107 protein-coding genes, 4 tRNA genes, 3 pseudogenes and 1 riboswitch (2 of these 115 running past the window's edge) are annotated in these 111,714 nt (G+C 70.9%); of the genes and pseudogenes, 43 read left to right on the top strand and 71 right to left on the bottom strand.

The features are described from left to right. The 6 genes from ehuB to BKD26_RS00775 form a co-directional block, all read left to right on the top strand. Positions 1-373 carry the 3' end of an ectoine/hydroxyectoine ABC transporter substrate-binding protein EhuB gene (ehuB, locus tag BKD26_RS00800; RefSeq protein ID WP_084894643.1) on the top strand. Its footprint begins 524 nt before the window's first position, so the window shows 373 of its 897 coding nt (coding positions 525-897); the start codon falls outside the window, past its left edge; it ends in the stop codon at positions 371-373. Continuing rightward, complete coding sequence (ehuC, locus tag BKD26_RS00795) at positions 370-1,029, top strand: ectoine/hydroxyectoine ABC transporter permease subunit EhuC (RefSeq protein WP_084894641.1); 660 nt, start codon at positions 370-372, stop codon at positions 1,027-1,029. The genes ehuB and ehuC overlap by 4 nt, the downstream gene beginning before the upstream one ends. Beyond that, entirely contained in the window at positions 1,026-1,676 is a 651-nt protein-coding gene (gene ehuD / locus BKD26_RS00790; protein WP_084894639.1) for an ectoine/hydroxyectoine ABC transporter permease subunit EhuD, read from the top strand. Before ehuC ends, ehuD begins: the two co-directional genes overlap by 4 nt. Further along, on the top strand, positions 1,666-2,406 hold the full coding sequence (ehuA, locus tag BKD26_RS00785; RefSeq protein ID WP_241518461.1) for an ectoine/hydroxyectoine ABC transporter ATP-binding protein EhuA: 741 nt from the start codon (positions 1,666-1,668) through the stop codon (positions 2,404-2,406). The genes ehuD and ehuA overlap by 11 nt, the downstream gene beginning before the upstream one ends. A gap of 166 nt (positions 2,407-2,572) precedes the next feature. Then, the gene (locus tag BKD26_RS00780; protein WP_084894635.1) at positions 2,573-3,331 is read left to right on the top strand and encodes an IclR family transcriptional regulator C-terminal domain-containing protein; all 759 of its coding nucleotides are present in this window, start codon (positions 2,573-2,575) and stop codon (positions 3,329-3,331) included. Positions 3,332-3,416: 85 nt separating this feature from the next. After that, positions 3,417-3,490, top strand: a tRNA-Lys gene (locus BKD26_RS00775). A gap of 59 nt (positions 3,491-3,549) precedes the next feature. On the opposite strand, the gene BKD26_RS00770 is transcribed toward BKD26_RS00775, so the two are convergent. The 5 genes and pseudogenes from BKD26_RS00770 to BKD26_RS00750 form a co-directional block, all read right to left on the bottom strand. After that, entirely contained in the window at positions 3,550-4,203 is a 654-nt protein-coding gene (locus BKD26_RS00770; RefSeq protein ID WP_084894633.1) for a response regulator transcription factor, read from the bottom strand. Further along, on the bottom strand, positions 4,182-5,435 hold the full coding sequence (locus BKD26_RS00765; protein ID WP_084895294.1) for a sensor domain-containing protein: 1,254 nt from the start codon (positions 5,433-5,435) through the stop codon (positions 4,182-4,184). The genes BKD26_RS00770 and BKD26_RS00765 overlap by 22 nt, the downstream gene beginning before the upstream one ends. Before the next feature lie 108 nt (positions 5,436-5,543). Further along, positions 5,544-6,137 (bottom strand): lytic polysaccharide monooxygenase, encoded by a 594-nt coding sequence (locus BKD26_RS00760; RefSeq protein WP_084894631.1) that lies wholly within the window; start codon positions 6,135-6,137, stop codon positions 5,544-5,546. 132 nt (positions 6,138-6,269) lie between these two features. Further along, positions 6,270-7,445: pseudogene (locus BKD26_RS00755) on the bottom strand (SPFH domain-containing protein); the annotation flags it as partial. Between the two features lie 62 nt (positions 7,446-7,507). Further along, the gene (locus BKD26_RS00750; RefSeq protein WP_084894628.1) at positions 7,508-8,956 is read right to left on the bottom strand and encodes a peptidoglycan-binding protein; all 1,449 of its coding nucleotides are present in this window, start codon (positions 8,954-8,956) and stop codon (positions 7,508-7,510) included. A gap of 187 nt (positions 8,957-9,143) precedes the next feature. On the opposite strand from BKD26_RS00750, the gene BKD26_RS00745 reads away from it, so the two are divergent. The 3 genes from BKD26_RS00745 to BKD26_RS00735 all read left to right on the top strand — a co-directional run bounded on the left by BKD26_RS00745 (position 9,144) and on the right by BKD26_RS00735 (position 13,527). After that, positions 9,144-9,217 (top strand) — tRNA-Lys (locus BKD26_RS00745). A gap of 414 nt (positions 9,218-9,631) precedes the next feature. After that, positions 9,632-11,578, top strand: a complete 1,947-nt coding sequence (locus BKD26_RS00740; protein ID WP_084894626.1) for a cellulose synthase catalytic subunit — start codon at positions 9,632-9,634, stop codon at positions 11,576-11,578. After that, a complete protein-coding gene (locus BKD26_RS00735; RefSeq protein ID WP_084894624.1) occupies positions 11,575-13,527 on the top strand; it encodes a galactose oxidase-like domain-containing protein in 1,953 nt (650 codons plus the stop codon). The genes BKD26_RS00740 and BKD26_RS00735 overlap by 4 nt, the downstream gene beginning before the upstream one ends. Before the next feature lie 48 nt (positions 13,528-13,575). Here the strand turns inward: BKD26_RS00735 and BKD26_RS00730 are convergent, their stop codons facing one another. The 14 genes from BKD26_RS00730 to BKD26_RS00665 form a co-directional block, all read right to left on the bottom strand. Further along, positions 13,576-14,613 (bottom strand): glycoside hydrolase family 6 protein, encoded by a 1,038-nt coding sequence (locus tag BKD26_RS00730; protein WP_084894622.1) that lies wholly within the window; start codon positions 14,611-14,613, stop codon positions 13,576-13,578. Positions 14,614-14,921: 308 nt separating this feature from the next. After that, complete coding sequence (locus BKD26_RS00725) at positions 14,922-15,584, bottom strand: class F sortase (protein WP_241518453.1); 663 nt, start codon at positions 15,582-15,584, stop codon at positions 14,922-14,924. Positions 15,585-15,586: 2 nt separating this feature from the next. Beyond that, positions 15,587-16,177, bottom strand: coding sequence for a hypothetical protein (locus tag BKD26_RS00720; protein ID WP_084894618.1), 591 nt, complete (start codon positions 16,175-16,177; stop codon positions 15,587-15,589). 126 nt (positions 16,178-16,303) lie between these two features. After that, the gene (locus BKD26_RS00715) at positions 16,304-17,083 is read right to left on the bottom strand and encodes an HAD-IIA family hydrolase (RefSeq protein ID WP_084894616.1); all 780 of its coding nucleotides are present in this window, start codon (positions 17,081-17,083) and stop codon (positions 16,304-16,306) included. 81 nt (positions 17,084-17,164) lie between these two features. After that, complete coding sequence (locus tag BKD26_RS00710) at positions 17,165-18,700, bottom strand: alkaline phosphatase family protein (RefSeq protein ID WP_084894614.1); 1,536 nt, start codon at positions 18,698-18,700, stop codon at positions 17,165-17,167. 140 nt (positions 18,701-18,840) lie between these two features. Further along, on the bottom strand, positions 18,841-19,908 hold the full coding sequence (locus BKD26_RS00705) for a 2-aminoethylphosphonate ABC transporter substrate-binding protein (protein WP_084894612.1): 1,068 nt from the start codon (positions 19,906-19,908) through the stop codon (positions 18,841-18,843). Positions 19,909-19,952: 44 nt separating this feature from the next. Further along, the gene (locus tag BKD26_RS00700; RefSeq protein WP_084895292.1) at positions 19,953-20,750 is read right to left on the bottom strand and encodes an ABC transporter permease subunit; all 798 of its coding nucleotides are present in this window, start codon (positions 20,748-20,750) and stop codon (positions 19,953-19,955) included. Beyond that, positions 20,731-21,594 carry a 2-aminoethylphosphonate ABC transporter permease subunit gene (locus tag BKD26_RS00695; protein ID WP_084894610.1) on the bottom strand — a complete coding sequence of 288 codons (864 nt, stop codon included), beginning with the start codon at positions 21,592-21,594 and terminating at the stop codon, positions 20,731-20,733. Before BKD26_RS00695 ends, BKD26_RS00700 begins: the two co-directional genes overlap by 20 nt. After that, positions 21,587-22,654, bottom strand: a complete 1,068-nt coding sequence (locus BKD26_RS00690; protein ID WP_084894607.1) for an ABC transporter ATP-binding protein — start codon at positions 22,652-22,654, stop codon at positions 21,587-21,589. Before BKD26_RS00690 ends, BKD26_RS00695 begins: the two co-directional genes overlap by 8 nt. Further along, positions 22,651-23,328, bottom strand: a complete 678-nt coding sequence (locus tag BKD26_RS00685) for a phosphonatase-like hydrolase (RefSeq protein ID WP_084894605.1) — start codon at positions 23,326-23,328, stop codon at positions 22,651-22,653. The genes BKD26_RS00690 and BKD26_RS00685 overlap by 4 nt, the downstream gene beginning before the upstream one ends. Positions 23,329-23,330: 2 nt before the next feature. Then, entirely contained in the window at positions 23,331-24,443 is a 1,113-nt protein-coding gene (locus BKD26_RS00680; protein WP_084894603.1) for a TIGR03364 family FAD-dependent oxidoreductase, read from the bottom strand. A gap of 104 nt (positions 24,444-24,547) precedes the next feature. Continuing rightward, on the bottom strand, positions 24,548-25,327 hold the full coding sequence (locus tag BKD26_RS00675; protein WP_084895290.1) for a GntR family transcriptional regulator: 780 nt from the start codon (positions 25,325-25,327) through the stop codon (positions 24,548-24,550). Positions 25,328-25,402: 75 nt separating this feature from the next. After that, positions 25,403-26,149 (bottom strand): hypothetical protein, encoded by a 747-nt coding sequence (locus BKD26_RS00670; RefSeq protein WP_084894601.1) that lies wholly within the window; start codon positions 26,147-26,149, stop codon positions 25,403-25,405. Positions 26,150-26,678: 529 nt separating this feature from the next. Next, positions 26,679-27,800: an ROK family transcriptional regulator gene (locus BKD26_RS00665; protein ID WP_084894598.1), complete on the bottom strand. Its 1,122-nt coding sequence runs from the start codon at positions 27,798-27,800 to the stop codon at positions 26,679-26,681. Between the two features lie 2 nt (positions 27,801-27,802). Between BKD26_RS00665 and BKD26_RS00660 the strand changes: the two genes are divergently transcribed. From BKD26_RS00660 to BKD26_RS00650, 3 genes are all read left to right on the top strand, one after another. Then, a complete protein-coding gene (locus BKD26_RS00660) occupies positions 27,803-28,852 on the top strand; it encodes a Gfo/Idh/MocA family oxidoreductase (protein WP_084894596.1) in 1,050 nt (349 codons plus the stop codon). Continuing rightward, complete coding sequence (locus BKD26_RS00655; RefSeq protein ID WP_084894594.1) at positions 28,849-29,313, top strand: heme-degrading domain-containing protein; 465 nt, start codon at positions 28,849-28,851, stop codon at positions 29,311-29,313. The genes BKD26_RS00660 and BKD26_RS00655 overlap by 4 nt, the downstream gene beginning before the upstream one ends. A gap of 132 nt (positions 29,314-29,445) precedes the next feature. Continuing rightward, the gene (locus BKD26_RS00650; RefSeq protein WP_241518452.1) at positions 29,446-30,102 is read left to right on the top strand and encodes a contact-dependent growth inhibition system immunity protein; all 657 of its coding nucleotides are present in this window, start codon (positions 29,446-29,448) and stop codon (positions 30,100-30,102) included. A gap of 72 nt (positions 30,103-30,174) precedes the next feature. Here BKD26_RS00650 and BKD26_RS00645 read toward each other — a convergent pair whose 3' ends face one another. The 4 genes from BKD26_RS00645 to BKD26_RS00630 all read right to left on the bottom strand — a co-directional run bounded on the left by BKD26_RS00645 (position 30,175) and on the right by BKD26_RS00630 (position 33,009). Further along, entirely contained in the window at positions 30,175-31,032 is an 858-nt protein-coding gene (locus BKD26_RS00645; RefSeq protein WP_084894590.1) for a fumarylacetoacetate hydrolase family protein, read from the bottom strand. A 101-nt stretch (positions 31,033-31,133) separates the two neighbouring features. Further along, positions 31,134-31,820, bottom strand: a complete 687-nt coding sequence (locus BKD26_RS00640) for a YidC/Oxa1 family membrane protein insertase (RefSeq protein WP_084894588.1) — start codon at positions 31,818-31,820, stop codon at positions 31,134-31,136. A 75-nt stretch (positions 31,821-31,895) separates the two neighbouring features. Continuing rightward, positions 31,896-32,183 (bottom strand): DUF6412 domain-containing protein, encoded by a 288-nt coding sequence (locus BKD26_RS00635; RefSeq protein ID WP_241518515.1) that lies wholly within the window; start codon positions 32,181-32,183, stop codon positions 31,896-31,898. A 43-nt stretch (positions 32,184-32,226) separates the two neighbouring features. Next, the gene (locus tag BKD26_RS00630; RefSeq protein WP_084894584.1) at positions 32,227-33,009 is read right to left on the bottom strand and encodes a class E sortase; all 783 of its coding nucleotides are present in this window, start codon (positions 33,007-33,009) and stop codon (positions 32,227-32,229) included. 65 nt (positions 33,010-33,074) lie between these two features. Here BKD26_RS00630 and BKD26_RS00625 point away from each other — a divergent pair, with 65 nt between their 5' ends. Further along, positions 33,075-34,088, top strand: coding sequence for an SEC-C domain-containing protein (locus BKD26_RS00625; RefSeq protein WP_084894582.1), 1,014 nt, complete (start codon positions 33,075-33,077; stop codon positions 34,086-34,088). A gap of 142 nt (positions 34,089-34,230) precedes the next feature. Beyond that, positions 34,231-34,674, top strand: coding sequence for an excalibur calcium-binding domain-containing protein (locus BKD26_RS00620; RefSeq protein ID WP_084894580.1), 444 nt, complete (start codon positions 34,231-34,233; stop codon positions 34,672-34,674). A 10-nt stretch (positions 34,675-34,684) separates the two neighbouring features. Here BKD26_RS00620 and BKD26_RS00615 read toward each other — a convergent pair whose 3' ends face one another. After that, the gene (locus tag BKD26_RS00615; protein WP_084894578.1) at positions 34,685-35,791 is read right to left on the bottom strand and encodes a DUF3578 domain-containing protein; all 1,107 of its coding nucleotides are present in this window, start codon (positions 35,789-35,791) and stop codon (positions 34,685-34,687) included. 115 nt (positions 35,792-35,906) lie between these two features. Between BKD26_RS00615 and BKD26_RS00610 the strand changes: the two genes are divergently transcribed. Beyond that, positions 35,907-39,059: a DEAD/DEAH box helicase gene (locus BKD26_RS00610; protein WP_084894576.1), complete on the top strand. Its 3,153-nt coding sequence runs from the start codon at positions 35,907-35,909 to the stop codon at positions 39,057-39,059. On the opposite strand, the gene BKD26_RS00605 is transcribed toward BKD26_RS00610, so the two are convergent. After that, positions 39,056-39,685, bottom strand: coding sequence for an ATP-binding protein (locus BKD26_RS00605; RefSeq protein ID WP_084894574.1), 630 nt, complete (start codon positions 39,683-39,685; stop codon positions 39,056-39,058). The two genes, BKD26_RS00610 and BKD26_RS00605, sit on opposite strands and share 4 nt — an antisense overlap. Before the next feature lie 195 nt (positions 39,686-39,880). Here BKD26_RS00605 and BKD26_RS00600 point away from each other — a divergent pair, with 195 nt between their 5' ends. Together BKD26_RS00600 and BKD26_RS00595 are read left to right on the top strand one after the other, a co-directional pair. Further along, complete coding sequence (locus tag BKD26_RS00600) at positions 39,881-40,729, top strand: helix-turn-helix transcriptional regulator (RefSeq protein ID WP_084894572.1); 849 nt, start codon at positions 39,881-39,883, stop codon at positions 40,727-40,729. Beyond that, positions 40,726-40,947 (top strand): DUF397 domain-containing protein, encoded by a 222-nt coding sequence (locus tag BKD26_RS00595; protein WP_084894570.1) that lies wholly within the window; start codon positions 40,726-40,728, stop codon positions 40,945-40,947. The genes BKD26_RS00600 and BKD26_RS00595 overlap by 4 nt, the downstream gene beginning before the upstream one ends. On the opposite strand, the gene BKD26_RS00590 is transcribed toward BKD26_RS00595, so the two are convergent. The 4 genes from BKD26_RS00590 to BKD26_RS00575 form a co-directional block, all read right to left on the bottom strand. Continuing rightward, positions 40,917-41,918: an aminoglycoside phosphotransferase family protein gene (locus BKD26_RS00590; protein ID WP_143662591.1), complete on the bottom strand. Its 1,002-nt coding sequence runs from the start codon at positions 41,916-41,918 to the stop codon at positions 40,917-40,919. The two genes, BKD26_RS00595 and BKD26_RS00590, sit on opposite strands and share 31 nt — an antisense overlap. 5 nt (positions 41,919-41,923) lie before the next feature. Continuing rightward, positions 41,924-42,916 (bottom strand): aminoglycoside phosphotransferase family protein, encoded by a 993-nt coding sequence (locus BKD26_RS00585; protein WP_084894566.1) that lies wholly within the window; start codon positions 42,914-42,916, stop codon positions 41,924-41,926. After that, positions 42,913-45,420 (bottom strand): AAA family ATPase, encoded by a 2,508-nt coding sequence (locus tag BKD26_RS00580; protein WP_107417712.1) that lies wholly within the window; start codon positions 45,418-45,420, stop codon positions 42,913-42,915. The genes BKD26_RS00585 and BKD26_RS00580 overlap by 4 nt, the downstream gene beginning before the upstream one ends. A gap of 70 nt (positions 45,421-45,490) precedes the next feature. Next, the gene (locus tag BKD26_RS00575) at positions 45,491-46,093 is read right to left on the bottom strand and encodes a hypothetical protein (protein ID WP_084894562.1); all 603 of its coding nucleotides are present in this window, start codon (positions 46,091-46,093) and stop codon (positions 45,491-45,493) included. Between the two features lie 189 nt (positions 46,094-46,282). On the opposite strand from BKD26_RS00575, the gene BKD26_RS00570 reads away from it, so the two are divergent. The 3 genes from BKD26_RS00570 (at position 46,283) to BKD26_RS00560 (ending at position 47,403) form a co-directional block, all read left to right on the top strand. Next, positions 46,283-46,627: a hypothetical protein gene (locus tag BKD26_RS00570; protein WP_241518451.1), complete on the top strand. Its 345-nt coding sequence runs from the start codon at positions 46,283-46,285 to the stop codon at positions 46,625-46,627. 136 nt (positions 46,628-46,763) lie between these two features. Further along, positions 46,764-47,006 carry a hypothetical protein gene (locus BKD26_RS00565; protein WP_084894560.1) on the top strand — a complete coding sequence of 81 codons (243 nt, stop codon included), beginning with the start codon at positions 46,764-46,766 and terminating at the stop codon, positions 47,004-47,006. Between the two features lie 94 nt (positions 47,007-47,100). Continuing rightward, the gene (locus BKD26_RS00560; RefSeq protein ID WP_073750723.1) at positions 47,101-47,403 is read left to right on the top strand and encodes a hypothetical protein; all 303 of its coding nucleotides are present in this window, start codon (positions 47,101-47,103) and stop codon (positions 47,401-47,403) included. A 103-nt stretch (positions 47,404-47,506) separates the two neighbouring features. Here the strand turns inward: BKD26_RS00560 and BKD26_RS00555 are convergent, their stop codons facing one another. The 5 genes from BKD26_RS00555 to BKD26_RS00535 all read right to left on the bottom strand — a co-directional run bounded on the left by BKD26_RS00555 (position 47,507) and on the right by BKD26_RS00535 (position 52,101). Further along, the gene (locus BKD26_RS00555) at positions 47,507-48,796 is read right to left on the bottom strand and encodes a DUF445 domain-containing protein (RefSeq protein WP_241518450.1); all 1,290 of its coding nucleotides are present in this window, start codon (positions 48,794-48,796) and stop codon (positions 47,507-47,509) included. Positions 48,797-48,887: 91 nt separating this feature from the next. Beyond that, a complete protein-coding gene (locus tag BKD26_RS00550) occupies positions 48,888-49,496 on the bottom strand; it encodes a DUF1707 domain-containing protein (protein WP_084894556.1) in 609 nt (202 codons plus the stop codon). 25 nt (positions 49,497-49,521) lie between these two features. Continuing rightward, complete coding sequence (locus tag BKD26_RS00545) at positions 49,522-50,487, bottom strand: ATP-binding cassette domain-containing protein (protein ID WP_084894554.1); 966 nt, start codon at positions 50,485-50,487, stop codon at positions 49,522-49,524. 8 nt (positions 50,488-50,495) lie between these two features. Continuing rightward, on the bottom strand, positions 50,496-51,260 hold the full coding sequence (locus tag BKD26_RS00540; RefSeq protein WP_084895288.1) for an ABC transporter permease: 765 nt from the start codon (positions 51,258-51,260) through the stop codon (positions 50,496-50,498). A gap of 40 nt (positions 51,261-51,300) precedes the next feature. Further along, complete coding sequence (locus tag BKD26_RS00535) at positions 51,301-52,101, bottom strand: ABC-2 family transporter protein (protein WP_084894550.1); 801 nt, start codon at positions 52,099-52,101, stop codon at positions 51,301-51,303. Positions 52,102-52,281: 180 nt separating this feature from the next. Between BKD26_RS00535 and BKD26_RS00530 the strand changes: the two genes are divergently transcribed. After that, on the top strand, positions 52,282-54,600 hold the full coding sequence (locus BKD26_RS00530; RefSeq protein ID WP_084894548.1) for a transglycosylase domain-containing protein: 2,319 nt from the start codon (positions 52,282-52,284) through the stop codon (positions 54,598-54,600). Between the two features lie 241 nt (positions 54,601-54,841). Here the strand turns inward: BKD26_RS00530 and BKD26_RS00525 are convergent, their stop codons facing one another. From BKD26_RS00525 to BKD26_RS00515, 3 genes are all read right to left on the bottom strand, one after another. Continuing rightward, the gene (locus BKD26_RS00525) at positions 54,842-55,162 is read right to left on the bottom strand and encodes a multidrug efflux SMR transporter (protein ID WP_084894546.1); all 321 of its coding nucleotides are present in this window, start codon (positions 55,160-55,162) and stop codon (positions 54,842-54,844) included. Between the two features lie 37 nt (positions 55,163-55,199). Then, a riboswitch (guanidine-III (ykkC-III) riboswitch) is annotated at positions 55,200-55,272 on the bottom strand. A gap of 48 nt (positions 55,273-55,320) precedes the next feature. Continuing rightward, complete coding sequence (locus BKD26_RS00520; protein WP_073750705.1) at positions 55,321-55,659, bottom strand: co-chaperone GroES; 339 nt, start codon at positions 55,657-55,659, stop codon at positions 55,321-55,323. Positions 55,660-55,714: 55 nt separating this feature from the next. Then, positions 55,715-56,035, bottom strand: coding sequence for a DUF3618 domain-containing protein (locus tag BKD26_RS00515; protein ID WP_084894544.1), 321 nt, complete (start codon positions 56,033-56,035; stop codon positions 55,715-55,717). A gap of 120 nt (positions 56,036-56,155) precedes the next feature. On the opposite strand from BKD26_RS00515, the gene bcp reads away from it, so the two are divergent. From bcp to BKD26_RS00500, 3 genes are all read left to right on the top strand, one after another. Next, positions 56,156-56,623: a thioredoxin-dependent thiol peroxidase gene (gene bcp / locus BKD26_RS00510; protein WP_084894542.1), complete on the top strand. Its 468-nt coding sequence runs from the start codon at positions 56,156-56,158 to the stop codon at positions 56,621-56,623. Positions 56,624-56,741: 118 nt separating this feature from the next. Continuing rightward, positions 56,742-58,223 carry a glycine betaine/L-proline transporter ProP gene (proP, locus tag BKD26_RS00505; protein WP_084894540.1) on the top strand — a complete coding sequence of 494 codons (1,482 nt, stop codon included), beginning with the start codon at positions 56,742-56,744 and terminating at the stop codon, positions 58,221-58,223. A gap of 49 nt (positions 58,224-58,272) precedes the next feature. Beyond that, positions 58,273-58,356: transfer RNA gene (locus tag BKD26_RS00500), tRNA-Leu, on the top strand. 62 nt (positions 58,357-58,418) lie between these two features. Here BKD26_RS00500 and rdgB read toward each other — a convergent pair. The 4 genes from rdgB to BKD26_RS00480 form a co-directional block, all read right to left on the bottom strand. Then, on the bottom strand, positions 58,419-59,021 hold the full coding sequence (gene rdgB / locus BKD26_RS00495) for an RdgB/HAM1 family non-canonical purine NTP pyrophosphatase (RefSeq protein ID WP_084894538.1): 603 nt from the start codon (positions 59,019-59,021) through the stop codon (positions 58,419-58,421). A gap of 20 nt (positions 59,022-59,041) precedes the next feature. Continuing rightward, entirely contained in the window at positions 59,042-59,425 is a 384-nt protein-coding gene (locus BKD26_RS00490) for a hypothetical protein (RefSeq protein ID WP_084894536.1), read from the bottom strand. Between the two features lie 91 nt (positions 59,426-59,516). Next, the gene (gene rph, locus BKD26_RS00485; protein WP_073750690.1) at positions 59,517-60,248 is read right to left on the bottom strand and encodes a ribonuclease PH; all 732 of its coding nucleotides are present in this window, start codon (positions 60,246-60,248) and stop codon (positions 59,517-59,519) included. 76 nt (positions 60,249-60,324) lie between these two features. Next, positions 60,325-60,651, bottom strand: coding sequence for a PTS glucose/sucrose transporter subunit IIB (locus tag BKD26_RS00480; protein WP_277622315.1), 327 nt, complete (start codon positions 60,649-60,651; stop codon positions 60,325-60,327). Positions 60,652-60,747: 96 nt separating this feature from the next. On the opposite strand from BKD26_RS00480, the gene BKD26_RS00475 reads away from it, so the two are divergent. Next, complete coding sequence (locus BKD26_RS00475; RefSeq protein WP_084894532.1) at positions 60,748-62,034, top strand: PTS transporter subunit EIIC; 1,287 nt, start codon at positions 60,748-60,750, stop codon at positions 62,032-62,034. Positions 62,035-62,274: 240 nt separating this feature from the next. Beyond that, on the top strand, positions 62,275-63,537 hold the full coding sequence (locus tag BKD26_RS00470; RefSeq protein ID WP_084894530.1) for a PTS transporter subunit EIIC: 1,263 nt from the start codon (positions 62,275-62,277) through the stop codon (positions 63,535-63,537). Between the two features lie 55 nt (positions 63,538-63,592). On the opposite strand, the gene BKD26_RS00465 is transcribed toward BKD26_RS00470, so the two are convergent. Beyond that, positions 63,593-64,345 (bottom strand): MBL fold metallo-hydrolase, encoded by a 753-nt coding sequence (locus tag BKD26_RS00465; protein ID WP_084894528.1) that lies wholly within the window; start codon positions 64,343-64,345, stop codon positions 63,593-63,595. A 163-nt stretch (positions 64,346-64,508) separates the two neighbouring features. Here BKD26_RS00465 and BKD26_RS00460 point away from each other — a divergent pair, with 163 nt between their 5' ends. Further along, entirely contained in the window at positions 64,509-64,958 is a 450-nt protein-coding gene (locus tag BKD26_RS00460) for a type II toxin-antitoxin system PemK/MazF family toxin (protein ID WP_084894526.1), read from the top strand. A gap of 648 nt (positions 64,959-65,606) precedes the next feature. Here BKD26_RS00460 and BKD26_RS00455 read toward each other — a convergent pair. The 7 genes from BKD26_RS00455 to clpS all read right to left on the bottom strand — a co-directional run bounded on the left by BKD26_RS00455 (position 65,607) and on the right by clpS (position 70,270). Then, on the bottom strand, positions 65,607-66,557 hold the full coding sequence (locus BKD26_RS00455) for a cysteine synthase (RefSeq protein ID WP_073750667.1): 951 nt from the start codon (positions 66,555-66,557) through the stop codon (positions 65,607-65,609). Further along, on the bottom strand, positions 66,557-66,835 hold the full coding sequence (locus BKD26_RS00450; protein WP_084894525.1) for a MoaD family protein: 279 nt from the start codon (positions 66,833-66,835) through the stop codon (positions 66,557-66,559). Before BKD26_RS00450 ends, BKD26_RS00455 begins: the two co-directional genes overlap by 1 nt. Positions 66,836-66,945: 110 nt before the next feature. Beyond that, a complete protein-coding gene (locus tag BKD26_RS42195; RefSeq protein WP_347103716.1) occupies positions 66,946-67,062 on the bottom strand; it encodes a putative leader peptide in 117 nt (38 codons plus the stop codon). Between the two features lie 87 nt (positions 67,063-67,149). Continuing rightward, positions 67,150-67,572 carry a M67 family metallopeptidase gene (locus BKD26_RS00445; RefSeq protein ID WP_084894522.1) on the bottom strand — a complete coding sequence of 141 codons (423 nt, stop codon included), beginning with the start codon at positions 67,570-67,572 and terminating at the stop codon, positions 67,150-67,152. Between the two features lie 80 nt (positions 67,573-67,652). Next, a complete protein-coding gene (locus BKD26_RS00440) occupies positions 67,653-69,077 on the bottom strand; it encodes an amino acid permease (RefSeq protein WP_084894520.1) in 1,425 nt (474 codons plus the stop codon). A gap of 312 nt (positions 69,078-69,389) precedes the next feature. Further along, positions 69,390-69,965, bottom strand: a complete 576-nt coding sequence (locus BKD26_RS00435; RefSeq protein ID WP_084894518.1) for a DUF2017 domain-containing protein — start codon at positions 69,963-69,965, stop codon at positions 69,390-69,392. Further along, positions 69,965-70,270, bottom strand: coding sequence for an ATP-dependent Clp protease adapter ClpS (clpS, locus tag BKD26_RS00430; RefSeq protein ID WP_073750655.1), 306 nt, complete (start codon positions 70,268-70,270; stop codon positions 69,965-69,967). Before clpS ends, BKD26_RS00435 begins: the two co-directional genes overlap by 1 nt. A gap of 116 nt (positions 70,271-70,386) precedes the next feature. On the opposite strand from clpS, the gene BKD26_RS00425 reads away from it, so the two are divergent. Both BKD26_RS00425 and BKD26_RS00420 read left to right on the top strand, forming a co-directional pair. After that, positions 70,387-71,715 carry a nicotinate phosphoribosyltransferase gene (locus BKD26_RS00425; RefSeq protein WP_084894516.1) on the top strand — a complete coding sequence of 443 codons (1,329 nt, stop codon included), beginning with the start codon at positions 70,387-70,389 and terminating at the stop codon, positions 71,713-71,715. Between the two features lie 124 nt (positions 71,716-71,839). After that, entirely contained in the window at positions 71,840-72,448 is a 609-nt protein-coding gene (locus BKD26_RS00420) for an isochorismatase family protein (protein ID WP_084894513.1), read from the top strand. Between the two features lie 49 nt (positions 72,449-72,497). On the opposite strand, the gene BKD26_RS00415 is transcribed toward BKD26_RS00420, so the two are convergent. From BKD26_RS00415 to BKD26_RS00405, 3 genes are all read right to left on the bottom strand, one after another. Continuing rightward, positions 72,498-72,833: a hypothetical protein gene (locus BKD26_RS00415; protein WP_084894511.1), complete on the bottom strand. Its 336-nt coding sequence runs from the start codon at positions 72,831-72,833 to the stop codon at positions 72,498-72,500. Positions 72,834-72,956: 123 nt separating this feature from the next. After that, positions 72,957-75,413 carry an immune inhibitor A domain-containing protein gene (locus tag BKD26_RS00410; protein ID WP_084894509.1) on the bottom strand — a complete coding sequence of 819 codons (2,457 nt, stop codon included), beginning with the start codon at positions 75,411-75,413 and terminating at the stop codon, positions 72,957-72,959. 199 nt (positions 75,414-75,612) lie between these two features. Continuing rightward, positions 75,613-78,054 carry an immune inhibitor A domain-containing protein gene (locus BKD26_RS00405; RefSeq protein WP_084894507.1) on the bottom strand — a complete coding sequence of 814 codons (2,442 nt, stop codon included), beginning with the start codon at positions 78,052-78,054 and terminating at the stop codon, positions 75,613-75,615. Between the two features lie 159 nt (positions 78,055-78,213). Here BKD26_RS00405 and BKD26_RS00400 point away from each other — a divergent pair, with 159 nt between their 5' ends. Next, positions 78,214-78,459, top strand: coding sequence for a hypothetical protein (locus tag BKD26_RS00400; RefSeq protein ID WP_084894505.1), 246 nt, complete (start codon positions 78,214-78,216; stop codon positions 78,457-78,459). Here BKD26_RS00400 and BKD26_RS00395 read toward each other — a convergent pair. Beyond that, positions 78,445-79,167 (bottom strand): RDD family protein, encoded by a 723-nt coding sequence (locus BKD26_RS00395; RefSeq protein ID WP_084894503.1) that lies wholly within the window; start codon positions 79,165-79,167, stop codon positions 78,445-78,447. The genes BKD26_RS00400 and BKD26_RS00395 overlap by 15 nt on opposite strands. Positions 79,168-79,222: 55 nt before the next feature. After that, positions 79,223-80,545, bottom strand: coding sequence for an RDD family protein (locus BKD26_RS00390; protein WP_084894501.1), 1,323 nt, complete (start codon positions 80,543-80,545; stop codon positions 79,223-79,225). A 227-nt stretch (positions 80,546-80,772) separates the two neighbouring features. On the opposite strand from BKD26_RS00390, the gene BKD26_RS00385 reads away from it, so the two are divergent. Continuing rightward, complete coding sequence (locus tag BKD26_RS00385) at positions 80,773-81,183, top strand: SsgA family sporulation/cell division regulator (protein WP_073750637.1); 411 nt, start codon at positions 80,773-80,775, stop codon at positions 81,181-81,183. A gap of 14 nt (positions 81,184-81,197) precedes the next feature. Here BKD26_RS00385 and BKD26_RS00380 read toward each other — a convergent pair whose 3' ends face one another. Both BKD26_RS00380 and BKD26_RS00375 read right to left on the bottom strand, forming a co-directional pair. After that, complete coding sequence (locus tag BKD26_RS00380; RefSeq protein ID WP_084894499.1) at positions 81,198-81,581, bottom strand: VOC family protein; 384 nt, start codon at positions 81,579-81,581, stop codon at positions 81,198-81,200. An 80-nt stretch (positions 81,582-81,661) separates the two neighbouring features. Continuing rightward, on the bottom strand, positions 81,662-83,029 hold the full coding sequence (locus BKD26_RS00375) for an FAD-linked oxidase C-terminal domain-containing protein (protein ID WP_084894497.1): 1,368 nt from the start codon (positions 83,027-83,029) through the stop codon (positions 81,662-81,664). Between the two features lie 109 nt (positions 83,030-83,138). Here BKD26_RS00375 and BKD26_RS00370 point away from each other — a divergent pair, with 109 nt between their 5' ends. Next, a complete protein-coding gene (locus tag BKD26_RS00370) occupies positions 83,139-84,776 on the top strand; it encodes a tetratricopeptide repeat protein (protein ID WP_084894495.1) in 1,638 nt (545 codons plus the stop codon). Positions 84,777-84,780: 4 nt separating this feature from the next. On the opposite strand, the gene nthA is transcribed toward BKD26_RS00370, so the two are convergent. From nthA to BKD26_RS00345, 5 genes are read right to left on the bottom strand one after another with little or no spacing between them, the layout of a single operon-like run. Continuing rightward, positions 84,781-85,365 (bottom strand): nitrile hydratase subunit alpha, encoded by a 585-nt coding sequence (nthA, locus tag BKD26_RS00365; RefSeq protein WP_241518448.1) that lies wholly within the window; start codon positions 85,363-85,365, stop codon positions 84,781-84,783. Further along, the gene (locus tag BKD26_RS41915) at positions 85,362-85,634 is read right to left on the bottom strand and encodes an SH3-like domain-containing protein (protein WP_084894493.1); all 273 of its coding nucleotides are present in this window, start codon (positions 85,632-85,634) and stop codon (positions 85,362-85,364) included. Before BKD26_RS41915 ends, nthA begins: the two co-directional genes overlap by 4 nt. Further along, positions 85,627-85,911: an SH3-like domain-containing protein gene (locus tag BKD26_RS41910; protein ID WP_084894491.1), complete on the bottom strand. Its 285-nt coding sequence runs from the start codon at positions 85,909-85,911 to the stop codon at positions 85,627-85,629. Before BKD26_RS41910 ends, BKD26_RS41915 begins: the two co-directional genes overlap by 8 nt. Positions 85,912-85,958: 47 nt before the next feature. Next, complete coding sequence (locus BKD26_RS00350) at positions 85,959-86,459, bottom strand: hypothetical protein (protein WP_084895284.1); 501 nt, start codon at positions 86,457-86,459, stop codon at positions 85,959-85,961. Continuing rightward, positions 86,456-88,135, bottom strand: coding sequence for a PHP domain-containing protein (locus BKD26_RS00345; protein WP_084894489.1), 1,680 nt, complete (start codon positions 88,133-88,135; stop codon positions 86,456-86,458). The genes BKD26_RS00350 and BKD26_RS00345 overlap by 4 nt, the downstream gene beginning before the upstream one ends. A gap of 224 nt (positions 88,136-88,359) precedes the next feature. On the opposite strand from BKD26_RS00345, the gene BKD26_RS00340 reads away from it, so the two are divergent. Beyond that, positions 88,360-89,709 carry a jacalin-like lectin gene (locus tag BKD26_RS00340; RefSeq protein WP_084894487.1) on the top strand — a complete coding sequence of 450 codons (1,350 nt, stop codon included), beginning with the start codon at positions 88,360-88,362 and terminating at the stop codon, positions 89,707-89,709. A 206-nt stretch (positions 89,710-89,915) separates the two neighbouring features. After that, a complete protein-coding gene (locus BKD26_RS00335) occupies positions 89,916-94,313 on the top strand; it encodes a fibronectin type III domain-containing protein (protein ID WP_084894485.1) in 4,398 nt (1,465 codons plus the stop codon). Between the two features lie 470 nt (positions 94,314-94,783). Here BKD26_RS00335 and hppD read toward each other — a convergent pair whose 3' ends face one another. After that, the gene (gene hppD, locus BKD26_RS00330) at positions 94,784-95,929 is read right to left on the bottom strand and encodes a 4-hydroxyphenylpyruvate dioxygenase (RefSeq protein WP_084894483.1); all 1,146 of its coding nucleotides are present in this window, start codon (positions 95,927-95,929) and stop codon (positions 94,784-94,786) included. A gap of 121 nt (positions 95,930-96,050) precedes the next feature. On the opposite strand from hppD, the gene BKD26_RS00325 reads away from it, so the two are divergent. The 8 genes and pseudogenes from BKD26_RS00325 (at position 96,051) to BKD26_RS00290 (ending at position 102,327) form a co-directional block, all read left to right on the top strand. Then, positions 96,051-96,521, top strand: coding sequence for an Lrp/AsnC family transcriptional regulator (locus BKD26_RS00325; RefSeq protein ID WP_084895282.1), 471 nt, complete (start codon positions 96,051-96,053; stop codon positions 96,519-96,521). Positions 96,522-96,534: 13 nt separating this feature from the next. Continuing rightward, entirely contained in the window at positions 96,535-97,182 is a 648-nt protein-coding gene (locus tag BKD26_RS00320) for an ABC transporter permease (protein ID WP_084894480.1), read from the top strand. After that, positions 97,175-98,392 carry a betaine/proline/choline family ABC transporter ATP-binding protein gene (locus BKD26_RS00315; protein ID WP_084894478.1) on the top strand — a complete coding sequence of 406 codons (1,218 nt, stop codon included), beginning with the start codon at positions 97,175-97,177 and terminating at the stop codon, positions 98,390-98,392. Before BKD26_RS00320 ends, BKD26_RS00315 begins: the two co-directional genes overlap by 8 nt. Before the next feature lie 11 nt (positions 98,393-98,403). Then, positions 98,404-99,180: pseudogene (locus BKD26_RS00310) on the top strand (ABC transporter permease); the annotation flags it as partial. Positions 99,181-99,191: 11 nt separating this feature from the next. Continuing rightward, a complete protein-coding gene (locus BKD26_RS00305) occupies positions 99,192-100,166 on the top strand; it encodes a glycine betaine ABC transporter substrate-binding protein (RefSeq protein WP_084895279.1) in 975 nt (324 codons plus the stop codon). 63 nt (positions 100,167-100,229) lie between these two features. Then, positions 100,230-100,817 (top strand): helix-turn-helix domain-containing protein, encoded by a 588-nt coding sequence (locus tag BKD26_RS00300; RefSeq protein ID WP_084894476.1) that lies wholly within the window; start codon positions 100,230-100,232, stop codon positions 100,815-100,817. Between the two features lie 17 nt (positions 100,818-100,834). Further along, positions 100,835-101,026, top strand: coding sequence for a hypothetical protein (locus tag BKD26_RS00295; RefSeq protein WP_084895278.1), 192 nt, complete (start codon positions 100,835-100,837; stop codon positions 101,024-101,026). Next, on the top strand, positions 101,023-102,327 hold the full coding sequence (locus tag BKD26_RS00290) for an MFS transporter (protein ID WP_084894474.1): 1,305 nt from the start codon (positions 101,023-101,025) through the stop codon (positions 102,325-102,327). The genes BKD26_RS00295 and BKD26_RS00290 overlap by 4 nt, the downstream gene beginning before the upstream one ends. On the opposite strand, the gene BKD26_RS00285 is transcribed toward BKD26_RS00290, so the two are convergent. The 6 genes from BKD26_RS00285 to BKD26_RS00260 form a co-directional block, all read right to left on the bottom strand. Next, on the bottom strand, positions 102,266-103,054 hold the full coding sequence (locus BKD26_RS00285; RefSeq protein ID WP_084894471.1) for a S16 family serine protease: 789 nt from the start codon (positions 103,052-103,054) through the stop codon (positions 102,266-102,268). The two genes, BKD26_RS00290 and BKD26_RS00285, sit on opposite strands and share 62 nt — an antisense overlap. 287 nt (positions 103,055-103,341) lie before the next feature. After that, complete coding sequence (locus BKD26_RS00280; RefSeq protein ID WP_064072183.1) at positions 103,342-103,983, bottom strand: helix-turn-helix domain-containing protein; 642 nt, start codon at positions 103,981-103,983, stop codon at positions 103,342-103,344. Between the two features lie 281 nt (positions 103,984-104,264). Further along, a complete protein-coding gene (locus BKD26_RS00275; RefSeq protein ID WP_084894469.1) occupies positions 104,265-106,052 on the bottom strand; it encodes a DEAD/DEAH box helicase in 1,788 nt (595 codons plus the stop codon). Positions 106,053-106,164: 112 nt separating this feature from the next. After that, positions 106,165-106,545, bottom strand: a complete 381-nt coding sequence (locus BKD26_RS00270) for a type II toxin-antitoxin system death-on-curing family toxin (protein ID WP_084894467.1) — start codon at positions 106,543-106,545, stop codon at positions 106,165-106,167. After that, positions 106,542-106,742, bottom strand: coding sequence for a ribbon-helix-helix protein, CopG family (locus BKD26_RS00265; protein WP_084894464.1), 201 nt, complete (start codon positions 106,740-106,742; stop codon positions 106,542-106,544). The genes BKD26_RS00270 and BKD26_RS00265 overlap by 4 nt, the downstream gene beginning before the upstream one ends. Before the next feature lie 61 nt (positions 106,743-106,803). Continuing rightward, positions 106,804-108,234: an MFS transporter gene (locus tag BKD26_RS00260; RefSeq protein ID WP_084894462.1), complete on the bottom strand. Its 1,431-nt coding sequence runs from the start codon at positions 108,232-108,234 to the stop codon at positions 106,804-106,806. A 159-nt stretch (positions 108,235-108,393) separates the two neighbouring features. Between BKD26_RS00260 and BKD26_RS00255 the strand changes: the two genes are divergently transcribed. Then, positions 108,394-108,465: transfer RNA gene (locus BKD26_RS00255), tRNA-Cys, on the top strand. 9 nt (positions 108,466-108,474) lie between these two features. Here BKD26_RS00255 and BKD26_RS00250 read toward each other — a convergent pair. The 3 genes and pseudogenes from BKD26_RS00250 to BKD26_RS00240 all read right to left on the bottom strand — a co-directional run. Further along, positions 108,475-108,974, bottom strand: a pseudogene (locus BKD26_RS00250) (AAA family ATPase). 38 nt (positions 108,975-109,012) lie between these two features. Next, on the bottom strand, positions 109,013-111,325 hold the full coding sequence (locus BKD26_RS00245; RefSeq protein WP_084894461.1) for a xanthine dehydrogenase family protein molybdopterin-binding subunit: 2,313 nt from the start codon (positions 111,323-111,325) through the stop codon (positions 109,013-109,015). After that, positions 111,322-111,714 carry the 3' portion of a (2Fe-2S)-binding protein gene (locus BKD26_RS00240; RefSeq protein WP_241518446.1) on the bottom strand. The gene runs 909 nt beyond the window's last position, so the window shows 393 of its 1,302 coding nt (coding positions 910-1,302); its start codon lies off the right edge, out of view — the gene reads right to left on this strand; it ends in the stop codon at positions 111,322-111,324. The genes BKD26_RS00245 and BKD26_RS00240 overlap by 4 nt, the downstream gene beginning before the upstream one ends.

The raw sequence follows: 111,714 nt of genomic DNA, 5'->3' as shown, positions 1-111,714 counted from the left end.
GATCGACCACGCCGTGGCGGCCGGGTACCCCGAGAAGGACATCGTCATTCTCCAGGACCAGGTGGCCGGGCTGAACGCCGTCGAATCCGGCCGCGTGGACGCCTTCGTCACCACGGCCCTGACGACCCGTGAGGTGGTGAAGAAGAGCACGAAGGCGGAGGCGACGGCGCCCTTCGCGGCGGTCGTCGACGGCAAGAAGAAGATCGACGGCGGCGGCTTCGCCTTCCGCCCCACCGACACGGAGCTGCGCGACGCCTTCAACGCCGAGATCCACACGATGAAGAAGAGCGGCGAGCTGTTCCGCATCCTGCGGCCGTTCGGCTTCACGGAGGCCGAGATGACCACCCTCACCGCCGAGGAGCTGTGCCGATGACCGCCGGACTCTGGCAGAACTGGGTACTGCCCGGCATCGGGATCACCCTCCAGCTCCTCGTCTACAGCGCCGCCCTCGCCGCGCTGGTCGCCTTCACTGTCGGCATGGCCCGCACCCACCGCTCCCTGTTCGTCCGCTTCGTCGCGGGCGCGTACACGGAGATCTTCCGGGGTACGTCGGCGCTGATCCTGATGTTCTGGCTGTTCTTCGTGGTGCCGCCGCTGCTGGGCTGGCAGCTGGTGCCGATGTGGGCGGCGGTGCTCGCGCTGGGCCTGTCGTACGGGGCGTACGGCGCCGAGATCGTGCGCGGCGCCGTCAACTCCGTACCCAAGGCGCAGCGGGAGGCGGGCGTGGCGCTCAGCTTCACGCCCTGGCAGCGCATGCGGCTGGTGGTGCTGCCGCAGGCGGTGCCCGAGATGATCCCCAGCTTCTGCAACCTGCTCGTCGAGCTGCTCAAGGGCACGGCGCTGGTGTCGCTGCTCGGGGTCGGTGACGTGTCCTTCGCCGCGTATCTGGTGCGCCTGGCCACCCAGGAGAGCGCGCAGATCTACTCCATCATCCTGGTGATCTACTTCGTGATCGCATTCGTCATCACCCGTTCCATGAAGGCCCTCGAACGCAGGACCAAGGCCAACCTGGGGGTGGTGGCGAAGTGACCTGGGACTGGTCCGCGGTGGCGGACTTCATGCCGCGTTTCTGGGACGGGCTGCTGGTCACGCTCCAGATCCTCGTTCTCGGCTCGCTCATCTCCTTCACCCTGGGGCTGGTGTGGGCAGCCGGTTTCCGCGCGCCGAGCCGGCTGGTGCGGTGGCCGGTCCATGTGGTGACCGAGTTCATCCGCAACACGCCGCTGCTGGTGCAGTTGTTCTTCCTGTTCTTCGTGCTGCCGGAGTGGGGCGTGCAGTTCTCGGCGCTGACGACCGGCACGCTCGCCATCGGGCTGCACTACTCGACGTACACCGCACAGGTCTACCGGGCGGGCATCGACGCCGTGCCCGTCGGGCAGTGGGAGGCGGCCACCGCGCTGAGCCTGCCCGCCCACCGGACGTGGTTCGCGGTGATCCTGCCGCAGGCGCTGCGCCGGATCGCGCCGGCGCTCGGCAACTACGTCATCGCGATGCTGAAGGACACGCCGCTGCTGGCCGGGATCAGCGTGCTGGAGCTGCTCCAGCAGTCGCGGCTGGAGAGCGCGTCCACCTTCCAGTACACCGAGCCGCTGACGGTCGTCGGTGTCGCCTTCGTCCTCATCGCCTATCCGGCTTCCCTCTTCGTACGGTCCCTGGAGCGCCGCCTTGTCAAGTGAACTCATTCGTTTCGAGAACGTCAGCAAGCGCTTCGGCGAGAACACCGTCCTGGACGACCTGTGCTTCTCGGTGGAGGAAGGCAAGCACGTCACGCTCATCGGCCCGTCCGGGTCGGGCAAGACCACGATCCTGCGGATGCTGATGACCCTGGAGCGGCCCGACTCGGGAACCATCCAGGTGAACGGCGGCCGGCTCTTCCCGGCCGACGAGAAGCAGCGGCGTGAGGTGCGCAAGAAGATCGGCATGGTCTTCCAGCAGTTCAACCTCTTCCCCAACATGTCGGTGCTGCGCAACATCACCGAGGCGCCTGTGCGGGTCCTCGGCCTGGACAAGGACGAGGCCGAACAGCGCGCCCGGGAGCTGCTGGACCTGGTGGGGCTGGCCGCGAAGTGCGATGCCAGACCCGCCCAGCTCTCGGGTGGCCAGCAGCAGCGGGTGGCGATCGCGCGGGCGCTGGCGATGCGGCCGCAGGTGCTGCTGCTGGACGAGGTGACGTCGGCGCTGGACCCGGAGCTGGTCGCCGGTGTGCTGGACCTGCTGCGGGACATCGCCCGGAGCAGGGACATCACCATGCTCTGCGTCACCCACGAGATGAACTTCGCCCGCGACATCTCGGACGAGGTCTTCATGTTCGATTCGGGGAAGGTGATCGAGTCCGGTTCGCCGGAGAAAATCTTCTCCGCTCCGGAGCACGAACGTACGCGCGATTTCCTCGGCGCGGTGCTCTGACCTTCCGTTACCCGCCGGAAGTTTGCCAAGGGCATATGCCCTGGTGTCCCGCCCCAGCGTATGCGCGTGGGGCGGGACAGTTTCTTGTCAACAGGAGCCCACGAAACGGCTCTTGCCCGCTATCGTGGTACGGAAGCTTGCGGTCACAACCTGGTAGGGGGAAACCGTGGCGCTGAAGCCCGAGCCGACCGCGCCGTTCCATTCGGTGCAGTACGCCCTGCGTGTTCTCGAAACGATCTCCAGGCACGGCGGCGGGGTGACCGACGTCCAGATCGCACGCGAGACAGGGCTCCCGGCGGGCCACCTGACCCCGCTGCTGCTCATGCTCCGCCGCGAGGGGTACGTCGAGCAGGTCAGCGACGGCGCCTACGTCGTGGGCGACTCCCTGGTCCTGCTGGGCTCGGGCGCCACGCGCCGCGAGGCTCTCCAGAACAAGCTCCAGGAAACGCTCACCGACCTGCGCGACTCGCTCGGTGCCGCCGTCTACATCAGCCGGTACATCGACGGCGAGGTCAAGGTCACCCAGGTGGCCGACGGCCCGCACACACCCAAGGTCAACGAGTGGGTGGACTTCCGCTCGGCGGCCCACGCCAGCGCGGTCGGCAAGTGCCTGCTCACCCAGCTCGACCAGAACGGCCGCCGCGACCACCTCTCCCGCCACAAGATCGCCCGGCTCACCTCGCGGACGATCACCAGCGAGAAGGTGCTGTTCTCCAAGCTGGACAGCCAGCCGCCGACCGTCCCGGTGCTCGACCTCCAGGAGTACGCGGTGGGCACGGTCTGCGCGGCGGTGCCGCTGACGGCCGGATCGGCGGTGGGCTGCCTCGCCCTCTCGCTCCCGATCGAGCACGCACACCGGCTGCGCTCGGCGGCGGACGCCCTGAACCGCAAGGCGGCACCGGTGGTGCTGTCGCTGGCGCTTTAAACGTTTCCCGCGCGAATGTGAGCCGGCTCACGCACTCATGGTCGGAAGCACCCCTCGGACCAGGTAGTATTAACTCTGTCAGCAGGCGCCGCTAGCTCAGTTGGTTAGAGCAGCTGACTCTTAATCAGCGGGTCCGGGGTTCGAGTCCCTGGCGGCGCACAGACGAAAGAAAGCCCCTCGCGGAAGCGAGGGGCTTTCTTGTGTTTCCGCTGCCGTGGTCACGCGCGGAGGAACGCCAGGACGGCGAGGACCCGGCGGTGGGTGTCCTCGGCCGGCGGCAGGTTCAGCTTCCCCAGGATGTTGCCGATGTGCTTGCCGACCGCCGCCTCCGTCACCGACAGCCGCCGGGCGATCGCCCCGTTCGAGTGACCTTCCGCCACCAGGGCGAGCACCTCGCGCTCGCGCGGGGTCAGCGCCGCCAGCGGATCACGGTGGCGGCGCAGCAGCTGGCGTACGACTTCGGGGTCGACGACCGTGCCGCCCGCCGCGACCCGGGCCAGGGCGTCCAGGAACTCCTCGACCTGGCCGATCCGGTCCTTGAGCAGATAGCCGACGCCGGTGCCGTCACCCGATTCCAGCAGCTCGGCGGCGTACGCACGCTGGACGTACTGGCTGAGGACCAGCACCGGCAGGGCGGGGCGCTCGGTGCGCAGCGTGACGGCGGCGCGCAGCCCCTCGTCGCGGAAGCCGGGCGGCATCCGGACGTCGGTGACCACGATGTCCGGATCGTGCTCGGCGACGGCGCCCTGCATGGCGGCCGCGTCGCCGACCGCCGCGACGACCTCGTGGCCGAAGCGGGCGAGGAGCCCGGTCAGCCCTTCACGCAGCAGCACACTGTCCTCGGCCAGGACTATCCGCAGAGGGCTCGGCACGGGATCTCCACTCGCAGCACGGTCGGCCCGCCCGTCGGGCTGTTGATCGCCAGTCTGCCATCGAGGACGGCGATCCGGTCGGCCAAGCCGGTCAGACCGGTGCCTTTGGCGGCGTCCGCGCCGCCGGTGCCGTCGTCCGCCACGTCTATATGGAGCAGCTCGCCGCTGTGCCGGGCGGTGAGCCGGGCGCGGGCGGCGCCGCTGTGCTTGCCGATGTTGGCAAGCGCCTCGCAGACCGCGAAGTACGCGGCGCTCTCGACGGGCGGCGGGAGGCGCGGCACGTCGATGTCGGTGTCCACCGGGACGGCCGACCGGTCGGCGGCGTCGGTCAGCGCGGCGCCCAGGCCGTAGTCGGCGAGGACCTGCGGGTGGATGCCGTGGATCAGCTCGCGCAGCTCGGTGAGGACCCGGCCCGCCTCGTCGTGGGCCCTGGCGAGCTGGTCGGCGAGCGGGCCGGGCGGGGCGTCGAGCCGGGCGAGGCCCAGGGTCATGGTGAGGGCGACCAGCCGCTGCTGGGCGCCGTCGTGCAGGTCCCGCTCGATGCGGCGGCGCTCGGCCTCGAAGGCGGAGACCAGGCGGGCGCGGGAGCGGGTGACCTCGCCGATGCGGTCGCGCAGCTCGGTGTCGCGCGGCGCCAGGAGGAGCCGGGTCAGCGCGGCGCGGGCGCCGGCCAGGGCACCGAGCGGATACAGCAGGGCGGGCAGCAGGAGCAGCCCGCACACGGCGGCCGCGAAGGCGACCGGGTAGGTGGTGACCAACGGGCCCTTCAGCACCCGTACCTCCTGGCCGTCCAGGGCCAGCTGCACGGGCGTGGTCATCAGGGCGAGCGGCGCGCCCAGGGCCACGGCGAGGGCGAGCAGCTCCAGCGGCCACAGCACGCAGCCGTGCAGCAGCGCGTACGCCAGCTCCCGCCAGGTGGCCTGCTCCCGCACCCGTACCCGCAGCCAGGACCGGAGCCCCGGCTCCTCGGGTATCCGGTGCGGGTCGGGGGCCGGGTCGGCGTCGACGAGCCGCAGCCGCCACCGCTCGACGCCGCCGAGGGCGACCCCGGCGAGCAGCAGCAGCGGCACGCCCACGAGCACGAGTGAGAAGGCGGCCAGCACCAGCAGGGCGGCCAGCACGGGTACGCCGACGAGCACACCGCTCGCCAGATAGCCGACCGACCGCCAGGGCCAGCCGCCGCGCAGATAGTCACCCCTGGTCAGGGCCTGCCAGGGCGTACGGGGATCCATGGAGATCACGGTAGGCGCCGGGCTCACGGCGCCACCATGGCCCCAGCGGGTGTACGCGGGGTATGGCAGGCCCTACCAGTCGCGCGGCGGCCGGCCCCCGACCGGTCGTCAGAACTGCACGTCGGAGCAGGCGTAGAAGGCGTTCGCCGTGTCCGCGATCGTCCAGACGGCCAGGATCAGGTGCTTGCCGGTCTTGCCGCCCGGGATGGTGCCCTGGTGCGTGAGCGTGGACGGCGGCTGCTGGGCGTTGTACGGGACGGTGAGGAACGGCTGGGGGTCCAGGGCCGCGCGGGTGAGCGGCGCGGTGCGGTTCCAGCCGTTCTTGGTGATGTAGTACCGGAAGTCGGTGGTGCGGTGCCGGGCGGTGAACTGCCAGCGGAAGGTGTAGCTCTGGCCGCCGGTCACCCTGGTGGCGGGCCAGTTGCCGCCGCGAGGGTCGTCGAGCTGGGCGAACTGCCCGTTGCCGCCGGCGCAGATCCTGCCGTCGGCGGGGCCGGCGGCAGGGAAGCCCTTGGGCCCCTCGACGGACTGCGGCTCCCACTGGATGTTTCCGCAGTTGGTCACGGTGCCGTTGGCGCAGAGCTTCTGACGGCTGATCGGGGAGTCGGTGTAGCCGTGGCTGCTGGCGCTGCTGGTGGCCATGAGGGAGGCCCCGGCCACGCCGAGGGCCACCACGGCCGTGCCTATCGTGCGATTCCGCATGCTGGTGCTCCAGGTGAACGTGGGGGAAGTTCCATGAGCCGTGCTGCACGCGCGCGTGGTGATGCGGTCCTACTGGTTCAGGTCTAGACCAAGTTCCAATGTATGGACGCCAGTTAGGCATGTCCATACCAATCACGGACCTTCGACCGGACCACTCCTGCCCGTGTAGAAGGCCACCGTCAGGTCCTTGACCAGCGCCTTGCGGTCGTAGTCGTCCAGCTCGACCAGACCACGCGTGGTCAGCCGGTGGACCATGTCGTCCACCGCGTCCACCACCGACGTCAGGACCGTGTCCCGGTGCTTGGCGTCGATCGCCGCGATCCGGCGCCGCTGCATCGCGGCCGCGATCTCCGGCGCGTACTCGATCCGCGTCGGCTGCGCCGAGAAGACGTCGATGCCGACCGGGGCGCACTCCGCCGACAGCATCCGCGTCAGCGCCTCCCCCACCATCTCGGCGTCCCGCAGCGTCGGGGCGTCCTCGTGGAAGGCGTCGGCCGGCAGCTGCGACAGCACCCGGGCCATCGCCGACTCCACCTGCTCGCGCAGGTACTGCTCGTGGTCCGCCACCCCCAGCGCCGCCCGCACCGTGTCCCGGATCCGCCACACCACCAGCACCACCACCCGCAGCGCGGTGCCGTGCGCGTCGACGGCGGGCAGCGGTTCGCTGCGCCAGTGCCGCAGCCGTACGTCGACGCGGCGGCGCAGCAGCAGCGGGCTCACCCACATGAGCCCCGTGCGTCGCACACTGCCCCGGTAGTCACCGAAGAGCGTGAGGACCGACGCGTACCCGACCCTGCCCCGGCCCAGCCCGCCGAACGAGAAGAGCACCACCAGCACGCCCAGCGCCAGCACCGCCCAGACGCCGAGCGGGATGCCGTGGTACGGGTGTGACGGCAGCCCCAGCATGCCGGTCACCGACACCGGCACGGCCCCGACCCACCACAGCAGCGCCGCGCACCCGGCCAGCGCGACCGCCCCGGCCACCACCCCGGCCCACCCGGGCAGCACCGGCCCCGGCCGCTCGGCCAGCTCCGGGTCGGCCGCCGGAACCGGCCGCCTCGCAGCCTCCGGCCCCGGCCCCGGCGTCGGCACGCCGACCGTGGCCGGTGCGGCGGGACGTGCCTCGGTGGGACGCGCGTCGGTGGGACGCGGCCCGGCGGGGCGCGCGTCGGCGGGCGCCCGCTCCCGCACGACCGTGACCGGGCCGGTGTCCACCGCCCCCGGGTCCGCCTTGTCGTCGTCCCGGAACAGCAGATGCACCGGGATCTGCCCCGTGGTCTCGCTCCCGATCACCGGGACACGCCGACCGGTCGTCGTCCCGCCGCCCTCCGGCATCGCCGTACTCAACCCTGCCTCCTTGTGGTGGTCCGTCATCGGAACAGCCGCCGCCAGGTCTCGGGGCCCGGGTAGCCGTTGGCCGCGCCGCCCCGCCAGCCCTGGGCCCGCTGGAACGCCTCGACGTTGCGCCGGTCCGCCTCGCCCCAGCGCGGCCCGGGCCCCGAGCGGTAGTGGGCGCCGAAGCCCCGCTTCACCAACTGGCGGCCGAGCCGCTCGACGTGCCGGTTGGACTGGCCGGGCCGGAAGTACGCCCGGCCGGGGAAGGCGGGCGCCGAGGCCGACGTACCGGAACCGGACGGGATGTCACGGCCCTGTCCGTTCACCAGCAGCCGCCAGGTCTTCGGCCCGGGCAGCCCGTCCGCGTCCCGCCCGGTCCAGCCCTGCGCCCGCTGGAAGGCCCGCGTCGCCCTCCGGTCCGCCTCCGTCCAGCGCGGCCCGGGGCCGGAGCGGTAGAACCGCTTGCCGCCCCGCTCGACGAGCATCCGCCCGAGCCGCGTCACATACCGGTTGTTCGCCCCCGGCCCGAACGACGCCGAGCCGGGGTGGGCCACGGAGGTGCCCGGGCTGCCCGGGTTGCCGAGGGTGCCGCCGCTCAGGCCCTTGTAGCGGTAGGCGACGTAGCGGCCGGAGTTCTTCCAGTACGCCATCGGGGTGGCCTGTCTGCGGGCGTACGGCCGGGTCTGCTCGTAGGCCGTGTAGGAGGTGTGCGTGTAGTCGGTCCAGCCGCCGAAAATCGTGACGTGCGAGCCGTGGTTGGGATCGGCCGGGTTGTGGAAGAGCAGGATGTCGCCCGGCTGGAGCTCGGAGCGGTCCAGCCGGGTGCCGAACCGGTCGAGGGAGCCGGTCCATTCGTTGCCGGCGAGGTTCCAGGCCATCGAGACGAAGCCCGAGCAGTCCTGGCGGTAGCCGTCCGTCCAGTACTTCTCCATGGAGTACGGGACCTTCGCGGCCACCCAGCGCTTGGCCCGGTTGATGATCTCGGCGCGGGTGGCCCTGCGGAGCGCCGGGGCGGGGGCGTGACCGCCCGTCGGCCCGGCGTGCGGGCGCCCGTGCAGTGGCCCGGCGCCGCCCTGCGGAGTGGCCGGGCCCGGATCGTCCCGGTCCCGCCCGGGCCCGGACGGCCCCCGGGGACCGGCGGGACCCACCGCCCCCACCGGACCCACCGGACCCACCGCCCCAGCCGGACCACCCGCCCCCACCGGACCCACCGGACCCACCGCCCCAGCCGGACCACCCGGCCCCACCGGACCAGCCGGGCCCGCCGGGTGGGCGAGGGCGACCGCGCCGCCGGCTCCGGGGCCGGCGCCGAGGGCCACACCGGCCGCGGTGAACAGGACCAGGGCGCGGCGCGCGCCGTGCGCGGCGGGGTGGCCGCCGGCCCGCACGGCCAGGCGGAGGGCCGTCTCGCGCCGCTGCCGGGCGCAGCCGGCGCAGGGACAGTCGGCGGCGGGCTCGTACTCCTCGAAGACCGGTACGGCCATACGGTTCCCCTCCAGGATCTCCCGGTGCTGCGGTACGGGCGCCAGTGTCTCAACTGTCCCGACATAGCGCATTTTGACGGTTGAAAGGGGAAAATCGTCTGGTCGACAGGCCGGGAGCGCCGCTCAATGATCACCGCGGCGGGCCGCAGCACCCTCGGGCATCGGGTAAAGTTGTGCAGGTCAGCAGGCGCCGCTAGCTCAGTTGGTTAGAGCAGCTGACTCTTAATCAGCGGGTCCGGGGTTCGAGTCCCTGGCGGCGCACGCGAGGCCGAGGCCCTCTCACCACGGGTGAGGGGGCCTCAGTCGTACCGCCCCTCCCCGGAGCCACCCAAATCGTGCGTTTACCCGGGAAACAGTCTGTTTCACCCTTGCGATCAAGACCTGGGGGCGTAGACCCTATCCTGGAGCCGATGTCCCTCAATGGGGCATGAGGTCCGAGCAGTTGGCGGCAGTTTCGGGGGGTGCTCCGGTTGCGGGGACCGCGGGGTGGGGGCCCCGTTTCACGCGTGTGATGCCGTGACGGGCATCATGCAACCGGAAGGTCGTCGTTCCATGTCTTCAGGGACGGTGGCCTGCCACTATGCGTCGGGATACGCCGGTCTAGGGGGACTGCGCGTCCGGACGGGAAACGACCAGACCAATCGCGCAGCCAGCATGCGTGCGGGGGGATGACTCATGACGTCGACGCCGACCGGCGCGACCGGCGCCCGGCAGGACAACGACCCATCCCGGACCACTCAGCTTCGGGTTCCCCCGCAGCTCCAGACCGGTGGCGGGGCCCGGCAGCGCCCCGCCGCGAAGCCGCTGCCGCGCTACGACTACGAGCACTACAGCCGGCTCGCGGGGCCCCTCACCCAGCCCGACCCGAACAAGCCGTACACGGTGCAGTACCGGTCGCTGATCTCGCAGGAGCCGCACCGGATCCGGGTCGCGCTGATGCTCGCCGCCGCCCCGGTGCTGTCGCTGGTGCTGCTGGTCTGGCTGCTGCAGCCGTCGCACTGGACCGAGCGGGACTACCCGGCCTTCTCCTGGCTGCCGGCGCTCGACATCGTGATGCTCGTCTCGATCGGCCTGATCGAGTTCTTCCGCTGCATGAACGTGCTGTCGAACGCGCACGCGACGCTGGTCGCTCGCGACCCGGTCCCGGTCGTGCCGGAGTCCGGCACCCGGGTCGCCTTCCTCACCTCCTTCGTCCCGGGCAAGGAGCCCCTGGAGATGGTGACGAAGACGCTGGAGGCCGCCGTCAGGATCCGGCACCGCGGCCTGATGCACGTGTGGCTGCTCGACGAGGGCGACGACCCCGAGGTCAAGGCCGTCTGCGAGCGCCTGGGCGTGCACCACTTCTCCCGCAAGGGCATCGCGAAGTGGAACCAGCCCACCGGTGCCCAGCGCGCCAAGACCAAGCACGGCAACTACAACGCCTGGCTGGACGCGCACGGCGTCAACTACGACTTCTTCGCCTCCGTCGACACCGACCACGTGCCGCTGCCCAACTACCTGGAGCGGATGCTCGGCTTCTTCCGGGACCCGGACGTCGGCTTCGTCATCGGCCCACAGGTCTACGGCAACTACGACAACTTCGTCACCAAGGCCGCCGAGTCGCAGCAGTTCCTCTTCCACGCGCTGATCCAGCGCGCCGGCAACCGCTACGGCGCGCCGATGTTCGTCGGTACGTCGAACGCCGTGCGCATCACGGCGCTCAAGCAGATCGGCGGCCTGTACGACTCGATCACCGAGGACATGGCGACCGGCTTCGAGATCCATCGCCACAAGAACCCGGCGACGGGCAACAAGTGGCGCTCGGTCTACACCCCGGACGTGCTCGCGGTCGGTGAGGGCCCCAGCGCCTGGACGGACTTCTTCACCCAGCAGATGCGCTGGTCGCGCGGTACGTACGAGACGATCCTCAAGCAGTACTGGAAGGGCTTCGGCACGCTGCCGCCGAGCAAGCTCTTCAACTACACGATGATGATCATCTTCTACCCGATGTCCGCCCTGAACTGGATTCTGGCGGCGCTGAGTTGCGCGCTGTTCCTGGGCCTGGGCGCCTCGGGTGTGAACATCGACCCGACCGTGTGGCTGATGCTCTACGGCAACGCCTCCGCGCTCCAGATCGGCCTGTACGTCTGGAACCGCCGGCACAACGTCTCCCCGCACGAGCCGGAGGGGTCCGGCGGTGTGGCCGGCATGGTCATGTCCGCCCTGTCCGCGCCGCTCTACGCCAAGGCGCTCATCGACTCCGCCCTCCGCCGCAAGAGCTCGTTCGTGGTCACCCCCAAGGGCGACTCGGCGAGCCCGGACAGGTGGTTCGCGACCTTCCGGTACCACTGGTACTTCATCGGGATCTTCGTCGGGTCCATGGTCGCCGGTTTCGTCTTCGGGAACTCCCACCCCGCGATGATCATCTGGGCGTCGTTCGCCACGCTGATCACCGCCACGCCGATCTTCGTCTGGCGGCACATGCTGCGCCAGGAGAAGAAGAAGCGCCCCGCCCGGCACGGCGGGGGGAGCCGGCCGCCGCAGCCGCCCGCGCCGGCCGTGGACCACGCGCCGCAGGCCAAGCCGAGCTGGGCCGAGCAGAACGACACCATGCAGATCGCCCTTGGGGGACGTAACAAATGAGCAGCCTGCCCGTCCGGCCGAACCACCGCCGGAACCGTGCCCGTCGCATTCTGATAGGCACGGCGGTGGTTGCTGTGGTCGCCGGGTTCAACGGTCCGGCCCTGTACAGGTACGGCTCGGAGAAGTACCACGACTACACGATCAACAAGCCGGAGTACAAGGCCGCCAACGGCCACTGGGACTTCCTCGACGTCCCCTCCGAGTTCCGGATCAACACCATCCACGCGGCGCTGCTGCACACCGGCAAGGTGCTGCTGATCGCGGGCTCCGGCAACAACCAGAAGAACTTCGACGCGAACAAGTTCGAGTCGGTCCTGTGGGACCCGAAGACGGACAAGTTCAAGAAGATCGAGACCCCCAAGGACATGTTCTGCGCCGGGCACACCCAGCTGCCCGACGGAAAGCTGCTGGTCGCGGGCGGCACCAAGCGGTACGAGAAGCTCCAGGGCGACGTCACCAAGGCCGGCGGCCTGATGATCGTCCACAACGAGGACCCGGACAAGCCGATCACGCTGCCCGCCGGGACCAGGTTCACCGGCAGGGCCAACGGCAAGACGTTCGTCTCCAAGGACCCGGTCCTGGTGGAGAAGGCCGAGAAGGTCTTCGACAAGACCACCGGCCGTTTCCTGCGCACCCAGCCGGGCCTGGGCCGGATCTACGTCGAGGCCGAGGAGTCCGGCAAGGAGTTCGAGACCGGCACCGAGGACAACTACAAGGTCGAGGGCCTGACGGGCAAGGACGCCCGCAACGTCTACGGCATGGCGCAGAAGCTCGCCCTCGACAAGAAGGACTTCCAGGGCATCAAGGACGCCTTCGAGTTCGACCCGGTCGCCGAGAAGTACATCAAGGTCGACCCTATGAACGAGGCCCGCTGGTACCCGACGCTCACCACCCTCAAGGACGGCAAGGTCCTCGCCCTCTCCGGCCTCGACGAGATCGGGCAGATCGTCCCCGGCAAGGACGAGATCTACGACCCGAAGACCAGGACCTGGGAGTACACCGGGATCGAGCGGCGCTTCCCGACGTACCCGGCGATCTTCCTCATGGACAACGGCAAGCTGTTCTACTCCGGCTCCAACGCCGGGTACGGGCCCGCCGACGTCGGCCGTGAGCCGGGCGTCTGGGACCTGGAGACCAACGAGTTCGACAAGATCCCGGGCCTGAGCGACGCGGACAGGATGGAGACGTCCGCGACCGTCATGCTGCCGCCCGCCCAGGACCAGCGGTTCATGGTCATCGGGGGCGGCGGGGTCGGCGAGTCCGAGAAGTCCAGCGAGAAGTCCCGTCTGGTCGACCTCAAGGACCCCAACCCCCGCTTCAAGGACGGCGCCTCGCTCGACAAGGGCACCCGCTACCCGAGCGCCTCGCTGATGCCGGACGACACCGTGCTGGTCACCGGCGGCTCGGAGGACTACCGGGGGCGCAGCGACTCCAACGTGCTGGAGGCGCGGACGTACGACCCGAAGACGGGGACGTACACGCGCGTCGCCGACCCGCAGGTGGGCCGCAACTACCACTCCGGCTCGGTGCTGCTGCCCGACGGCCGCGTGATGATCTTCGGCTCGGACTCGCTCTTCGCCGACAAGGCCAACACCAAGCCGGGCGTCTTCGAACAGCGCATCGAGATCTACACCCCGCCCTACCTCTTCCGTGACTCCAAGCCGAAGGTCACCGGCGGCCCGGCGAAGATCAAGCGCGGTGGGAGCGGCGTCTTCACGACCCCGGACGCCGCGAGGATCAAGACGGCGAAGCTGATGCGGCCGAGCGCCGTCACGCACGTCACCGACGTCGACCAGCGGTCGATCGCCCTGGAGATGAAGAAGACGGCCGACGGCTTCGATGTCACCGTCCCGAAGAACCGCTCCCTGGTCCCGTCCGGCTGGTACATGCTCTTCGTCACCGACGACAAGGGCACGCCGTCCGAGGCGGTGTGGGTCGAGGTTCCGTAACACCCCGCACATGCGCGAGGGGCGCCCCCGCCGGGGGCGCCCCTTGTGTCACTTGCTGTTGCGGGCCAGTTCGAGGGCGTACTCCGGGAACCAGTCGCCCGCCTTGGGGCCGCCCTTGCAGTCGCCGTCCGACTCGCCCGGGCGCTTGATCCACAGGTACGCGTCGACCAGCGGGTCACCCGTGTTGGTGGTGGGCGTCTCGCCGAGGGCGCGGCCCGGCGGGTTGCACCAGTTCTCGGCCGGGTCGCCCTCGGTGTAGGGGCCGTTGCCATTGCGGCTGGTGTCGATGACGAACGGCTTGTTCCCGACCTTCGCCGAGACCTTCTTGCCGTACTCCTTGCTGGCCTCGGTGGTCTGGAAGTTGGCCACGTTCACCGCGAAGCCGTCGGCCTCCGCGACGCCCGCCCACCGCAGCGGCTCGAAGATCTGGTCCGGCTTGCCCCAGCCGGCGTTGCCCGCGTCCAGGTACACCTTGGTGTTCGCCAGCTGCTTCAGCCGCTTGACGGCGCCCTTGAGCAGGTCGTACCGCTCCTCGTGGTACTGGTCCTCGGTGCAGCCGTCCACCATGTGCATCACGGCGTCCGGCTCCACGATCACCGTGGCCCGCCGGTCGCCGATGCCCTTGGCGACCTTGTCCAGCCACGCGCGGTACGCGTCGCTGTCGGGGGCGCCGCCCGCGGAGTGCTGGCCGCAGTCGCGGTGCGGGATGTTGTAGAGGACCAGCACGGCGTCCCGGTCGGCCTTCGCGGCGGCCTCGGTGAAGCCGCGGGCGTCCTCCTCCGGCTGCTCCGTGCCGACCCACTCGCCCACCGGCTGGGAGGCGATCTTCTTGATGAGCTCGGCGTCCTCTTTCTTGCCGTCGCGCAGATAGCCGGCGACCTGCTGGGCCGCCTTGCTGCCCGGATTGACCCAGAACGGGTCGGTCGCCTTGGGCTGCTGACTCACGACCGGCGCGGCCTCCGGCTGCTTGCCGCCACTGCCGGCGTCGGGGGAGGTACAACCCGCGAGCAGCAATGCCGCCACCGCGCCCACCGCCCCCACCGCGGCCGCCCTCACGCGGGCACGCCCGGTGCAACTGCCGTACATCCACTCCCCCTTGGGTGCACTATGTGCGGGATCACCCCCCAGGTGCCCCCTCCCGGACAACCCGGTCGAATCCATCCTGACACACGTGTCCGGAAGCCACGAGGGCGGTCTGGATCGGACCGGGGCGGCGTTCTACAGTGAGCGCGAGCTGCCGGACCATCCCCGGCCTCCCGCGCCGATGCCGGGCTTCTCCCGCAGCCCGGACTCACGCGGTCGAGGGCCGGCCCGGCCGACGGCCCGGGTATGGGGCCCCCGGTGCGACGGGGGAAGGGCCGTCGGCCGGGCCAGGTGGTTCGTCCGGTGGCGCGTTACGCCGCGCTCGTGAGGTACGCGGAGACGACGACGTTCGCCGTGTAGGTGCCGGACGCGCGGTCGAAGGTGCCGCCGCAGGTGATCAGGCGCAGCTCGGGGCGGCCGGGCTGACGCTGCCCGTACGCCTTCTTGGGGTCGAACTCGTGCCGGGCGAAGACCTGCACGTCGTCGATGGTGAACTCGGCGACCGAGCCGTCCGTCCTGGTCACCTTGATCCGTTCGCCGGGGCGGGCGGAGCTCAGGCCGTAGAAGACGGCCGGTTTCGTCTCGGTGTCGACGTGGCCGACGAAGAGCGCGGCGCCGTCCGTGCCCGGCTGGGCCCCGTCGCGGAACCAGCCGACGCTGTGCGCCTTCTCGTACGGGGGCGGGTCCATCGCGCCCGTCCTGTCCAGGCCGCGTGGGACGACCGGGGCGGTGATCCCCAGCGACGGGGCCTCCAGGCGCTCGGGCGGGGCGGGCTCCATCGGCGGGCGGGCCGGTGGCAGTGGGACGCCCAGGGGGCGGCCGACGGCGGCGACGTCTCCGGTGGTGGGGGCGGACAGGCCGCCGGGTCCGCCCGTGATGTCCTTGCCCCACAGCCACAGGCCCAGCAGCAACAGGGCCCAGGCCACGCCAGTGAGCAGCCGGCCGTGTCCGGCGGGGTGCCGTGCGGAGGACACGGTCAGTCCGCGCGGGTACGGCGCCGGCGGCGGGTGCTGCGGAAGGCGACGGCGACCGCCGCGACGCCCGCCAGCACCAGGCCGATCACGGTGTGCGGGGTGCTGGGCCCCTGCTCCTCCGTACCGCCCCGGGGCGCGTCGGCGGCCAGCACGGCGGTGCCTCCACCACCGGCCCTGACCGGGGCGACGGGGCTGGGCGCCGGGTGGTGGGTGACGTGGACGGTGCCGGCGTCATGGTGGTCGCGCCCGTCGCAGTGGACGGTGAGCGGGTACGAACCGGAGTCCAGGCGGGACTTGACGGTGGTGTCGCCGTACAGCGGCCCGCCCTTGCCCTGGCGGCCGGACAGCTCGGCCTCCGCGACGAACGCCTTGGACCTGACCGAGCCGTGCTTGCCCTTGCAGCCGTGGACCTGGATGTCCACGTCTCCGCCGGGCTTGGTGGTGGCGGGCACGACCAGGGCCGTCACCTTCTCCCGGTGCTTCTCGCCGTCCCGGTCCTCCTCGCCGTCACCGGCGTACGCGGGCCCCGCGGCCAGCGCCAGGACGGTGGCCGCCCCGGCTGCGGCACGGAGCGCAAACAGAGCTGAACGCATCGTGAACCTCCTGCACTGAAGATTCACCCCGTTCGCCGGTTTCCGCATCCGCAGGGGGACGGCCGTCACCCGGCCTTTCACCCGGTCGGGCGGCTCTGAACTGGGCCGATGGGGCCGAAGGGTCGCTCAGACGCGATCGACCAGATCGGCGATCGAGTCGACGGTCCAGGAGGGGCGGTACGGGTACTTCTCCACGTCCTCCCGTGCGGTCAGTCCCGTCAGCACCAGGAAGGTCTCCATCCCCGCCTCCAGCCCGGCCAGCACATCGGTGTCCATCCGGTCGCCGATCATCGCGCTGGTCTCGGAGTGCGCCCCGATGGCGTTCAGGCCGGTGCGCATCATCAGCGGGTTCGGCTTGCCCGCGAAGTACGGGGTCTTGCCCGTGGCCTTGCTGATCAGCGCGGCGACCGCACCGGTGGCGGGCAGCGGGCCCTCGGCGCTGGGGCCCGTCTCGTCGGGGTTGGTGGCGATGAAGCGGGCGCCCTGGTTGATCAGCCGGACGGCCTTGGTCATGGCCTCGAAGGAGTACGTACGGGTCTCGCCGAGGACCACGTAGTCCGGGTCGTGGTCGGTGAGGATGTAGCCGATGTCGTGCAGCGCGGTGGTGAGCCCCGCCTCGCCGATGACGTACGCCGTGCCGCCGGGCCGCTGGTCGTCCAGGAACTGGGCGGTGGCCAACGCGGAGGTCCAGATGTTCTCGACGGGCACGTCCAGGCCCATGCGGGCGAGCCGGGCGTGCAGGTCGCGGGCGGTGTAGATGGAGTTGTTGGTGAGGACCAGGAAGGGCCTCTCCGTATCCCGCAGCTTCTTGATGAAGGCGTCGGCGCCGGGGATGGGTACGCCCTCGTGGATGAGGACGCCGTCCATGTCGGTGAGCCAGGATTCGATCGGCTTGCGCTCTGCCATGGGGCGGGACTCCTGCCGTACAGGTACAGACATGCGTGCTGGGGACGCCGCGACAGCGCTGTGGCGACGCCCCCAGCCTAATCAGGATGCGGTGATCTTCACCCCGTCGATCGTCCAGTACCAGTTGTTGGACCCGGTGTAGCGGAAGCGGAAGCTGACGCTGGAGGCTCCGGAGGGGACGGTGACGGTGAGGGACTGGGGCTTGGAGATGACGTCGGAGGTGTAGCTCTTGACGACGGTCGGGGTGCCGCCGTTGAAGGACGCGAGGACCTCGGCGGTCTGGCTGCCCTCCTGGCGGTAGAGGGTGGTGAAGTCGAGCGTCACCTTCGTCTTGCCGCTGACGGTGTACGCGGGGCTGACCAGGGTCGAGTCGTACGTGCCGGAGAAGGTCCTGTCGGCCCACTCGTCGGAGTCGGCGACCGCGAAGACGCCGCGTGCGCGGACGTTGAGCTCGCGCTGCTGGTCGCGCTGGGTGCGGGACCAGAACTCGTCGGTGGCGAAGGACCAGCCGCGCCACTCGGTCATGCCGCCGGTGCCCATGGCGTTGTTGATGACGGACCAGCCGCTGGGCGGGGTGTGAGTGAAGCCGAGGATCCCGGCCGGGATGCCGGTCTCGTCGACGCGCTGGGTGAGGGAGGACTGGAGGGTGTCGAAGGGGTCGGTGGAGCGCTGCTGGATCGGCTTGCCGTCCAGGCCCCAGGACGGGTCGGGGACGATGCCGAGCTGGTGGAAGACGGTGGCGGCGACGTCGACGAGCCGGGTGTCGAGGGGGCGGGCGCCGGCCGCGATACCGGGGCCGGTGGCGAGGACGAAGGTGCGCCGCTCCTCGATGGAGCTGCCGCCGTGGCCGCCCGCGTCGACGTGGCCGTGGTCGGTGGTGACGATGACGGTCCAGCGCTCGGTGGCGTACGAGGGGCGGGCCTTGATGGCGGCGAGCATCCGGCCGAGCTGGGCGTCCTGGACGGCGATGGCGTCGAGGTACTTCTGGCCGGTGCCGTTCGCGTGCGCGACGACGTCGGTGTTGCCGAGGTAGACGAACAGGACGTCGGGGTTCTGGTCGCGGAGGATCGACTCGGTCTCGGCGGCGATGGTCGCGTCGTGGGCGACGTACCCGTCGCGGTCGCCGTCGAGGACGAGCTTGGCGTCGGCGCCGGGGGTGACGGTGCCCTGGGCGTCCAGCGGCTTCCAGTCGACGGCGGCGTACGTGGACAGCCCGGGGCGCACCTGGGCGAGGCGGGCGAGGAAGCCGGGGTACGTACCGTAGTTCTTGCCGGTGAAGGTGTTGTCCTTGACTCCGTGCTTGTCGGGCCAGACGCCGGTGGAGATGGTCGACCAGCCGGGGCCGGAGGAGGTGGCGGCCATGGGGTTGGCGTACAGCAGGGACAGGCCGTAGGTGCCGTTCGCCATCATGGACTTCATGTGCGGGGCGTTGGCCGCGTCGATTCTGTCGTGGCGCAGCCCGTCCATCCCGACGACGAGCACCTTGTCCTTGCTGGTGCCGTTGGGGAGGGTGGGCGCGGCGGCGTGGGCGGCCGGTGCGGTGGTGACTGCCGCCGCAGCCGCCCCGGCTGCTGCTGCGGCGAGCACGGTACGGCGGGACATGCCGGTGTTCGGCATCGGGAAACCTCCGTCGAAGGGGGTGTGGGGGCACACGCCAACGCCCCCGGTTTCCCAGGGGCGTTGGTCCGTACCCGTTATCTTTCCGCTACCTTTCGCGGGGCACCAGATACGTGCGGTGAACTCTTGGCTTCGGCTCGCTAGCTTCCCGTTGCCGACTTCCACGCGTCGACGTACGACGTCAGGTTCTTGTCGATGTCCGCCCAGTCCGGCTCGAAGACGTCGACGCCCTCCATCAGCTTGGCCAGCTCGATGGCGTTGGCGTCGGTGGGCTTGACGTCGGCGCGGGCGGGGAAGCCGCCGCCGATCGCGCTGACCTGACGCTGCGCCTGCTCGCTCAGCATGAAGTCGAGGAGCTTCTTGCCGTTGTCGCTGTGCGGGGCGTCCTTGACGAGGCCCGCGGCGTACGGCAGGGCGAAGGTGGTGGGCTTCCCGCCCTGCTTGGCGGGGAACCAGATGCCGAGGTTCGGCATGGACTTGGCCTGGGCGAAGTTCATCTGGACGTCGCCGTTGGCGACGAGGATCTCGCCCTTGTCGACCTTGGGGGCGAGCTTGGAGGTGGAGGAGGACGGGCCGACGTTGTTGGCCTGGAGCTTCTTCAGGTACTCCATGGCGGGCTCCTGGCCGCCGAAGTCGTGCATGGCCTTGATCACGACGGCGGTGCCGTCGCCGGCCACGCCGGGGGTGGAGTACTGGAGCTTGTTCTTGTACTTCGGGTCGAGGAGGTCCTCCCAGGTGGTGGGGGGCGTCTTCAGCTCCTTCTTGTTGTGGATGAACCCGAAGTAGTTGTTGACGACGGAGGTCCAGGTGCCGTCGCCGGACTTGTCGGCGCCGTCGACCTGGTCGGAGCCCTTGGGCTCGTACGGCTGGAGGAGGCCCTTGGAGTCGGCCTGCTGGATGAAGGGCGGGAGGGTGACGAGGACGTCGGCCTGGGTGTTGCGCTTCTCGCGGGCGGCGCGCTGCACCATCTCGCCGGAGCCGCCCTCGACGTACTCGACCTTGATGCCGGTCTGCTTCTCGAAGTCCTTGAAGACCTGGTCGTACCAGCCGTCGCCCTTCTCGCCCTTGAGGCCGTCGGCGCTGTAGACGGTGACGACCTTCTCGTCGGAGGCGGCGGAGTCGCCGCCGCAGGCGGTGAGCGTGGCGGCGAGGAGGAGACCGCCGGTGAGGGCGGCGAGCGGCTTGGTGGCGGCGGCGTGCGTAAGCATGACGTGGTTCTCTCCTAGCGGTACGTGGCTTATCGGTACGTGCCTCAGCGGTACGTGGCTTTGGTACGGATACGGGAGACGGCGAGCAGGACGAGCAGCGTCGTCGCCATCAGGACGACGGCGATCGCCGAGCCGGTGAACAGGGACCCCCGGTCGGTGGCCGTGAAGATCAGCACCGGCAGCGGCAGCCAGTCCGGCGGGTAGAGCATCATCGTGGCGCTCAGCTCACCCATGGACAGGGCGAAGCAGAGCCCCGCGGCCGCGTTCAGGGACGGCAGCAGCAGCGGCAGCTTGACCCGGAGGAGTACGTGGGCGGGGCGGGCGCCGAGGCTGGCGGCGGCCTGCTCGTACATGGGGTCCAGGCGGACGATGGCCGCCGACACCGACTGGTACGCGAAGGCCGTGACCAGCACGGTGTGGGCGAGGATCACGATCCACCGCGTGCCGTTGAGGAGGAACGGCGGCTGGGAGAAGGCCACGAGGACCGCGAGGCCGACGACCACGGACGGGACCGCGACGGGCAGCATGAACAGGGCGTCCAGGGCGCGTCGTACCCGCTTGTTCAGGGACGCGGCGGCGAGGGCGGCCCAGGTGCCGACGAGCAGGGCGAGCAGGCTCGCCGTCACGGCGGTGACCAGGCTGGTGGTCAGCGCCTGGAGGGACTCGCCGCGCACGGCGGAGGCGTAGTGCCCGGCGGTCGGGCCGGAGGGGAAGGCGCCGGACCAGTTCGTCGAGAACGACGCGGCCAGGATCACGAGCAGGGGAACCGCGAAGAGCGGCAGGAACAGGACGGCGAAGAGGGCCCAGGCGGCCCACTTGCCCTTAGCGCTGTGCACCAACACGGCCACTCACCACCCGGTACAGGGCGTACAGCCCCACGGAGATCGCGATGTTGACGACCGCGACGACGCACGCGGCCGGATAGTCGGACTCGAGGATCGCCTTGCCGTAGACGAGCATCGGCAGGGTCGTCACGCCCTTGGCGCCGGTGAACAGCACGATGCCGAACTCGTTGAGGCACATGACGAGGACGAGGCTCCCGCCCGCCGCGAGGGCCGGCAGCGCCTCGGGCAGGATCACCCGCCGCACGATCCGCGCGGGCCGGGCGCCCAGCGAGGACGCCACCTCCAGCTGTGCGGTGTCGAGCTGCGAGAACGCGGCGAGCAACGGGCGCATCACGAAGGGCGTGAAGTACGTGATCTCCGCGAGCAGCACGCCCCATGGCGTCGTCAGGAACGCGAACGGCCCCTCGGCGGTTCCGGTGACGTCCGTCCACAGGCCGTTGGCCATGCCGACGGTGCCGTAGATGAAGAGGAGGGCGAGCGTGACGAGGAAGGAGGGGAAGGAGAGGAACACGTCGATGAATTTGGCCACCGCCCTGCCCCCGGGAAACGGCACGAACGCGATGATCAGCGCGAGCGTGAACCCCAGGACCAGGCACCCGACGGTCGCCCCGACGGCCAGCCACACGGTGGTGACCAGCGCCTCGCGGAAGGCCCGCGACGCGAAGACGTCGGCGTAGGCGCCGGGGGCGAGGGATTCCTGTACGACGAGCCCGAGCGGGTAGAGGAACACGAGCCCGAGGACGGCGACGGGCGGCAGGGCCCACACCCAGGCGGGTACGCGCCCGCTCCGCCGGGCGCCCTTGCCGGCCGCGCCGCCCACCAGGGTTCCCGCGCTAGCCATGGGCGGCCACCTCCGCCCCCAGCAGCACCGCGTCGTCCGGGGCGAAGTGGAGCGTGACGGGCGCGCCCAGCGGCGGCGGGTCCCGCAGCTCGCGGAGGTCGGCCATCACGCGGTGCCCGTCGACGTCGACGTACAGCCGGTGCGTCGCGCCCCGCCACTGGACCTCGGTGAGCGTGCCGCGCAGGGCGTTGGGGCCGTCGCCGAGGCCGAGCAGGTGCGGGCGGACGCACAGGGTCGCGCCCCCCACCGCGCCCTGAGGCACCGCGCCCTCCGGCACCGGGACCTTCAGCTCCCGCCCGGCGAAGGACACGGCGCCCGATCCGACCGTCACCGGCAGGAGGTTCGCGTTGCCGACGAACGACGCCGTGAACTCCGTACGCGGCCGCCGGTACAGCTCCCGCGGCGTGCCGCAGTCCCGCAGCCGCGCCCGGTCCATGACCGCGATCCGGTCGGCCAGCGTCAGCGCCTCGACCTGGTCGTGGGTGACGTACAGGATGGACACGTCCGGCAGCTCGCGGTGCAGCCGCGCCAGTTCGGCGAGCATCCCGGAGCGCAGTTGCGCGTCCAGCGCCGACAGCGGCTCGTCCAGCAGCAGCACGCCCGGCCGGATGGCGAGCGCCCGCGCGATGGCGACGCGCTGCTGCTGGCCGCCGGACAGTTCGCGCGGGTAGCGCCTGGCGTACGCGGCCATGCCGGTCAGCTCCAGCGCCTCGGCGACCCGGCCCGGTCTCTCGCCCTTCGGGGCCTTCTGGGCGCGCAGCCCGAACGCCACGTTGTCCTCGACCCGCATGTGCGGGAAGAGCGCGTAACTCTGGACGACCATCCCGATGCCGCGCCGGTGCGGCGGCAGCGCGGTCACATCACGCCCACCGATGAACACCCGCCCCGACACCGGGCGTACGAACCCGGCGACGGCGCGCAGCGCGGTGGTCTTGCCGGAGCCGGACGGTCCGAGCAGCGCCATGACCTCGCCGGGTTCGACGGTCAGGTCGAGGGAGTCGAGCACGACGTTCTTCCCGTACGCGACGGAGACCTGCTCGAAGCGGATGCCGCTGGTCATGCTTCCACCCGCACCAGCAGGTCGGGCAGTTCGGTGACCGAGCCGAGGACGTGCGTGGCGCCCGCGTCGCGCAGCGCGTCGGCGCCGTGCGCGCCGGTCAGTACGCCGGCGACGACGCGCGCCCCGGCGCGTACGCCGCTGAGCATGTCGTACGAGGTGTCGCCGGCGACCGCGACGCCCTGGACGCCGTCCGCCGCGCCGGTGCGGAGGAGGGCGGCGAGGACCATGTCGGGGTAGGGGCGCCCGCGCCCGCCGTCGGTGTCGGCGGGGCACAGCGTCAGCTCGACGAGGTCCCGCCACCCGAGCGCGTCGAGGATCGCGTCCTGGGTGACGCGGGCGAACCCGGTGGTGAGGACGACGGTACGGCCCTGGTCCTTGAGCTTTCGGATCGCGTCGGCGGCGCCCGGCACGGGGGCGATCCGCCCGGCGGCGACGAGCTTGCCGTACGCCTCCTCGAAGGCGAGGTTGGCGGCCTGGGCGCGGGACTCGTCCCCGAAGAGGTGGCGGAAGACGGAGATCTTGGACTCGCCCATGGTGGCGCGGACGTGGTCGAGCATGTGTGCGTCCGGCTCCGTGCCCAGTGCGCGGGCGGCCGCGTCGAAGGCCTCCTCCACCAGGCCCCCGTCGGCGACGGTGGTCCCGGCCATGTCGAGGACGACAAGCTTGATTGCCATGGTTACCAACCCAGTTCGTTCGCGGTCGTTTCGGCGATGGCGGGCGAGCACGTCATGCCGCGTCCACCGGGGCCCGTCACCAGCCACACGCGGTCGCGCACCTGCTGGCGGTGGACGACGCGGCTGGTGTCGGTGCACTGCGCGTACACCCCGGCCCAGCGGCGGCGGACGGGCGGCAGTGGGCGGCCGAGGAGGGACTCGACGACGCGGGTGAGGTGCTCGTAGGGGTCTTCGAGGGTGTCGAAGGCGAAGGGGTGCTCGTACTCGTGGGTGTCGCCGATGGTCAGCCCGCCGTCGAGGCGCTGCACCATGAGCAGCTGCATCTTGTGCGCGGCGGCGACCGGCTCTTGGGCCTGGCCGGCTTCCAGGGCGGTCGAGTCGTACGCCGGGTAGTAGCGGAAGCTGTCGGCGTCGGCGACGGAGGTGGTCAGGGGCTCGTCGAGCGGGTCGGTCTGCATCATCTGCAGGCGTACGCGGCGTACGGGGATGTCTCCGGCGACCTCGCGGACGAGCCCGCCGAGCCACGCGCCGGTGCACAGGACGACGGCGTCGCCGGTGTGGACGTCGCCGTGGTCGTCCCGGACGGCGTTGTTCCCGACGACGTCACGGACTTCGCGGCCGGGGAGGAAGGTGTACCGCCCGGAGGCCATCAGGGCCTCGCGGAGGGCGAGTTGGGCGGTGCGGGGCTCGACGGCCGCGTCCCGCTCACACCACAGGGCGGCGCGGAAGTCGCCGCGGAGGGCGGGGTTCATGGCGCGGGCGTCGTCGGCGGTGACCAGCTTGAAGCCGCGGGCGGCGGCGTCGGGGCGGGCGACGGCGGCTTCGGCGACGGCCAGTTCCGGGTCGGTGCGGACGGGGGTGAGCGAGCCGATGGCCCGGAAGCCCAGCTCCGGGACGCGGGCGCCGATGCCCTCCCACAGCTCGCGGGCGCGCAGGGCTGTTTCCAGCTCCTCGCCGCCGGCGCGGCCGCTCACCCAGATCTGGCCGAAGTTGCGGAGGGAGGCGCCGCGGGCCTCGCTCTCGCGCTCGATCTGTACGACCTCGTGGCCGCGTTCCACTGCGTGCCAGGCGTGCATGGTGCCCACCACGCCGGCTCCTACGACGATGACTCTCACGCCGGAAACGGTCGTGGTGGTGGGTGGCGCGGGTGGGTCGGGTCGGCGACGGGAAGGTGAACGCCCCCTCAAGCTTGGCCTAGACCCGTTATCTGTTCTTGACCTTACCGGGGTCCGAGGTGCGTCGTGAAGCTGAAGCGGTCACCCCGGTAGAGGGTGCGGACGCGTTCGAGGGGCCGGCCGTCCGTGTCCCGGGAGAGGCGGTGGAGCAGCAGCATCGGCAGGGCGGGCGGCGTGCCGATGAGCAGCGCCTCGCGCGGGGTGGCGAGGACCGTCTCGATGCGCTCGTCGGCGTCGCCGAAGCCGATGCCGAGGCGTTCGCGGAGGTAGGCGTAGAAGGACGAGTCGGGGTCGAAGTCGGCGTCCAGGCGCGGGACTCGGGCCTCGGTGACGTACGTGCTCTCCAGGCCGACCCGCTCGTCGTCGGCGAGCAGCACGCGCTCCATGTGCCAGACCGGCTCACCCGGCTCGGTGCCGAGGTCGGCGGCGAGCGCGGCGGGGCAGGGGAAGCGGTCGAGCGTGACGAGGTTACGGCCGGGGCGGCGGCCCTGGCGGCGTACGCCTTCGGTGTAGCTGGCGAGCGACAGGGGCTGCTCCAGCTTGGGGCCCGCGACGACCGTGCCGCGCCCCTGGCGGCGCAGCCGCCCCTCCAGCAACAGCTCGCGCAGGGCCTGGCGTACGGTCTCGCGGGAGACCTCGTACCGCACGGCCAGTTCGCGCTCGGCGGGCAGGGCCTGGCCCTCGCCCAACTCCTCGATCAGCGCCGCGACATGGGCCTTGACCGCGTAGTACTTGGGGATGCGGCCGTGCTCCGGGATGCCGGAGCGGACGGGTGCGCCGGGTACGCCGGGTGCGCCGGGTGCCTGGCCGTCGGGGTAGTTCACGTAGTCCACGGACGGGATGTTCGCAGACGTACGTGAACGCGAAGGTGAACGCGGGGCGTCGGCTCCGGCGGCCGGTCAGCCCTTGCGGTCCCGGATGCGGCCCGCCAGGGAAAGCGTCCCGGCGCCGAGGAGGAAGGCGAGGGCGGAGGCACCGGCGACGATCAGGACGTTCCGGCCGGTCCTGGGCAGCTCCTCGGCGAACTCGCTGGCGGGCTCCTCGTCCACGAGGGTGAACCGGTAGTCGGCCGACTCGCCCACCCAGTCGCCGTCGCCGCCGCGCCGCTGGACGATCGCGGCGTTGGCGGTGATCGCGTCGGGCCGGGCGTCGGAGGTGAAGGCGAGGCGGACGGGCACAGTGACGGTCCGGCCGGGCGGGACGGCGAACCCCCGGAAGGCGTCGGCGCCGTCGTCCAGCACACCGACCAGTTCGCTTTCGTCCGTCTGTTCAATGGTGACGGGGTACTGGCGGCGGCCGTTGCCGACGTTCTCGTAGAACTCCAGCTGGATCTGGGCAGGCTTCAGGGCGCGGGCGCGGTCGGTGAAGACGATGACGGGGTGGATGTTGCCGCAGGGCTCGCTGGTGGTGTTGGTCAGCTCCACGTTCCAGGTGTGGAACCCGCCGCCGGGACGGTAGGCGGTGGGGCCGCCGCTGATACGGGTGCGGATGGGGAAGTCGGCGGAGGAGGGGTTCCCGCAGGTGGGCTGCCGGTCGGGAGCGGCGGCCTCGAAGGGCGCTGTGCCGTCGGCCGGCGCCGCCGCGGTGAGAGCGAGTACGGCGACGGCGACGGTGGCGCAGGGGGCGATGACGTTGCGCAGTCGCATGAGGCACCTTCGGCGGCGGGCGTGGACAGTCGTACGCCGAGAACGTCCCACGCGGCATCGGCACCGCACCGGCGGTGCGGCGACATCCCGCCGTACGGCGTCAGGGATGCGCCCACTCGGCGCAACGGGGGCCGGTACGGCCCCCGGGCCCCGCCGCGGGCCACCCCGCTGTGGGTCGCCCCCGTTGCGGGTCGCCCGTAGTGGGACGCCCCCCCGTTGTGGGCAGTCGTCCCGCTGGGGCGGGACGGGTGGGCACAACGGGACAGGGCGGTGCCCTTGCGGCGGCTCCACCCGGGGCGGTGCCCGTTCCGGTGCGGGCCGGTGGCCTGCCGGGGGATGGGGGGCGTGGCCCCTCGGGGCTCGCCTCCTCGAGGCCGGCGGCCTTGGGTACGTCGGATGGGGAGCCGTTACGGCGCCGCCAACCTCTGCGGGGACGACCCTGCACGGCCCCACCCCGGCCGGTGGCCATCCGCGGGCCGTGGGAGACGGGGGCCCGGCCCCACCCCGGCCGGCGCCGAGCGCGCCGCGCCTACCGCCCGAACACCGGCCCCAGGATCAGCTGAGCCGCGCCTTCCGCGACCGGGTGGGCCGAGCCCTCCGCGAGGGACACGGGCACGGCGGGGTCGCCGCCGCGCCGGGCACGCTCCTCCAGGACGGCTCGCACGCCCCGTACGAACGGCTCCGCCGCGCCGGTCACCACCCGCCCGCCCAGCAGCACGCGGTCGATGTCCAGCAGCTTGACGAGGTTGGCCGCCCCCGCGCCCAGCACCCTGGCCGCTTCGGCGAGGTCGCCCCGCGCGACGGCGGCCAGGCACAGCGCCTCCAGGCAGCCGCGCCCGCCGCACCCGCACACGGGGCCGTCCAGCTGGATGGTCTGGTGCCCGAACTCCCCGGCACCCGTCCGCGCGCCCCGGTACAGCCCGCCGTCGAGGACGAGCCCCGCGCCCAGCCCCGTACCGAGATGGAGGTACGCGAACGAGTCGCCGCCCGCGCCGCTCAGGGCGATGCTCAGCGCCGCCGCGTTCGTGTCCTTGTCGAGCACCACGGGCAGGCCGAGCCGCCGGGCGAGCGCGTCGCGCAGCGGGAAGCCGTCCCACTCGGGGAAGCGGGTCACCCGGTGCGGCACGCCCGCGGCGTGGTCGAGGGGCCCGGGCATGGCGACGCCGACACCGAGGACCGTGCGCGTGGCGAGCGCGGCGACCTCGCCCGCGACCACCTCCATGACCACCTCGGCGCCCGAGCCGAGGTCCAGCGGCACGACGCTCGCGGCGACGACGACGCCCGACAGGTCGACGAGGACCGCGGTGAGCTCGTCGCGGTCCAGGTGCAGGCCCACGGCGTGGGCGGCGCCGGGGACCAGGCGCAGGACGGTGCGCGGCTTGCCGCCCGTGGAGGCGCGTCGCCCCGCGTCGGCGGCGAGGCCCTCGTCCCGCAGCCGTGCGGTGATCTTGCTGACCGCCTGCGGGGTGAGCCCGGTCCGCTCGGCGAGCTCCAGCCGGCTGGCCCCGTCCTCGTCCGCCGCGCGCAGCAGGTTGAGCACGAGCGCGGCGTTGTGGCTGCGCAGGGCCGGCAGGTTGACACCCGTATCGCTGTTCACCGTCCCATTGTCGCGCCGGCTTGCACTTTGGCAACAGCGTTGCTTAAGTGGCATGCATGACTGGACCGCTGCGCGTCGGACTCGTCGGCTACGGCCTGGCGGGCTCCGTCTTCCACGCCCCGCTGATCGCCGCGACCGAGGGCCTGGTCCTCGACACGGTCGTCACGTCGGCCCCGGAGCGGCAGCAGCAGGCGCGCACCGCGTTCCCGGACGTCCGCGTCGCCGCGTCCGCGGACGAGCTGTGGGCCCGGCCCGGTGAGCTGGACCTGATCGTGATCGCCTCGCCCAACAAGACGCACGTCCCGCTCGCGACCGCCGCCCTCAAGGCCGGTCTGCCGGTCGTCGTCGACAAGCCGGTCGCCGGCACGGCGGCGGAGGCCCGTGGCCTGGCCGCCCTCGCCGAGGAGCGCGGCCTGCTCCTGTCCGTCTTCCAGAACCGCCGCTGGGACAACGACTTCCTCACCCTCCGCGCCCTCCTGGACCGGGGCGAACTCGGCGACGTACAGCGCTTCGAGTCCCGCTTCGAGCGGTGGCGGCCGCAGCTCAAGGGCGGCTGGCGCGAGTCGGGGGCGCCGGAGGAGTTCGGCGGGCTGCTGTACGACCTGGGCAGCCATGTCGTCGACCAGGCGCTGGTGCTGTTCGGCCCGGCGGTGCGGGTGTACGCCGAGGCGGACGTACGCCGCGAGGGCGCCGAGGCCGACGACGACACGTTCATCGCGCTCACGCACGCGAGCGGCGTCCGCTCCCACCTGTACGTCAGCGCCACCACCGCCCAGCTCGGCCCGCGCTTCCGGGTGCTGGGCTCGCGGGCGGGGTACGTGAAGTACGGCCTGGACCCGCAGGAGGCGGCCCTCCGCGCGGGCGAGCGCCCCGGCCCCGGGTGGGGCATGGAGCCGGAACCGCTGTGGGGCCGTATCGGCGCCGGCGAGAACACCACGCCCGTCCCCTCCCTCCCCGGCGCCTACCCGGCGTACTACGCCTCGGTCGCCGCCGCCCTGCGCGACGGCACGCCCCCGCCGGTCACCGCCCAGGAGGCGGCGGCGACGCTGGACGTCTTGGAGGCGGCGCGCCGCTCGGCCCGCGACGGTACGACGGTGACGCTGTGACCGCCCCGACCATCGCGGAGCTGGAGGAGCAGCAAACCCGCCTCACCCTCCCCCGCTTCACCTACGAGGACGCCTGGACGCTCGGCACCCTCCTGGTCGACCTGGCACGCGAGCGCCGGGCCCCGGTCGCCATCGACATCCGGCGCGGCGCGCAACAGCTCTTCCACGCCGCCCTGCCCGGCTCCAGCGCGGACAACGACGCCTGGATCGACCGCAAGCGCCGCGTCGTCGAGCGGTACGCCGAGAGCTCCCTCCTGGTCGGCACCCGCTTCCGCGAGAAGGGCAAGTCCTTCGACACGGACTCCCGCCTGGACCCGAACCAGTACGCCGCCCACGGAGGCTCCTTCCCCCTCACGGTCACGGGCACGGGCGTCATCGGCACGGCCACCGTCTCGGGCCTGCCCCAACTGGAGGACCACGCGCTGGTGGTCCAGGCCCTGGAGCGTTTCACCAGCGCCTGACACAGACCGGCGGGCCGCCCCTTTCCCCCGGGGGGTGGCCCGCCTTCCTCTCCAGCCGCTGACACCCGCGCGGCGTGAGGTAACGTCACCGCCCTACGGCAACGTCGGGCGAAGAAACGTGGACGGCACATCGTGGACGACCGCTTCGGCGAGCTGCGGCGTTTGCTGCGCTCCTACGAGGTGACCGGCTACGCCTTCGACGACTCGGCCGCCAGTCCAGGCGCTGCTCTCAGCGCGTACCTGCGCCAGGCCGAACGGCAGCCCTCGCGGGCTGCCGCGGCCGCGCGGGAGATCGACGACCTCTTGGCGGTAGGTCTCGTCAACGACGAGATCGCCGACGACGTGGATCTACTCCCCCACATCGATCCGCCTGCCGGGAGGAGCGTCGAAGAGTGCCTCCGTGTCATTCGCGGGCATCTGCAGAGGCTCATGCCGGCAGGCGAAGAAATCACGGGCCGACCCGGCCCGCGGCCGGAGACGTCCTGGGAGTGGCGAGAGCGGTTCCCCGAACTGGCGCATCTGCTCGGCGCTTACTTCCACCAGGACTTCGACGCCGAGTACGCGTCGCACCGGGCAGCCGTCGACGACTACCTGAGCGGCGTCTCGCCTGACGACCCGCGCGCTGTGACCGCGGAGATCGAGGACTTCTTGGCGCTGAACCCCGACGATGCCGCCCTGCGGCAATCGGCGCGGATCACCGGCCTCGGTGTCGGGCCACCGGCCGGCGTCCCGCTCCGCCGGTGGCTGGCCGATCTGGCGGACATCGTCGCGCACCACCCGCGCAGCTGAAGCGGCGCGCGGTCCCCGCTCCTGCCCTCACCATCTGGGTGCCGAGGGGCGGGGGCCGCGCTGTTCACTCCCTCACGCGTCCTTGAGCTCCTGCCGCTGACGCCCCAGCCCCTCGACCTCCAGCTCGACGACGTCCCCGCCCCGCAGGAACGGCTTCGGCTCCGGCTGGCCCATGGCCACGCCCGCCGGCGTACCGGTGTTGATGATGTCGCCCGGGTAGAGGGTCATGAACTGGCTGACGTAGCGCACCACTTCCCCCACGGGGAAGATCTGGTCGGACGTGGAGCCGTCCTGCTTCAGCTCCCCGTTCACCCAAAGCTTCAGCGACAGCGCCTGCGGGTCCGGCACCTCGTCGGCCGTCACGAGCCAGGGGCCGAGCGGGTTGAACGTCTCGCAGTTCTTGCCCTTGTCCCAGGTGCCGCCGCGCTCGATCTGCCACTCGCGCTCGGAGACGTCGTGGGCGACCGCGTACCCGGCGACATGCGTGAGCGCGGCCTCCGCGGAGTCCACATAGCGGGCCGTACGTCCGATGACTACCGCGAGCTCGACCTCCCAGTCGGTCTTGCGGCTGGCGCGCGGTACGAGCACGGTGTCGTTCGGGCCGACGACCGTGTCGGGGGCTTTGAGGAAGACGACCGGCTCGTCGGGGGTCGCCTGGCCCGTCTCGGCGGCGTGGTCGTGGTAGTTCAGCCCGATGCACACGACCTTGCCGATGCGCCCGACCGGCGGCCCGATCCGCAGCCCGGTCGGGTCCAGCGCGGGCAGCACACCGGCGCCCACGGCGGCCCGGACCCGGTCGAGCGCGGACGCGTCGGAGAGCAGGGCTCCGTCGATGTCCGGGACGATCGCGGACAGGTCCCGGAGGACCCCGTCCTGGTCGAGCAGCGCGGGGCGCTCGGCGCCCGCCGTCCCGACGCGCAGCAGCTTCATGGTCTTCTCCCTGTGGTCGAGGTAGGCCCCGGCCGATGGAGTGCGGCCATCGGAGGATTGGTCGATCCTCCAAGACATCGGATCACCCCGCAAGACCCCGTTCACACCGTGGACGGCTCGCGATACAGGTACGCCCGCTCGGCGGCGGTCCACGCCGTGCTCGTGACGACGTAGAGCGCGGCGGCGAGCGGCACGACGGCCACGGTGATGATCGTCGCGAAGGACAGCAGCGGCATCACCTTCGCCATGCCACCGGGCATCACCCCGCCCATGTCCATGTCGGCCATCTGTCCCCGGGTACGCCGGTACGTGTACGTGGCGACACCGGCGACGATCACGAACAGCGCCACGTACACGAGACCGGCCGCCCCGAAGACGCCCCCGTCGGCCAGGGCGTCGGTCCAGCGGCCACCGAGGGGTGCGGCGAGCAGCGTATGCCCGCTCAGGCTGCCGCCCGAAAACAGGTGATACATCAGGAAAAAGGCGGGCGCCTGGAGCAGGCTCGGCAGGCACCCGGCCAGCGGCGACACCTTCTCCTGGGCGTGCAGCTCCAGCACGGCCCGCTGCAGCCGCTCGGGGTTCTTGGCGTGCTGCTTGCGCAGCTCGGCGACCTGCGGCGCCAGCCGCGTACGCGCCTTCTGCCCCCGGGCGGCGGCCCGGGACAGCGGGTGCACGGCAAGCCGTACGAGCACGGTGAACAGGACGATGGCGGCGGCGGTCGCGGAGCCGTGGAACAGCGGCTGGAGCAGCGCGGCGAGCTGCTCGACCAGCGAGGCGAAAACGGACATGGAAAGGAGCCCTCCGAGGGTCTCGTCGTACCGGAAAACTGCTTCTCGGCATGACGAACCGCGAAGGAGATCCCCCTACGCGGCCGTCGGAAGGAGACGGCCGGGCGCTCGGGGCCGCCTGCGCCCGGAGGCGTCGGGATCGCGCTGTGGCAGGAACGCGGTGCGCTGTTCACGGTCGCGGATGGCCGTACGCACCCGTGTCGGCGGTACGGCGGGCACGCAGCGCGCGGCGATGACGGCGCACGTGACGAGCCCGGAGGCGACGGCGGCGAGGGCCACGGCCGCGGAGAGGGCGCCGCCCTCGGCGTACAGGCCCTCGGAGCAGAGGAACAGCAGGAAGCCGACCAGGCCGCAGCGCGCCAACCGCGCGACAAGACCGCTCACGACCTCCCCCTCCTCTCCCCGCTCAACGTGGCCGCATCGAATGAAGTTTCCCCCACACGATGAGCCGGTACGTCGAACTGTACTCGGGAGTGCATGTGGTGAGGGTCACGTAGTAGCCAGGCTGGTCGTATCCCTTGGGTACGGGGGCGATGGTGGCCGTGTCGCGGGGCGAGGTCCGCGCGAGCATCCGGTCGACCACGTACGTGAACACCCCGTCCCGCGTCTCCACGACGATCTCGTCCCCCTTCCGAAGCCGGTTGATGTACCGGAACGGCTCGCCGTGGGTGTTGCGGTGCCCGGCGAGGGCGAAGTTCCCGGGCTGCCCGGGCGGGGCGGTACCCGGGTAGTGGCCGGCGTACCCCTTGTCGAGGACGCCGCGCTTGGCGATGCCGCGGGCGACGGGGACGGAGAGGCGGAGGGCGGGGATGCGGAGGACGGCGTACGCGGGGCGCGGCTCCCGAGCGTCCGGGGAAGGCACCGCGGCCGAAGCCCCGGGAGCCGCCGGAGGCGCCGGAGCCCCAGGAGCCTCCGAAGCCGCCGGACCCCCCTCAGCCGCAGGCTCCCCAGGAACCCCCCTCTCCACCCCTCCCCCTACCCCCGCCCACTCCCGCTCCAGGACCTGGACCTGCCGCTGGGCGCCGGCGCGGGCCTGCTGGTTGGTCCACCAGAACTGATGGACGACGAGCAGCAGCAGAACCACCCCGACCGTGACCGCCAGCTCGCCCGCCACCCACACACCACGGGCGAACGCGCCAGGCCACCCGCGCCGCCGCTGCCGTACCACCACTGGTATCCGCGTCCGCACGGCGGCACCATAGGTGGTCGCCCGACAACCCACCAGACCCGCCGCACAGCAGTACGGTGTCCCCCATGCGCCCCGACACGCCTGCCGATCACATCACCGAAGCCGAGCGTCTGCTGCGCACCGCGGAGCGGTACCCCGAGGACCGCGAACCGCTGCTCCTCCAGGCGGCCGCCCACCTGGAGCTGGCCGGTGCCCGCGCTCGCGCGACGACGCTGTACGACGACCTCCTGGCCGCGATGCCGGCGCCGGAGAACCCGCACCTGGTCAAGGCCCTGAAGGCCGCCAACCTGTGGGAGTACGGCCACGAGGCCGAGGCCCGCGCCATCATCGACGGCATCCGCGCCACGCCCCCCTCCGACCCGGCCGCCTGGGAGATCGTCGCGGAGACGCTGGAGGCCCACGACGAGCTGGAGGTCTCCGAAGCGACCTTCACCACGGCCGTGACGACCCTCGTCCCGTCCCCCGACGACGAGGTCCCGTACCCGACGCAGTCGCTCCTCATGGGCCGCCACCGCGTACGCCGCCTGCTCGCGCTGCGCCACGACGACTGGGACGTCCTGGCGGACCGCCTCCACACGGGCGCGGTCCCGCTCGACGAGCTCCACGACCCGAAACGCCTCTGGTCCCTCGGCTCCTCCGACCCGGCCGAGCTCCAGGCGGAGATCACCCGGCTGCGCAGCGAGCTCGGCTCGTACCGCACGGCCCTCTCCCGCCCCTTCCCGGTGGCGGTCCTGCTCTGGCCGGCCGACGAGCTGACCGAGCTGCTGGCCGCCTACCCGGAGCTGGAGTCCGAGTACCCGACCCACGAGGCCCACCTCACCGACCTCGAGGCCTCCTTGCGCGAACTCGCCGCCGCGGGCACCCCGAACCTGGGCATCGTCCAGGGCACGGTCCCCTCGTACGAAGCCTTCGCGGCCTCCGAGTCCACCTCCCCCTCCAACGCGGCGCTCCTCCCCCAATACGCCACCACCCTCGCCGCCCGCGGCCGCGCCACCCCCTGGCCCCCCGCCCGCACCTCCCCCTGCTGGTGCGGCTCGGGCACCAAGTACGGCGACTGCCACGGCACGGCGCAGATCTGACCGTTCCGGGAATTGGACCGTTCCCCTCCCCTTCACCCCGCGCTTACGCTACTTTCACAATTAACTACTGCCATCGACTGGCCCCTGTCCCCCCCCACACACACACAGCCCCAGTCCCTGTGTGCGAGGGAGACGCCTGCCCATGAGCAACGCGTACCAGCAGCCACCCACCGCCCGCCCCCTGTACCGCATGAAGCGCGTCTGGGCGGGCGGCCTGCTTCTCCTGCTGATCGGCACCGGATGCGGAGCCGCCACCGCCGAGGACACCCCCAAACCAGCCGCCGCCAAGCCCACCCCGACCGTCACCGTCACCGTCACCACCACGGCCACGGCCACGGCCACCGTCACGGCAACCCCCACCGCTGCCCCGGCCCCCACGGTCACCGTCACCAAAACCGTCACGGCGACGGCCACGGTCACCCCCGACACGTACAGCGGCGGAAACGACGACGCCGGCGGCGACGTCTACTACAGCAACTGCGCCGACGCCCGCGCCGCCGGCGCCACCCCGGTCCGCCGCGGCGACCCCGGCTACGGCCGCCACCTCGACCGCGACAACGACGGCGTCGGCTGCGACAACGGCTGAGCGCGTCCGTCTAGGTGGTCAGTCGCCAATCGGCGGCGAGTGACGAGCCCCCCCAGCCGTCGGGGCGCTCCCAGATGGACGCGATGCCGAGGGTCTCGAGGTAGTCGGCGTAGTCCCCTATGTCGTGGGTGAAGAGGGCGATGAGGTGCGGTGTTGGCTTGCCGCGGAGTGTGTAGTGCACGTGGCAGTACTCGAAGAGCTGGCCCACGGCCTCACGCCCCGCGAGGTACTCCCTCCCAGGCAGGACTGTCTTGGCCTCCACCAGCCAGTCCTGGCCGGGGTGTTTGCGGTGGCGGAGAACCAAGTCGCGAGGGTGCACTCCCCTGTTGCTGGCCTCGTACTCGCACGCGCGGGCGTGGAGGGCGAACCTCGCCAGGAGCGCCTCGTGTTCCTGGCGTCTGTCCGCCGTACCTCCCTTGATGACGACGGAATAGCCTCTGCTGCTCCTCGGTTGGAATCCGCCGAGGTTGTCGTCTCCACCGTGGTCGTGCTTGGGGTACTCAAGAGCCGGTTCGCTGGATCTCGGTACCTGGAACAGGAGGCGATCCGCCGCGGCGGCGTCTCGAAGGAGTTGGACGCCTTCCTTGAGATCCTCGGCCAGCGCCTCGTCGGAGGGCATGCTCGCGAGTTCGTAGCGTCGTGCTGCCACGTTGGCCTTCTCGTACGAGCGAGCGCGCCAGTACTTGGTCTCGACGAGCAAGTCGAGTTCGTCCCGCCATTTGTCGGCGAGCGTCGGATGCAGGGCGCCCCTCAGCTTCTCGGCCTGCGCGGTCAAGTAGCGGTGCAGCCGTGCGCCCTTGCCGTACGTATCGGTCAGGCTCGTGATGCCTTGCTGCAGCGTAAGCGTGACCGCCCTGAGGTCGGAACGGTAGATGTACGCGAGGTAGAGGCCCTCACCAGGCTTTTCATTGATGGTCGGGTCGAACACGCCGATCCATGGCGTGCGGCTGGCGTTCCCTTGCCCTCCGTACCCGAGGGCGGTGCATCCCTGGGGCCAGGGGAGGTCCTGCCTCTCTTTCACACCCAACAGCAGGGCCTGGCCAGGCAGGTCACTAGATGCCTTGCCCTCGGGCTCGAAGACCTCGGAGACACGTATGAGCAGATCGCGCAACGACATCCGCAAAAACTAACTCGAATTCGATCACTAGAAGGCCGTGTTGCGATCATTAAGTGACTGTCAGTCCCGCTTGATAGAACACACGCAACGATCACACGTCCCACGGGAGCGAGCCTTGCCTCAGATCGGCAGCGATTCATCGACCCTGTCAGCGGGGCTGTACGAGCAGCTCATCACCATGCGCCTGGAGCAGCAGCTGGCGGAGATCGCCGATCAGGGGTGGCATCAGGTCAGCGACGCCATCGGGCCGGAGTCCGTCCCGCACGTCCTGGCGAGACACGTCGCCGAGACGGTGCGCCGGGTGCTTCACGGATTGCCTGCAGAAGAGCGAGTGCACGCCGCGAACCACATCCTGGAGTCCATCAGCACGCTGGAGGGCGCTCGTGAATGGGTGGACCTCGTAGCCGATGGGCCACGCGAACTGCTCGCGCTGGCCCGCCAGGAGGCCCTAGGCGTCTACGCGATCCGACCGGCAACACCCCTCTCGGACACCGCGCTCATCACCAACGCCCCCGAAGACCCAAGCCTCGGCTTCGAACTCCGTACCGAAATCGCTACCGCTGACCGGGTCGACCTGCTCTGCGCCTTCGTGAAGTGGCATGGGCTCCGCATCATCGAGCAGTCTCTGAAGGCCGCTTGTGAGCGGAGGGTACCGATACGGGTCATCACGACCACGTACATCGGGGCCACCGAACGCCGCGCTCTGGACCGCCTCGTGAAGGAGTTCGGCGCGCAGGTCAAAGTCAACTACGAGACGCGTTCCACACGTCTGCACGCCAAGGCGTGGCTGTTCCGTCGCGAGACCGGCTACGACACGGCGTACGTGGGCAGCTCGAATCTCTCCAAGGCAGCGTTGCTGGACGGGCTTGAGTGGAACGTCCGCCTCTCGTCCGTCGCTACCCCAGACGTCCTCCGCAAGTTCGAGGGCACCTTCGACGCCTACTGGAGCGACCCGTCCTTCGAAGCGTACGACCCCGAACACGACGGGAGCCGCCTCGACGAGGCTCTCACCATCGCTGGTGGAACACCCTCGACCTCCTCGACCCGCATCACGCTGTCCGGTCTGGCGGTACGGCCGTACCCGCACCAGCGCGACATGCTGGAGCGCCTCGAGGTGGAGCGGGCCGTTCACGACCGTCACCGCAACCTGCTCGTGGCCGCGACCGGAACGGGCAAAACGGTGATGGCCGCCCTGGACTACAAGCAGCTTCGCAAGCGGTACGGACGTGATTTGCGGCTGCTCTTCGTGGCACACCGCCGGGAAATCTTGCAGCAGTCGATGCGGACGTACCAGGACGTGCTGACCGATGCGAATTTCGGTGAGCACTTCCACAGCGGCGAGATTCCGGAGCGCTGGAACCATGTCTTCGCCAGCGTGCAGTCACTGAACGCCCGCGCTCTGGACCGGCTGGCGCCCGACCACTTCGACGTGATCGTGATCGACGAGTTCCACCACGGCACCTCGCCGACGTACCGGAAGATCGTCGATCACTTCGTGCCTATAGAGTTGCTCGGGCTGACGGCCACCCCGGAGCGCATGGACGGCAAAAACATCCAGGACGAGTTCTTCGACGGGCGCATCGCGGCCGAAATGCGCCTGTGGGAAGCCCTGGAGAACGACCTACTCAGCCCCTTCCACTACTTCGGCATCAGCGACAACACCGACCTGAGTGCTGTGCAGTGGAAGCGCGGCGGCTATGACGCGACCGACCTGGGCAACGTGCTCACCGGTAACGACGCCCGGGCACGGCTGGTCGTGAAGGCAGTGAGGGAGAAGATCGCCGATCCGTCGACCATGCGGGCACTGGGCTTCTGCGTGACGGTCGCCCACGCGCATTTCATGGCGGAGTTCTTCCGCGCTGCCGGCCTGAAGGCCGTAGCGCTGTCCGGCGAGACGCCTCCCGAGCAGCGTAAGCAAGCCCTGGCCGACCTCAAGGCCGGCACCCTCCAGGTGATCTTCTCTGTCGACCTCTTCAATGAAGGCCTCGACATCCCTGATGTGGACACTCTGCTCCTCCTACGCCCCACCTCGAGCGCCACCGTCTTCCTCCAGCAGCTGGGACGCGGACTGCGACGCAGCGAGAACAAGGCCGTGCTCACAGTCCTGGACTTCATCGGCCAACACCGCAAGGAATTCCGCTTTGAGAACCAGTTCCGGGCGCTCACGAACCTGACCCGCAAGCGGCTCCTGGCCAACATTGAGCATGACTTCCCCCAGCTGCCGTCCGGATGCCAGATCATCCTGGAGGAGAAGGCCAAGAAGGCGATCATCGCCAACATCAAGGACCAGATCGGCGTCAACGTCACCGCCCTGACACGCGAGGTGGCGGATTACGCCATCCCGCAGCTCAGCCGCTACCTGACGGAAAGCGGTCGCGAACTCAAGGAGCTCTACCGGGGCAACGGCAACTCCTGGACCGGGCTGCTCCGCCGGGCGGGGCTGCTGAAGTCGGACGCGCCAGAGGGCGAGGCCGCGCTGCTTAAGCGCATCCCCTCGTTCCTGCACGTCGACGACCCGCTCCGAGTCGCCGCCTACACCCGCCTCCTGGAAGACGATGCCCCTGAGTACGACGAACTGGACTCCCGAGGCCAGGCGTACGCCCGCATGCTGTTCTTCCAGCTCTGGCCACTGGGCGGCATCACCCGCAAAGGCTTCACGAGCTACGACGAGGGCTTCGCCACCCTCCGCGACCAGCACGCCTTCCGGCATGAGCTACGCCAGGTGCTGTCGTACAACCTCGCCCACACGGAGCACGTCCCGATCTCACTGGCGGATGACCTCGCCGATCTGCCGCTGACCGTGCACGCCTCGTACAGCCGCGAGGAAATCCTGCCCGCTCTCCATCAGTCCTTCATCGGCGGCTTTATGCCGGCCGACTTCCGCGAGGGCGTGAAGTGGTGCGAATCCATCAAGACCGACGCGCTGCTCATCACTCTGGAGAAGGACGAGAAGGACTTCTCACCGCAGACGCGCTACCACGACTACGCCCTGAGTGAGACGCGCTTCCACTGGGAGTCACAGAATCAGACGTCCGAGACGTCCCCGACTGGGCTGCGCTACCAACATCATGCCGCCGAGGGCAGCCATGTCCTGCTCTTCGTCCGCCGCTACAAGAGCACAGACATAGGCGGGGCACAGCCATGGATGCTGCTTGGCCCAGCCGCGTACGTCGAGCACAAGGGCAGCAAGCCGATGGCGATCACGTGGGAGCTCCAGCACGAGATCCCGGCCGACGTGTACACGTACTCGGCAATCGCGGCGAGCTAGGCGTACGCTTCCGCCTCGAAATGCGTCTGGGCCCGGTCCAAGGCCTCGTCCGGGTCGCAGCCGTGGGCCTGTAGCCAGTGGAGGAGGTCGGCGATCACGTCGATGGCCGCCTCCTCCGCCACGGTGACGCTCAGCAGGCTGGGGGTTGCAGCCGGAGGCAGCCTGGCCGCCCCGTACAGAGCGAGCATCGTCTCGGCCCGAGTCACACGAGGGCCGCCAATGTGTCCATCCGGTGCGGTGAGCCCGGTCGCGATCTCGCACCAGGTCACCTTGCGGTCTGCACGCAGTTGCACACCCCAGCGATCGGCGACGGCATCGACGAGCGCCATCCCCCGACCGCGCTCGGCATCCGGGCCGGCCTGGAGGAGGGTGGGCAGCGCCCGGGTGTCGGGGTCGTGCACCTCGATACGGAGGTACGTGCCACTCATGGACACAGCGAGCGTGGTGGGCGTACCGACGCCGACGTGCGTGATGACGTTGGCGACCAGCTCGCTGGCGCACAGTTGTGCCGTGTCGGTGTGTTCACTCAGTCCCCAAGCTCGCAGGTGGGTGCGAATGACGTTCCGGATCCCAGCCGCCTCGCGTGGTTCTGCCAGGAAGGGGAGTTCCCAGGGCTTCCTCGACATGCAGGCTTCGTGAATCACGTCTGACCCCTTTCGCCGTGCGCCTCCGCACACCACGGCGGAGCGTCACGGTGGCCAGCATGGGGCCTAGCGCATCTCGCTATGCAATGTGCACAGAGGGATTCCCACCAATGAGTGATTGGCAAGCGAGCAGTCTGGCGCGGAGACTGAACGCCGGTTACCGAGAGGAGGGTTGAGATGGCAGGGTCACCGACAGCCCGGCGCCGCCGATTGTCAATCGAGCTGAAGAAGCTGCGCGAGAGTCATGGGTACACCTGCGCGCAGGTGGGTGAGGCACTTGACTGGAGCGGGTCCAAGGTCAACCGCATGGAGACAGGTCACGGTCGTGTGCAACCGTCGGACGTCGACGCCCTGTGCCGCTTTTACGAGACCAATGAGGAACTGCGGGAATTCCTCAAGTCCCTGGCCCGTCAGGCGAAGACTCGCGGCTGGTGGCAGGCGCACGCCACCGGGGTGCCGTCCTGGTTCTCCATCTACATCGGCCTGGAGCAGGACATCTCCACGTTCTGCCAGTACCAGTGCGAGTTCCTCCCCGGCCTCATGCAGACCTTCGACTACGCCGCCGAACTCCACCATGCGACCAATCAGCTGTCGGCCGAGGACGTTGAGCGGGCCGTACAGGTCCGGATGGAGCGTCAGGCCATGCTCGCCCGCCCGGACGCTCCGGACGCCTGGTTCATCGTGCACGAAAGCACCCTGCGCAACGTCATCGGTGACCGGGCATTGATGCGTGAGCAGTTGGAACGGGTGCTGGACACCATGGAGCTGCCGAGCGTGACGCTCCAAGTGCTCCCGTTCGACGCAGGTTCGTACCCAGCGACGGGCTCCTTCACCATATTGGGCTTCCCCGATCCGGAAGACCCGGACATCGTGTACCGGGACGGCATCACCGATGCCACCTACCTGGAGGGGGAGGACGACGTCCGTGAGTACACGCGAGCGTTCGACAAGCTGAGGGCCGCAGCCGCGAGCCCTCGACATTCCGCCCAGTTGATCAAGTCCGTGCTGAAGGAATACGCGAGATGAACAGCTCACACCCGATAGCCGCAGCCGACCCGCGGTGGTTCACATCCTCGTACAGCAATGGCTCCGGAGGTGAGTGCGTGGAGTGCGCCCGCGCCGGCGAGGGAATGCTCGTGCGGGACTCCAAGCGACGCGGCGGGCGCACCGTGGCCGTCTCCAGTCGCGCCTGGCGGGCCTTCGTCGGCTGGTCTCAGGACAGCCAGCGGTCCACCGCCGCCTGAACGACGCGGGGGGACGGCGGCGAAGGCGTCTCGGCCGGCCAGTGGGGGTGAGCGGCGGTGAGTTTGGTGGCGAGTTCCTGGGACAGGGTGGCGCGGGACTGGTCGTCCTGGGCGGTGGCGATGCGGTGGCCCCAGCGGACCGTGTCGACGACGGCGGACTTCACGGCCTCGTAGGCGAGGTAGTAGGCGAGGTCCTCGAGCCAGCGCGCGCGGCACTCCGGGGGTGCCGCGCGGTGCCAGGCTTCCGTGACCGCGGCGCGGTCCGGCGGGGTGTAGGACATCTTGTGGAGATGGTCGGCGAGGTCGTACACCGGGTCGCCGCAGAGGGCCAGTTCCCAGTCGAGGAAGACGACCCGGTTGTGGGCGGTGAGGATCATGTTGCTGCGGTGGATGTCCGCGTGGAGGAGGCAGAAGGGCCGGGACGTCAGGGTCGCTGCGCGGGATTCGAGGATGGCGCAGGGGTCAGCGGGGACGCCGAGGGTGTCGTAGAGGCCGGTCACCGCGGGCTCGCCACGGTGGCGGATGGTGCGTACGAGGTCGAGGAGGCGGGCGGCGAAGGCGGGGGTGTCGCCGTCGGGGGGCCAGTCGGCCGGCAGTGGGGGGAGAGCATGGGGCGGGACGCGGAGCAGGTGGGCGAAAAGGTTCTCGATGTCGTCCAGCACCGGCTCGGGGAGCGGTTTGCCGTCGGGGTAGAGGTCGTCGACGCGTCGGCCCTCGACGAACTCGTGGATCTGGAAGGCGGGGTCGGCGCCCGCGTGGACCAGGCGCGGGGCCGAGGGCACGTGGGGGGCGATGGCGGCGAGTATGTCGGCCTCCGGCCAGAGGGTGAGGTCCATGACCTCGGCCGAGCCGGAGCGCATCCGGACGACGACCGGACCGCTGTCGGCCTCCACGCGGACGTTGCGGTTGTAGTGCCCCGACTGGGCGCCTTCCCGCGCGCGTGCCTCCTCGTACAGGGCGGCAGGGTCCATGGTGGTCACCTCTCCAGCCAGGGGGCGAGGGCGGCGGCGACCCTCCGCGGAGTCATGTCGGGGGGCGAGCCCCAGATGAGGCGGGCTGCGTTCAGCTTCTTCGCCAGGCGGCCGATGAGGAACTCCCGCTCCGCAGCAGAAGCGGCCGCCAGTTGTTTGGAGTAGCGGATCGTGTCGACGATCGCCGACTTGATGCGCTCGTGAGCCATGTAGAGGTCGAGGTCGGTGCCTGGGCCGGTGGTGGACCGAGGGGGCAGTTGTTGCCGCCAGCGTTGGAGGACCTCGGTTCGCTGCTCGTCCGGATAGTCCATCTTGTGGAAGTGAATCGCGACCTCGTACATCGGATCACCCCACAGGGCCAGCTCCCAGTCCAGGAACCAGGTGGCCTCGTCGGAGACGATCATGTTCTTGCGGTGGAGGTCCGCGTGCAGCATGGCGAAGGGACGGGAGGTGAGCCCATGCCACAGATCGTCGACTACTGCCAGCGGCTCGGCCGGGATGCCGAAGGCGGCGAAGACTTCCCCGTACTCCCCGAGGTGCGTGGTGTGGATCCGCCGGGTGAGAGCGGCCAGCAGTCGGCCGAAGCCGGCGCTGTCGCCGGAGACCGGCCAGTCGAGGGGAAGCTCGGGGATCTTCTCTGCGGGGATCCGGGCCAGTTGGTCCATCAGCGTCACGACGTCGTTCATCACGTGGGCGGGGACCGCGCTTCCCCGAGGGCAGAAGCTGTCCAGGACGCGGCCGTCGATGAAGTGGTGGACCTGGAACCGCGGGTCCTCCGATACGTGGCGCAGTGCGGGCGCGTGACCGACGTACGGCCCGATGCAGGCGAGCACGTCCTCCTCGCGCCACAGCCGTACGTCCATGACGTCCGCCGCTGCCAGCGGGATGCGGACATTCACCTTCCCCTCGGGCGTACGCACCCCCACGTTGCGGTTGTAGTAGCCGGCGGCGGCTTCCTCGGCGGCCAAGGCCTGCTCGTACAGCGTCAGCCACGTCACGAGGCCACCTCATCGAGAAACATCGACAGCACCTCATCCGTACGTCGGTTCAGGTCCTCGACCGTACCCAGCGGCCGCAGCAAGGAGCGGGCACGGTCGGCGGCCGCCACGAGCTCCGGCGTGACGAGGCCCGTCCGCTCGGCCGCGCTGTGGATGGCCAGGATCAGCGAAGGGTAGACCTGGCAGGTCTCGAACTCCCGCGCCGCATGGCGCAGCAAGCTCCGTGTCGCCTCCCGCTCGCCCCGCCGCAGCAGCAGGAACGACCGGAACATGTCCGCCCGTGCCCGGCCGGACCGGTAGCCGGCCTGGTCGAGTGCAGTGTTGGCGTTACGGAAGGAGACCTCCGCCCGCTCCAGCTGGCCCAGCCTGAGCTGGGCGATGGCCATGGCGGTGTACACCTTGCCGATCTCGTGCTGGGCGCCGAGATCCCGCTGCACCTCCAGGGCGGCGCCCGCCTCCGCCACGGCCGCCCCGGGATCGGTGAAGGCCAGCAGCTCTGCTCTGTTGGTCCGGATGTTGGCCAGGCCCACAGCTGCGCCCACCGCGCGGTACTCCTCCTCTGCCTCGGCCAAGAACTCGGCGGCCTCGGCGAAGTCCATCAGGAACCGGTGGCCCAGGTGCATCAGACGTTTGAGGTCTCCCCGGATGACCCGCTCGTGCGGTGCGCAGATGCCGTGGACCTCCTCCGCAAGCGCGAAGGCCCCCGCGAAGTCGCCCTGCCACATCCGGATGTCCGCGACACACAGCCCGGCGGAGGTACGGGCCTCCCCGGAGTGCTCCGCCCACACCCGCTGGAAGATGCTCGCCGCGTGGCTGCTTTCCCCGGCGATCCGGCGCGCGTTCGCCCCGGCGAGGGCGAGCCGTGCCGACACCACAGAGCGGACGGGCATGTCGAGAGCGGGGGTCATCGCGATGACCGCGCTCGCGTCGCCGAGTTCGAGCTTCGACTCCGCGTCCAGGCAGTCAGCGGCGTCACGGATGCCGGGCAGGGCTTCGATCGCGTACGCCGTCTGTGGAGGGGACGCGAGAAAGTCCCGGATGTCCCTGACCATCCCATCGACGGCCTGCCGGCCGCTCATCATGACGGCCCGGTCGGCGTGCTTCTGGATCTGCTCGGGTGAGATGTCCTCCGCGTGCATGCCGTGGTACACCGCCTCCCGCAGCGGGGAGGAGCGGGCCACACCGGAGTCCCCCGACCCGGTCTCCATACGCTCCGCGAGCTCTTCCCAGTACTGCCGCAGCACGGAGTGGACATGACGTGTGACGGAGGGGGAGAGGTGGTGCTGCAGGGCGGCGATCATCAGCTGATGCAGCCGGTACCAGCCTTGCGGCAGCGGATAGGCGAACGAGTAGGCAGTGAGCGACTCCCAGGTCAGCAGGTTCGTCGGAAGGTCGAAGGTCCGGCCGATGGCGCGGAACATCCCGAGATCGAAGGTCCGCGCGACGCTCAACAGTTCCAGGATCCGCACCTCGTCCGGCGCCACGTGCTGCAGGAACCGCTGGACGATCTCCTCCGCCGTTCCCGCGTCTGCCGCCGCCCTGGCCGGATTCTGCGCGTGTGTGTCCACGGCAAGGTGCAGGTAGAAGGGGACTCCCGCACTGGCCTCGGCGATCGACCGCTGCTTGGGGATCTCCGTGATGCCCGCCTGGGCGAGCAGATCAAGACGGGCCGGCATCGGCAGCCCATCGATCCGGGTCTTCCGGATCACCGTCTCCCACTCCTTGTCGTATGCCGCCCACGGCAGTGGCTCCCGGCTCGCCAGTACGGTCAGCCCGCCGTGCAGCTGGCCGAGCAGATCGCGCAGCCAGGCGTCGGACCCGTAGCTGCGGCCGCCGGGCAGCGGCGTGGGCACCATCGCCTCATAGGCGTCGACGAAGAGTACGTACGGCCGCTCCTGGGCCGACTGCCGCATCTCCTCGGCGAACAGGTACGACACCGCGTGACCCAGCTCGGCGTTGGACAGGCTGTCGAGCTCCTGGAGCGTCGGGTCGGACTCGATGCGCTGACGCCGCTGGCGGTTGGCCATCGCTTTGCCTGTCAGGCGTACGAGTCCGGCCGCCGTGCCGAAGACGGGCAGGCCCATGGCATCGTCGAGGATCTTGGACAGCACTTCGCTGTCCTCGGCGAAGGGGGTGTTCTTCCGGTCCATCTGAAGCTGGGGGTGGACGCGCTGCCACAGGACGGCGTAAGCGATGTCGAAGCGGTCGAACTTCACACCCTGTGCCCCGAACTCCACCCGCAGGACGGCCAGGGCGTCCTCCTGCTGTCGCAGCGTCGGAAGTTGCAGATCGAGGCGGGCCGTACGGCAGGTTTCCGGCGTGCGGTTCCGCAGTTCCTGGAGGAGGCGGGACTTTCCGATCCCGCCGACGCCGACGACGTTCAGGATCCTGAGCCGCTCGGAGAGCCCTCGTAGCTCCTCGTCGTACATGGCGAGCAGCTCTTCGCGGTTGAAGAACTGCCGCTGCAGCGCTGAAACTCGTCGATAACGCGGCCTGATCGGCATGGCGGCTCCCCCTGGTACCCCAACGCTACGAGGTGAGGCTACCCACGGGGACACGTTCCCCGAGCGTGAATTACTGTTCCGCAGCCCGTCGGAGTTGCGCCAACACCCACGGTTCGCAAGCTAGTTGTGCCGCATGGGCCTCCACCATGAGGTCACCGGGCCGGCAGAGCCCTGTGCGGGTGACTTCCGTCAGCAGTGCGGTGACCGCCTCCTGGCTTTCCAGGTGCGGGATCGCGTCCATCACGGCTCGTGGGAGGGGGACGCACGCCAGCCCGTCGACCGCGACGCGGCGAGCGGGGCGGATGGTGGGGCGTACGCGGACGTAGGCGTGGCCGCGGGGGGCGGCGCGGTGGGTGACCAGGACGTCGACCTTGGACGTCTCCGGTACGGATGTCACGCCGTACCGGGCGAGGGCGGCCGGGCCGGTGAGGAGGGCGTCGGGGCCGGCGTAGAGAAGGGCTCCGCGGAGGCGCTGTTGGGGGGTCGGGTCGGTGGTCTGGAGGAGGACCACGCGGGGCAGGAGGCGGCGCCAGGGGCCGGGCGGGCGGCATAGCGCGGCGATCACGGAGGACGCGCAGCCCAGGTCCATGAGCTGGTGCACGGTGGCGACTCCGTCCTGGGCGACGACGAGCGGGTCGGCTGCGAGGTGGTGGGGCGGCGTGGGGGTCGGCATGCGCGGTTCGTGCCCTTACAGCGCGTGCAGTTATCCCCTGGGCCTTGTGCCGTTACGTGATGGTGGCAGGAAGGCTCCTGCACCACCCTTGGCGGTTACTTGTTGTCATCGAATCGTCACGGTGCGGTTGGGTGAGCGGGGTGCGGGGATCTTCGGCGCGTCACCGAACCCCGATGAACGGAGCCCCCGATGCGCCGAGTTGTCCAGTACGCCCAGGTCCTCCTCGCCGCCGCCGGTCTGGTTGCGACGGCCGCGGAGCCGGCGGCGGCGAGTGCGGTGGGGTACGCGAAGGTCGTCGGCTTCTGTCACGACTTCAGGGGAGCGGAGGTGTGCGCGCCGGTCACGACCCTCGGGCACTTCATCCAGGGCAAGGGGAAGAAGATCACCCGCCAGGAAGCCTCCGTCCAGGACGTCGCCGGCGGTGACACCGCGGGTGGTAAGTGGTGCAACTGGCGGATCGACTGGCGTTACTCGGACAGCAACGGCCGCGTGTACAAGATCAGCAAGGGTCGCACCCACAACCGGTGCGACTGACTCGGCTCCATCGGCCGTGTCGACAAGACCAAGCGCACGTTGAAGCACTACGGCAAGGCATGCGCGGACTTCCACGTCGGAGGCAAGAAGCGCGCCTCCCAGTGTCACTACATCACCAAGTGAGTGGAGAGGTCCCATGGCTGAAGGCCCGATGAACTCGTCCCAGTCCCGCACTCTGCGCTGGATGCTCATCGTCTGTCTGAGCGGCGTCACCGCAGGGCTCGTCGTCCCCATCGGGCTGGGGCTGCTGTTGCCCGACGACGTGTACCGGGAACTTTCCGACCAGTCCCTGTTCTGGGTCGTGGCCGCCGTCGCCCTAGGGCTCTGCGTCCTCGTCGGCGTACGCACCCGTCGCAACCGCCCCCGTCCCCCGCGTTAGCCTCGAGCCAGGGCATGACCGAGCGTATGGACACGTACGGACATGTACGGACACGTACGGATACGTACGGACGACGGAAGGCAGGGCAGCGGGTATGGCGAGGGTTCCGGTAGCGGCGGTGGCGGCGGGTGGGCTTGTCGGGGGGTATGCCGTGGCGCGGTGGACGAAGAAGCGGCCGCTCGGTGGGGTGGCGTTGGCGGCGGCGGGGGCCGTGGCGGCGCGGGAGTGGAAGCGGCGCAGTGGGGGGAAGGCCGCGGCGGGGCTGACCGCCGCGTACGTCGCGGCGTTCGCCGGGTCGCATCCGCTGGCCAAGAAGGTGGGGGCGTGGCCGGCGGTGTTCTCGGTGGCCGGGGGCATGGCCGTGGCGTCGTGGGCGGTCAGTCGCAAGAGCGGTTGAACACGCGCACGGTGGCGTACGTATAAGACAGCACCTCCCCACAGTGGCTGGGCGGGTGACCGGTCGGGCAGGGGCCGGTCCCCCGCCCGGCGACGCCCCTCGATCAGCCGCCCAGCGCGTGCGAGAGGGTGTAGATCAGCAGGCCCGCCAGTGCGCCGACCACCGTGCCGTTGATGCGGATGAACTGCAGGTCCCGGCCGATGTGGGCCTCGATCTTCTTGGACGTCTGGTCCGCGTCCCAGCTCGCGACCGTGTCGCTGATCAGCGAGGTGATCTCGGCGCGGTAGGTCGTGACGACGTACACCGCCGCGTCCTCCACCCAGCCCTCGACCTTCGCCTGGAGGCGACCGTCGGTGGCCAGCCGGGTGCCGAGCGAGATGAGGGAGGCCCGGGCGCGCAGGCGCAGCTCGCTGCGCTCGTCCTCGGCCGCCGAGATGATCATGGCGCGTACGGAGGACCAGGCCGAGGCGATGATGTCCTGCACCTCCGGCCGGGCCACCAGGTCCGACTTGAGGCGCTCCACCCGGGCGCGGGTCTCCGTGTCGCCCTGGAGGTCGGCGGCGAAGTCGGTCAGGAACCGGTCGAGCGCGCCGCGCGCCGGGTGGGCGGGCATGTCGCGCATCTCGGTGACGAACCGCAGCAGCTCCTTGTAGACGCGCTCGCCGACCTTGCGGTCCACGAAGCGGGGCGTCCAGCCGGGGGCGCCGCCCTGCACCGCGTCCATGATCGAGTCGGCGTGCAGGATCAGCCAGTCGTGGGCGCGGGTGCAGATCAGGTCGACCGCCCCGTGGTGCGCCCCGTCGGCGACGACCTTCTCCAGGGTCTTGCCGAGCCCGGGCGCGATCTCCGCCGCCTCCGCGCGCCGGGTGATCGCCTCGCCCACCACGGCCTGGACGTCGGCGTCCCGCAGCACGGTCAGCGCGCCGCGCAGCGCCGTCGACAGCTCGGCGGTCACGCGGTCGGCGTGCGCGGGTTCGGCGAGCCAGGCGCCGAGGCGGCCGCCGATGCCGAGGGCGTGGAGCCGGGCGCGTACGACGCCCGCGGAGAGGAAGTTCTCGCCGACGAAGGAGCCGAGCGAGGCGCCCAGCTGGTCCTTCTTGGTCGGGATGATCGCCGTGTGCGGAATGGGCAGCCCCATGGGGCGCCGGAACAGCGCCGTCACCGCGAACCAGTCCGCCAGCGCACCCACCATGCCCGCCTCGGCGGCCGCCGCGACGTAGCCGGGCCAGCCGGTCACACCGGCGTTCCGGGCCCAGGTGGCGAGGACGTAGATCAGGGCCACCAGGCCCAGCAGGGCGGTCGCCATGAGCTTCATCCGGCGCACGCCCCGGCGCTTCTCCTCGTCCGCTGCCGTGTACGAGAAGGCGACCAGCGGGGTCTTCGTATGGTTCATCCGGCTCCACCCGTCCGCGCGCATGCGTACCTATGTCCCTATCTCAGGTACTCCCCAGACGCACGGCGAGTTCCCCCCGAACCCCGGAAGGTCACTTCCGCAGTTGCTTACGGGCCGCCTTCCGCTCCTTGCGCTTGACGTCCACGCCGCCCATCAGCGCGAACCCGGTGATCCGCACGCGCGGCGACCCGGGCGTGCCCTCGCCCGCGCCCCGGTCGTCGAAGCCGCCCATGAAGCCGAAGCCGGTGACCTCGACGTGCAGCTCGGGCGGGACGACCACCTGGATGCCGCCCATGACGGCGAAGCAGCGGATGACGACCTCCCGGTCCTCGAAGTCGGCATCCCGCAGGTCGATGTCGCCGCCCGCCTGGAGCACGGCCGCCGTGAAGGTGCGCGCGACGCTCCACTTGCCGCGCCGCCCGAAGCCGCCCCAGAAGGCGAAGGCGCCCTTGGAGGTGGCGGGCTTTCCGATGCGGGCGGGCCAGGCGGGGTCCCCGACGGCCGCCGGGGCCGTGGGCGACGGCAGATCGCGTACGAGCGGGACCAACTCACCGTGCGTACGCGCCTTGTACGCCAGGTCGAGGCGCTCCTCGAACTCGGCCATGTCGAGGCGGCCCTCCGCGACCGCGTCCCGCAGCCGCTCCGCTATCCGCTCGCGGTCGGCGTCCGAGGCCCGCATCTCAGGCAGTTCGCTCGTCATACGAACAGCCTAATGCGGGGCACTGTCACAGGCCCGCCGATCGTTCGGCGTACATCTTGGCGATCACGGTCTCGATGTCCGGTTCCCGCACCGACAGGTCCACCAGCGGGTACTCCGCCGCGATCCGCGCCACCAGCGGCGCCGCCGACCGGGCCGCCGGGAACGCCAGCCACTGCCGCGGCCCGTCGACCTTCACCACCCGGGCGCCGTCCGCGGCGATCGGCGGCAGTTCCCGTTCCAGGTCCACCACCAGTGTCCGCTCGCTCTCGCCGACCTCGTGCAGGCCGCCCAGGGGCCCGTCGTACATCAGCCGGCCGTGGTCGATGACCATCACACGCTTGCACAGCTGCTCGATGTCGGTCAGGTCGTGCGTGGTGAGGAGCACCGTCGTGCCGCGCTCGGCGTTCAGGTCGCGGAGGAAGTCCCGCACCTTCGCCTTGGAGATGACGTCCAGGCCGATCGTCGGCTCGTCGAGGTAGAGGACCTCCGGGTCGTGCAGCAGCGCCGCCGCGATGTCGCCGCGCATCCGCTGCCCCAGCGACAGCTGACGGACCGGCACCTCCAGCAGCTCGGCCAGGTCGAGCAGCTCGACGCACCGCTCCAGGTTCTCGCGGAAGCGGGCGTCGGGGATCCGGTACATGCGGTGGACCAGGCGGTACGAGTCGCGCAGCGGGAGGTCCCACCACAGCGTCGTACGCTGCCCGAACACCACCCCGATGCGCCGGGCCAGCCGGGTCCGTTCCCGGGAGGGGTCGATGCCCGCGACCCGCAGCCGGCCGCCGCTGGGGGTGAGGATGCCCGTCAGCATCTTGATGGTGGTCGACTTCCCGGCGCCGTTCGGCCCGATGTAGCCGACCATCTCGCCGCGCGGCACGCGGAAGCTGATCCCGTCGACCGCCCGGACCTGGTGCCTCTCGCGCCGGAAGCGGCCCGCTTTGCGGCGTACGTCGAAGACCTTCTCGACGCCGTCCAGTTCGATGAAGTCCTCCATGTACGTGCTCAACTCCCCGTGCTCCGGTACGAACGAATCCCCACCCGCCACGCCAGCCCCGCCGCCACCCAGAACGCCACCGCCACCAGCGGCGACGCGAACGCCGCCCACCCCGGCAGCCCCGCCGGTGCCTCCCGCCCCAGCACGTACAGCGCGGGGACCCAGTTCACGAACGCGAGCGGCACCACGTACACCACCCCGCGCACCAGGTCCTGGGCGAAGATCACCGGCGGGTACTGGAGCAGGGTGTTCCCGCCGTAGGTGAACGCGTTGGCGACCTCGGAGGCGTCCTGCGCGAAGAACTGGAACGCCGCGCCCGCCACCATCACCGCCGAGAAGATCGCCCACCCGCTCACCACCATCAGCGGCACCAGCGCCACCTTCAGCGGCGTCCAGGTCACGTCGAGCAGCACCAGCGACCAGACCAGCACGATCAGCCCCTGGATCACCCGCCCCACGCGCCGCAGCGCGAACCGGTCCGCCGCCACCTGCGCCAGCACCGGCACCGGCCGTACCAGCAGCGTGTCCAGCGTCCCGTCCCGCACCCGCCGGCCCAGGCGCTGCACCTGCCCCAGCGACAGATCGGCCAGCCCGAAGGCCGTGCCGGTCGTCCCGTACAGGAAGGCCACCTCGGCGAACGAGAAGCCACCCAGACCATCCACCTGACTGAACATCAGCAGAATGACGACGAAGTCGAACCCGGTGGCCGTGAAGTTGGACAGCAGCGTCATCGCGAAGGAGAAGCGGTACGTCATCGTCGACCGCACCCACATCGCGGCGATCAGCCCGTACGCGCGCAGCCCCGCGCCCACCTCAGCCACCCTGCACCACCACCCGCCGCGTCGCCGCCGCCTGGACCACCCGCCCCGCCGCCAGCAGCACCACCGCCCAGCCGGCCTGGAAGGCGTACGTCCCCATCAGCGCCCACCCGGTCCGCTTCTCCAGGAACACATCCGCCGGGACCTGGAGCAGGGACGCCCACGGCAGCAGCCGCGCCACCTCGCCCAGCGCGCCCGGGAAGACGGTCAGCGGCAGCAGCATCCCGGAGAAGAACATGCCCGACAGCCATGCCACCTGCACCACCCCGGCCCCGTCCATCAGCCAGAACGCGCTCAGCGCCACCAGGAACCAGACCGCGAAGCTCACCAGCACGCCCAGTGCCACCGACACCAGGAAAGCGAGCCAGGTCAGCGGGTGTTCGGGCAGCGCGAGATCGAAGGCGAGCGCCCCGATCGCCATCGGCACCACCCCGCGGCCCAGCAGGTGGAACCCGGACCGGCCCAGGGAGACGGACAGCCACCACAGCTGGAGGTCGGCCGGGCGGTAGAGGTCGACGGCGATGTCACCGGTCCTGATGCGCTCCATCAGCTCGTCCTCGAACCCGCCGCCCATCAGCCCGCAGGTGGCCAGCAGTGCCTGTCCGATCCACACATAGGCGAGCGCCTCGGCCATGTCGTAGCCACCGAGGTTCGGGCGCTCGTCCCACAGCGCTATGTAGGTGTACGCCAGGATGAAGCCGAAGACGGTGTTGGTGAACACCCCGGCGGCGGTCGCCACCCGGTACGTCGCATAGCGCCGGAACCCACCCGCCGCCACGGCCGCGTACAGCCGCATACCCGCGCTCCTCCCTCCGGCACCCGGTGCCCGGCAGGCACCAAAGCCGAGGAGCCTAGTCCTTCCCGTCCCACGCCCGCGACCGGTTTACGGCTGCCGTTGCCGGGGTTGAGCGGGTGCGCCGTGCACTATGAGAGGACTGCACAAACAGGACATACGATACGAAACAGGCCGGAGACCATGAGCGACGAGCCACCGCAGCCAGGCTGGGAGCCCCGCGACCCGACCGTCGAAGGGCCACCACCCAAGACCCCCGTCACCCCAGCCCGCCCCACCGAGCGGAGGAGGCGCACCGGCTGGCGACGCCTGATCCCCACCTGGCGGATGGTCCTCGGCGCGTTCCTCTTCACCGCCCTGCTGCTCATCGGCGGCTTCTTCGCCGGCTACCACCTCGTCGACATCCCGCCCGCAAACGCCGCCGCCACGGCCCAGTCCAACGTGTACCTGTACCGCGACGGCACCCCGCTCGCCCAGAAGGGTGACGTCAACCGCGAGAACGTACGGCTCTCCCAGGTCCCCCTCCCCGTCCGGCACGCCGTACTCGCCGCCGAGGACCGCGACTTCTACTCCCAGCCGGGCGTCGACCCGGAGGCGATGCTCCGCGCCGCCTGGAACACCCTCACCGGCAAGGGCACCCAGGGCGGCTCCACCATCACCCAGCAGTACGTCAAGAACTACTACCTCGGCCAGGAACGGACCCTCGTACGGAAGGTGAAGGAGTTCTTCATCTCCATCAGACTCGACCGGGAGAAATCCAAGGACGCCATCTTCGAGGGCTACCTCAACACCAGCTTCTACGGCCGCAACGCCTACGGAATCCAGGCCGCCGCCCGCGCCTACTACGGCAAGGACGCCCAGGACCTGACGACGGCCCAAGGCGCCTACCTCGCCGTGCTCCTCAACGCCCCCAGCGCCTACGACGTCGACGGCCGCCCCGAGATGCGCACCAAGGCGATCGGGCGCTGGAACTACGTACTGGACGCCATGGTCAAGGAGAAGTGGCTCGGCCCCGCCGCCCGCGCCGCCACCACCTTCCCCGACCCGGAGGAGGCCACCGCCACCACCGGCCTGTCCGGCCAGCGCGGCTACATCGTCCAGGCCGTCGAGGACTACCTCACCGACCACGACGTCATCGACAAGAAGACCCTCGCCCAGGGCGGCTTCCGCATCACCACCACCCTGGAGCAGCACAAGCAGGAGTCCCTCGTCCAGGCCGTCGACGACCAGGTCATGTCGCAGCTGAACGACGCCAACCAGACGGACCGTTACGTACGGGTCGGCGGCGTGTCCATCGCCCCGGCCACCGGCAAGGTGCTCGCCATGTACGGCGGCGTCGACTACACCCGCCAGTTCGTCAACAACGCGACCCGCCGCGACTACCAGGTCGGCTCCACCTTCAAGCCGTTCGTGTTCGCCGCCGCCGTCGACAACGCCGCCGTCACCCAGGACGGGGAGCGCATCACGCCCAACACCCGCTACGACGGCACCAACAAGCGCCAGGTGCAGGGCTGGGGCGGCCACCCGTACGCCCCCGCCAACGAGGACGACGTGGACTACGGCCCCATCACCGTCCGTACCGCCACCGACAAGTCCGTCAACGCCGTCTACGCGCAGCTCGCCGTGGACGTCGGTCCGGCCAAGGTGGAACAGACCGCCATCGATCTGGGCCTGCCCGCCGACACCCCCGACCTCAACCCCTCCCCCTCCATCGCGCTCGGCCCCGCCACCGCGAGCGTGCTCGACATGGCGCAGGCGTACGCGACGCTCGCCAACCACGGCAAGCACGCCACATACGCGCTGGTGGAGAAGGTCGAGAAGGACGGCACCGAGCTTCCCCTGCCCTCCTCGCAGACCAAGCAGGTGATCAGCCGGGAGGCCGCCGACACGACGACGGCCATGCTGCGCAGCGTCGTCGAGGGCGGCACCGGCACCGCCGCGCAGGCCGCCGGACGCCCGGCCGCCGGCAAGACCGGGACGGCGGAGCACGACAGGGCGGCCTGGTTCGCCGGCTACACCCCGGACCTGGCGACCGTCATCACGGTGATGGGCCAGGACCCGGACACCGGAGCGCAGAAACCCCTGTACGGGGCGCTGGGGCTGGAGCGCATGAACGGGGGCGGGGCGCCGGCGTCGATCTGGGGCGCGTACACACGGGCGGCGCTGGCGGGCAGCACGGTGCGGGACTTCGACCTGGTGCTGGCCGAGGGCGCGGAGGAGGAGCTGGAGGAACCGGACCCCTCGGGCTCGTGGGACCCCGAGGACCCGGGCAGCTGGGAAGAGGCGGGCACGGGAGCGGACCGGGGCCGGGAGGGGGACGGGAGGTACGACGGGTACGACGGCTACCGGGCCCCTGGCCGCGGGCCCGGCGGGGCGCAAGGAACCGGCGGTCCCGCGGCCGCCCCCGGTACGCAGGCCCCCGCCCGGACCGGCCCGCCCCCCGGCCCGGCACCCGCCCCGCCCCCCGGCACGCCCCCCACACCGGCGGGTCCCGGCCGGTAGGCGCGGAGGGGGACCTCTGGAGGAGCGGCGTCAGGCGGGGGGGGCGGCCGAACTCCGGGCAGCAGCCCGGCGCCGCGGCCACACCCGCCGGCAGCCCCGCCGCCGAAGGTCCACGCCGGTCCAGGAGCACCGGCCCTCCCGCCACGACTCGGGGCAGGCCGGGCGCCACGGTGCTCGGCACCGGCAACACGCCCACACCGGCGCTCGCCGTGCCGGACCCCAGGGCCCACCGGGCACCCGGCTAGTGCCCGGACGTGGCCTTCAGGCCGACCACCGCGACCAGCAGCAGGCAGACGAAGAAGATCCGCGCGGCGGTCGCCGGTTCGCCGAGGGCGACCATGCCGACCACCGCCGCGCCGGCCGCGCCGATGCCGACCCAGACGCCGTACGCGGTACCGATGGGCAGGGTCTTCGCGGCCTGTGACAGCAGGGCCATGCTGGCGACGATCCCGACGCCGGTGAGCAGGCTGGGCCACAGCCGGGTGAAGCCGTCCGTGAACTTCATCCCGATCGACCAGCCCACCTCCAGCAGACCGGCGACGATCAACAGAACCCAGGCCATGACGGCACCTCCGAGACGCGACAACGTACGAACAAGGGGTGCGTCGTCTTTGCGAAAAACCCGGTACGGCGCGTCTCGTCGGGGTCCCTCCACGCTAGCAAAGGGCATGCGCAAAGGCCTGGTGACGTCCGCCACCAGGCCTTTTCGGGTACGCGTTCCTACAGGTACAGCCCGGTCGAGTCCTCGGAGCCCCCGAAACGGTCCGCCGCGACCGCGTGCAGGTCGCGCTCCCGCATCAGGACGTACGCCACGCCCCGCACCTCGACCTCGGCGCGGTCCTCGGGGTCGTACAGCACCCGGTCACCGGTCTCCACGGTCCGGACGTTCTGACCGACCGCGACCACCTCGGCCCAGGCGAGCCGGCGGCCGACGGCGGCGGTCGCCGGGATCAGGATGCCGCCGCCCGAACGCCTCTCGCCCTCGGGCGTGTCGGTACGGACCAGCACCCGGTCGTGCAGCATCCGGATGGGCAGCTTGTCGTGGGTGTTCTCGCTCACGCCACGAACCTACCTGGCCCGCCACGTCCCGCACGCCAGAGGGTCATGGCTCGTGTCAGCCCTTGCGCTTCCGGGCGGTCACGGCGAGCAGCCCGACCACACCGACGACGAGCAGCGCCGCCGGTACGACCCGCTCCAGCCGCGGCGCGCCGTCCTCCGAGACGAACCGTCCCTTCACATCGGTGACGACGCGGTTCACGGTGACGAAGGCGCGCCCCGCGGTCCGGTCGACCGTCGACGCCACCTTGGCCTTCGCGTCCCCGATGATCGTCTTCGGGTGCATGCGTACGCCGATCTCGTCGAGAGTGACGGCGAGCTGCTCGCGTCGGCGGACGATGTCCGCCTCGATCTGCGCAGGGGTCCTGGCTTCCGGCACCGCGCTGCCTCCGTAGGTCCGTCCAAATCCGTGGTGGACAGTCTGTCAGCTCAGCGGCCCGGTGACTGTGCAGACCCCCATTAGGCTCTGAACGCCTACGCCCGAGCCAGGAGAGAGATCATGAGCGAGCGACTGCAGCCCGGCGACACCGCCCCCGCCTTCACCCTGCCCGACGCGGACGGCAAGGACGTGTCGCTGGCGGACTACCGGGGCCGTAAGGTCATCGTCTACTTCTACCCGGCCGCGCTGACGCCCGGCTGCACCAAGCAGGCGTGCGACTTCACCGACAACCTCGACGTGCTCGCGGGCGCCGGCTACGACGTGATCGGGGTCTCCCCCGACAAGCCGGAGAAGCTGGCGAAGTTCCGCGAGAAGGAGGACCTGAAGGTCACGCTGGTCGGCGACCCGTCCAAGGAGACGCTGGCCGCGTACGGCGCCTTCGGCGAGAAGAAGCTGTACGGGAAGACCGTGACGGGCGTGATCCGCTCGACGGTCGTCGTGGACGAGGAGGGCAAGGTCGAGCGGGCGCTGTACAACGTGAAGGCGACCGGCCACGTAGCCAAGATCATCAAGGATCTCGGCATCTGACCGGGACGTGAACGTGTGACCGAAGTCCCCTTCATTCGGGACTTCGGTTTGCGAAAGCTATGCCCGAGCAGGTGTTCCCCTTGGATTGATCCCGAAGTCCAGGAAAGGAACCCTGCCCATGGCGGCCACGGCCGATCCAGCGGCGGTCAGGCGCCACCGCATCCTGTTCCGCACCATCCAGCAGCGGAAGAACCCGAAGCTCCGGCGGTCCGACATCACCGTCACCGACCAGGCGGCGGTCAAGCGGGCCGTGAAGGCGGCCTCGCTCGGCAACGCCATGGAGTGGTTCGACTTCGGCATCTACAGCTACCTGGCCGTCACCATCGGCCATGTCTTCTTCCCGTCCGGGAACGAAACGGCGCAGCTCCTGTCCTCCTTCGCGACCTTCGCCGTCGCGTTCCTGATCCGGCCGCTGGGCGGCATGGTCTTCGGCCCGATGGGCGACCGGATCGGCCGCAAGAAGGTCCTCGCCCTGACGATGATCATGATGGCGGTCGGGACGTTCGCGATCGGGCTGATCCCCAGTTACGCGTCGATCGGCTTCTGGGCGCCGGTGCTGCTGATCCTGTTCCGGCTGGTGCAGGGCTTCTCGACGGGTGGTGAGTACGGCGGCGCGTCGACGTTCATCGCCGAGTACGCCCCCGACAAGCGGCGCGGTTTCTTCGGCAGCTTCCTGGAGTTCGGCACGCTGGCCGGGTACGTCGGCGCGGCGGGCCTGGTGACGGTACTGACCGCGGTCCTGGGCGACGCGTCCATGGAGGCGTGGGGCTGGCGCATCCCGTTCCTGGTGGCGGGCCCACTGGGCCTGGTCGGGCTCTACCTGCGGCTGAAGCTGGACGAAACGCCGGCCTTCCAGAAGCTGGAGGCGGAGAGCGCGTCCGCGTCCGAGGCGGCCGACCCGGTGGAGACCTCGGCGAAGGGTGACCTCGCGAAGATCTTCCGCCAGTACTGGCCGACGCTGATCCTGTGCGTCGCGCTCGTCGGCGCGTACAACATCACCGACTACATGCTGCTGTCGTACATGCCGACGTACCTCTCCGACGAACTCGGCTACAGCGCGACGCACGGGCTGCTGATCCTGCTCGCGGTCATGGCGTTCCTGATGCTGATCATCAACCAGGTGGGCCGCCTCAGCGACCGCTTCGGCCGCAAGCCGCTGCTGATGGCGGGCATGCTGGGCTTCCTGGTCCTGTCGGCGCCGGCATTCCTCCTGATCGGCCTCGGCGGCGTCCTCGCCATCACGGCGGGCATGCTGATGCTGGGCCTGTCGCTGGTGTGCCTCCTGGGCACCATGTCGGCGGCGCTCCCGGCGCTCTTCCCGACCCAGGTGCGCTACGGCTCGCTGTCGGTGGGCTACAACCTCTCCGCCTCCCTCTTCGGCGGCACCACACCCCTGGTCATCACCGCCCTGATCAGCGTCACCGGCAGCAACCTGATGCCGGCCTACTACGCCATGGCGGCGGCCCTGGTGGGCGTCATCGCGGTCGCCTGCATGAAGGAGACGGCCCGTCAGCCCCTCGCGGGCTCACCCCCGTCGGTATGCACCAAGGAAGAGGCGGCAGAACTGGTCCAGGCCCAGGCCCCTGAGCCCAGGTTCTGACCGCGGCGCCCGGCGGCCTCGGGCGGCCCACTACGATGGGGGCGCGCACGCGGCCGTGGTGGAATTGGCAGTCACGCTGGGTTTAGGTCCCAGTGGGGTAACACCCGTGAGGGTTCGAGTCCCTCCGGCCGCACGTAAAGCGAAGGGCCGCATCCCCGGGCATGGGGAGGCGGCCCTTCGGCACAAGTCGGGGCCTCAGCCGACCAGTTCGCGGATGACCGGCACCAAGGCGCGGAAGGCCTGGCCGCGGTGGCTGATGGCGTTCTTCTCCGCCGCCGTGAGCTCCGCGCAGGTGCGGGTGTCGCCGTCCGGCTGGAGGATCGGGTCGTAGCCGAAGCCGCCGGTGCCGGACGGGGTGTGGCGGAGGGTGCCGCGGAGGCGGCCTTCCACCACTCGCTCGGTGCCGTCGGGGAGGGCGAGGGCGGCCGCGCAGGCGAAGTGGGCGGCGCGGTGTTCGGGGGCGATGTCGGCGAGCTGGGCGAGGAGCAGCTCGAGGTTCGCCCGGTCGTCGCCGTGGCGGCCCGCCCAGCGCGCCGAGAAGATGCCGGGCGCGCCGCCGAGGACGTCGACGCAGAGGCCGGAGTCGTCGGCGATGGCGGGCAGGCTGGTGGCCTGCGCGAGGGCGTGTGCCTTGAGGAGGGCGTTCTCGGCGAAGGTGACGCCGGTCTCCTTGACGTCGGGGATCTCGGGGTAGGCGTCCGCGCCGACGAGCTCGTGGTCGAGCCCTGCGTCGGCGAGGATCGCGTGCAGTTCGGTGATCTTCCCGGCGTTGCGGGTGGCGAGGATCAGGCGGGTCATGTCCCCAGTATCTACGGGCCTCAGGGCGTGCAGACCTTGCCGATCTCGGTAGCGGCGTCCGTGACGGGCTTGATGTCGGGGGTGGTGTCGCCGTTCTGGACGGCGGTGCGGACGCTGTCGACGCCCTTGCCGAGGTCGTCGACGGCCTTGGACAGGTCGGCGTTGTCCGTCTTGTCCTGGAGGCTGTCGAGCTCCTTGTCGATCTCGTCGAGGGACTCGTTGAGCTGGGTGGGGTCGTTGCTCGCGGAGGAGACGGCCTGGCTCAGCTTGTCGACGCTGGTGGCGATGGAGTCGGCGGCCTGGACGCAGTCCATCGCCTTGTCCAGGGCGCCGCAGCCGACCGCTCCGGTGAGGGCGAGTGCTGCGGTGGCGGCGGCGAGAGCTGCGGTACGGCGACGGCGCATGGAACGGGTCCTCCCGAGGGCTGCGGACGGGCGTACGGTTCGGCCCGTACGCCCGTACTGGTAGGGACGCCCGTGGGGGCGCCCGCGGTTGCTAGAGGGTGATGTCGAGGGCGTCGCGCTGGAGGGCGGCGAGGTCGGCGCAGCCGCCGGTGGCGAGGTCGAGGAGGGCGTTGAGCTCCTTGCGGTCGAAGGGCTCGGCCTCGGCGGTGCCCTGGACCTCGACGAAGCGGCCGTCTCCGGTGCAGACGACGTTCATGTCGGTCTCGGCGCGCACGTCCTCCTCGTAACAGAGGTCCAGCAGCGGCGTGCCGTCGACGATGCCGACGGAGACGGCGGCGACGGTGCCGGTGAGCGGCTTGCGGCCGGCCTTGACGAGCTTCTTGCCCTGCGCCCAGGCGACGGCGTCGGCGAGGGCGACGTACGCGCCGGTGATGGCGGCGGTGCGGGTGCCGCCGTCGGCCTGGAGGACGTCGCAGTCGAGGACGATGGTGTTCTCGCCGAGGGCCTTGTAGTCGATGACGGCGCGCAGGGAGCGGCCGATCAGGCGGCTGATCTCGTGCGTACGGCCGCCGATCTTGCCGCGTACGGATTCGCGGTCGCCACGGGTGTTGGTGGAGCGCGGCAGCATCGAGTACTCGGCGGTGACCCAGCCTTCGCCGCTGCCTTTGCGCCAGCGCGGGACGCCTTCGGTGACGGAGGCGGTGCAGAAGACCTTGGTGTCGCCGAAGGAGATGAGGACGGAGCCCTCGGCGTGCTTGCTCCATCCGCGTTCGATGGTGACGGGGCGGAGCTGTTCGGGGGTGCGGCCGTCGATTCGAGACATGTGATGAGCCTAGTCGTACGAACGCAAGGGGCCCGTTCCGGTACCGGAACGGGCCCCTCACGAGTGAGTGGTCACCTCACATCATGTCTTCGATCTCCGCGGCGATCGGGTCGGCGTCGGTGCCGATGACGACCTGGATGGCGGTGCCCATCTTGACGACTCCGTGGGCGCCGGCGGCCTTGAGCGCGGCTTCGTCGACCAGACCGGGGTCGTTGACCTCGGTCCGCAGGCGGGTGATGCAGCCCTCGACCTCTTCGATGTTGTCGATGCCGCCGAGCCCGGCGACGATCTTCTCAGCCTTGCTGGCCATGTCTTTCTCCCTGCGTTCACGAGCCGGTTCGGAGCACTGAGCGCTGCTCGGCCCACCTAGGTATTTCGTCACGGTAACGCACGGTTGGCCCATCTTCGCGGGCGCATTACCCGGTTGTACCGAAGGATGACGATCACCAGCGCCTACGATATCGCAACTGGTCTACACCAGTCTGCAGGGAGGACGCCGATGAGCTCGGACAGCGCGGCCGCACCGAAGCAGAAGCGGTGGACCGGTGCCTTCCAGGGGCTGCAGAAGATGGGCCGCAGCCTCCAGCTGCCCATCGCCGTCCTGCCCGCGGCGGGCATCCTCAACCGCCTGGGGCAGCCCGATGTCTTCGGCGCCGACGGCGCGGGCTGGGACAACGTCGCAAAGGTGATGGCGGGGGCGGGCGGCGCGCTGCTCGACGCGGACCTGGGCCTCCCTCTCCTCTTCTGCGTCGGCGTCGCGATCGGCATGGCCAAGAAGGCGGACGGCTCCACCGCCCTCGCCGCGGTGGCGGGCTTCCTCGTCTACCGGGGGGTGCTGCGCGCCTTCCCCAAGGACTGCCCGGCGGGCACCACCGACGTCAACGGCGGATGCCTGGGCGCGGACGACACCTTCGTGGCGTACACGTACCAGAATCCGGGCGTCTTCGGCGGCATCGTCATGGGTCTGCTCACGGCCTACTTCTGGCAGCGGTTCCACCGCACCAGGCTGGTGGACTGGCTGGGCTTCTTCAACGGCCGCCGGCTGGTGCCGATCATCATGTCGTTCGTCGCGATCGCCTTCGCCGCGCTGTGCCTGTGGATCTGGCCGCCGATCGGCGGAGCGCTGGAGGACTTCAGCGACTGGCTGATGGGCCTGGGCGCCTGGGGCGCGGGCATCTTCGGCGTGGCGAACCGCGCGCTGCTGGTGATCGGCCTGCACCAGTTCCTGAACGTGCCCATCTGGTTCCAGTTCGGCACGTACACCAAGCCCGACGGCACGGTGGTGCACGGCGACATCAGCATGTTCCTGGCGGGCGACCCCGACGCGGGCCAGTTCACCACCGGCTTCTTCCCGATCATGATGTTCGCGCTGCCGGCCGCCGCGCTGGCCATCACGCACTGCGCCAAGCCGCACCGCCGCAAGGAGGTCGGCGGTCTGATGCTCTCCGTGGGGCTCACCTCGTTCGTCACCGGCATCACCGAGCCGATCGAGTACTCGTTCCTCTTCGTCGCCCCCGCGCTGTACGTCGTCCACGCCCTGCTGACCGGTGTCTCGATGGCGGTGACCTGGGCGCTGGGCGTCAAGGACGGATTCAGCTTCTCCGCGGGCCTGATCGACTACGTCATCAACTGGGGGCTGGCGACGAAACCGTGGCTGATCATTCCGATCGGTCTCGCCTTCGCGGTGGTGTACTACGCGATCTTCCGTTTCGCGATCACCAAGTTCGACATTCCGACGCCCGGCCGCGAGCCGGAGGAAGCGGAGACGGACGTCACCAAGCCGTAGCGGCCGCCGAAGGGCCCCTGACCAGCACCGGTCGGGGGCCCTTCGGCATGCGTACGCGCTGTGCGGAACGCGTCACGAATTTGCAGGTTCCTTATCCAACCCTCACCATGCTAAAACTGGTCTACACCACTATTGGTGTAGACCACGCGGCCCTGGCTGCCGCGTTTTTCCTGAGACGCCGCCGTCCCCCTTTTGACATCACTGTCCCCGGGCGGCGCCTTGCCCACCTGGAGGAACCTGATGTCCACCGCCACCGCCCCCGCGGCGGAGAAGAAGAAGGGCGCCGGCGTGATGGCCGTGCTCCAGCGCATCGGCCGCAGCCTCATGCTGCCTGTCGCCGTGCTGCCGGCCGCCGCGCTCCTGGTCCGGCTCGGGAACAACGACATGCTGGGCCGCGAGTCGTTCCCGGCGTTCATCACCAAGATCGCGGGCTTCATGGCCGCGGGCGGAAACGCCATCCTCGACAACATGGCGCTGCTGTTCGCCGTGGGCATCGCCATCGGCTTCGCCAAGAAGTCGGACGGCTCGACCGCGCTCGCCGCGGTCGCCGGTTACCTGGTCTTCAAGAACGTCCTGGGGACCTTCACCGACCCGAACCTGCCCAAGGTCGCCGAGGTCGTCGACAACAAGATCGTCATGACTGAGGCGCCGGTCGACGCCAAGGTGCTCGGTGGCGTCGTCATGGGCATCGTCGTCGCCCTGCTCTACCAGCGCTTCTACCGCACCAAGCTGCCCGACTGGGCGGGCTTCTTCGGCGGCCGCCGTCTCGTCCCGATCCTGTCCGCCTTCGCGGGCCTGGTCATCGGCATCGTCTTCGGCTACATCTGGCCGGTCCTCGGCACGGGCCTGCACAACCTCGGCGAGTGGCTGGTCGGCTCCGGCGCCGTCGGCGCGGGCATCTTCGGTGTCGCCAACCGCGCGCTCATCCCGGTCGGCATGCACCACCTGCTGAACTCCTTCCCCTGGTTCCAGGCCGGTTCCTACGAGGGCAAGAGCGGCGACATCGGCCGCTTCCTCGCCGGTGACCCGACCGCCGGACAGTTCATGACCGGCTTCTTCCCGATCATGATGTTCGCCCTGCCCGCGGCCTGCCTCGCGATCGTGCACTGCGCCCGCCCCGAGCGCCGCAAGGTCGTCGGCGGCATGATGTTCTCGCTCGCCCTGACCTCCTTCGTCACCGGTGTCACCGAGCCGATCGAGTTCACCTTCATGTTCATCGCGCCGGTGCTGTACGCGATCCACGCGGTCCTGACCGGTGTGTCCATGGCGCTGACCTGGGCGCTCGGCATGCGGGACGGCTTCGGCTTCTCCGCCGGCGCGGTCGACTTCGTGCTCAACCTGGGCATCGCGTCCAACCCGTGGGGCCTGGCCCTGGTGGGCCTGTGCTTCGCGGCGGTCTACTACGCGGTCTTCCGCTTCGCGATCACCAAGTTCAACCTCCCGACGCCGGGCCGCGAGTCCGACGAGGAACTGGCCGAGCTCCAGAAGGCCGAAGCCAAGTAGACGAGGCCCCAGTGAGCCCCCACGAAGAAGGCCCCCGGTCACCCGGGGGCCTTTTTCAGACCTCGTACACCGCGCCCGCGTACGCCAGCTCCGACGGGCCGTCGTACACCGCCCGCGCGTCCGCCAGGTTCCGCTCGCCGTCCGTCCACGGCGGGATGTGCGTGAGCACCAGCCGCCCCGCACCCGCGCGGGCGGCGTGCGCGCCCGCCTCCCGGCCGTTCAGGTGCAGCCCGGGGATGTCCTCCTTGCCGTACGTGAACGACGCCTCGCACAGGAACAGGTCCGTCCCCGCCGCCAGCGTGTCCAGCTCGTCGCACACGCCCGTGTCACCCGAGTACACGAGGGACTTCCCGCCGTGCTCCACCCGGATCCCGTAGGCCTCGACCGGGTGGCACACCTTCTCCGTACGCACCCGGAAGGGGCCGATCTCGAACCAGCCCGGCTTGAGCATGTGGAAGTCGAACACCTCGCTCATCGACTTGTCGGACGGCGTGTCCGCGTACGCCGTCGTCAGCCGCTGCTCGGCGCCGTCCGGCGCGTACACGGGGATGGCGGGGCAGCGGCCGCCCTCGTGGCGGTAGTAGCGCGCGACGAAGTACCCGCACATGTCGATGCAGTGGTCGGCGTGCAGGTGACTGAGGAAGATCGCGTCCAGGTCGTACAGACCGATGTGGCGCTGCAGCTCGCCCAGGGCGCCATTGCCCATGTCGAGGAGCAGCCGGAAGCCGTCGGCCTCTACGAGGTAGCTCGAACAGGCCGATTCCGCGGAAGGGAACGACCCCGAGCAGCCGACGACGGTGAGCTTCATGGAGCGTGAACCTCCGAGGACGGGAGCCGGGCAGGCGCTGACAGGGGAGGTCGTGCGGTTTACCGAGCGTAAGGCGCGGCGGGCCGGGTCGCTCCTTCGCAGTGGCCCCTTGTGGTCGAACTCACCCGCGCTGTCACCGGTTCGGGCGGGTAGCGTCCTGGCCATGGACACGTCCTGGTGGCTGGCGCTCGGCGCCGTGGTGGTGATCGCGCTGGTCGCGGCGGTGTCCGACGCGACGGGCCGTGGCCGCCGTCCGGGCGGCCGTACGCGCCCGCCCGCGCGGCCCGGGAAGACACCGGCCCGGCGGCCCAGGCCGGGTGAGATCTGGTGGGCGGACGTCCCCTACGAGGACGGCCCCGGGTCCAAGGACCGCCCGTGCCTGGTCCTCGCGGTACGCGGCGACACGGCGCTCGTCGCCAAGATCACCAGCCGCTACCGGGACGAACGGCCGGGCGTGATCGCCCTGCGCCCCGACGCGGTGGGCGACGCCCGGGGCCGCCCGAGCTTTCTGGAGCCGGACGAGCTCCGCGACGTCCCGCTCGGCCGCTTCCGCCGCCGCGCCGGCCAAGTGGACCCCTTGGTCTGGGACCAGGTCCGCCACCTGTCGGCGTGACCGGTGGCTCCGCCCCCGGGCCCTGGCGGGGACGTTGTACGTGTGGGGGCTAACGCCCCCACACCCCTGGCGCGGCAGCTTCGCGCCGCCAGCCGATGCCCACCCGGTGGGGCAGGCACGTCTGGGGAACTGCCCCGGTCCGTCAGCGCCCGCGCCCGTTTTCCCGCAAGGAGGCGGATCCGGTCCGCACCCGGCGGACGGCCGGGGGTGGGGGCCGTGCAGGGTCGTCCCCGCAGCGGATGAGGGTCCCCCCTGCTCGAGCGAAGCCGAGAGCTTGGGGGAGGCGCCGTCACGGCTCCCGACCGGACGAACCCGGGGCCGCCGGCCGCGTGGGGGTCCCCCTCTGGGGGAGAGTCGAGCCCGGAGGGGCCCCGCCCCCACCCACCGGCAGCCCACCGGGCCGCACCGGTTCGCACCGGGCCCCGGGGCGAACCCGGCGAAGGCACCGCCCTGGTCCGTTGTGCCCACCCGTCCCGCCCTGCGGGACGACTGCCCACAACGAAAGAGCGGGGGACCGCCCACCACCCCGGGGGTGGCCCACAACGAAAGAGCGGGGGACCGCCCACCACCCCGGGGGTGGCCCGCAACGGAAGAGCGGGGGACCGCCCACCGCCCGGGGGCACCGCCCACCACGGGGGCGGGCCCGCGTCAGGCCCAGAGTTGGCCCTGGAGGGTTTCGATGGCCGCTTCGGTCGTCGGGGCCGTGTAGACGCCCGTCGAGAGGTACTTCCAGCCGCCGTCGGCGACGACGAACACGATGTCCGCGCTCTCGCCCGCCTTGACCGCCTTCTTCCCGACGCCGATCGCCGCGTGCAGCGCCGCCCCCGTCGAGACGCCCGCGAAGATGCCCTCCTGCTGGAGCAGCTCCCTCGTCCGGGTCACCGCGTCGGCGGAGCCGACCGAGAAGCGGGTGGTCAGCACGGACGCGTCGTACAGCTCGGGGACGAAGCCCTCGTCGAGGTTCCGCAGCCCGTACACCAGGTCGTCGTACCGCGGCTCGGCGGCGACGATCTTCACGTCCGGCTTGTGCTCGCGCAGGAAGCGGCCGACGCCCATCAGCGTCCCCGTCGTCCCCAGCCCCGCCACGAAGTGCGTGATCGACGGCAGGTCGGCCAGGATCTCCGGGCCCGTCGTCGCGTAGTGGGCGCCCGCGTTGCCCGGGTTGCCGTACTGGTACAGCATCACCCAGTCGGGGTGCTCCGCGGCGAGCTCCTTGGCGACCCGTACCGCCGTGTTGGAGCCGCCCGCCGCCGGGGACGAGATGATCTCGGCGCCCCACATGGTGAGCAGGTCGCGCCGCTCCTGGGAGGTGTTCTCGGGCATCACGCACACGATGCGGTAGCCCTTGAGCCGGGCCGCCATCGCGAGCGAGATGCCCGTGTTGCCGCTGGTGGGCTCGAGGATCGTGCAGCCGGGCGTGAGCCGGCCGTCCTTCTCGGCCTGCTCGATCATGTGCAGGGCGGGGCGGTCCTTGATCGAGCCGGTCGGGTTGCGGTCCTCCAGCTTGGCCCAGATGCGCACCTCGTCCGAAGGGGACAGGCGCGGCAGGCGGACCAGCGGGGTGTTGCCGACCGCGTCGAGCGGGCTGTCGTAACGCATCAGCGCATGCCGCCGGCGACGGCCGGCAGGATCGTCACGTTGTCGCCGTCCGACAGCTTGGTGTTGATGCCCTGCAGGAAGCGGACGTCCTCGTCGTTCAGGTAGACGTTCACGAAGCGGCGCAGCTCGCCGCCCTCGACGACGCGCTCCTGGATGCCGGCGTACCGGGTCTCGAGGTCGGCGAAGAGGTCGGCGAGGGTGTCCCCGCTGCCCTCGACGGCCTTGGCGCCGCCGGTGTGGGTGCGGAGGATGGTCGGGATGCGGACCTCGATGGCCATGGCGTGGGCTCCTGTCGGAAGGAAAGGAAGAGAAGGGCGCGCACAGGACGGATGCGCGCGGCGGTACGGCGGCGGAACTGGCGATGCAGGCGGTACAGAGGGCGTGGCGCTCAGACGGCGGCACAGCGCGGACACATCGCGCTGGCGAGGCGGCACAGGTCGACGTGCAGCCGCGCCACGAGCAGCACGGTGCCCGGCGTCTGTTCGCTCACGTCGAGGAAAACCATGCGGTCATCGTATCGATTCCCGGTCGGACATCCGGAGTGTGATCTCACATGGCGGACGGTTTACGCCCACCATGCGAGAAGCAGCACTCAGTACGCGTCGACGACCTCGACCTCTTCCTCCGTGATCTCGCCGTCCACGATCCGGTACGACCGGAACTGGAACGGTCCGGCGCCGTCCGCGTCCGCCGTCGAGACGAGCACGTAGTGCGCGCCGGGCTCGTTGGCGTACGAGACGTCCGTACGGGAGGGGTACGCCTCGGTCGCGGTGTGCGAGTGGTAGATGACGACCGGTTCCTCGTCACGGTCGTCCATCTCCCGGTACAGCTTCAGCAGGTCGCCCGAGTCGAACTCGTAGAACGTGGGCGAGCGGGCGGCGTTGAGCATCGGGATGAAGCGCTCGGGGCGCCCGGAGCCCGCCGGGCCCGCGACCACGCCGCAGGCCTCGTCCGGGTGGTCCTCGCGCGCGTGCGCGACGATCTGGTCGTACAGAGCCCGTGTGATGGTCAGCATGCGCATCAGGATAAGCAGACGGGCCCGCCCGTACCGAGGGATGGTACGGACGGGCCCACATGCTGGACAGTCGCGAGAGACTACCGCTTGAACGAGGCGTTCTCCGGGTTCCGGGCCTTCAGCACCAGGTAGGAGACACCCAGCAGCAGGGCCCACACCGGGGCGCAGTACAGCGAGACCCGCGCGCCCTCGTCGATGCCCATCATCACGATGACCATGCCGATGAACAGCAGCGCGAACCAGCTGGTGAACGGCGCGCCCGGGGCCTTGAACTCCGACTCCGGGGCCTCGCCGCGCTTGACCGCGGCCCGGTAGCGGATCTGCGAGACGAGGATCATGATCCAGGCCCACATGCCGGAGATGGTCGCGAAGGAGACGACGTACTCGAAGGCCTTGCCGGGGGCGACGTAGTTGATCCAGACACCGACCAGCATCAGCGCCGCCGAGAAGGTGAGGCCGATCAGCGGGGTGCCGGACTTCGTCAGCTTGGTGAAGACCTTCGGGCCCTGGCCGTTGAGCGCGAGGTCGCGCAGCATGCGGCCGGTGGAGTACATGCCCGAGTTGCAGGAGGACAGGGCGGCGGTCAGCACCACGAAGTTCACGATGGCGGCGCCGATGCCGAGGCCCATCTGCTCGAAGGCGGCGACGAACGGCGAGATGCCCGGCTTGAAGTGCGTCCACGGCACGACCGACAGGATCATGATCAGCGCGCCGACGTAGAAGACGGCGATACGCCACGGGACGGTGTTGATGGCCTTGGGCAGGGTGACCTTCGGGTCCTTGGACTCGCCGGCGGTGACGCCGACCAGCTCGACCGCGAGGAAGGCGAACATCACGATCTGCAGGGTCATCAGCGTGCCGCCGATGCCCTTGGGGAAGAAGCCGCCCTCGGACCACAGCATGGTCATGGACGCGGTGTCGGCGGCGTCGGAGAAGCCGATGGTGAGGATGCCGGCGCAGATCAGGATCATGCCGATGATGGCGGTGACCTTGATCATCGAGAACCAGAACTCCAGCTCACCGAAGAGCTTCACGGAGATGAGGTTCGCGCCGTAGAGGATGATCGTGAAGATGAGGGCGGAGACCCACTGCGGGATGTTCCACCAGTACGTCATATAGGTGGCGGCCGCGGTGACTTCGGTGATGCCGGTGACGACCCAGAACAGCCAGTACGTCCAGCCGGTGACGAAGCCCGCGAAGGGGCCGATGAATTCACGGGCGTACTCCGCGAAGGAGCCCGAGACGGGGCGGTACATGAGCAGTTCGCCCAGCGCCCGCATGATGAAGAAGATGACGAGACCGGCGATGGCGTACGCCAGGATGAGGCTCGGTCCGGCCTTGGAGATGGCCTTGCCCGCGCCGAGGAACAGCCCAGTGCCGATGGCTCCGCCGATCGCGATCATCTGGATCTGGCGTGCTCCGAGGCCTCGCTGATAGCCCTCGCCGGACGCGGACTCCGCGGCCTCACTGCCGTCGTGCTGCTTGTCGACCTGCACTGAGGTCATGGTTGCTGCGCCTTTCTCCACGCCGACCCGCGTCGTTCGCCCTGGACTGCGCGCGACTGCGGATCAGGTCCTGATCCCCCCGGATATGGATGGAGTGCCACCGACGGTCCGCCGGCCAAGCGCACCCGGGAAACAGGGGTGGCGTCCCCGGGCGATCGAGAAGATTTACCACGGCCGTAACGATGATCGACACGCGCCGCTGTGACTCGCGACACAGGAAAAACCGGACAAGGGTCGCCCCGGCCCATAAAGAGGACCGGGACGGTGACCTGATCGTTATCCGGATTTAAGGGTCCGCTGAGCGAACGAACGTCACATGAGGGTCTCGACGAGCGTCTCCTGGAGCGCGCCCAGCCACAGGTACGCCATGACCATCGGCTTGCGCGGGTCGGAGTCCGGCAGCCGGTACAGCGCCTCGTTCTCGTCGTCGTCCCTGACGTCCAGGCGGGTGCCGATGGTCAGCCGCAGGTCGTTGAGCGCGCCGAGCCAGTGGCGGGCCTCGTCGGCGGTCAGCTTCAGCACCGCGCCGCCCTCGCCCGCCACGCTCAGCGCGTCCAGGCTGCGCACGACGGTGAGGGCGTCCTCGCGCTTGCGGGCGCGCAGGTCGTTCTCGGTGTAGCGGCGGAACTCGGCGGACGCGGCGCGCAGCTCCTCGTCGCCGTCCTCGTACGCGTTGGGGAAGAGGCGGGCCAGCGCCGGGTCGGCCGGCGGCTCACTGGGGCCCGCGCGGAACAGCTCGGCCAGCGGGTCCTCACCCTTGGGCGGCACCTCGCCGGGGCCGATCAGCTCCAGGAGCTGGACGGCCAGGGAGCGGAGGATGGAGATCTCGACCTCGTCGAGCGGGACGGCCGCGCCGCCGCCGGGCAGCGCCTCGAAGTGCCCGCTCATCAGGTGCGGTCCTGGGAGAGGGTCGCCCACAGCCCGTAGCCGTGCATGGCCTGCACGTCCCGCTCCATCTCCTCGCGGGTGCCGCTGGAGACGACGGCCCGGCCCTTGTGGTGCACGTCCAGCATCAGCTTGTGCGCCTTGTCCTTGGAGTAGCCGAAGTACGCCTGGAAGACGTAGGTGACGTAGCTCATGAGGTTGACCGGGTCGTTGTGGACGATCGTCACCCAGGGCACGTCGGGTTCGGTGACGGCGAAACCCTCTTCGGCCGCTTCGGTGCGTTCGATCTCTGCGGGAGCAACACTCACCTAGCCCATGCTGCCACTGAGGGTGGGGGGTCGCACAAACGGGGCGCGGACCGGGGCGGGAACAGGGCCCGCCTGAAATCGTCACTCTGACGAGTATTCGGGGGTAGCATCGTCGTATGAATGCTGCGGATCTTGGGCTGCCGGTGGACGTGCCGTCTACCGCGCTCTTCACCGACCAGTACGAGCTGACGATGCTCCAGGCGGCACTGCGGGGCGGTACGGCCGGCCGGCGGTCGGTCTTCGAGGTGTTCACCCGGCGGCTGCCGGAGGGGCGGCGGTACGGCGTCGTGGCCGGCACCGGCCGCGTGCTGGACGCCGTGGAGAACTTCCGCTTCGACGCCGGCGTCCTCGGCTTCCTCCGCGAGCGCGGCATCGTCGACGAGCCGACGCTCGCCTGGCTCTCGGACTACCGCTTCGGCGGCGACATCTGGGGCTACCCCGAGGGCGAGGTGTACTTCCCCGGCTCGCCGATCCTGCGGGTCGAGGGCTCCTTCGCCGAGTGCGTGCTGCTGGAGACCGTGATCCTGTCGATCCTCAACCACGACTCGGCGATCGCGGCCGCCGCCTCCCGGATGTCCGCCGCGGCCGGCGAGCGGCGGCTGATCGAGATGGGCGCCCGGCGCACCCACGAGCTGTCCGCGGTCGCCGCGGCCCGCGCCGCGTACGTGGGTGGTTTCTCGTCCACCTCCGACCTGGCGGCCGGCTTCCGCTACGGCATCCCGACGGTCGGCACGTCCGCGCACGCGTTCACCCTCCTCCACGACACCGAGCGGGACGCCTTCCGCGCCCAGGTGGACTCCCTGGGCCGCGGTACGACGCTGCTCGTCGACACCTACGACGTGGCCGAGGCGGTGCGTACCGCCGTGGAGATCGCCGGTACGGAGCTGGGCGCGGTGCGTATCGACTCCGGTGACCTGCTGCTGGTGGCGCACCGGGTGCGCCAGCAGCTGGACGAGCTGGGGGCGCGCGACACGAAGATCGTCGTCACCTCTGACCTGGACGAGTACGCGATCGCGTCGCTGGCGGCGGCGCCGGTCGACGCGTACGGGGTGGGTACGCAGCTGGTGACCGGCAGCGGTCACCCGACCTGCTCGATGGTCTACAAGCTCGTCGCCCGCGCCGAGTCCGCCGACCCGAAGGCGCCGTTGCGCTCGGTGGCGAAGAAGTCGCTGGGCGGCAAGATGTCCGTCGGCGGCCGCAAGTGGGCGGCCCGGCGCGTGGACGCGGACGGGGTGGCCGAGGCGGAGGTCGTCGGCACCGGGCCGGTGCCGGTGGAGCTCGCGGACCGGCAGCTGCTGGTGGAGCTGGTCAAGGGCGGCGAGATCGTGGCCCGTGAGCCGCTGGACGCGGCGCGCGAGCGGCACATGGCGGCGCTGGCGGGGCTGCCGATGTCGGCGATCCAGCTGTCGCGGGGCGAGGCCGTGATCCCGACGGAGTACGTCTGAGACGGGGCCGGCAGCGGGAGGTGCCCCCTCCCGCCGGGCGGGGTAAGTCTCTAGGCTCGATCCCATCCCCCGGAACCACGCTGGAACGTCCGACCGACCTCTCCCCCACCGAAGGACACCCGCCATGCACCGCGCACTGATCGTCGTCGACGTACAGAACGACTTCTGCGAAGGCGGCAGCCTCGCGGTGGCGGGGGGCGCGGATGTCGCAGCCGCCATCACGGACCTGGTCGGCGAGGCCGCCGGGGCCGTCTACCAGCACGTGGTGGCCACCCGTGACCACCACGTCGACCCGGGTGACCACTTCTCGGAGCGGCCCGACTACGTCCACTCCTGGCCGCGGCACTGCGTGGCCGGTACGGAGGGGGTGGGCTTCCACCCGAACTTCGCGCCGGCGGTCGCCTCGGGCGCCGTCGACACGGTGTTCGACAAGGGCGCGTACGCGGCGGCGTACAGCGGCTTCGAGGGGACCGACGAGAACGACGTCCGGCTGGCCGACTGGCTGCGGGAGCGGCAGGTCACGGAGGTGGACGTGGTGGGCATCGCCACCGACCACTGCGTACGCGCCACCGCCCTGGACGCGGCCCGTGAGGGGTTCCGTACCCAGGTGCTGCTGGACCTGACGGCCGGCGTCTCGGCGGAGACCACGGAGCGGGCCCTGAAGGAGCTCCGGGACGCGGGCGTCGAGCTGACCGGCAAGCCGGTCGTCGAGACCCGCGCCGGAGGCGTCTGAGCCCCTGGGCTCCCTGCCGGGCCCTCCGGCGCTACGGGGCCGGGCGCCGCTACGACGCGCCCCTGGGGGCGCCCCAGGCGCGCGACTGGGGCAGCAGGGCACGGATGGGGCGCCAGAGCTCGGTGTGGGATTCCGGCACCGTGCGCCACAGCAGGCCGTCGGGGTGGTGGAGCACCGCGGTGATCTCGTCCGGGGTAGGCGGGTGGGTGTTGCCCCGCAGGTAGACCGCGCGAAGGCCCAGGTTCCGCAGCCGGGTCAGGGCGCGGGCGCGGTTGGCGGCGTGGACCAGGACGCGGACCGTGGAGCCGTCGCCGACCGGACTCGGCAGGCTGAGCGCGACCACGACCTTGCCGCCGGGCAACTTGGTGAAACCTCCACCGGGCATGCTGAACCACTCCCCCGTGAGATGGTGTGTCAATAAGAATGGGTCACCACGCACCTAAACAGAATCGGCCGCCGCCCGCTAGGGGGCGACGGCCGATCATGCTCTGACCTGCTGAAACAGCGACTACTTCGTCGACGGGCCGACCTGGACCGTGATCGTCCGGCCGTTCTTCGGCTGCTTGACGATCGCGATCTTGGTGTTGGTGTCAGTTACCTTGACGCCCGCACGCGGGTTCGACTCGTACCAGTAGACGCCCTTGCGGTCGTCGAAGACCGGGACACCCGGCTGCGAAGCGATCTTCGCCTGGACACCGGCCTTGTGCAGGGTCAGGCCGTTCGTCCCGTAGAGGCTGAACGGCGAGTCGTAGGCCTGGATGCGGTTGCGCATCAGCGTGCCGTCGGCCCACTTCGTCGGCGTGGCGTGCGCGTCGACCGGCAGGATCAGGCCCTGGCCCGGGTGGACGGCGGTGTTGTTGTCCTTCTGGGAGGTGTCCCACTGCCAGACCAGCAGACCGGTCTGGTACGGGTAGTGCTCCACCCAGCTGTCCATCGGCGCCGCGAAGCCGAAGTTGTACGGGCCGACCTTCAGGGTCTTGTCGTACGAGACGTACTGGCGGTTCTCGGCGATGTAGTACTGGTCGTACTCGTTGGTGAAGGACTCACCGATCCGGGAGAAGCCCTTGGCGGTCCAGCCGTTGTCGTCGCCCTCGGCGTTGTCCGAGAAGACCGCCGCACCGTCCGCGGTCAGGGTGATGGCGTCGGCCGTGAAGCCCTTGCCGCCCGCGCCGCCGTCGGTCTGGTAGCGGAAGCGGAGGTCGACCTTCTTCCCCGCGTACGCGTCCAGCGGGAAGGCCAGCTTCTGCCAGGCGCCGGAGACACCGGTCAGCGACGGGGCGCCGCTGGCATCGACCGGGAGGGCCTTGCCGTTCGCGGTGCCGGCCAGCGCGGTCCAGCTCTTGCCGCCGTCGGTCGACACCTCGGTGTAGAGGTAGTCGTAGTCCTGCTCGATGTCCCACCAGCCGTCGAGCGTCAGCTCGGCCTTGGTCTTGCCGGTGAGGTCGACGGAGCGGGTGAGGGTGTTCTTGAGGTCGTCACCCATGTCGCTCCACCACTGCTTGGAGCCCTCGGCCGGCTTGACGACCGGGGTGGTGACGTTCTTCTTCGGCAGCTCGACGACGAGGGCCTGCGGGTTCTTGGTGTTGTACTCCGCGACGCCCAGCGTGTGCTTGGAGGCGGTCGCCGCCTTGGCCTTCTCGTAGTTGAGCCAGCCGAGCTGGAGCTTGTCCCAGGCGGTCATGTCGCCGGGCAGGTCGCCGATCTCGTTCTTGCCGGTGCCGAGCCAGGAGCCGGACGACATCAGGGACCAGAAGCCGGTCGAGTTCTCGGCGCCCGCCTTGCCGGAGGTGTCGTACAGGTCCGGCAGACCCAGGTCGTGGCCGTACTCGTGGGCGAAGACGCCGAGGCCGCCGTTCTCCGGCTGCATCGTGTAGTCGCCGACCCAGATGCCGGTGTCGCCGATCTGCGCACCGCCGGCCTTGTTGTGCGCCGGGCCGGTCTTGCCGGCGTCGGTGCCGTACGCGTACCAGCGGTGGGCCCACAGCGCGTCGCCGCCCTGGGCGCCGCCGCCCGCGGACTCGTCCTCCCCGGCGTGGACGATCTGGAAGTGGTCGATGTAGCCGTCGGCCTCGTTGAAGTTGCCGTCGGCGTCGAAGTCGTAGCGGTCCCACTGGTCGTACTGGGCCAGCTGCGCCTTGATTTCGGCGTCGCTCTTGCCCGCCGCCTTCTGCTGGGCGGTCCACGCGGTCACACCGTCGCGGACGGCGTCCCACACGTTGGAGCAGTTGCTGCTGCCGCAGTAGTTCGAGCCGTAGCGGGCCTCGTTGTACTCGACCTTGACCCAGTCGGAGACCGCGCCGTCGACCGAGTAGCGGCCCGAGGAGGTCTTCTCGTAGTAGGTCTTCAGGGACTGCTTCTGCTCACCGGTCTTCTTGTCCTTGCCGGTGCCGAAGTACAGGTCCTGGAAGTGCTGCTGGTTGTAGTCCTTCTGCCAGGCCGTCGAATTGTCCTTCGTACGGTCCGGCTCGGCTATCCGGTTGTGCAGCGGGCCGGGCGTGCCGCCGAACTTGGGCTTGAGCGTGTGGTCGTCGCCGTCGTCCGCGCGGTCGATCAGCGTGGTGTTGTCGACCTTGTCGCCGAACTCGACCAGGATGGTGAAGATCTTGTCGGTCTTCTCACGGCCGAGCTCGACGTACTTCTTGTCGTCGAGCTTGACGACCTTGGAGGCACCCCTGCGCTCCACCTTCAGGTCGCCGGCCAGCACCTGCTCCAGCGCCGCCTCGCGCGCCTGGGCCTGCTGCTTGCTGAACGGGCCGTCGAGGTCGTGGTCGACCTTGGCGGCGTGGTCGTGCCCGGGGGCCCCGTGCCCCGCGTCGTGCGCGCCGGGCGCCGGGTCGTGGCGCTCGATGCCGTTGGTGGGGCGGTTGTCGGCCTGGGCCGTGGTGAGAGCCGAGGCCGTCGCGGCGGTGGCGGCCAGCGCCACGATCACCGCGGAGGCTCTGAAAGCCCGTCGTCTGCTGGTCACTTGATCTTGTCCTCCCCGCGCCCGCGAACCGCGGATGGGGGGTCGATGTGTTATCCGCGTGCGGTGTCGCGCCACAAGTGACGACATTCGACCGGAGAATGACGCGAAAAGACAGATCTTGACTTGCACCGGCCAAGTGCTCTATGTGAACAGACCGATCCGCATTGCGAACAGCGGCGAACAGGGCAAGCGGGCCTGGTCACCCGACCGAGGGGCCCACTGTCACGGTGACCGACGATCCGTTCGGCGGCTGAGCGGCCACGGTGATCCGGGTGTTGGTGTCCGTGGTGCGCACGCCGCCGAACCGGTTGACGGCGTACCAGTACACACCCTTGTGGTCGTCGAAGACCGGATTGCCCGCATGAGGTCTGATGTAGTGCGGTACACCCTGCTTGTGCAGGGTGAAGCCGGGCGTCGGACTGCGGCCGAACGCCGCGTCGTACGGCGTGATCTTGTTCGACATCAGGGTGCCGTCCGCCCACGTCATCGGCCGTGGATGGGCGTCCACCGGCAGCAGCAGGCCCTGGCCCGGGTGGTCGGTGACGTTGTTGTCCCGCTGCGAGGTGTCCCACTGCCAGATCATCAGGCCGGGCCGGTAGGCGTAGTGCTCCACCCAGTTGTCCCGGGGCTTGGGGAAGCCGAAGTGGTACGGACCGGTCTCCAGGGTCCGGTCGTACGACACGTACTGCCGGTTCTCCGCGATGTAGTACTGCGGGTGGTCGCCGGTGACCGCCTCCCCGACCCGCGCGAACCCCCGCGCCGCCCAGCCGCCGTTGCCCTCCCCCTCGGCATCGTCCGTGAACAGCGTCACACCGTCGGCCTTCACCGAGATGTTGTCCGCCGCGAACCCCTTGCCCGCCACGCCGCCGTCCGTCCGGTAGCGGAAGCGCACGACGATCCGCTTCCCGGCGTACGCGTCCAGCGGGTACACCAGTTTCCGGTACGTCTCCGAAACCCCCGTCAGCGCCGGCTTGTCACCGCCGTCCCGGGTGATCGCCTCACCGTCGGCCGTACCGTCGACCGACTTCCAGCTCTCCCCGCCGTCCGTGGAGACCTGCGTGTACAGGTAGTCGTAGTCCTTCTCGATGTCCCACCAGCCGTCGAGTCCGAGCGAGGCGGAGGAACGGCCGGTCAGGTCGACCGTCCGGGTCAGCGTGTGGGACAGGTCGTCGCCGTAGTCGCTCCACCACTGCCCCGCGCCCCCGGCCGGCTTCACCACCGGCGTGGTGACCGTCTTCTCCGGCAGCTCCACGACCAGCGCCTGCGGCCGGTCGGAGTTGTACGCGGAGACGCCCAGCGTGTGCGTCGACGCGGTCGCCGCCTCGGCCTTCTCGTAATCGAGCCAGCCCAGCTGGAGCTTGTCCCAGGCCGTCATGTCGCCCGGCAGGTCGCCGATCGCGTCCTCGCCGGTGCCCAGCCACGACCCGGACGACATCAGGGACCAGAAGCCGACCGAGTTCTCCACGCCCGCCACGTTGTTGGTGTCGTACAGATCGGGCAGGCCCAGGTCGTGCGCGTACTCGTGGGCGAAGACGCCCAGCCCGCCGTTCTCCGGCTGCATCGTGTAGTCGCCCACCCAGACGCCCGTGTCACCGATCGCCACACCCCCCGCCCGGAACCCCGCCGGGCCGGTGTCGCCGTCGTCCCGGCTGTACGCGTACCCCCGGTGCGCCCACAGCGCGTCGCCGCCCTGCGCACCACCGCCCGCCGAACCGTCCTCGCCCGCGTGCACGATCTGGAAGTGGTCGATGTAGCCGTCCGGCTCGTTGAAGTTCCCGTCGTTGTCGTGGTCCGTGCGGTCCCATTCGTCGAACCGGGCCACCTGCGCCTTGATGTCGCCGTCCGTCCTGCCCTTCGCCTTCTGGTCCGCCACCCAGGCCGCCACCCCGTCGAAGACCAGGTCCTCGACATTGGGGCAGTTGTTGCCGCCGCAGTAGTTCGAGCCGTACCGGGCCTCGTTGTGCTCGACCTTCACCCACTCCGAGACCTCCCCCTCCACCGAATACCGGCCGGAAGAGGTCTTCTCGTAGTACGTCTTCAGCGATTCCACCCCGTCGCCCTCGCCGAAGTACAGCCGCTGGAAGTGCTCGCGGTCGTAGTCCGCCTGCCAGACCGTGGAGTTGTCCTTCGTACGGTCCGGCTCGGGGATCCGGTTGTGCAGCGGGCCCGGCGTACCGCCGTACTTGACGACGGGCGGCTTCGGCCCGCCCGGGCCGTCCGGGTCGTACATCGTGGTGTCGTCGACCTTGTCGCCGAACTCGACCAGGATCGTGAAGATCTTGTCGGTACGCTCCCGGCCCAGCTCGACGTACTTGCGGTCGCCGAGCCTCACGACCCTGGAGCCGCCGCGCCGCTCCACCTTCGCCCGCCCGCTCAGCACCTGCTCCAGCGCCACCTGGCGCTGCTGCCGCTGCCGGGCACTGAAGGGCCCGTCGATCACATGCCCGTCGTGCCGCCCCTCGACGGTGCCGTGCGCGGCGTCGTCGTGCACGGGGGCGGTGGTGGCGGGAGCGACGCCTGTTGCCCCCACCAGGACGGCCAGTACGGCAACGGCGCTCAACACGCCTCTGATGTACGTCACTTGATACGGTCCTCCCCTGCGGATCGCGTCAATGGGCGCCGCCTTCCGGCCATATGGCATAGGCCGTGATGCTGTGCGCCCCCCATGCACCGGTACCGTGGGTTAGGTCACGCTTACTACCGGTTCCTCTCGGGCATCCACCGTCGTAGAGTCACAAGACAGTGCGACCGAGTTGCGTGATCCCCATCCGGTGCTCCAGCTTCGAGGACGGAACCCGCCATGCCGCGTCCGACCGCCGCACAGCTCGCCTACGGTTCGGCCACCGTCGTCTTCGCGACCGTCGCCATGCTGCTGCTGTCCCGCACCACCACCGGACTGGGTGTCGCCCTGATCGGGGTGGCCGCGCTCGCGCTCGGCCTGCTGGTCGCGATGACCCTGCCGCAGCCGGCGGGGCGGCGTACGGCGTACGGGAACGCCCATCCGGCCGCCCCGGCGAAGCCACGGGAGCACTCACTGCGTCGTTGACACGACGACGGTCTTGGCCGCCTTGTCGTGCAGGCCCTGCTTGTACGGCTTGTCGACGAGGATGAGGATCAGCAGGAGCAGCGGCCACAGACAGGCGCAGCAGATCAGCGCGGGCAGCCACAGCACGATCGCCCGGGTCAGCGCGGCGTTGGTGCCCGGCACACTGCCGTCGTTGAGCATCGCCACCCGCATGCCCAGCAGCCGCTTGCCGACCGTCTGCCCGTTCTTCTTGGTCGTCATGAGGGTGTCGTAGGCGACGTACGCCACGATGGAGATGAGCTGGAAGACCCACTGCCCGCCGTCGTTGGTCTGCCACACGTCCGCGACGTCCGCCTCGTCCGACACCTTGCCGTAGATGTCGAACGGGATGCCGATGAGGGCGAGCGGTACGACGATGATGACCCAGTCGATCAGCCGGGCCAGGACGCGCCTGCCCGAATCGGCGAGCGGCGGCATCCCGGCGAGCGGATCGGCGCCATAGGGCCCGCCGCCGTACGGCCCGCCTCCGGGCCCGCCCCCGTACGGCCCGTCTCCATAGGGACCGCCTCCGGGCCCGCCGTCATACGGCCCGCCTCCGCCGTAGGGCCCCTGTCCCCCGTACGGACCGCCGCCGCCCGAGGGGGGAGGCGGCGGCGCGGGTGGCGGCTGGGAGCCGTCGTCCTGCGGCTTCTTGCGGAACGGGTCGTCCTCGGGAGGCTCGTTGCTCATGGGGGCAGTGCATCCCGCCCGGCGGGGCCCCGCAACGGATCACCGGCCGTTCGGGCTACCCGCTCCGTCCGGCCACGAAGGTGTGGGCCACCTTGTCGTGCCAGCACTGGCGCCACGGGCGGTCGATCAGCGCCCACAGGACGTTGACCACGCCGACGACCAGGATGCCCAGCACCCCGTACACCAGCCAGCGGCGCAGCGCCGCGCCGAACGGCGGAGGCTCGTGCGACTCGATGTCCCGCACCTCCAGGCCCATCAGCCGCTTGCCGAGCGTACGGCCCCACTTGGCGGTCGGCAGCGCCTCGTACAGCACCCCCAGCACCAGCAGGGCGGCGAGCGCGGTACCGAAGTACGTCGAGGTGGTGCCGTCCAGGAGCCAGACCGTGACCGTCTCGCCGGACTGCTTGGCCTGCTGGATCTTGCCGTCGATGTGGTCGAGCGCCTTGGAGACGAACGGTACGGCGACGGCGCCGACGGCCGCCCCGAGGACCAGGGTGTCGATCAGCCGGGCCACGAACCGCTTGCCGAGGGCCGCCGGGCGGGCGGCGGCCTGGGCCTGCGCGGCCGCCAGGAACGGATCGTTGACCGGGGGCTTCCAGGGCAGGACGGGCTGCTGCGGCTGCTGGTGCGGCTGCTGTTCCGGTTGGGCCAACTGGTGCACCTGCTGCGCCCAGGACGCGGCGCCGCCGCCGGGGCCGTGCGTGACGGGGGCGGGCGTGGGTGCGGGCGCGGCCTGCGGGGCCGGGGCGGCCTGCTGGGGCTGGGCCGGGACCTGCGGGGTGCGCGGGGCGTCCGGCGTGAGGGCCCGGATGGTCATCGTGCCGTCGGCGGGCCGCTCGGGCGCCGGCTTCGGCCGCGGCGTGACCGCCCGGATGGTGACCGTGCCTTCCGGGGCCGCCGCCTTCGCGGGCTCCGCCCCCACATCCCGTACGCCGGGCAGCGCACCGCCCGTCGGGTCCGCGGCGGCGGGGCCGGCGGCGGCCGGTCGGCGCGGATCCTGGCGCGGATCCTGGCGCGGGTCCTGGCCGGCCTCGGCGCCCCACGAGACGCGGCGGTCACGGTCGCCGCCGAACCCGGTCTGGCGAGCGGCGTCCGCCTGCCACACGGACGCGGGCTCCGGCTCCGACTGTGCCTGAGCGGCCGCCTCCTCCTCGTCGAAGAAGACCGGCCCGGTCTCCTCCACCGAAGGTGCCGGCGCGGGCGCCGGAACCGGTGCCGGCGGCGTCGGCATCGCCTCACCGTCCTTGGGCGCGGGCCGGCTGGTCCCCGGCACCCAGGCGGCGCCGTTCCAGAACCGGATATATCCCGGGATGGACGGATCGGGGTAGTAGCCAGGCGTGGGGCTGCCGTCGCCGGTTGCCGGGGTTGGGGCGCTCATCACCGTGGTCCCGTATCTCCTCGAGGCCTCAATTCAAGGCACCACATCTACCAGACCGCCGACCACCCCCGAACCGGTCCGTCCACAACGACCACGATCCGGTCACATCCGTGCTACGGAAAGTAAGGGAAACCTCTCGTCGAAAGTCGCGTAATGGCGGGCGGGAAAGCGCCTCTCCTCCGTGCGGCCCGCGCACGGGCCCGTACCGGAGAGAAGGGAACCGTCCCATGCAGCACACCGTCGTCGAACGCGAACTGGAGCTCAACCTGGTGCTGTCGCCCGAGCGCAGCGTGCCCGTGCCGGCTCGGCTGGCGTACCGGACGGATGATCCGTACGCGGTGCACATCACCTTTCATGTGGGGTCCGACCGGCCCGTGCACTGGACCTTCGCCCGCGAGCTGCTGGTCGAGGGGGTCTTCCGACCGTGCGGGCACGGCGATGTGCGGATCTGGCCGACCACGCTCGACGGGCACGCCGTCGTGCTGATGGCGCTGTCCTCGCCGGAGGGTGAGGCGCTGCTGGAGGTTCCGGCGGCGCAGGTGTCCGCGTGGCTGGAGCGGGCGCTGCGGGTGGTGCCGCCCGGGTCGGAGGCGGAGCAGCTCGGCCTGGACGACGGGCTGGCCGAGCTGCTGGCGTGAGCGGGCGGACCGGGTCAGTCGGACACGTAGGTGTGGGTGATGAATTCGATCGAGTGGCCGTCGGGGTCGTCGATGTACACGCCACGGCCACCGTAGTGGTGGTTGATCCGCTGCGGCTCGCGGTGGTACGGGTCCGCCCAGTACGGCAGTTCGCGCTCCTGGATCCGGCCGAAGATCTCGTCGAACTCGTCCTCCGGGACGAGGAAGGCGAGGTGCTGCGGGACGATCCGGGGCGCGTCGTCGTCGAGGTAGTCGAGGGTGACGCCGCCCTCCAGCGGGACGGACGCGAACGGGCCGAAGGGCTTCGGCTCGGGCGCGTCGATCAGTTCCGTGAGGAAACGGGCCGCGGCGAACCGGTCGCGGCTGCGGACGATGGTGTGGTCAAGACGTGCGGGCACGGCTCCTCCTTCATCGGTCCCCTCACGCTATGCGGGGCCACCGCCGGGGGCCATCGGACATGGGGCCTAGGGCGGGAGCCTCAGAACAGCTTGCCGGGGTTGAGGATGCCCAGCGGGTCGAAGGTCCGCTTGATGCCGCGCTGCAGCTCCACCCCGACCGGTCCCAGCTCGCGGGCCAGCCACTCCTTCTTCAGGACGCCGACGCCGTGTTCGCCCGTGATGGTGCCGCCCAGTTCCAGGCCGAGCGCCATGATCTCGTCGAACGACGCGCGGGCGCGCCGCGACTCGTCGGGGTCGGTGTGGTCGAAGCAGACGACGGGGTGGGTGTTGCCGTCGCCCGCGTGCACGCAGACACCGATGGTCAGGTCGTACGTGGCGGCGATGGCGGCCGTGCCGTCGAGCATCGCGGCGAGCCGCGAGCGCGGTACGCACACGTCGTCGATCATCGTCGCCGACTTGACCGCCTCCAGGGCGGTCAGTGACATCCGGCGCGCCTTCAGCAGCATCTCCGACTCGGCCGCGTCCTCCGCCGGGACCACCTGCGTCGCGCCCGCGGCCGTGCACAGGTCCCCGACGGCGGCCAGGTCGGCGGCGGGGTCCGGGGTGTCGAACGCGGCGAGCAGCAGGGCCTCGGTGGACTCGGGCAGTCCCATCCGGCCGAGCTTGTTGACCGCCTGCACGGTCGTACGGTCCATCAGTTCGAGGAGCGACGGTGTGTGGCCGCGTTCCATGATGGCGCACACGGCGTCGCAGGCCGCGGCGGCCGACGGGAACTCGGCCGCCAGCACCAGCTGTTGCGGCGGCCGCGGGCGCAGCGCCAGGACGGCCCGTACGACGATGCCGAGGGTGCCCTCGGAGCCGACGAACAGCCGCGTCAGGTCGTACCCGGCGACCCCCTTGGCGGTGCGGCGGCCGGTGGACAGCAGACGGCCGTCGGCGAGGACGACGTCCAGGCCGAGGACGTACTCCGCCGTCACCCCGTACTTGACGCAGCACAGGCCGCCGGAGGCGGTGCCGATGTTGCCGCCGATGGTGCACATCTCCCAGCTGGAAGGGTCCGGCGGGTAGTACAGGCCGTGTTCGGCCACGGCGCGGGAGAGTACGGCGTTGATCACGCCCGGCTCGACGACCGCGATCCGGTCGACCGGGCTGATCTCCAGGATCCGGTCCATCCTGGTGAGCGAGAGCACGATGCAGCCTTCGGACGCGTTCGCCGCGCCCGACAGGCCCGTGCGGGCGCCCTGCGGGACGACCGGCACGCGCAGTTCGGTCGCCGTGCGCATGATGTGCTGGACCTGGTCGACGGTGCTCGGCAGGACGACCACGGCGGGGGTGCCGGCGTCGCAGAAGCTCGCCATGTCGTGGGCGTAGGAGGCGGTGACGTCGGGGTCGGTGAGGATCGCGTCCGCCGGGAGGCCGGCCCGGAGGCGGGTCTGTAGGTCGTCCATGATCCCAGCCTGGCACTCGGGGCCATCGGTGTGAACCCGGCGGGGGATCGACTTGGGGTACGCCGGGTGGCTCGTCGTATTGACGCACCGTTTGTCGCACAGTGGCCGCATGAAGACGGAACGGGTCCCACAGATCGTCCTGGGTGTGGGGGCGGGCGCGGTGCTGGCCGGCGCGGCCGCCCTGTTCGTACCGGGCAGCCTGGGTGGCGGCGGTGCGCCGGCGCCCGCGCCCGGCGCCGTCGCGCGGGCCGTGTCGGCGGCGCACGCCGGCGCGCAGGCGTCGCTGCCCGAGCTGGCCGCGCTGATCGGCGACCGGGAGACGTGGCTGCGGGCCCATCCGCGCGACGACGCGTCGTGGGCGGTGCTGGGCACGGCGTACGTGGAGCGCGGCGTCCGCAACGGCGACACCGCCTCGTACGTACGCGCCGAGAAGGCGCTGAAGCGGTCCCTGGCCGTCCTGCCCGCCGGAAAGGGGAACGTCGACGCCCAGCTCGGCATGGGCGCCCTGGCCAACGCGCGCGGTGACTTCGCGGCGGCGCGGAAGTGGGGCGAGGCGGTGCGGAACCACACGCCGAGGCGCTGGCAGGCGTACTCCGTGCTGATCGACGCGTACAGCGGGCTCGGCGACCACGTGTCCGCCGGGCGGGCCATGGAGCGGCTGCGGGCGCTGCGGGCCGGGGCGCCCGCGCTGTCGCGCGCCGCGCTGGTGTACCGGGACAAGGGCTGGCGCGAGGACGCCTCCGCCCTCGCGGCCGACGCGGTGGCGCTGGCCGCCACCCCGGCGGAGAAGGCGGCGTGCCTGGCGCGGCTTGGCGACCTGGCGTGGGAGCGCGGCGAGCCGGCCGAGGCCCTCGCCTCCTACGGGCCGGCGCTGCGGCTCGTGCCCGGCCACGCCCCGTCGCTGGCCGGGCGGGCGCGGGCGCTGGCTGCGCTGGGGCGGACCGACGAGGCGCTGCGGGACTACGGGGCCGCGCTGGAGGCGCTGCCGCTGCCGGAGTACGCCCTGGAGGCGGGCGAGTTGTACGAGTCGCTGGGCCTGGACGGGGACGCCCACACGCAGTACGAGATGCTGCGGGCGCGCGCCACGGAAGCCGGGACGCACGGGGTGAACGGGGCGCTCGTGCTGGCCCGGTACGAGACGGACCACGGCGCCCCGCACTCCGCCGTGCGGCGGCTGCGCGCCGAGTGGGCGAAGGGGCACCGGTCCGTGCACGTCGCCGACGCGCTGGGCTGGGCGCTGTACCGGACGGGGAAGGCGGAGGAGGGGGTGAAGTACGCCAGGCGGGCGACGGAACAGGGCCTGCGCAGCGCGCTGTTCGCGTACCACCGGGGCCAGATCGAGCGGGAGCTGGGGCAGTGGGGTCCGGCGCGGCGCCACATCGCCGAGGCGCTGCGGCTCAACCCGGACTTCTCGCCCCTGCTGGCGCCGGCCGCGCGGCGGGCGCTGGCGGCGCTGGGCGAGCCGCCGGAGGGCGGGCCGAAGAACGTGTACGGCTCCGGCTATGGCGGGGAGACGCCGCGCTCGGGTGCCTCGCGCGCCTGGTCGCCGCCGCCGCGGGACCCGGAGCGTCAGGAGCAGTCGCGCAAGCCGCGGCGGCCGGGGGGCGCGGCGGCGCCGAGTGCCTCGCCTTCGGCGGGCGCGTCGGGTTCGGCGTCGGGTTCGGCGTCGGGTTCGGCGTCGGCTTCCGCTTCGGCGTCGGCGTCCGCTTCGGCTCCTGCTTCCGCTTCGGCGGGCTCTCGGCGGTGAGCGCTCAGAGCGCCGCCGTGCCGATGAGCGCGTTGCGCGTGACCAGGCCCGCCAGGGCGTCCTCGTCCAGGTGCTCCGTACCCTCCGGGCGGCGCGGCAGGACCATGTAGCGGGTCTCGGACGTCGAGTCCCACACCGTGACGGCGGTGGGCTCGGGGAGCTGCAGCCCGAACTCGGCCAGTACGGCGCGGGGTTCGCGTACCACCCGCGAGCGGTACGCCTCGCTGCGGTACCAGCCCGGGGACGGGCCGAGGAGGCGCAGCGGGTAGCAGGAGCAGAGCGTGCAGACGACGACGTTGTGGACGTGGTCGGTGTTCTCGACGACGCGGAGGCGCTGCTTCTGTACGCCCCCGGCGGCGTAGCCGAGTTCGGCGACGGCCGCCGTACCGTCGGCGAGGAGGCGTGCGCGGTACGCCGGGTCCGTCCAGGCTCGGGCCACGACACGGGCGCCGTTCGCCGGGCTGGAGTCGGCCAGGTAGGCGTCGATGACCTCCTCGACCGCGGCGCCCGCGACGATGCCGCGCTCTTCGAGGAGCGTCTCCAGGCGGCGTACGCGGCGGGAGATCAGGGCGTCGGAGTGCTCGGTCACGCTTCCTCCAGATAGCTCTCGAACAGGTCGAGCACGACGTGGTGGTCACCCTCGCCCCACAGGTCACGGGCGGCGAACCGTACCGCGTACACCTGCTCCACCGGGGCGTCCGCGATGCCCTGCGCGCGGGCGTCCGCGAGTGGGGCGCGGCCCTCCGGCTCGACGACCGTGCCGGTCTTGCCACGGGCGTAGCGCGGCAGCCGGGTGTGGTGCGGCGGGTCGTGGTGGACGGTGCGTACGACGTCCCCGGCCCGGAACCGGTCACCCATCGAGTTCGCCCGCCACGATCACGCCCTTGCGTTCGAGGAGGGTGCGGATGGCGTGGAACCAGCGCTCGTAGTACGAGGCCGCCAGGTACTCGGCGGGCGGCAACGCGGTCTCGACGGCGTCCCGGAACTCGTCGAGGTTGTAGACGCCGGCACCGAGGAGCGCCCGGTTCAGGGCGAACACGCGGGCCTCCCAGTCGGCGTGGAAGGGCTCGGCGTCGTCGGCGGTGTCGACGGGCCCGAAGCCCTGTACGCCGCCCACGTCATTCATCCTGGCCATGCCCGGCACCCTAACGGCACCCAGGCGCCGGGCGGTGGCCGGGCGGTTCAGTGGTCCGCGCAGCAGGGCGTCGGATCGGGTACCTCGAACGGGACCAGGAGGCCGCCCGCGGCGGGCATGGCGGTCAGGACGAGTTCGCCCTCACGCCATTGCGGCCGTACGTGGTCCCTGGTCATGATCCGCCGGTCCGGCGGCGGCCCGCCGGGCGCGCCCAGCACGGTGACCCGGTCGATCGCCGAGCCGGCCAGGACCTCCGCGACGGTCACCGTGCCGGTGAGCGTCCCGACGCCCGGGTAGATGACGGCACGGCCCGTCGAGTCGGGCGGGCCGGCCGTCACCTCGTACCCCATGGCCGTCAGCCGCCGGGCGGTGTCCTCGGACGCCACGGTGAAGGACAGGACGACCCGCGGACGCTCCCCCCGTACCAGGTGCGTGCAGCCGAAGGAACCTTCCGGCAGGGCGAACTCGGCCGCCAGCGCGTGGAGCAGGTGGTCGGCCTCGCGCAGGCCTCGGACACCGGCGTCCACCCCGATGACGTACGGGCTCATGAGGGCAGCACCCACACGGGGTTGGAGTAGAACCACAGGTCGTTCCACGGGTCCGCGTCGCCGACGACGTCGATGGCCGGGCCCGCGGGGTCGACGGCGGCGCCCATCAGGCCGGTCGCCGAGCGGTTGCCGTCGGTGCCGCGCAGGCGGACGTACAGCGGGCGGTCGACCGCGCCGAGGGCGTACGTGAGGCGGACCGTGCCGGTGGCCCCGTGCACGTCGTACGACCGTACGACCATGGCGGACGGCGCGGTGAAGGTGTCCTGGTCGGAGACGGGGCCCGTGACGTCGCCCTGGATGACGTCGACGCGGGCGAGCCGGGGCACGAAACCGGCCCAGTTGGGTCCACCGGCGAGTGCGACGTCGACCGTCAGCGTCACCTTCGTACCCTTCTTGACGTGCAGCGCGCCGCCGAGCGTGGCCCAGCGACCGCCGCCCACGAGGCGGACGTCGAGGCCGCTGACGAGCTGCCCGTGGTCCACCCACACGCGTCCGGCGCGGATGCCGTCCATGACGGCGGCGTACGAGAAGCCGTCGGCACCGACGTGGGTGCGGCTGTACTGGCCGGGCCAGTAGTCTCCCTCGCTCAGGTCGATGCCGCCGCCGTAGACGGGGTCGGTGTGCCTGCCGTTGGTGGCGAAGTCACTGTCGGGGCCGCCGCGCTTCGCCGTGTCCGTGTAGACGTTGTGGGAGTCGGAGTTGGCGGTGACCCACCAGGGCTTTCCCTCGGCGAGGAGGCTGTCCCACAGGCCGCCGACGGTGGCGGTCATCCAGTCGAAGCCGCCCCAGGTGCGGTAGCTCTCCAGGGGGTAGCCGGGGAAGGAGTTGGCGCCGGGGCTGCCGTCGTAGAGGCCACGGGCGCGGCCCATGCCGGCCGGCTGCTCGATGCCGGCGGCCTGGTGACCCGGGGCGCCCTCCATACCGACGGCGATCCGCCGGCCCGTCGCGGTGGTCGCGTCGCGCCAGCCGCGGATCTCGTGCGGTGAGTCGATGCCCTTGCGCGCCGGGTGGTTGGCGAGCATCAGGATGTCCTTGACGCGGCGCCGCTGGACCTGTTCGGCGAGGAAGTTCAGGCCCGCGATGGCGAGCGCCTCGTTGGCGGGCGTGGAGTCGCCGGCCTTTCTCACACTGCCGTCGTACGAGGTCTCGAACTCCTGGAGGACGGCGACCTCGTTCTTGCCGGGGTGCACGAAGACGGTGCCGTGCTCGGCGGCCGGGATGTTCCACTCCAGGCCCTGGAAGACGAGGGTGTCGTCGTAGGCGGCGCGGGCCTGCCTGATGTCGGGGTTGACCTTCTCGACGCCGATCTTGGCGTGGGTGGCGTTGCCGTGGTCGGTGATGACCATCCAGTCGAGTCCGTGGCGCGCGCCCTGGCGGACCTGGTCGACGACGCGGTACTTGCCGTCATTGCTGTACTGGGTGTGGATGTGGTGGTCGCCGGCCAGCCACAGGAAGCCGTTCCCGCGGCGGCCCGACGCGGCGTACGCGGGCGTCGTGGCCGGCTGCGTGAGCACGCCGGCCGCCGCCAGACCGGCGCCCAGTAGCCCCGCGCGCCGCAGCATGGAGCGGCGCGAGTGCTGGTCGGGGGTCAGGGCCTCGTCAGGTACGGAGGCGTCGAAGGCGGCCGGGAGGGCAGCACTCTCGTGGTCGTGGTGGTGGTGGTGCCCGTGCCCCATGTCGGCCTCCTGTGTCCGGCGCCGCCGGTGCGGTCGCGCGACAGAGAGACTCGACACGGAAGGTGAACATTGAACTTCTTTGGAATGATCACCGGGCGGCCTGCCCGAGGCGACTCACCAACAGCACCCGCCTTCTTCCCAACCTGCCTTGTTCTTCGCGGTTGTTGGTACCACTCTGAGCGCCGTTGGTCTTCCCCCGCTTCGCATCTGGAGACACCCCCATCATGAGAAGACTCATCGGCACCCTTGTGGCGGGAACCCTGGCCCTTGCCGGGCTCGCCACCACGACCCCCACGGCCGCTGCCGCGCCGGTGGCCGCCGTGCCCGCGGCCACCCCCGACAGGGCGGGCACCTTCAACGTCCTCACGTACAACGTCGCCGGCCTTCCGGAGGGGCTGAGCTCCGGGAACCCCGCGACCAACACGCCGCTGATCTCCCCCCGCCTCGCGGCGTACGACATCGTCAACGTCCAGGAGGACTTCAACTACCACGCCGCCCTGTACGCGGGTGACGACCACCCGTACCGCACGGCGACGAGCGGCGGCGCCGGTATCGGCGACGGCCTCAACACCCTCTCGGACCACGCCTTCGAGGACTTCCAGCGGGTGGACTGGAACGACTGCGCGGGCACCGACTGCCTCACCCCCAAGGGGTTCACGCTCGCCCGGGTCCGGCTGGCCGAAGGGGTCTTCGTCGACCTCTACAACGTCCACGCGAACGCGGACGTGACGGACGCCGCGCTGGCCGCCCGCCGCGCCAACATCGAGCAGCTCTCCGACTTCATCCGGGCGAACTCGGCGGGCAACGCCGTGATCGTCATGGGCGACACCAACACCCGCTACACCCGCACCGGTGACAACATCCGCACGCTGGCGAACGAGAACGGTCTGACCGACGCGTGGGTCCAGCTCGTCCGTGGCGGCAGCGCCCCGGCGCAGGGCAGTGACGCGCTCGTCTGCCCGGGGACGGCACCGACGAACGACTGCGAGGTGGTGGACAAGATCCTCTACCGGGGCGGCAAGCTGGTGAACCTCTCCGCCACCCGCTACAACAACGAGTGGGCGTCCTTCCTGGACGCCGACGGCGACCACCTCTCCGACCACTTCCCGCACACGGTCGACTTCTCCTGGACGCTGCCCTCGACACTCCGGGCGAGCGACTTCTTCGGCGGCCCGCACGGCACGGCGTTCAACGACGCGGACGACCTCCCCTCGTCGGTCTCACCCCGCACGCTGACGCTGCGCGGCGGCTCCCGCCTCGACGCGGTCGCGCTGACGCACGACGACGGCAGGTCGCTCACGCACGGCGGTACGGGCGGCACCGCCACGTCCCTGACCCTGTCCCCGGGGGAGCACCTCACGTCCGTAACCCTCACGCGCGGCCAGAAGGACGGCCGCACCCGCCTCTTCTCGGCCGCCTTCGCCACGGACAAGGCCCGTACGCTGCGGGCCGGTTCGGCCACCTCGGACGCCGTGACCTTCAGGGCGCCCGCCGGCTGGCAGATCGTCGGCTTCACGGGCCGCTCGGGAGCGGAGGTCGACAAGCTGGGTGTGCTGTACGCGCCGATCGGCTGAGGTCTCCTCACCCGCTGCACGTGCCATGAGGTGCCCCATGCACGGGGGTTGACCCCCGGGGAACAACGTTGGGAACCTTCACCCTGGCTGGAAAGCGCTTACCACTCCTCCCCCGGGCGCCATGACGTCCTCTTGCCCACCGGGGAGGGCTGCGCTGCGTTATTGAAACGTTTCAGCCAGAGCTGCTCACTACACGGGAGGCGCCCATGGCCGGAAAAGACGGCCCGATCGACAGATGGAACTGCGGCCGCCGACGAGGGGCGGCCACGGTCGCCGCAGCGCTCCTGCTGCCGCTGCTCGCCGCACTGGGGGCGCCCCCGGCTTCGGCGGCATCGGCGGCCTCGGTCGCCTCGGTGGCCGGCGAAAGCCCGCGCAGCGCCTTCGACTTCGGCACCGCGACCAGCGCGGTGGCGGCCGGCTGGACCGGAGTGTCGGAGAAGACCGCCTACACCGAGGAGAGGGGGTACGGATTCGTGGACACGGCGGCGGTCACGTCGACCGACCGGGCGACCGCCGACCCCCTGCGCTCCGACTTCGTCACCGTCGAACGCGGCTCCTTCCTGGTCGATCTGCCGTACGGCGACTACACCGTCTCCTTGATCGCGGGGGACGCGGCCGGCCCCACCGACATCGCCCTCACCGCCGAGTCGATGGTCAAGACGCCGCCCACCACCAAGCCGGCCGGCCAGTACCTGGAGACGTCCTTCGACATCGCCCTCGTGGACGGCCGGCTGAAGCTCGACTTCTCCGGCACGGCGGCCAAGATCAACTCCTTGGCCATCACCCGGCAGGCCGACCGCACACCGGGCACCGTCCCCACGGTGCACCTCGCCGGCGACTCCACCGTGCAGACCTACGACCCGTACTGGGTGCCGCAGGCCGGCTGGGGCCAGATGATCGGCCGCTTCTTCACGGACAAGGTGGCCTTCGCCAACCACGCCATCGGCGGGCGCAGTTCCAAGAACTTCCTCACCCAGGGCCGTCTGGACGCCGTGCTGCGGACGCTGCGGCCCCAGGACCACCTCATGGTGCAGTTCGGGCACAACGACGCCTCCCAGGGCGTCGACGACCGCTACGCCACACCGGCCGAGTACAAGGAGTACCTGCGGACGTACGTCCACGGCGCGCGACAGCGCGGGGCGACACCGATCCTGGTCACTCCGGTGTCGCGACGCTCCTTCGACCCGGCGACGGGTAAGTTCCACGTCTCCTTCCCGGCGTACGTGGACGCCATGAAGCAGCTCGCCGCCGAGGAGAAGGCCGCCCTGGTGGACCTGTCCGCGCTCAGCCGCGGCTACCTCGACTCCATCGGCCCGGAGGCCGCCACGTCCGTGTTCCTGCACGTGCCGGCCGGGGTGTATCCGAACCGGCCCAACGGAACCGTCGACGACACCCACTTCCAGGAGTACGGAGCCATCCAGATGGCCCGGCTCGTGGCGCAGGGCACGGCCGCACTCGGCCTCCCCCTGTCCACACACGTCAAGGAGACCCAACTCCCCGACCACGTCCCGGCCCGGCCCACCGGCCTGGCCGCCGGCAACGTCTCCGGTTCCGGAGCGACGCTGAAGTGGAACGCCGTCGCGGACGCGGACATCTACCAGGTGTTCCGCAAGGCGGCCGCCGAGGCCGACACGGCCTACCGGCTCACCACCACGTCGGTCCTCCCGCAGGCCGAGGTGGCGGGCCTCGCCGAAGGCCGCGCCTACGCCTTCCGCGTCGTGGCGGTCAACGGCCGCGGCGAATCCGCCCCTTCGGAGGCGGTGTCCGTCACCACCCGTACACCTCGGTACCGGTTCGACTTCCAGCCGGCCGGGGCGCCGCTCGCCGCCGGGTACACGGAGGTCACCCGTGCCACCGCGTACACAGCCGAACGCGGTTACGGGATCACCGACGCCACCGGCATGATCGACCGGGACCGCGGCCCGGGCACGGGCGACCTCGGGCGGGACTTCGTGGCCCACTTCGGCGGGCGGTACGAGTTCACACTGGACGTGCCCAACGGCCGGTACGCGGTGAAGGCCTACGTCGGGGACACCCTGGGCTCGGCCAGGACCGACGTCACCATCGAGGGCAGGAACTACGGGCAGGTCTCCGCGAACAAGTCGCTGACGGAGCGTACGTACAACGGAGTGGACGTCACCGACGGGCAGATGAACGTGGTGCTCAGCGGGCAGACCGCCCACCTCAACGGGCTGGACGTCACCCCCGTCCTCGTCGCCCCCACCGGCCTCGCGCTGAACAGCCTCGACGTCACCGCGGACGGGGTGAGAGCCGGCCTGTCCTGGGAGGCGGCCGAGGGCGCGACGGCGTACCGGGTCCACCGCAAGGAGAAGGACGGCACGGCGGTGGAGCGCCTGGCCCAGGTGGACGGGACGTCCTTCATCGACACCGGTGCCTCGGTGGGGCTCTCACACCTCTACTACGTGACCGCTGTGGACAGCCTCGGCCAGGAGTCCGTACGCTCCCAGCCCCTCCAGGTCGCCGCCGTGGACCCGGACGTCGCCACGGCGGCGGTACCCACCGGTCTGCGGCTCCTGGGCAAGGTGGAGAAGAGGGAGCTGACCTTCCACTGGAAGCCGGTCAAGGACGCCCTGTACTACCAGGTCTACCGTTCCGCGAAGAGGGAAGGGCCGTACGCGCCCGTGGGCCGGGCCGAGCGGGAGCGGTTCACCGACACCGGCGTCCTGACCACCGTCGAGTACCACTACACCGTGGCCTCGGTGAACACCGGAGGCGTCTCCGCGCGGTCCGCGCCGCTCACCACGCCCGCCGCGACCACGCTCGTACGCGCCATGGAGCGTCTGGACCGCTCGCCCGTGGCCGTGTCCACCGGCGAGGGCGTGTACCTCGGCTGGCGCATGCTCGGGCTCGATCCCGAGGACATCTCGTTCGACGTGTACCGCGACGGAAAGCGGATCAACCCGAAGCCGGTCACCACGAGCACCAACTACACCGATGCCGGGGGCACCGCGGACTCGGTCTACCGGATCGTCGCCCACGGCGGCGGGCAGCAGCCGCGATCGACGGCCGCGTTCGGCGTGTGGGCACGTCAGTACCTCGACGTACCTCTGGACAAGCCGGCCGACGACCATACGAAGGACGGCGTGCCGTACGCGTACACCGCGGGCGACGCGAGTGTGGGCGACGCCGACGGCGACGGCGTGTACGAGATCTTCCAGCTGTGGCAGCCCACCAACGCCAAGGACAACTCCAAGAGCGGCTACACCGGCCTGGTGTACCTCGACGCCTACCGGCTGGACGGCACCCGGCTGTGGCGGATCGGGCTGGGGCCGAACATCCGGGCCGGTGCGCACTACACCATGCCGATGGTCTACGACCTGGACGGTAACGGCAGGGCCGAGGTCGTCATGAAGACCGCCGACGGCACCACGGACGGTACCGGGAAGGTGATCGGTGACGGCGGCCTGGACCACCGCGACTCCAGCGGCTACGTCCTCCGGGGCGACGAGTTCCTCACGGTGTTCGAGGGGCTGACCGGCAAGGCGGTGGACACGGTGCGGTACGAGCCGCCGCGCGGCGACGTCGCCTCCTGGGGCGACGGCTACGGCAACCGGGTGGATCGTTTCCTCGCCTCGGTCGCCTACCTGGACGGCGAGAAGCCCAGCGTCGTCTTCAGTCGCGGGTACTACACGCGCGCGGTGATCACGGCCTTCGACTTCGACGGCACCGCGTTGCACCACCGCTGGACGTTCGACTCCCAGGAGGCGGGCAACGGCGCCTACGCGGGCCAGGGCAACCACCAGATGTCCGTCGCGGACGTCGACGGCGACCAGAAGGACGAGATCGTCTTCGGCTCGGCGACCATCGACGACGACGGCACCGGGCTCTACAGCACCGGGCTCGGGCACGGTGACGCCCTGCACGTCGGCGACCTCGACCCCGGGCGCGGCGGTCTGGAGGTCTTCGCCGCGCACGAGAACATGGCCGCCAGTGGCAACCGGGGCGCCACGATGCGCGACGCGCGCACCGGAGCGGTCCTCTGGTCGATGCCGGCGGACCAGGACACCGGCCGGGCCGCCACCGGTGACATCGACCCCTCCCATCCCGGCGCCGAGGCGTGGGCCGTCACCGAGGACGGGGTGTGGAACTCCAGGCGCGGGGAACTGAGGGCCTCAGATTCCACCCTGATCAGCCGACGGATTCCGGCGGCGAACTTCATGGCCTGGTGGGACGGCGACCTCCTCCGGGAGATCGTGGACCACGACTTCGACGAGCAGGCCGGCGCGGGCGTGGGCACCATCAGCAAGTGGGACGCGGAGGAGCGCAAGTCCGTGGAGATCTTCCGCGCGGGCGGCACGCTGTCGAACAACCACACCAAGGGCACGCCGGTCCTCCAGGCCGATCTCTTCGGGGACTGGCGGGAGGAGATCATCTGGCGGACGCAGGACAGCACGGCACTGCGTGTCCACACCACGACCGCGCCCACGCAGCACAAGCTCCGCACGCTGATGCACGACCCGCAGTACCGCACGGCGGTGGCGTGGCAGAACGTGTCCTACAACCAGCCGCCGCACCCCGGCTTCTTCCTGGGCGCCGGAATGCGGACGCCACCGGCACCGAGCATCCGCTACACCGGCGGCTGACGGATCCCCCGGTGCGGGGCCGTGCCCGCCGACCGTGCGCGTCGACCGGGCCGGGCGCGTGAGGTGGCACCCCGGTGCCCGGGCGCCCGCGCCGGGCGGCCGGGCGCCACGTTCTCGCTCCCCGTACGCGCCCGTCCGCAGCCGCCGGACGGCCGGGCGGGGCCGTGCAGGGTCGTCCCCGCAGCGGTTGGCGGCGATGGTGGGCACCCGATCGAGGAAGGGCGCCCCGCCGACCGCGTGGGGGTCCCCCTCTGGGGGAGAGTCGAGCCGGGAGGGGCCACGCCCCCACCCCCGAGCCGCATGCGCTGCCCCAGCACGGGCACCGTGCCCGGCGGCCCCGGCCGCTGGGGCCGTGCCCCACCCGGGGGACCGGGAGCGCCGCCCGGGGGACCGGGAGCGCCACCCGGGGGACCGGGAGCGCCACCCGGGGGACCGGGGGCCTCACCCGGAGGACCGGGAGGCCGCCCCCGTTACAGGTTGCCGCGCTTGGCCTGCTCGCGCTCGATCGCTTCGAAGAGCGCCTTGAAGTTGCCCTTGCCGAAGCCCATGGAGCCGTGGCGCTCGATCAGCTCGAAGAAGACCGTCGGCCGGTCCTGGACCGGCTTGGTGAAGATCTGGAGCAGGTAGCCGTCCTCGTCGCGGTCGGCGAGGATCTTCAGCTCGCGGAGCTCGTCGATCGGGACGCGCGTGTCGCCGACCCACTCGCCGAGCGTGTCGTAGTACGAGTCGGGGACGTCGAGGAACTGGACGCCGCCCGCCCGCATGGTGCGTACGGTGGCGACGATGTCGTTCGTGGCGAGCGCGATGTGCTGGACCCCGGGGCCGTTGTAGAACTCCAGGTACTCGTCGATCTGCGACTTCTTCTTCGCGATCGCCGGCTCGTTGATCGGGAACTTCACCTTCTTGGTGCCGTCCGCGACGACCTTGGACATGAGCGCGGAGTACTCGGTGGCGATGTCGTCGCCGACGAACTCCTTCATGTTGGTGAAGCCCATGACCTTGTTGTAGAAGGCCACCCACTCGTTCATCCTGCCGAGCTCGACGTTGCCCACGCAGTGGTCGATGGCCTGGAAGGTGCGCTTCGCGGGCGGCTCGACGATCGGCTTGGCGGCGACGTACCCGGGGAGGTACGGGCCGTCGTAGCCGGAGCGGTCGACGAGGGTGTGGCGGGTCTTGCCGTACGTGGCGATGGCGGCGAGGACGACCGTGCCGTGCTCGTCCTTGAGCTCGTACGGCTCGGTGAGGCCGGTGGCGCCCTGCTCGACGGCGTACGCGTACGCCTTGCGGGCGTCCGGCACCTCGATGGCGAGGTCGATGACGCCGTCGCCGTGCTCGGCGACGTGCTCGGCGAGGAAGCGGCCCCAGTCGGTGGACGGCTTGATGACGGAGGTGAGCACGAACCGCGCGGCGCCGTTGGCGAGGACGTAACTGGCGGTCTCGCGGTTGCCGTTCTCCGGTCCGGAGTAGGCGACCAGCTTCATGCCGAAGGCCGTGGAGTAGTAGTGCGCGGCCTGCTTGGCGTTGCCGACGGCGAAGACGACCGCGTCCATGCCCTTCACCGGGAAGGGGTCGGCCTGCCGGGCGGTGTCGGGGGTGTGATCGATGGTCTCAGTCATGGCGGCAGGCTCTCTCCGATTGGCAAGGTGCGCAATAGTTTGTGATTCCACTGGTCAATCTGTGCAATGAGTGGGCACCATGGGCGGGCGTTCTGTACAGGATGACCACCCGGAGGCCGTCATGGCGATCGATCATCTGGACGGCAGGCTCATCGCGCTGCTGGCGCGTGAGCCGCGCATAGGCGTGCTGGAGGCGTCGCGCCGGCTGGGGGTGGCGCGCGGCACGGTGCAGGCCCGGCTGGACCGGCTTCAGTCGAACGGAGTCATCCGGGGGTTCGGGCCCGATGTGGATCCGGCGGCGCTGGGATATCCGGTCACGGCGTTCGCGACGCTGGAGATCAAACAGGGGCAAGGCGCCGATGTGCGCGAGCACTTGGCGGAGGTGCCGGAGGTGCTGGAGCTGCACACGACGACCGGCCACGGGGACATGCTGTGCCGACTGGTGGCCCGGTCGAACGCGGATCTTCAGCGGGTGATCGACCGGGTTGTCGGTTTTGATGGCATCGTGCGGGCCTCCACGGCGATCGTCATGGAGAACCCCGTGCCTCTGCGGATCATCCCGCTGGTGGAGCAGGCAGCGGAGGAGGAGTAGGGGAGGAGCGCGCGTGGGCTTCTGGGAGTACCTGGTCACCCGGCACCAGCAGCTGTTCACGGACGCGTTGCAGCACGTCAGCGCCGTTTTCCAGTGCATGGTGATCGCCACCGCGGTGGGGGTGCTGATCGCACTGGGCACGTATCGCAGCGGGTGGGCGGGGAATCTGGCGATCACGTCGACGGCGACGGTGCTGACCATTCCGTCGCTGGCGCTGATCGGTCTGCTGATCCCGGTGGTGGGGCTGGGTGTGCCACCGACGGTGATCGCGCTGGTGCTGTACGGGCTGCTGCCGATCGTGCGGAACGCGATCGTGGGCCTGCGCGGGGTCGACCCGGCACTGGTGGACGCCGCGAAGGGCATCGGGATGTCCAGGACCGCCCGGCTGGTGCGGGTGGAGCTGCCGCTGGCATGGCCGCCGATCCTCACCGGGATCCGGGTGTCCACGCAGATGCTCATGGGCATCGCCGCCGTCGCCGCGTACGCCTCGGGGCCGGGGCTGGGCAACGAGATCTTCCGGGGGATCGCCTCGCTGGGCAGCGCCAACGCGATCAACCAGGTGCTGGCGGGGACGCTGGGGATCGTGGTCCTCGCGCTGCTCTTCGACGCCGCGTACGTACTGCTGGGGCGGCTGACGATTCCGAGGGGGATCCGTGGCTGAGGCGTCGGGCGCCGCCATTGAGCTGGAGAACCTCTCCAAGCGCTACCCGGGCAATCCGAGCCCGGCCGTGGACGACGTGTCGATGGAGATCAAGGCCGGGGAAACGGTGATCTTCGTGGGACCGTCGGGGTGCGGCAAGTCGACCACCCTGAAGATGATCAACCGGCTGATCGAGCCGTCGTCGGGGCGGATCCGGATCAATGACGAGGACGTCACCCGGATCGATCCGGTGAAGCTGCGCCGGAAGGTCGGGTACGCGATCCAGTCGTCGGGGCTCTTCCCCCATATGACGGTCGCGGAGAACATCGCCCTCGTACCGAAGATGGTGGGCTGGTCGAAGGCGAAGGTGCGCGACCGGGTCGAGGAGATGCTGGATCTGGTGGGGCTCGATCCGAGGGAGTTCCACGGGCGCTATCCGCGCCAGCTGTCGGGCGGGCAGCAGCAGCGGGTGGGGGTGGCGCGGGCGCTGGCGGCGGATCCGCCGGTGCTGCTGATGGACGAGCCGTTCGGGGCCGTCGATCCCATTACGCGTGACCATTTGCAGGATGAACTGATCCGGCTGCAGCACGAGTTGCACAAGACGATCGTGTTCGTGACGCATGACTTCGACGAGGCGATCAAGCTGGGCGACCGGATCGCGGTGCTGCGGGAGCGTTCGCACATCGCGCAGTTCGACACGCCGGAGGCGATCCTGACGAATCCGGCGGACGACTTCGTGTCGGGTTTCGTGGGCGCGGGGGCCGCTTTGAAGCGGCTCAATCTCACACGCGTACGGGAGGTGGAGATCGCCGACTTCCCGACGGTGTCGGTGGACGATCCGTTGCAGACGATCTTCAACCGGCTGCGCAGCGGGCTGCACAACGAGCTGCTGATGCTGGACCGGCGCGGGCGGCCCTACAAGTGGCTGCGGCGCGGCGACCTGATGCGGGCGAAGGGCTCGCTGGCGCGGGCCGGGCAGCTGGTGCACGACACGGTGACGCGGGACGCGACGCTGCACGACGCGCTGGAGGCGGTGCTGATCGACTCGGCGGGGCGGGTGGCGGTGACGGGGCGGCGCGGGGAGTACATCGGGGTCGTGGACATGGAGACGCTGATGAACTCGGTGCACGAGATGCTGGAGGCGGACCGGCTGGCCGCGATCGAGCACCAGCACGACCTGGAGGAGATGCGCCACCACCGGACCGAGGTGGAGTTGGAGGGCGGCCAGTGACGTACGAGGTCGAGGAGGAGGCTCCCGCGCCGCCGTCCGGCCCCGTACGAAGGGGGCGCGTTCCATGGCGGAAGCTGGTGGTCATGCCGGTCGTGCTGGCCGTGGTGCTGGTGGTGACGTACGTCTGGATCAGCAACGCCAGGCTGGACACCATCGCCGAGAACTCGCTGGCGGGCGGGAACGTGCAGTTGCGGCTGTGGCAGCACGTGAAGCTGACGGCGATCTCCACCTTCTGGGTGCTCCTCATCGCCGTTCCGCTCGGTATCGCCCTGACCCGGCGGGGCCTGAGCCGGGCCGCTCCGGTGGCCACGGCTGTCGCGAACGTCGGGCAGGCGACGCCCGCCATCGGTCTGCTGGCGCTGCTGGTGATCTGGCTGGGCATCGGGCCGTCGACCGCGATCGTCGGCATGGTCGTCTACGCCGTCCTGCCGGTGCTGTCCAACACCGTGGCCGGCCTGCGCGCCATCGACCCGCAGCTGGTGGAGGCGGCGCGGGGCATCGGCATGTCGGCGACCGCCAGGCTGCTGCGGGTCGAACTGCCGCTGGCCGTACCGCTGATCCTGGCGGGTGTGCGCACGGCGCTGGTGCTCAATGTGGGTACGGCGACACTGGCGACGTTCGGCGGTGGCGGCGGGCTCGGGGACCTGATCACGTCGGGCATCCAGACGCAGCGGATGGCGGTGCTGGTGCTGGGTTCCGTCCTGACGGTGGTGCTGGCCCTCCTGGTCGACTGGCTGGCGTCGCTGGCGGAGCTGGCGCTGACACCGCGCGGGCTGGGGGTGGGGTGAGGGTGAAGGTGATGCGGTACGGGCGCGGGGTGGTGTGCGCGGGGCTGGTGCTGGTGCTGGTGCTGTCGGGGTGCGGGCTGAAGAGCGGCTCCCCGATGGCCGACGACGTGCTGCCGGGCTCGGTGGGGCGCGGGCAGCCGCTCAAGGGTGCCTCGTTGACGGTCACGTCGAAGAACTTCAGCGAGAACATCATCCTCGGCCACATGATCGGTCTGATCTTCAAGGCGGCGGGTGCGGAGGTGCTGGACCGGACGAACCTGCCGGGGTCCATCAGCGGGCGGGAGGCGATCATCAAGGGCGACGCGGACGCGATCTACGAGTACACGGGCACGGCGTGGATCACGTACCAGGGCAACCAGAAGCCGATCGTCGATCCGCAGGCACAGTGGCGGGCGGTGCGGGACGCGGATGTGAGGAACGGTGTCACCTGGCTGCCCCAGTCCACCCTCAACAACACCTACACGCTGGCCATCAACAAGCGGAACAACGCCACCTACCGGCTGCGCACGCTGTCGGACGTGGCGAAGCTGGCGCGCAAGGACCCGTCGGCGGTGACGCTGTGCGTGGAGAACGAGTTCGCGTCCCGGGAGGACGGGCTGCCGGGCATGCAGAAGGCGTACGGCATGAACATCCCGGCGGCCAACATCCGCAAGATGGACGCCGGGATCATCTACACGCAGGTCGCGAAGTCGGACACGTGCCTGCTGGGCGAGGCGTACACGACGGACGGCCGGATCAAGGCCATGGACCTGGACACCCTCGCGGACGACAAGAGGTTCTTCCCCAACTACAACGCGGCGCCGTCGCTGCATTCGGCGACGTACGAGAAGTACCCGGCGATCGCGGGGCTGCTGAACCCGCTGAGCGCGCGGCTGAACGCGACGGTGGCGCGGGAGTTGAACGCGCGGGTGGATGTGGGCGGTGAGGATCCGCACGAGGTGGCGAAGGAGTGGCTGGTGAGGGAGGGGTTCATCAAGGAAGGGTGATTCCAAAGGAGTTGTTGCAAAGAAGTGGTTGCAAGCTTTTCTTTGCAACTCTAGGGTGGGGGTATGCCCGAGCCCGAGAAGACGCCCGGTCGCCCGCCGGGCCATGAACTTGATCCCCGCTCCCTGCGCGGCCTCGCGCACCCCCTCCGGATGCGACTGCTCGGCGCCCTGCGCCGGAACGGCCCCGCCACCGCCTCCCAACTGGCCGAGCGACTCGGCGAGTCGAGCGGCGCCACCAGCTACCACCTGCGCCAGCTCGCCACGTACGGCTTCGTCGAGGACGACCCCGAGCGCGGCAAGGGACGCGAGCGCTGGTGGAAGTCGGCCCACTACAGCACCCACTTCAACGCCGAGCTGTACGACGACGACAACCCGGACACCCGTGGTGCGGTCAGCGTCTACCTCCACGAGCTCGCAGGCATCCACACCCAGGAACTGAACACCTGGATCGGCACGATGCGGGACTGGCCCTCGGCGTGGGCCAAGAACGCGGACCTCAGCGACTTCACCCTCCGGCTCAGCCCCGGGCAACTGCACGAGCTGGACGACAAGTTGCACGCGCTGATCAACAGCTACTCCGACGTCGAACCGGACGAAGGCGCCGCCCGCGTACGGGTCCACCTCCACGCCTTCCCGCAGAAGAACGACTGAAGGGACCGATGGCCGCCATGCACCCCGACATCCACCTGCACCTGCACGAACTGCGCGCCGCCGAGTTGAGGGGCCGTGCCCCCCGGCGGCCGGCGCCCCGGCGGCGCACCGCCCGCCCTCTTTTCCGTACGCGACTGGGCTGGACGCTCGTCGAGCTGGGCCTCCGGCTGGTCGCCGCTCCCCCGCCACATACCGCCCGTATCGCGTGAGCGGGCGGCAGCGGCGGCCGCTCGCCGCCGTGCTGGTGGCCAACGCCATATCCATCAGCGGCAATTCACTGACCCTCATCGGCGTCCCGTGGTTCGCGCTCCAGACCACCGGCAGTCCCGGCAAGGCGGGGCTCGTCGCCTTCTGCGCCACGCTGCCCGTCGTCGTCTCGGCGATCGTCGGCGGGCCGGTCATCGACCGGGTCGGCCGCCGGCGCGTCAGCATCGCGTCGGACGCGGTCTGTGCCGTGGCGCTCGCCGCGATCCCGCTCCTGCACTACGCGGGGCGGCTCGACTTCTGGGTGCTGTGCGCGCTGATGGGCGTCACCGGGCTGTTCCACGCGCCCGGCGAGACGGCCCGGCACGTCCTCGTGCCGGACCTCGCCGAGCAGGCCGGGACCACGCTCGCACGGGCGGCGAGTCTGTTCGACGCGGTGTCGCGCGGGGCCCGGATGACGGGGGCGGCCCTCGCGGGCGTACTGATCGCGCTGGTCGGCGCGGAAACGGTCCTGCTGCTGGACGCGGCCACCTTCGGGCTCTCCGCGCTGCTGGTCTTCGGCGGCGTACGCGGGGTGAAGGCCGCCGAACCGCAGCGGGACGCCGCGCCCGTGTCGATGGCGCGGTACCGGGCGGAGCTGCGCGAGGGGTACGCCTTCGTGCTCGGCTCCCAGCTGCTGCTGGGGATCATGCTGATGGTGATGGTCACCAATGGCCTGAGCCAGGGCTGGAGCGCGGTGCTCCTGCCGGTGCACGCCCAGCTCAACCTGGGCGGCGCGGCCGCGATCGGCCTGGTCTCGGCGGTGTGGGGCGGGTGCGCGCTGCTGGGTGCCCTGCTGTACGCGGCGGTGGGGCACCGCTTCCGGCGGCGCACCGTGTTCACGGTCGCGTTCCTGGTCAGCGGGGCGCCGCCGTTCGTCATGGCGGCGATGACGGACAGCGTGGGGCCGATGGTGGTGACCGCGGCGGTCGGCGGGCTGGGCTCCGGGACGCTCAACCCGATCCTGACGACGGTGATGTACGAGCGGGTCCCGGACGCGCTGCGCAGCCGGGTGGCGGGGGTGACCACGGCCGGGGTACTGATGACCACGCCGCTGGGCGGGGTCGGCGCGGGTTACCTGGTGGAGCAGGTAGGTCTCGTACCGACGCTGCTGACGGTCGGCGGGCTGTACTTCGTGGCGACGCTGACCCCGGCGCTCTTCCCCAGCTGGCGGGAGATGGACGCCCCGGCGGAGCCCGCGGCCCTCAGCAGCTCGGGACCTTCTTCCCCTGCTCCAGAGCGCGCAGCGACGACACCGCGTCCTTGAGCGTGGTGACGGGGATGAGCCGCAGCCCCTCGGGCTTCACGGTCTGGGCATCCGCGCACTCGGCCTTCGGTACGAGGAAGACGGTCGCGCCGTCGCGGTGGGCGGCCTGGGTCTTGAGGGACACCCCGCCCACGGCACCGACCGTGCCGTCGGCGGTGACCGTTCCCGTACCGGCGATCGTGCGGCCGCCGGTCAGGTCACCGCCCGAGCCGTCGCCCTGGATCTTGTCGACGATCCCGAGCGCGAAGAACAGCCCGGCGCTGGGCCCGCCGATGTCGGCCAGCTCCAGGTCGACCTTCACCTGTTTCGGGCTCTTGCCGAGGTAGGAGAGGGCGGCCTGCACGGCGCTGTTCTGCGACGCCCGCATCTGGCCGATGTTGCGCTTCTCGATCTCGGCGTCGGACTTGCCGGCCGGGTAGACGGAGTCGTGCGGCAGTACGGCACGGTCGCCGCGGAACCAGCTGTCGACGACGTCGCCGAGGTCCACGTCGACGCGCGGCCCGGTGGCCACGATGGTCGTCATGCGCAGCTCGCCCTCGGTCTTGCGGACGGGTACGCCCGAGATGGTGATCACCTGCCGGCCCTTGTGCTCCCCGAGCACGTCACTGGTCGACCCCGGCTGCGCGAGGGTGAACGGCAACGGCGCGACCCCGGCAGCGACGAGCAGGGCGACGACGGGCAGGGCGCACAGGGCGAGCGCGCGGGGACGCGTGAGACTGGAGAGCACGGTGCCAATCTATCGGCCGGTGGTCGCCGGTCGCCGGGGGGCGGGCGGCCAGCGGGGCGCAGGGCGCCGCTCAGGAACCGGCCGTCCGGCCGGCACAGGGCACTGCCCAGCAGCCGGGCCACCGGCCACGGGGGCGCGACGCTGCTCAGCAACCGGGCGTCCCGGCGCGGCGCGCTGCTCAACAGCGGGCGGCCAGCCCGGCGCACGGCGCCGCCCACCAGCCGGGCACCCGCCCCGTGGGAGGGTGCCGGGCAGCGCCCGGCCGCCCGCTCGGGGCGGTCCGGCCGTCAGCGGAGTGCGTCCGCGACTTCGCGGGCGGCGTCGACGACGCGGGGGCCGACCCGTTCCGGTACCGCGTCCGCGAGCATGACCACGCCGACGCTGCCCTCGACGCCGGTCACCCCGAGCAGCGGGGCCGCCGCGCCGCTCGCGCCCGCCTCCAGTTCGCCGTGCGTGAGCGTGTAGCCGGGCTCGCTGAGCGCGCCCTGACGGGCGGCGAGTATCGCGCGGCCGGCCGCGCCCCGGTCCAGCGGGTGGCGGAAACCGGCCCGGTAGGCCACGTGGTAGTCCGTCCAGGTCGGCTCGACCACCGCGACGGCCAGCGCCTCCGCCCCGTCGACCAGCGTCAGATGGGCGGTGGCCCCGATGTCCTCGGCCAGCGACCGCAGCGCGGGCAGCGCGGCCTCGCGCACCAGCGGGTGCACCTGGCGGCCCAGCCGGAGCACGCCGAGACCGACGCGGGCGCGGCCGCCGAGGTCACGGCGTACCAGCGCGTGCTGTTCGAGCGTGGCGAGCAGACGGTAGACGACGGTCCGGTTGACGCCGAGTTTGTTGGACAACTCGGTGACGGTCAGCCCGTGGTCGGTGTCGGCGAGCAGCTTGAGGACGCGCAGTCCTCGGTCGAGCGTCTGGGAGGTCTCCGCGGTCACGACGCCCTCTCCTTCGGAGTGAGTGACGGCGGACACTCTCAACGGCGGATGCGCCACCGGTCCCATCGGCGACGCACGGAGAGGCCGCCGGCAGGCCATGGCGCACCGGCTGCGCTCCGCGGCGGCGTTGCCACGGGGCGTTTGCATTGCGATTGCCGGGACAGTAGCGAGCGACTCCGCTCAGCGGAAGCCCTCGTCCAGAATCCGGGCGCAAGCGATTGCCGTACGGAGATTTCATCCCGGTATTGACGTATTACTCCCACCGCCTGACCGCCTGGCGCTCAACGCATGCGTGTAGCCCACTCCTGGACCTTCTTGATCCGCTCCCGGATCTGCCCCGCCGTCGCCTCCGCGCTCGGCGGCCCGCCGCACACCCGGCGCAGTTCGGTGTGGATGACACCGTGCGGCTTGCCGCTCTGGTGGACGTACGCACCGACCATCGTGTTCAGCTGCTTGCGCAGCTCCAGCAGCTCCTTGTGCGAAACGACGGGCCGCCGCTCGGCCGGCAGCTCCAGCAGGTCGGCCTCCTCGGCCGGCTTCTGCCTGCTGTGCGCGATCTGCCGCGCCTGCCGCTTGCGCAGCAGCAGCTGCACCTGGTCCGGCTCCAGCAGCCCGGGAATCCCGAGGTAGTCCTGCTCCTCCGCGCTCCCCGGGTGGGCCTGCATGCCGAACTCGGCGCCGTCGTACAGCACCCGGTCGAAGACCGCGTCGGACTCCAGCGCCTCGAAGGGCAGCATGTCCTGCTCGCCGGTGTCCTCGTCCTGCTGCTTGTTGGCCTCGTCCATCTCCTTCTCGGACTCGGCGTACGGATCCTCGTCGGCCCCGTCCTTCTTCGGCTTGTCGAGGGCGTGGTCGCGCTCGACCTCCATCTCGTTCGCGAAGGTCAGCAGGTTCGGGATCGTAGGAAGGAACACGGACGCGGTCTCGCCGCGCCTGCGCGATCGTACGAAACGGCCGACGGCCTGCGCGAAGAACAGCGGCGTCGAGATCGTCGTCGCGTACACGCCGACCGCGAGGCGCGGCACGTCGACGCCCTCGGACACCATCCGGACGGCGACCATCCACCGGTCGTCGCCCTCACTGAACTCGTCGATCCGCTTCGACGCGCCCGCGTCGTCGGAGAGGACGACCGTCGCCTTCGTCCCGGTGATCTCGCGGATGAGCTTGGCGTACGCGCGTGCCGAGTCCTGGTCGGAGGCGATGACCAGGCCGCCCGCGTCCGGGATGCCCTTCCTGACCTCGGTGAGCCGCTGGTCGGCGGCGCGCAGCACGTTCGGCATCCAGTCGCCGCGCGGGTCGAGGGCGGTACGCCAGGCCTGCGAGATGGCGTCCTTGGTCATCGGCTCGCCGAGCTTGGCGGCGACCTCGTCGCCGGCCTTGGTGCGCCAGCGCATGTTGCCGCTGTAGCTGAGGAAGATGACGGGCCGGACGACCCCGTCGCCGAGCGCGTTGCCGTATCCGTACGTGTAGTCGGCGGAGGACCGCCGGATGCCGTCGTTGCCCTCCTCGTACGCGACGAAGGGGATCGGGTTGGTGTCGGACCGGAACGGCGTACCGGTGAGCGCGAGGCGCCGCGTCGCGGGCTCGAACGCCTCCAGGCACGCCTCGCCCCACGACTTGGAGTCACCGGCGTGGTGGATCTCGTCGAGGATGACGAGCGTCTTGCGCTGCTCGCTGCGGTTGCGGTGCAGCATGGGCCGTACGCCGACGCCGGCGTACGTGACCGCGACCCCGTGGTACTCCTTGCTCAGCGGCCCGGCGCTGTAGTCCGGGTCCAGCTTGATGCCTATCCGCGCGGCGGCGGCCGCCCACTGCTTCTTCAGGTGCTCGGTCGGCGCGACGACGGTGACCTGCTGCACGACGTGGTGGTGCAGCAGCCAGGACGCGAGCGTGAGCGCGAAGGTGGTCTTACCGGCGCCGGGCGTCGCGACCGCGAGGAAGTCGCGGGGCTGCTCCTGGATGTACTTCTCCATCGCGGCCTGCTGCCAGGCACGCAGCTTGTTGGCGGTACCCCAGGGCGCGCGGCCGGGGAAGGCGGGTGAGAGGTGATGGGAGGCGGTAGTAGTCACGGTCTCCGATTCGGTCTCTCGGCTGTTACGTACGACAACCGGGCCACCCTACCGGTGCCGTGAACCGCTCCTGGCCCGGACGACGCCGGGCCGGGGCCGGGTGAGACCGGGGTCACAGCGCGAGGCCGCGAAGCCCTTCGGCGATGACCTTCACTTCATCCACCTCACCTGTGGCGACCGCGATGACGAGTCGCTCGGCCGCGTCGATGTCCGGCCGCAGCTGCACACCGTTCATGGCGAGGAAGGTCACGCAAGACAGCCATGCGGTGCGCTTGTTGCCGTCGACGAACGGACGGTTGACGGCGAGCGACTGGAGGAGCGCGGCAGCCTTGTCGACGAGGTCCGGGTATGCTTCCTCGCCGAACATGGCGGCCGACGGCCGGTGCACCGCTGATTCGAGAAGCCCGGCGTCGCGGACGACGACGCCCTGGTCATCGACCGCGCGTTCGGCGATGGCCAGGACGTCTTCCGAGGACAGATAGACGCACGTCACTTGAGGCGCTCCATGAGCTCGTGCCACTTGGCCGCCTGCTCCTTGGCCGTCTTGCGGACGATGGCCTGCTGTGCCGTACGCGCGAGGTAGTCGTCGACCGCCTGCAGCACTATGGCGTGCATGCTGACGCCCTCCTGCTCGGCGCGCTGCCTTATGGCGTCGGTCTGGTCGTCACGGAGGCGAAGGTTCATAGCCATACCAGAACGGTACCAGCACATGGGGTCAGAATGGTACCGGCGTCCACTTCGCCGCCTGCGCCTATCGCACCCCCAACCGCGTCGCCACCCACGCCCCCACCAGCCCCACCGCCGCCATCGGCAGGAACACCGCCGCGAAGGCGACCGGGTGCGAGCCGCCCGCCGAGGCCGCGTGCCCCGCCACCGCGCCGCCGCCCAGGGCCGCGAAGGCCGCACCACCGCCCGTGAGGAGCAGCGCGTTGGTGAGCCCGTCCGAGATCTGGAGGGCGGCCGAGTTCGCGCCCGCCTCCTCCGGTGCCGACAGCTTCAGCAGCAGCACGCTCGTCGAGGCGATGACCATGCCCATGCCGAGGCAGCCGAAGCCCCACGCCACGCCCACGATCCACACCGGTACGGAGTGGATCAGCACGCTGGGCGCCGTCGCGATGGCCGCCGCGACCAGCAGCATCCCCAGCACCATCAGCCGCTCCCGGTACGGCTCCACGCGGGGCCGCGACTGGATGTACGAGCCCAGCGCCCACGTCGCGCCGCCCACCGCCAGCGACAGCCCGGCCATGGTGGGGCTCAGGCCCCGCTCGGTGACCAGCATCAGCGGCACGAACGACTCGGCCGAGATGAACGCCCCCGCCGCCAGCCCCCGCAGCAACACGACCGACGGCAGCCCGCGCGCCGCCCGGTAGGTGCCGCGCGGCAGCAGCCCGAGCGCGGCGGGCACGAGCAGGGCGGCGCCCGCCACCGCCGGGACCAGCGACAACGGGCGGAGGTCCTGGCCCGCGTACTGGAGCAGGCCCGCGCCCAGCGAGATCCCCAGCGCCAGCCGGATACGCCGCCCGTCGAACGGCGCCGGCGCCTCCGGGTCGGTGGGCCCGGACGCCATGCGGCGTATCGCCGGCAGGGCGAGCGCCAGCGGCAGGACGACGAGCACGGGGATGCCGATGAACACCCACCGCCACCCCAGCCGCTCGGTGACCGTCCCGGCGGCGAGCGGCCCCACGATCGAGGGGATGACCCACCCGGCGGCGAACGCGGCCATGATCGCGGGCCGCAGCCGTTCCTCGTACGCCCGGCTGACGACCACGTACAGCGCCACGATCACCATCCCGCCGCCCAGCCCCTGCACGGCCCGCCCGAGGATGAACAGCCACATGACCCCCGCCGTCCCCGACATCAGCAGCCCCGCCCCGAAGGCGGTGATCCCGCCGGTGAGCGGCGCGAGCGGCCCGGCGCGGTCGGACCACTGGCCGGACAGCACCATGGCGAAGAGGCTGGTGGTGAAGTACGCGGAGAAGGCGAACGCGTACAGCGGAACACCGTGCAGCTCCCGCGCGGCGACCGGCATCGCCGTACCGACGGCGGTCGCCTCGAAGGCGATCAGCATCACCACGGAGACGATCCCGACACTGAGCGCGCGGTGCTCCCGCCCGAGAACACCGCCGGGCTTCTGCTGCCCGGCGGTGGATATCCCTGTGCGGCTGCTCTTCAATGCGGTCATGGACTCACCGTAAGTGGCATTCCCGCACGTGGCCCCTGTCCGGGGACGGGACGGTCCTCGTCCCTTGGTCGTACGCCCATGAACACCGTGTGGCAGTCGTATTGCGTGCCTTCCCCCACCGCGCCGGCGCACCCTACGGTCGTACCGGAGCAAGCACCCGACCGTGTGCCCGAGAGGCTCAGGGGCCAGACTGCAACTCTGGTGACGCGGGTTCGAATCCCGCCACGGTCTCTACCGTCTCTACGGCACGAGGGCGCGATCCAGGCCCGCCAGGATCGCGCCCACCGTTCCCTCCACCGTCAGCTCCGACGTGTCGAGCCAGAGCCCGATCCGGGGCGTCTCCTCGCGCAGCCCCCGGTCCAGGAGCTCGGGCGTCCAGCCGCCGCCGTAACCCGTCTTGGCCCTCCCCGCCTCCCGGGAGGCGACCACGCGCGCGTGCGGGGCGAGGACGACGACGTGGAGGGGCCGCGTCCGTACGAGGGCGGTGTACGCGGCGAGTTCGGCGCCCAGCACCACGTCCTGCACGACGGCGGTGAAGCCCTCGTCCGCGTACGCGTGGCCGTCGCGGCCGACAGCCGGTACCGCAGCCGCAGTTGGGCGAGGGCCTCGTCGCCCGCCTCCGGCAGCATGTCCGCCCGCCCCGACACGATCATGCGGCGGAAGACGTCACCCCGTACGTGCGCGGCCCTCGGCAGCCGCTCGGCGAGCGCCTGGGCGACGGTGGACTTGCCGGCGGCCATGACGCCGGTGATGAGGACGACGGCGGACACGAGGGTGTCTAGGGCGCGGCCACCGCCGCCTGGGGGCGGATGGGGAGGCGGTTGACGGGGCGGCCGGTGGCGGAGCGGACGGCGGAGGCCACGGCGGCGGGGGAGGTGACCACCGGGACGGCGCTGGCGGCCTTGGCGCCGAAGGGGGCCACCACGTCGCGTTCTTCGACGAGTTTGACGATGCGGATGTCCGGGGCGTCCAGGGAGGTCGGGAGTGCGTAGCCGGTGAGGTCGGGGTGGCGGACCAGGCCGCGGGCGGTGCGGAGGTTCTCGGTGAGGGCGGCGCCGACGCCCTGGGTGACGCCCGCTTCGATGCGGGTGGCGAGCTGGGCGGGGTTGAGGACGCGGCCCACGTCCTGGGCGACGGCCATTTCGACGACGCGGATGGAGCCGAGCTCGATGTCGACGTCCACCACCGCGCGGATGGCGCAGAAGGCGAGGCCCACGAAGGCGTCGCCCTGGCCGGCGTCGTCGAGGGGTTCGGTGGGGTGGGGGCGGCACTGGGCGGTGGCCCAGAGTTCCTTGCCGTCCATGGCCTCGGTGACGGTGGTGGACAGGACGCCGTCGTAGGAGGTGATCTTGCCGTCGGTGATCTGGAGCAGTTCGGTGGACATGCCGAACTTGTGCGCCAGGGGCTGGAGCAGTTGGGTCCTGACCATCTTGGCGGCGCGCTCGACCGCGCCGCCCGACACCCAGGTGTGGCGGCCGTGCGTCGCCGGGCCGGCGGGGGGCTGGTCGGTGTCGACGGAGGCGACGTGGACCTCGTCGATGCCCAGGGTCTCCTGGACGATCTGCCGGGCGAGGGTGGAGAAGCCCTGCCCGGTCTCGACGGCCGCGCAGATGACCGTCGCGACGCCGTCGTGGACCTTGACCGTGGCCGTGGACACCTCGTCGGTGCCCTCGGCGCCGAGCATGTGGACCATCCCGAGCGCGTAGCCGACGCCTCGGCGTACGGCGCCGGGCTCGCCCGCGCCCTCCGGGCCGCCGGGGAGCAGCCAGCCGTCCTCCGGGGAGTCCTTGGGGAGGGCGGGGAGGGGGAAGTCACGGACGGCCTGGAGGAGTTCGGCGACCGGGGCCGGGCAGGTGACCGTCTGACCGGTGGGCAGGATGTCGCCGGTGGCGAGGGCGTTGCGCAGACGCAGCTCGGCGGGGTCCATGCCCAGGCGCGCGGCGAGCTTGTCCATCTGGGCCTCGTACGCGGCGCAGACCTGCATCGCGCCTTCGCCGCGCACATGGCCGGAGGGCGGGTTGTTGGTGCGTACCGCCCAGCCCTCGACGAACGCGTGCGGGACGACGTACGGGCCGCAGGCGAAGGCGACGGCGGCGGCGAGCGACTCGGAGGACGCCTCGGCGTACGCGCCCGCGTCCAGGAGGATCTGCGCCTCGACCTTGACCAGGCGGCCCTCCGCGTCCGCGTGGTGGCGGTAGCGCAGCAGGGTGGGGTGGCGGTGGGCGTGGCCGAGGAAGGACTCCTCGCGGGTGGCGGCCAGTTTGACCGGGCAGCCGGTACGGAGGGCGAGGAGGCCCAGCGGGATCTGGAAGCCGGGGTCCTCGCGGTCGCCGGTGGCGCCCGGAACGCCGGTGACGACCACCTTGACCTGCTCGGGGGTGAGGCCGAAGCAGGCGGCGGCCAGGTCGCGGTCGGTGTGCGGGTCGGTGGAGGCGGTGTAGATGTCGACGCCGCCATCCGGGCGGGGCACCGCGAGCCCGGCCTCGGCCCCGATGGGCGCCGGGTCCTGGCGGCCGATGCGGTACAGGCCCTCGACGATGACCTCGCCGGTCGCCTCCGGGTCGCCGTAGCGCAGCGGGATGTGGCGGATCAGGTTGCCGTCCGGGTGGAGGGGCGGGGCGGCGAAGGCCTTCTCGGGGTCGGTGACCGGGTCGAGGATCTCGTACTCGACGGCGATGGCCGCGGCCGCCAGACGGGCCGTGTCCGGGTGGTCGGCGGCGACCGCCGCGATGGCCTCGCCGTGGTGGCGTACGAGGTCGGAGGCGAAGACGGGGCGGTCGGCGACCGTGCGGCCGTACGTGGCGTCCCCGGGCACGTCCGCGTGGGTCACCACGGCCCGTACGCCCGGCATCTCGGCGGCGGCCGTGGTGTCGATCGAGACCACGCGCGCGTGCGCGTGCGGGGAGCGGAGGACCGCCGCCCAGAGCAGGCCCTCGGCCCACAGGTCGGAGGCGTACGGGAAGGTGCCCTCCGTCTTGGCGCGGGCGTCGGCGGGCGGGAGCGACGCGCCCAGCCCGTGGGCCGGCAGCTCCTGCTGGGGCCCCTGGGGGCCGTCGACCGCCGGGATGGCGGTGGCCGCGTCGTTGCTCACGCCATGCCTCCGTCGTGCGGGTGGGGGATCTGGTGCGGGATACGGGGCTGGGCGGCGCCCCCGGCCCCGTCGGAGGCCGCGGCGGCCGCGGAGGCCTCGGAGGCTTCCGCAGCGGCGGCCGCGGCGGCGGCGCGTTCGGCGACGACCTCCCGTACGGCGTCGAGGACGCCGCGGTAGCCGGTGCAGCGGCAGAGGTTGCCGCAGAGCGCCTGGCGGGTCTCCAGCTCGCTCGGGGCGTGGTTGCCCTCGAGGAGGTCGTGCACGGTCATGGCCATGCCCGGGATGCAGAAGCCGCACTGGACGGCTCCGCCGGTGGCGAGGGCGCGCTGGACGTCGGACGGCTCGCCGTCCTTGGCCAGCCCCTCGACGGTGCGCACCTCACTGCCGGC

The organism is Streptomyces sp. CB03238, from assembly GCF_002099185.1.
GTDB lineage: Bacteria > Actinomycetota > Actinomycetes > Streptomycetales > Streptomycetaceae > Streptomyces.
The sequence above is the reverse complement of the archived record's forward strand: the minus strand, read 5'-3'. Positions and strand labels throughout refer to the sequence as shown.

Coding starts and splice junctions, on each gene's coding strand:
- ehuC (WP_084894641.1), top strand. CDS start 370: ATGACCGCCGGACTCTGGCAGAACTGGGTACTGCCCGGCATCGGGATC.
- BKD26_RS00765 (WP_084895294.1), bottom strand. CDS start 5,435: ATGGATCCCCGTACGCCCTGGCAGGCCCTGACCAGGGGTGACTATCTG.
- BKD26_RS00760 (WP_084894631.1), bottom strand. CDS start 6,137: ATGCGGAATCGCACGATAGGCACGGCCGTGGTGGCCCTCGGCGTGGCC.
- BKD26_RS00750 (WP_084894628.1), bottom strand. CDS start 8,956: ATGGCCGTACCGGTCTTCGAGGAGTACGAGCCCGCCGCCGACTGTCCC.
- BKD26_RS00740 (WP_084894626.1), top strand. CDS start 9,632: ATGACGTCGACGCCGACCGGCGCGACCGGCGCCCGGCAGGACAACGAC.
- BKD26_RS00735 (WP_084894624.1), top strand. CDS start 11,575: ATGAGCAGCCTGCCCGTCCGGCCGAACCACCGCCGGAACCGTGCCCGT.
- BKD26_RS00730 (WP_084894622.1), bottom strand. CDS start 14,613: ATGTACGGCAGTTGCACCGGGCGTGCCCGCGTGAGGGCGGCCGCGGTG.
- BKD26_RS00720 (WP_084894618.1), bottom strand. CDS start 16,177: ATGCGTTCAGCTCTGTTTGCGCTCCGTGCCGCAGCCGGGGCGGCCACC.
- BKD26_RS00715 (WP_084894616.1), bottom strand. CDS start 17,083: ATGGCAGAGCGCAAGCCGATCGAATCCTGGCTCACCGACATGGACGGC.
- BKD26_RS00710 (WP_084894614.1), bottom strand. CDS start 18,700: ATGCCGAACACCGGCATGTCCCGCCGTACCGTGCTCGCCGCAGCAGCA.
- BKD26_RS00705 (WP_084894612.1), bottom strand. CDS start 19,908: ATGCTTACGCACGCCGCCGCCACCAAGCCGCTCGCCGCCCTCACCGGC.
- BKD26_RS00695 (WP_084894610.1), bottom strand. CDS start 21,594: ATGGCTAGCGCGGGAACCCTGGTGGGCGGCGCGGCCGGCAAGGGCGCC.
- BKD26_RS00690 (WP_084894607.1), bottom strand. CDS start 22,654: ATGACCAGCGGCATCCGCTTCGAGCAGGTCTCCGTCGCGTACGGGAAG.
- BKD26_RS00685 (WP_084894605.1), bottom strand. CDS start 23,328: ATGGCAATCAAGCTTGTCGTCCTCGACATGGCCGGGACCACCGTCGCC.
- BKD26_RS00670 (WP_084894601.1), bottom strand. CDS start 26,149: ATGCGACTGCGCAACGTCATCGCCCCCTGCGCCACCGTCGCCGTCGCC.
- BKD26_RS00665 (WP_084894598.1), bottom strand. CDS start 27,800: ATGCCACTTAAGCAACGCTGTTGCCAAAGTGCAAGCCGGCGCGACAAT.
- BKD26_RS00660 (WP_084894596.1), top strand. CDS start 27,803: ATGACTGGACCGCTGCGCGTCGGACTCGTCGGCTACGGCCTGGCGGGC.
- BKD26_RS00645 (WP_084894590.1), bottom strand. CDS start 31,032: ATGAAGCTGCTGCGCGTCGGGACGGCGGGCGCCGAGCGCCCCGCGCTG.
- BKD26_RS00640 (WP_084894588.1), bottom strand. CDS start 31,820: ATGTCCGTTTTCGCCTCGCTGGTCGAGCAGCTCGCCGCGCTGCTCCAG.
- BKD26_RS00625 (WP_084894582.1), top strand. CDS start 33,075: ATGCGCCCCGACACGCCTGCCGATCACATCACCGAAGCCGAGCGTCTG.
- BKD26_RS00620 (WP_084894580.1), top strand. CDS start 34,231: ATGAGCAACGCGTACCAGCAGCCACCCACCGCCCGCCCCCTGTACCGC.
- BKD26_RS00615 (WP_084894578.1), bottom strand. CDS start 35,791: ATGTCGTTGCGCGATCTGCTCATACGTGTCTCCGAGGTCTTCGAGCCC.
- BKD26_RS00605 (WP_084894574.1), bottom strand. CDS start 39,685: ATGTCGAGGAAGCCCTGGGAACTCCCCTTCCTGGCAGAACCACGCGAG.
- BKD26_RS00600 (WP_084894572.1), top strand. CDS start 39,881: ATGGCAGGGTCACCGACAGCCCGGCGCCGCCGATTGTCAATCGAGCTG.
- BKD26_RS00595 (WP_084894570.1), top strand. CDS start 40,726: ATGAACAGCTCACACCCGATAGCCGCAGCCGACCCGCGGTGGTTCACA.
- BKD26_RS00590 (WP_143662591.1), bottom strand. CDS start 41,918: ATGGACCCTGCCGCCCTGTACGAGGAGGCACGCGCGCGGGAAGGCGCC.
- BKD26_RS00580 (WP_107417712.1), bottom strand. CDS start 45,420: ATGCCGATCAGGCCGCGTTATCGACGAGTTTCAGCGCTGCAGCGGCAG.
- BKD26_RS00575 (WP_084894562.1), bottom strand. CDS start 46,093: ATGCCGACCCCCACGCCGCCCCACCACCTCGCAGCCGACCCGCTCGTC.
- BKD26_RS00570 (WP_241518451.1), top strand. CDS start 46,283: ATGCGCCGAGTTGTCCAGTACGCCCAGGTCCTCCTCGCCGCCGCCGGT.
- BKD26_RS00565 (WP_084894560.1), top strand. CDS start 46,764: ATGGCTGAAGGCCCGATGAACTCGTCCCAGTCCCGCACTCTGCGCTGG.
- BKD26_RS00560 (WP_073750723.1), top strand. CDS start 47,101: ATGGCGAGGGTTCCGGTAGCGGCGGTGGCGGCGGGTGGGCTTGTCGGG.
- BKD26_RS00555 (WP_241518450.1), bottom strand. CDS start 48,796: ATGAACCATACGAAGACCCCGCTGGTCGCCTTCTCGTACACGGCAGCG.
- BKD26_RS00550 (WP_084894556.1), bottom strand. CDS start 49,496: ATGACGAGCGAACTGCCTGAGATGCGGGCCTCGGACGCCGACCGCGAG.
- BKD26_RS00545 (WP_084894554.1), bottom strand. CDS start 50,487: ATGGAGGACTTCATCGAACTGGACGGCGTCGAGAAGGTCTTCGACGTA.
- BKD26_RS00540 (WP_084895288.1), bottom strand. CDS start 51,260: ATGTGGGTGCGGTCGACGATGACGTACCGCTTCTCCTTCGCGATGACG.
- BKD26_RS00535 (WP_084894550.1), bottom strand. CDS start 52,101: ATGCGGCTGTACGCGGCCGTGGCGGCGGGTGGGTTCCGGCGCTATGCG.
- BKD26_RS00530 (WP_084894548.1), top strand. CDS start 52,282: ATGAGCGACGAGCCACCGCAGCCAGGCTGGGAGCCCCGCGACCCGACC.
- BKD26_RS00525 (WP_084894546.1), bottom strand. CDS start 55,162: ATGGCCTGGGTTCTGTTGATCGTCGCCGGTCTGCTGGAGGTGGGCTGG.
- bcp (WP_084894542.1), top strand. CDS start 56,156: ATGAGCGAGCGACTGCAGCCCGGCGACACCGCCCCCGCCTTCACCCTG.
- proP (WP_084894540.1), top strand. CDS start 56,742: ATGGCGGCCACGGCCGATCCAGCGGCGGTCAGGCGCCACCGCATCCTG.
- rdgB (WP_084894538.1), bottom strand. CDS start 59,021: ATGACCCGCCTGATCCTCGCCACCCGCAACGCCGGGAAGATCACCGAA.
- BKD26_RS00490 (WP_084894536.1), bottom strand. CDS start 59,425: ATGCGCCGTCGCCGTACCGCAGCTCTCGCCGCCGCCACCGCAGCACTC.
- rph (WP_073750690.1), bottom strand. CDS start 60,248: ATGTCTCGAATCGACGGCCGCACCCCCGAACAGCTCCGCCCCGTCACC.
- BKD26_RS00480 (WP_277622315.1), bottom strand. CDS start 60,651: ATGGGCCAACCGTGCGTTACCGTGACGAAATACCTAGGTGGGCCGAGC.
- BKD26_RS00475 (WP_084894532.1), top strand. CDS start 60,748: ATGAGCTCGGACAGCGCGGCCGCACCGAAGCAGAAGCGGTGGACCGGT.
- BKD26_RS00470 (WP_084894530.1), top strand. CDS start 62,275: ATGTCCACCGCCACCGCCCCCGCGGCGGAGAAGAAGAAGGGCGCCGGC.
- BKD26_RS00465 (WP_084894528.1), bottom strand. CDS start 64,345: ATGAAGCTCACCGTCGTCGGCTGCTCGGGGTCGTTCCCTTCCGCGGAA.
- BKD26_RS00460 (WP_084894526.1), top strand. CDS start 64,509: ATGGACACGTCCTGGTGGCTGGCGCTCGGCGCCGTGGTGGTGATCGCG.
- BKD26_RS00455 (WP_073750667.1), bottom strand. CDS start 66,557: ATGCGTTACGACAGCCCGCTCGACGCGGTCGGCAACACCCCGCTGGTC.
- BKD26_RS00450 (WP_084894525.1), bottom strand. CDS start 66,835: ATGGCCATCGAGGTCCGCATCCCGACCATCCTCCGCACCCACACCGGC.
- BKD26_RS42195 (WP_347103716.1), bottom strand. CDS start 67,062: ATGGTTTTCCTCGACGTGAGCGAACAGACGCCGGGCACCGTGCTGCTC.
- BKD26_RS00445 (WP_084894522.1), bottom strand. CDS start 67,572: ATGCTGACCATCACACGGGCTCTGTACGACCAGATCGTCGCGCACGCG.
- BKD26_RS00440 (WP_084894520.1), bottom strand. CDS start 69,077: ATGACCTCAGTGCAGGTCGACAAGCAGCACGACGGCAGTGAGGCCGCG.
- BKD26_RS00435 (WP_084894518.1), bottom strand. CDS start 69,965: ATGAGCGGGCACTTCGAGGCGCTGCCCGGCGGCGGCGCGGCCGTCCCG.
- BKD26_RS00425 (WP_084894516.1), top strand. CDS start 70,387: ATGAATGCTGCGGATCTTGGGCTGCCGGTGGACGTGCCGTCTACCGCG.
- BKD26_RS00420 (WP_084894513.1), top strand. CDS start 71,840: ATGCACCGCGCACTGATCGTCGTCGACGTACAGAACGACTTCTGCGAA.
- BKD26_RS00415 (WP_084894511.1), bottom strand. CDS start 72,833: ATGCCCGGTGGAGGTTTCACCAAGTTGCCCGGCGGCAAGGTCGTGGTC.
- BKD26_RS00405 (WP_084894507.1), bottom strand. CDS start 78,054: ATGCCATATGGCCGGAAGGCGGCGCCCATTGACGCGATCCGCAGGGGA.
- BKD26_RS00400 (WP_084894505.1), top strand. CDS start 78,214: ATGCCGCGTCCGACCGCCGCACAGCTCGCCTACGGTTCGGCCACCGTC.
- BKD26_RS00395 (WP_084894503.1), bottom strand. CDS start 79,167: ATGAGCAACGAGCCTCCCGAGGACGACCCGTTCCGCAAGAAGCCGCAG.
- BKD26_RS00390 (WP_084894501.1), bottom strand. CDS start 80,545: ATGAGCGCCCCAACCCCGGCAACCGGCGACGGCAGCCCCACGCCTGGC.
- BKD26_RS00385 (WP_073750637.1), top strand. CDS start 80,773: ATGCAGCACACCGTCGTCGAACGCGAACTGGAGCTCAACCTGGTGCTG.
- BKD26_RS00375 (WP_084894497.1), bottom strand. CDS start 83,029: ATGGACGACCTACAGACCCGCCTCCGGGCCGGCCTCCCGGCGGACGCG.
- BKD26_RS00370 (WP_084894495.1), top strand. CDS start 83,139: ATGAAGACGGAACGGGTCCCACAGATCGTCCTGGGTGTGGGGGCGGGC.
- BKD26_RS41915 (WP_084894493.1), bottom strand. CDS start 85,634: ATGGGTGACCGGTTCCGGGCCGGGGACGTCGTACGCACCGTCCACCAC.
- BKD26_RS41910 (WP_084894491.1), bottom strand. CDS start 85,911: ATGGCCAGGATGAATGACGTGGGCGGCGTACAGGGCTTCGGGCCCGTC.
- BKD26_RS00350 (WP_084895284.1), bottom strand. CDS start 86,459: ATGAGCCCGTACGTCATCGGGGTGGACGCCGGTGTCCGAGGCCTGCGC.
- BKD26_RS00345 (WP_084894489.1), bottom strand. CDS start 88,135: ATGGGGCACGGGCACCACCACCACCACGACCACGAGAGTGCTGCCCTC.
- BKD26_RS00340 (WP_084894487.1), top strand. CDS start 88,360: ATGAGAAGACTCATCGGCACCCTTGTGGCGGGAACCCTGGCCCTTGCC.
- BKD26_RS00335 (WP_084894485.1), top strand. CDS start 89,916: ATGGCCGGAAAAGACGGCCCGATCGACAGATGGAACTGCGGCCGCCGA.
- hppD (WP_084894483.1), bottom strand. CDS start 95,929: ATGACTGAGACCATCGATCACACCCCCGACACCGCCCGGCAGGCCGAC.
- BKD26_RS00325 (WP_084895282.1), top strand. CDS start 96,051: ATGGCGATCGATCATCTGGACGGCAGGCTCATCGCGCTGCTGGCGCGT.
- BKD26_RS00305 (WP_084895279.1), top strand. CDS start 99,192: ATGCGGTACGGGCGCGGGGTGGTGTGCGCGGGGCTGGTGCTGGTGCTG.
- BKD26_RS00300 (WP_084894476.1), top strand. CDS start 100,230: ATGCCCGAGCCCGAGAAGACGCCCGGTCGCCCGCCGGGCCATGAACTT.
- BKD26_RS00295 (WP_084895278.1), top strand. CDS start 100,835: ATGCACCCCGACATCCACCTGCACCTGCACGAACTGCGCGCCGCCGAG.
- BKD26_RS00265 (WP_084894464.1), bottom strand. CDS start 106,742: ATGGCTATGAACCTTCGCCTCCGTGACGACCAGACCGACGCCATAAGG.
- BKD26_RS00260 (WP_084894462.1), bottom strand. CDS start 108,234: ATGACCGCATTGAAGAGCAGCCGCACAGGGATATCCACCGCCGGGCAG.